The organism is Streptomyces flavochromogenes (assembly GCF_000717595.1).
GTDB classification, from domain to species: Bacteria; Actinomycetota; Actinomycetes; order Streptomycetales; family Streptomycetaceae; genus Streptomyces; species Streptomyces flavochromogenes.
This window is the reverse complement of the sequence record NZ_JNZO01000017.1, coordinates 57,672-168,191: the sequence shown is the minus strand read 5'-3', so window position 1 is coordinate 168,191 and position 110,520 is coordinate 57,672. Positions and strand designations below refer to the sequence as shown.

The window sequence follows — 110,520 nt, the reverse complement described above, 5'->3', positions numbered from 1 at the left end:
CCGTACCCACTGACCCCCCGCACCCCGAACACCCCCCCACAGTCAGGTCCCGGGCCTTGAGCCGGATCCGGGGCCCGAGGGAAGGGCGCCTCCGAACGGGGGCGCCCTCCTGCTCGACACCGCGCCCAGGCCCCGCGCTTCAGGTCCTCCGGGGCCCGGGCCCTACCGCTCCAGGCCTTCCGGCCCCGGCCCCCCGCCCCCGGCCTCAGACCCCGTCCCCGGCCTCACACCCCGTTCAGCTCCGCCACCTCCTCCCCCGTCAGCACCAGCGCCCCCGCCGCCGCCGAGTCCCGTACCGACTCCGGCCGGCTCGCCCCCGGGATCGGCAGGACCGTATCCGAGCGGGCGAGCAGCCACGCCAGTGCCACCCGCTGCGGGCTGACCCCCCGCGCCCGCGCCACCCGGTGGAACGCTCCGAACTCCGGGTCCTCCTCCTGGGCGGAGGTGCCGTCAAGGGAGCTGCGTGAGATGCCGCCCAGGGGGCTCCACGGCAGGAAGGCCAGGCCCAGCTCCGCGCAGAGCCGCAGCTCCGCCTCGCTCGTGCGGACCGCCGGTGAGTAGCGGTTCTGTACCGAGACCAGCCGGTCGCCCAGGATCTCGCGGGCGAGCAGGATCTGCTCGACGTCGACGTTGGAGATCCCGGCCAGCCGGACCGTCCCCGCGTCCAGCAACTCCCGTATCGCGCCAAGGGATTCGGCGTACGGGACGGCCGGGTCCGGCTTGTGCAGCTGATAGAGGCCGATCGGCGCGCCGCCGAGCCGGCGCGCCGACGCCTCCGCCGCCCGTCGCAGGTGCTCGGGCCGGCCGTCGACGGTCCAGCCGCCGTCCGCCGTGCGGCCCCGTCCGCCCTTCGTCGCCACGAGTACGCCGTCCGCGCCGCGCCCGTACGAGGCGAGGGCCCGCGCCACGAGCAGTTCGCCCTCGCCGGGCGTGCCGGCCGGCGGGTGGTAGGAGTCGGCGGTGTCGAGCAGGGTCACGCCCGCGTCGAGGGCGGCGTGCACGGTGGCGACGGCCCGCGTCTCGTCCGGCCGGCCCTCGACGGAGAGTGGCATGGTGCCGAGTCCGACGGCCCCGGCCCGCACGTCGCCCAGCATCCGGAAGCGCGTCACTTCGCCGCCTCCCCGATCGTCTCGGCCACGGCGTCCGCGAGCCAGGCGGAGGAATGGGCGAAGGAATAACCGAGGCCGACCGCGCGGGAGTTGTCCATTCCGTACGAGCGGGTGAACGAGAACGGCGAGATCTCGCCGACCTCCACCTCCCGGAAGACGGTCCGGCCGCCGACCCGCCTTTCGATCTCCGCGCAGATCTCGGCCGTGGTCAGCGGCCCGTGGGAATGGGCGTTCACCGGGCCGGTGAAGTCCGCCCCGACCGCCGCCCAGGCGAGAAAGGCGGCGATCTCCTCGACGTACACATAGGTCGCCGGTCGGTTCACGACCGGTACGGCGATCGGTTCGCCCGCCCGGATGCGGCGCGCGTAGTGGTCGAGCCGGCCGGTGAAGTCGTCGACGCCGCCCAGTACATGGGCCACCCGCACCGACGTCCACGCGAACGGCGGACCGGTACCGTCGGCGGCCGCGCCCGCGAAGACCGCCTCGGCCTGGCGCTTCCCCTCCCCGTAGTGCGCCTCGCGGAACTCCGGGTCCTCCCACGCCGCGCCGGTGTCGACGGCGACCGCGCCCAGGTCGAGGGCGTCCTCGGCGACGGGTGCGGCCGAGTCCTCGTACTCGTACACCTCCACCGTCGACGTCATCACATAACGCCGGGTGCGCGCCGCGAAGACGCGTCGTGCGATCTCCGCCTGGCGCGGGGTGTAGCAGACCTGGTCCACGACGACGTCGAAGGACCGGCCCGCGAGAACGGATTCCAGGGCGGCCTCGTCGTCGCGGTCGGCGACGAGATGCTCGATTCCTTCGGGCGCGTCCGAGGAACCCCGATTGAGGATCGCGACCCGATGCCCGGATTCCCCGAGCAGCGCGATCAGCCGCTTTCCGAAATACCGGTTCCCGCCGATCACCAGAACGTTCTTCATTTCCGTCCCACCGTCCCAACTCCCTTGTTCCACCGGACAAGTGTTACGTTGATCGTTCGCCGCCTGAAGGGGGAGACATGGGAGTCCAGGCAGTCGCACCGAAGGAACCACGGCATTCGCGGTCGGTCACCGAAGAAACCTCGGCGGCCGTTTTCGACGCCGTCGACCGGCAGATCCTGGACCTCCTCCAGAGCGACGGCCGCATCAAGCTCAGCGAGCTCGGCCGCCGCGTCCGGCTCAGCCCCGCGGCCGTCACCGAGCGGGTCCGCCGCCTGGAGGCGAGCGGCGCGGTCACCGGCTACGGCGCCCATGTCTCCCCGGCCCGCCTCGGCTACGGCATCCAGGCCTTCATCCGGGTGAACCCGCACGGCGGCTACACCCTGAAGCACCCGCGGACCCTCGAACTGATCGCGCGCCCCGAGATCCTGGAGGTCCACCACGTGGTCGGCGAGGACTGCTGGATCCTCAAGGTCGCCGTCACCGACACCATCCACCTCGAAGACGTCCTGGAGCAGACGTCGGCGCTCGGCCGGACCACGACGTCGATCGTGCTCTCGTCCCCGGTGGAACGGAAGCCGCTGCTGCCGCCCGCCCGCCCCTGACTCCTTGCCTTGACGTGGGCGTCAAGGCTTACGGTCGTGGACATGCGCATCGGAGAGCTCGCCGAGCGGGCCGGAACGACCACACGGACTCTGCGCTACTACGAGTCCCGTGGCCTGCTGGCCGCCCGGCGCACGGGGAACGGCTACCGCACGTACGACGAGGACGACCTGCGCCTCCTCCAGCAGATCAGGACCCTGCAGGACTTCGGGTTCGAGCTGGAGGAGACACGGCCGTTCGTCGACTGCCTGCGCGCCGGGCATCCGGCGGGGGACTCCTGTCCCGCGTCGATCGCCGTCTACCGGCGGAAGGTCGCCGAGCTGGACGGACTGATCGCACAGCTGCAGGCGGTACGCGCCGACATGGGCGCGCGGCTGCTGCGGGCCGAGGCGGAGCTGCCGCACGGCCCGGAACCCCGGTGCGAGCTCGGTGCGGAGCGGGACACGGAAGCTGCGGCGACGACGGAGGGACAACAGGGATGAGGACGGACGCGGAGGGCGTGGCCGAGGTCACCGACGCGGACTTCGGCACGGAGGTGCTGGCCGCCGGGCTGCCGGTCCTGGTGAAGTTCACCGCGGAGTGGTGCGGGCCGTGCCGGCAGCTGACGCCGGTACTCGCCGCCCTCGCCGCGGAGGAGGCGGAGCGGCTCCGGATCGTCGAGATCGACGTCGACCGGAACCCCGGGACCACGGTGAGGTACGGGGTCCTCGCGACCCCGACCGTCATGGTCTTCCGGGCGGGCGAGCCCGTGAAGTCGATCGTCGGCGCCCGCCCGAAGCGACGCCTTCTGCAGGATCTGGAGGACGTCCTCGCCTAGGCGGGGCCCGCGGCACATCGGCAGGGCATACAGAAATACCCCGACTACAATTGACAGTCGGGGTATTTCATCGCGTATATTAATGGATTCTGCGCCCGGAAACACCACAGGCGCAGAGAAGTTCAATAAACGCACTGTATCGCGCCGGGAGTCGAATTGTCAACCGAGGAATTTCGGAACGAGCAGCAATTCATCACCGATCTCTACACACGACTCGACGATCTGAGGGACGAGGCCGAGGCCGCCGTCGAGCGAGCCCTGCGTACCCCGGGGGTCGGCGGCAACCAGGGCCGGCTCGAACGCGACGTCATGGTCGCCGAGCAGTCCGGGCTGCTCGCCGCGCTCAACGCCGGTGAGAGCGGACTCTGTTTCGGCCGGCTCGTCTTCAAGGACGGGCGCGACCACCACATCGGCCGGCTCGGCATCCGCGAGGACGACCCGAACCGCACCCCGCTGGTCGTCGACTGGCGCGCCGAGGTCGCCCGCCCCTTCTACCTCGCCACCGGGTACGAGCCGATGGGGCTCTCCCGCCGCCGGCACATCAGCACCCTCGGCCGGACGGTCACGGCACTCCACGACGAGGTGCTCGACCTCGGCGACGCCACCCGCACCGGGCACGAGAGCCGCGACGCCGACGAGGTGCTGCTCGCCGCGCTCGACGCCGCCCGCACCGGCCGGATGCACGACATCGTGCAGACCATCCAGGCCGAGCAGGACGCCATCATCCGCTCCCCGCACCGCGGTGTCCTGGTCGTCGAGGGCGGCCCCGGCACCGGCAAGACGGCGGTCGCCCTGCACCGCGCCGCCTACCTCCTCTACGCGCACCGCGAGCAGCTCGCCAAGCGGGCCGTCCTCATCGTCGGCCCCAACCCGGCCTTCCTCGGCTACATCGGCAACGTCCTGCCCTCGCTCGGCGAGACCGGCGTCCTCCTCGCCACCCCCGCCGAGCTGTTCCCCGGCGTCCGCGCCACCGGCACCGACACCCCCCGTGCCGCCGCCGTCAAGGGCTCCGCCGCCATGGCCGGGGCGCTCGCCGCGGCCGTGAGGGACCGCCAGCAGGTCCCCGAGCGCGGCGAACCGCTGATCGTGCCGCACGAGGACGGCGACCTGGTCATCGACTGGGACATGGCCCTGGAGGCCCGCCACAAGGCCCGCGAGACGGCCCTCCCGCACAATCTGGCCCGCCCCTATTTCGTCTTCCGGATCCTCGACGCGCTCGCCGAGCAGCTGGCCGACCGGATCGGCGCCGACCCCTACGGCGGCCCCAACTTCCTCGGCCCCGACGACATCGCCCTGCTCGCCAAGGGCATCGCCGGGAACCCCGAGGTGTACGCGGCGATCGACACCCTCTGGCCCGCGCTCACCCCGCAGGACTTCCTCACCGACTACCTGGCCGAACCCACCCACCTCGCCGACGCGGAGGACATCGAGGCGATCCGGCGCGACGGACGCGACGGCGAGGCCTGGACCCCCGCCGACGTGCCGCTGCTCGACGAGGCCGCCGAACTCCTCGGCGAGGACGACTCCGCGGTCCGCGCCGCCGAGGAGGCCGAGCGGCAGAAGCAGATCCAGTACGCGCAGGGCGTCCTCGACGTCTCCTACGCCTCCCGCACCTACGAGTTCGAGGACAAGGAGGAGCACGACAAGGACGCCTCGGAGGTCCTCTCGGCCCACGACATCATCGACGCCGAGCGCTTCGCCGAGCGGCACGAGGAGGCCGACCACCGCACGGCCGCCGAGCGCGCCGCCGCCGACCGCACCTGGGCCTTCGGGCACATCATCGTCGACGAGGCGCAGGAACTCTCCGCGATGGCCTGGCGGCTCCTCATGCGCCGCAGCCCCAACCGCTCGATGACCCTGGTCGGCGACCCCGCCCAGACCGGCGACCCGGCCGGAGTCGGCGCCTGGGAGCGGATCCTCGCCCCGTACGTGGAGGACCGCTGGGAGTTGGTGCGCCTCGGCGTCAACTACCGCACGCCCGCCGAGATCATGGCCGTCGCCGCCGAGGTGCGACGGGCCGACGACCCCGGGTTCGAGCCGCCGAGCTCGGTACGGTCCACCAGGGTGGAGCCCTGGGACCGGACGGTGGACGACCCGGTGAAGGAGGCCGCCGACGCGGTCGCGACCGAGCTGCGCGAGGAGGGCGGGATCGCCGTGATCGCCCCTCCGGACCTGCACCCCGGGCTGATCGCCGCGCTGCCGGAGGTCGCGTACGGCCCGGCTCCCGACCTCACCCGGCCGGTGGTTCTGCTCGACCCCCGGCAGGCGAAGGGCCTGGAGTTCGACACCGTGCTGGTCGTCGACCCGGACGGCATCGTGGCCGGGGCCGTGCACGGGACGAACGACCTGTACGTGGCGCTGACCCGGGCGACCCAGCGGCTCGGGATCATCCGGTCCGCAGCTCGCAGGTGAACAACCGTGCGCCGTCCTGGTACCCGGTGACCTCGAACGTGCCCGGTACGTCGGCCGCCCCTGTCACCCCCGCTGTCCCTGCCGTGCTCGTGGGCTCCGCCCGGAGCAGGCAGGGGCCGCCGTGGAACTCGGCGTACCGGTCGAAGGCGATCCGCAGCGCGACCGGCAGGCAGGGGCGGGGCCACACGGCGGCGGAGACGGCCTGCCGGGCGGCCTCCAGGAAGAGCATTCCCGGTATGTGATCGTTGGGCCGTTGGAAGAGGGTGGGGTGACCGGTGTCGACGACCAGTTCCCACACCCCCTCCCGGCCGGTCGGGGCGAGGAGGACGTCCTCGGGCCTCGCCCGCCCGGTGAGCGGCGCCGGGGCCCGGCGGGTCCACGGGCCGGGGTGGACGACCCCGGCCTCGACGTGTCCGCCGCGCAGTCTGCGGTAGGCGGCGCCGCCGGCGAACCGGGCGTGGGCACCGCCCGTCGCCACCACGCGCGCGTCACGCCGGACGGTCCACTCCACCAGCATCTCGGTCAACTGATCTCCGCGCAGCACGAGTTCGGCGAACAGGATCTCGATGTCCGGTTCGTCGCCGGCGACCGCGAGGCCCACCGGATCGCAGGTCAGGGAGATCTCGCTCAGCAGGATGTGCCGGGTCAGCGGAAGTCCGTGGACCGAGTGCAGGAGCGCCATCGTGGCCTGCCGCAGCGTCTCGACGACCAGGAGCGGATCGTGGCACCCCTCCGTACCCCGGCGGACCGGGGTGAAGAACGGGTGGTCGGTGGGCCAGGCGGCCCGGACCGAGAAGCGGTCCTTCCCGTCGAGCGGTCGCCACTCGACGGGAAAGGTGTCCTCGCTGCGCACCCGGTGGCAGAGCTGCGGCGACAGACGCCGCTCGACGGTGTCCTGCATCATTCCCCGCCCATCTGGACCTGTCGGCCTGATCTGGAGAGCGAAGATATCCGAACAACGGGCGGGACGCCCGAACGGATGAACCATCAACTGAATGGCCGTCAATTATCGGACAGGTGGCGACCTTTCCCGCCGGCCGATCCCCGTGACGCTCAGGCCGGGCGCAGCCACACCGTCGCGAGCGGTGGCAGCGTCATCCGGATGCTGGCCGAACGCCCGTGGTGCGGAACCGACTCCGTCTTCACCGGATCCCGCCCCACCACGTCCCCGCCGCCGTACCGGCCGGCGTCCGTGTTCAGGACCTCCGACCAGGCCACCACCGCGTCCGGCACCCCGAGCCGGTAGTCGTGCCGCACGACCGGTGAGAAGTTCGAGACCGCGAGCAGCGGCGAGCCGAACGCGTCGAAGCGCAGGAACGCGAAGACGTTGTCCTCGGCCGCGTCCCCGACCACCCACTGGAAGCCGTCCGGCACGGTGTCCCGCTCCCACAGCGAAGGCGTCGCCTGGTACACCGTGTTCAGGTCCCGGACGAGATCCCGCACGCCCCGGTGGTCCGGCTCCGCCCCGTACGCCGGGTCGAGCAGCCACCAGTCGGGGCCGTGATCCGCCGACCACTCGGCTCCCTGCGCGAACTCCTGCCCCATGTAGAGCAGTTGCTTGCCCGGGTGCGCCCACATGAAGCCCAGATAGGCGCGGTGATTGGCGCGCTGCTGCCACCAGTCGCCCGGCATCTTCGACACCAGCGCCCGCTTGCCGTGCACCACCTCGTCGTGCGAGATCGGCAGGATGTAGTTCTCGCTGTACGCGTACACCATCGAGAACGTCATCTCGTGGTGGTGGTACTTGCGGTGCACCGGCTCCTTCTGCACGTACTCCAGCGAGTCGTGCATCCAGCCCATGTTCCACTTCATGCCGAAGCCCAGACCGCCGAAGCCGCCCGGCCCCACCTGGTCCGTCGCCCGCGTCACGCCGTCCCAGGCCGTGGACTCCTCCGCGAAGGTCACGATCCCCGGGCAGCGCCGGTACACCGTCGCGTTCATCTCCTGGAGGAAGGCCACCGCGTCCAGGTTCTCCCGGCCGCCGTGCTCGTTCGGCAGCCACTCGCCGTGCTCGCGCGAGTAGTCCAGGTAGAGCATCGACGCCACCGCGTCCACCCGCAGGCCGTCGATGTGGAACTCCTGGCACCAGTACACGGCGTTCGCCACCAGGAAGTTCCGCACCTCCTTGCGGCCGTAGTCGAACTCCAGGGTGCCCCAGTCGGGATGGTGCGACCGGCGCGGGTCCTCGTGCTCGTACAGCGGCCGCCCGTCGAACTCCGCCAGCGCCCAGTCGTCCTTCGGGAAGTGCGCCGGCACCCAGTCCATCAGGACCCCGATGCCCGCCCGGTGCAGCGCGTCCACCAGGAACCTGAAGTCGTCGGGGGTGCCCATACGGGCCGTCGGCGCGTAGAAGCCCGTGACCTGGTAGCCCCACGAACCGCCGAAGGGGTGCTCGGTGACCGGCATCAGCTCCACGTGCGTGAAGCCGAGATCACGGACGTACGAGGGCAGCTGATCGGCCAGCTGGCGGTAGGTCAGCCCGGGCCGCCAGGAGGGCAGGTGGACCTCGTAGACCGAGATCGGCGCCTCGTGGGGCGGGCGCGTCCCACGCCGTGCCATCCACTCGGCGTCGTCCCAGGTGTAGTGCGAGGCGGTGACGATCGACGCGGTGTTCGGCGGGCACTCGGTACGGCGGGCCATCGGGTCCGCGCGGACGGTGTGCGTACCGTCGGGCCGCGTGATGTCGTACTTGTAGACCGCGCCCTCGCCGATACCCGGCACGAACAGCTCCCACACGCCCGTCGAGCCCAGCGAGCGCATCGGCAGCCCCGTGCCGTCCCAGTGCGTGAAGTCACCGGTGACGCGGACACCGCGGGCGTTCGGCGCCCAGACCGCGAAACGGGTGCCGGCGACTCCGTCGTGGGTCATGGTGTGGGAGCCGAGAGCCGTCCACAGCTCCTCGTGCCGGCCCTCGCCGATCAGATGCAGATCGAGATCGCCGAGCGAGGGCAGGAAGCGGTACGGGTCGTGGACGGCGAGCTCGTCGGGGCCGTCGTACCGGACGCGGAGCTCGTACGCGGGGACCTTGCGGAGCAGGGGCAGGAACCCGGAGAAGATCCCGTCGCCGTCGCTCCGGAGCGGGATCCGCTTGCCCTTCGTCAGGACGGTGACCTCCTTCGCCCACGGGCGCAGCACCCGGACCACCACGCCGCCGCGCACCGGATGCGCGCCGAGCACGCCGTGCGGGTCGTGATGCTCCCCGGCGAGCAGGCGCGCCCGGTCGACCGGGTCGAGCGGCGGGGCCTGGCGGGGGGCGGCGGGCGCCTTGGCGGCGGTCTTGCCCTTCTTGACTGTGGTGCTGCTGCGGGCCGACTTGCCTGCGGGGCGGGCGGTCACCGGGATGCCTCCTGGGGGGTACGGGGGGTATGACTGCGCAACGGTGCGGTACGGGGACGGGACACTCGGCCGAACGGGCGGTGCGTGGGGGTGGGACGGGCGCGCCCCCACCGCGGGTACCGCGCCCCACCCCGGCGACGGACCTCCGCTCCACCGGAGGGTGGGCACAACGGAACGGCGCCCGTTGCCGGGCCCGGGCTTCCGCGCCCTGACCGGCACCCGGGTGCGCGCCGCACTGTGGGTGCGGGTCCAGGCCCAAGGGGCGGAGGCGCCGCCGAGGGCGCCGTCCCGTGTGCCCACCCGTCCGCCCCCCACACGCTGGTGGGTGGCGGACGTGGTGGGTGCCCCACACGGTGGCGGGCGCGGTGTGGGTGCCCGCGCGGCGGGGCGGCGTGGGTGCCCCGGGCGTGGGAGCAGGCGCAGCCCGCAGGGCGCCGGGAACCGGCTCGCAGGCCGGGCGACGCCCGTGCGGGGGCGGCGCCCCCACGGCCCGGGCCCCGCGGGGTGGCGCGGGTCCCACGGGGGTGGTGGGAGCGGGAGCCCCGTGTGGGGGCCGGAGCCCGCGGCCCCGGCCTGGGGGTGGCCCCGGCCGGGGGGCGGCGGGGCCCGGGGTGGTGTCGGGCGCCGGGTCACTGGGGGGCCGACAGGCGCTGGATGGCGGACATGGGGACCGGGAGCCAGTCCGGCCGGTGCCGGGCCTCGTACACGACCTCGTACACCGCCTTGTCCGTCTCGTAGGCGCGCAGCAGCGCCGGGTCCGTCCGAGGATCCGCGCCCGAGGCTTCCGCGTACCCCGTGCAGAAGGCCGCCCGGCTCCGCGCCGCCCAGTCCGCGTTCCACGGCCGGTGCGTGCGGGCCGCGTAGTCGAAGGAGCGGAGCATGCCGGCGACGTCGCGGACCGTGGGCTGCGGGCTGCGCCGTTCGTCGAGCGGCTTCGCCGGCTCGCCCTCGAAGTCGATGACGGCCCAGCCGCCGTCGGACCCCCGCAGCGTCTGCCCGAGGTGCAGGTCGCCGTGGATGCGCTGGACGAACCCGTCGCCGGACGTGCCGCTCGCCGCCTCGAAGACGGCGCGCAGGCCGGGGACGAACGGCAGCAGCGCCGGAACGGCCTGTGCCGCCGCGTGCAGCCGGCGGTCCATCGCGGCCGCCAGCTGCTCGGTCTCGGCGCGGCCGAGCCGACGGGTGGGCAGCGCCTCCGCGAGGGCGAGGTGGACCTCGGCCGTGGCCCGGCCGAGCGCCCGCGCCTCGGCGGTGAAGTCCCGCCCGTCGGCGAGCGCGTCGAGCGCGAGCCGCCACCCGTCGCGGGAGTCCCGGAGGTACGGCTGGAGGACGCCCAGGGTCGCAGCCCCGCCCTCGAACCAGGCGACCGGCGCCGGGACCCGGGTGCAGCCCGCTCCCGCGAGGGCGAGCGGCAGTTCCAGGTCCGGGTTGGCTCCCGGGCTGACCCGGCGGAAGATCTTGAGGATGAACGAATCTCCGTAGACCAGGGACGAGTTGGATTGCTCGGCGTCCAGCATGCGGGGGGCCAGGGCGGGCGGGAGTGCCGTCGTGGCGTGGAAGTGCAGGGGGCCGGTCCGGCCCGGGGTGCGCAGTCGCTCGTAGAGGAGGCCGGCGAGCCGCGGGTCGCGCAGCCCTTCGTACACGGCACGTCCTGCGAGCGGCCCCTGCCGGATCCGTCCGATCAGGGCGGGGGCGAGGCGGGGCGGGAGCTGGGTCCGTACGCCCAGGAGCAGTTGGTAGCAGTCGGCGGGCGTTCCGGCCGGGCGGCCCGGCTGTTCGACCCGTACGAGCAGATGGAGGAGGCCGGGGCCCGTGCCGTCCAGCGGCAGCAGCTCGGTGGCCGCGTCCAGCGTGAATCCGGTGACCCGGCGGCCCTTGCCCGCGAACCAGCGCTGCCGGGGCAGCCATTCGTGGAGCAGGGGGGCGAGGGACGGAAGGAGGGCGTCCGGGGCCCGGGTGGTGGATGCGGTCTCCGGCATGGCATCGCGTCCTTTCCCCGGGGCGCGCAGTTGGCTGTCGTGTGCGTTCAAATGCGCAGAGTGTCCCGGATGGCGGCTGGGGCTGTCCGGATGTGCGGGACGTGTCGGAAGGGGAAGATCCGTATGGGCCCGGCAAGAAGGCCCGTATGGACCTGAATCGTGCTGTGGAACGTGTGTGGGTCACAGTGCCCAGAGTGGGACGGGAGGAAACCGTCCCACCCAGGACGAATCCGAACTGACCGGCGGTCAGCCCTTCTTGAGACGGAACCAGTAGAAGCCGTGTCCCGCAAGGGTCAGGAGGTAGGGGAGCTGGCCGATGGCCGGGAATGTCACCCCGCCGATCAGCTCCACCGGCTGGGTGCCGTCGAAGCGTCGCAGGTCGAGTTCGGTCGGCTGCGCGAACCGCGAGAAGTTGTTCACGCAGAGGACCAGATCGGCGTCCATTCCCTCTTCGGGGGCGGTCTCCCGGAGGAAGGCGAGCACCGCCGGGTTGGATGCCGGGAGTTCGGTGTACGTCCCCGTCCCGAAGGCCCGGTTCTGCTTCCGGATCTCGATCATCCGCTTCGTCCAGTGCAGCAGCGAGGACGGCGAGGCCATGCCCGCCTCGACGTTGGTCACCTGATAGCCGTGGACCGGGTCCATGATGGCCGGCAGGTAGAGCCGTCCCGGGTCGCAGGAGGAGAAGCCGGCGTTCCGGTCGGGGGTCCACTGCATCGGGGTGCGGACGCCGTCCCGGTCGCCCAGCCAGATGTTGTCCCCCATGCCGATCTCGTCGCCGTAGTACAGCACCGGCGAGCCGGGCAGCGAGAAGAGCAGCGCGGTGAACAGCTCCATCTGCTTGCGGTCGTTGTCCAGGAGCGGGGCGAGACGCCGCCGGATGCCGATGTTGGCCCGCATCCGCGGGTCCTTGGCGTATTCGGCGTACATGTAGTCGCGCTCTTCGTCCGTGACCATCTCGAGCGTGAGCTCGTCGTGGTTGCGCAGGAAGATGCCCCACTGGCAGCCGGAGGGGATCTCCGGGGTCTTGGCCAGGATCTCCGAGACCGGGTAGCGCGACTCGCGCCGTACGGCCATGAAGATCCGCGGCATGACCGGGAAGTGGAAGGCCATGTGGCACTCGTCGCCGCCGGAGCGGAAGTCGCCGAAGTAGTCGACGACGTCCTCCGGCCACTGGTTGGCCTCGGCGAGCAGCACCGTGTCCGGGTAGTGGTCGTCGATCTCCTTGCGGACCCGCTTGAGGAAGGCGTGGGTCGCGGGGAGGTTCTCGCAGTTGGTGCCCTCCTGCTGGTACAGGTACGGCACCGCGTCGAGCCGGAAGCCGTCGATCCCCAGGTCCAGCCAGAACTTCAGCGCGGACAGGATCTCCTCCTGCACCGCCGGGTTCTCGTAGTTGAGGTCGGGCTGGTGCGAGAAGAACCGGTGCCAGTAGTACTGCTTGCGGACCGGGTCGAAGGTCCAGTTCGAGGACTCGGTGTCGACGAAGATGATCCGGGCGTCCGCGTACTGCTTGTCGTCGTCGGCCCAGACGTAGTAGTCGCCGTACGGTCCCTCCGGGTCGCGCCGCGACTCCTGGAACCACTCGTGCTGGTCGCTCGTGTGGTTCATGACGAAGTCGATGACCACGCGCATCCCGCGCTGATGGGCCGCGTCGACGAACTCCACGAAGTCGGCCAGGTCGCCGAACTCCGGCAGTACCGACGTGTAGTCGGCGACGTCGTAGCCGCCGTCCCTCAGGGGGGACTTGAAGAACGGTGGCAGCCAGAGGCAGTCCACGCCCAGCCACTGGAGGTAGTCCAGTTTGGACGTGATGCCCTTGAGGTCGCCGACGCCGTCCCCGTTGCTGTCCTGGAAGGACCGGACGAGGACCTCGTAGAAGACGGCCCGCTTGAACCAGTCGGGATCGCGGTCCTTGGCGGGGGTGTCCTCGAAGGTGTCGGGGACGGGCTCGTTGACAGTCATGATGTGGGTGACCCTCCGGTCTGCGGGGACGGTCGCAGGACGAGGACGTGCGCGGGTGTGACACCCGGCTCTAGGCGCACGTAGCTGGTCCTGCCCCAGTGATAGGTCTCGCCGGTGAGCTCGTCGCGCACCGGCACGGTCTCGTGCCAGTCGAGGCCGAGTTCCGGCATGTCCAACGAGAGCGTCGCCTCCTGGGTGTGGTGCGGGTCGAGGTTGACGACCACCAGAACGGTGTTCGAACCCGAACGCTTGCTGTACGCGATCACCTGCGGGTTGTCCGTGTCATGGAACGTGAGATTCCGAAGTCGGCGCAGAGCCGGGTGACGTCGCCTGATCCGGTTCAGGGTGGTGATCAGCGGGGTGATCGTCGCCCCGGCCCGCTCCGCCGACTCCCAGTCGCGCGGCCGTAGTTCGTACTTCTCAGAGTCGAGGTACTCCTCGCTCCCGTCCCGCAGCGGGGTGCCCTCGCACAGCTCGTATCCGGCGTACATGCCCCACGAGGGCGACAGCGTCGCCGCGAGCACCGCACGCGCCTCGAACGCCGGCCGGCCGCCCTCCTGGAGGTAGGCGTGCAGGATGTCCGGGGTGTTCACGAAGAGGTTCGGCCGCATCTGCGCCGCCGTCTCGCCGGACAGCTCCGTCAGGTACTCCGTGAGCTCCTCCTTGGTGTTCCGCCAGGTGAAGTACGTGTAGGACTGCTGGAAACCGATCGCGCCGAGCGTCCGCATCATGGCCGGCCGGGTGAAGGCCTCCGCCAGGAAGATCACGTCCGGGTCGGCGGCGTTGATCTGGCCGATCACCCGCTCCCAGAACACCACCGGCTTGGTGTGGGGGTTGTCGACCCGGAAGATCCGTACACCGTGATCCATCCAGTGACGGAGGATCCGCACGGTCTCCGCGACGATCCCGTCCATGTTGTCGGCGGCGCCGTCGAAGTCGATCGGGTAGATGTCCTGGTACTTCTTCGGCGGGTTCTCGGCGTACGCGATCGAACCGTCCGGACGGTGGTGGAACCACTCAGGGTGCTTCTCCACCCACGGGTGGTCGGGGGAGCACTGGAGCGCGAAGTCCAGGGCGATCTCCAGCCGCAGCTCCCGGGCCCGCGCCACGAAGGCGTCGAAGTCCTCGAAGGTGCCCAGGTCCGGGTGGAGCGCGTCGTGGCCGCCCTCCGGCGAACCGATCGCCCACGGCACGCCGACGTCGTTCGGCCCCGCGGAGAGGGAGTTGTTGGGGCCCTTGCGGTGGGTCTCGCCGATGGGGTGCACCGGCGGCAGGTAGACCACGTCGAAGCCCATCGCCGCCACCGCCGGGAGCCGCTCGGCGGCGGTACGGAAGTTCCCCGGAACCGTACGGCCCTTGACCTTCCGCACGCCCTCCGAGCGCGGGAAGAACTCGTACCAGGAGCCGAAGAGGGCGCGCTCCCGCTCCACCTGGAGCGGCAACGCGGGCGAGGAGGACAGGAGTTCGCGCAGCGGATGGCGGTCGAGGGACTCGACGACCCGGGGGTTCAGGGCCGCCGCGAGCCTGACCGCGGCCGGCCGTGACGCGTCGCGCAGCGCGTCCGCGGCGGCGAGCACGGCCTCCCGGGCGCCGCCCTTCTTCGGGACGCCCTTCGCGGCCCGCTCGTGCAGCTCGGCGCCCGCGGCGAGGACCAGTTCGGAGTCGATCCCGGCCGGGATCTTGATCTTCGCCGTGTGGCGCCAGGTGGCCAACGGGTCGCTCCACGCCTCGACGGTGTACGTCCACAGGCCCTCGGCGTCCGGGGTGACCTCGGCCCCCCAGCGGTCGGTGCCCGGGGCCAGTTCGCGCATCGGGGTCCAGGGGCCGGGGCGGCCCGAGGGGCCGTGCAGCACGACATTGGCGGCGACCGCGTCGTGGCCCTCGCGGAAGACGGTCGCCGTCACCTCGAAGGACTCTCCGGCCACCGCTTTGGCGGGGCGTCGGCCACAGTCGACCAGCGGGCGTACGTCCAGTACGGGAATGCGTCCCATGAGCGGATTCACAGCATCACCTGACGGGTTACGGGGGTGCGGGTGGTGGTTGTGCGCTCTTTCTAGCTCCGTCGACGGCCGACGGGTTGCGGGCATGGCCGCTCCTGTCCGCGTTCACTCGGATGGCGGGTCCACAGGGATGAACAGGGGTCACGGGGAGAGAGGTTCGAGGGGTACCGCAGGAGCCTTCCACGGTCTTCGGGTGGGCAATCCAGGCGCTTTGTTAACTACTAGGGCGTAGCCGAAGCGGCAAGGACAGGACCCGGACAAAGAAAGGGCCCCGCCCTTGTGGGGCGGGGCCTGTTCACGCGAGGCGTGACCGAGCCTTCAGGACAGCGGCGTGTCGGAGGCCCAGACCTGCCAGGGCTGGCGGGCCACCCATTCCTCCACCGGGGGCGGTTCGAGGGCCAGGACCTCCGTCGACACGCCGTCGTCGTCCGCCATCAGGAGCGGATCGGCGCCGCTCGCCATGAAGTGGTAGATCCCGGCCACCCCGGCCGCCGTCTCCGGGCCGAGCAGCTCGGCGAGACTCCGTTCGAAAGCGGCCGGATCCAGCTCCTCGTACCGCACCGCCCGGCCGAGCCCCCGGCCGAACGCCGCCGCGAGCTCGCCCCCCGTCAGGGAGCGTTCACCGCCGATGTCGAACGTCCGGCCCTCCAGGTCCTCCCGGGTGAGCGCCGCGAGCGCCGCCTCCGCCAGGCCCCGGTGCGACAGCCACGCCGTCCGCGCGGACGGCGGCAGCGGGTAGGCGAGCACGCCGTCGTCGACCAGGGCCGGGCCGTTCCACGGCGAGAACAGGTTGTCCAGGTACACCGGCGGCCGGATCACCACCAGCGGCACCCCGCTGTCCCGTAGCACCCGCTCCGCCAGCCGACGCGTCTCGAAGGCGGCCACGTCCGTCGGACCCAGCGGGATCCGGGTGTTGGCGTTGAAGACCAGCCGCTCCGTGCCCGCCTCAAGGGCCGCCTCCGCGACGTTCCGCGCGTACGCCTCCACCCGCTCGCTCTCGTACACCAGCGGCATCGTCATGAACGCGTGCGTCGTCCCCTCGAAGAGCTGCCGCACGTCGCCCGGCCGACCCAGATCGCCGGCGACGAAGGAGGCCCCGGGCAGCGGCGGCCGGTCCGCCGACGGCCGCCGCGTCAGGGTGCGGACCAGATGGCGCCGCTCGGTGAGAAGGCGGGCCACCGCGCCCCCCTGGAACCCCGTCGCGCCCACGACCGCCACCCGCATCGGATTCTCACTGGACATGTGTGTCTGAGGCCCTTCGATAGACTTTCACGGCTGTCGTGTCGGCGTCATTCCAGGCTCGCCGCCACGGCTTCGGCCGTTCAATTAACAAACCGGGGCGGAAGTTGAAGGATCGTCCATGGCAATCGTGGGAACCGACCGTCACGCACAGCAGCCCGAGCAGGAAGAGCAGGACGACCTGCTGAGCGAACTGCTCAAACCCCTCCGGCTCACCGGAGTCTTCGACAGCCGCTGGCACGTCCGCGCCCCCTGGGCCATCGAGGGCGACGCCGAACGCAGCTGCGCCGTCCTCCACTACGTCGTCGAGGGCGACTGCTGGATCACCACCGAGGCCGAGGCCCCGTTCGAACTGCACGCCGGCGACCTCGTCGTCTTCCCGACCGGCACCGCGCACCGCCTCTCCGACCGGCCCGAACGCCAGGGCCTCCCGCTCAAGGCCGTCCTGCCCGAGCGGCAACCCGGCACATCCGGCGAGATCGTCATCGAAGGCAGCGGCCCCGAGAGCCGGCTGCTCTGCGCCGGACTGCACTACGACGCCAGCGCCGCGACCGGCCTCTACACCTCGCTGCCCTGGGCACTCGTCCTCGACGGACCGCAGGTCGACCGCGAGCCGCTGCTCCGGGACACCCTGCGGCTGCTCGCCGCCCCCGACCGGCCCGTCGGCCCCGGCGACCGGCTCATCACCCTGCGCGCCTTCGAGATGGCCCTGGTCCTCGCGCTCCGGCCGCTGCTCCGCGAACTCGCGGGCAACCCGACCTCGCTGCCGCTGCTCCGGCACCCCGGTATCAGCAGGGCGGTCGTCATGATGGCGACCCGGTTCGCCGACCCCTGGACCATCGACGCCCTCGCCCGGGAGGTCGGCATGTCCCGCTCCGCCTTCACCGCCTCCTTCCGCGACCTGGTCGGCGAGTCACCGGCCCGCTACCTCGCCGCCCGCCGGATGCAGGAGGCCGGCCGGCTCCTCACCGAGACCTCCCTTCCGCAGTCGGCGGTGCCCGCCCGCGTCGGCTACCAGAGCGCCGTCGGCTTCCACCTCGCCTTCCGCAAATGGTTCGGGGTAACCCCGGGGGAGTACCGCGCGGGAGCGGACCGGGCCGCCTGAGGGCGGCGGACCGGCCCTCCGGAACGGCCGCCGGCCGGTGCCCGCCGGGCGTCCGTGCCGCCCCGGACGCACCGACCTGACATCTTCGGGACTCCCTGGCCGGTTCTTAAGGACCCCTGGACGGACGCTCATTGTCCGGACGGGTCGCCCCGGACAGGCTCGGGACCGGCACAGCCGTGACACCCGAGGAGAGGCGATACACCGGTGACGAGGTCCGGGCAGGAGTATCTGGAGGGGCTGCGCGACGGGCGCGAGATCTGGCTCGACGGGGAACGGGTCAAGGACGTCACCGCCCACCCCGGCTTCCGGTCCACCGCGGCCTCCTTCGCCGGGCTCTACGACCTCGCCGACGACCCCGTCCACCACCCCGTCCTCGTCCAGGGCGGGGTGCGCCGCGCGTACGCCGTGCCCCGCTCGTACGAGGACCTCGTCGCCCGCCGCCGCGCCTTCCGCACCACGGCCCGGGCCGGCTTCGGCTTCCTCGGCAGGACCCCCGACTACATGGCCGCCGGCGCGGCCGGGTTCGCCGCCGCGCCCGCCGTCTTCACCGGCGGCACCTTCGACGGCGCCGAGCACGCCCTCGCCTTCCACCGCCGGCTCACCGAGGGAGATCTGCACTGCGCGTTCACCCTCGGCAACCCGCCCCCGGGGCACGGCGGGGAGGACCTCACCCTGCGGGTCGTGGCCGAACGGGACGGCGGGATCGTCGTCCGCGGCGCCAAGACCGTCGGCACGGGCGCCGTCTTCGCCGACGAGATCCTCGTCGGCACCATCGAGCCGCTCCCCGCCGACGACCTCGCGCACGCCCTGACCTTCGCCGTACGGCTCGACACCCCCGGTCTCCGACTGATCTCCCGCACCTCGTACGAGGAACGCTCCCGGTCCGTCTTCGACCACCCGCTGTCCTCCCGGTACGACGAGAACGACGCGATGCTGGTCTGCGAGGACGTCTTCATACCCTGGGAGCGGGTCCTCACCTACCGGGACCCGGCCACCACCGGCGCCGTCTGGTGGCAGACCCCCGCCTACCTCAACTTCGTCCACCAGTCCGCGACCCGCTTCTGGACCAAGCTGGAGTTCCTCACCGGACTCGCGATCCTCATCACCCGCTCGAACGGCACCGAGAGCCTCCCGCCCGTGACCCAGGCCGTCGGCCGGCTCCTCGGCATGGTCGCCCAGGCCAAGGCCTTCGTCCTCGCCGCCGAGGCCTCGTACGAGGAGGTCGACGGCGGGCGCGGCGGCGTCCGCCCGGGGCAGGAGATCTCCTTCGCCCAGCGGATCATGGCCGGCGAGCTCTACCCGCGGGCCGTCCAGGACATCAGGCTCCTCGCCGGCGGCGCCCTCGTCCAGCTGCCCGCCAGCGGCCGTGACCTCCTCCACCCCGAACTCGGGCCGCTGGTCCGCCGCTACTTCGGCACCACCGGCCACCCCGCCGAGGACCGCGTGAAACTCCTCAAGCTCGCCTGGGACGCCCTCGGTTCCGAGTTCGCCGGACGCCACGAACAGTACGAGCGCCTCTACCACGGCGCCCCGCACGTCTACCTGACCATGCAGACCCGGGCCGGCGCCGCCGACGACTGCGAGCACCTCGCCCAGGCCTGTCTCGACGGCTACGGCCTCGGGACGACCCGGTGACGACGGCATCGGTACCACGGCGCGGGGCACTCGCCCTGCTCGCCGCCACCCAACTGCTGCTCATCATGGACACCGCGATCGTCAACGTCGCGCTGCCGTCCGTCGGCGAGGACCTCACCGCCGGCTCCGCGGGCCTCTCCTGGGTCGCCAACGCCTACCTCATCACCTTCGGCGGACTCCTCCTCCTCGGCGGCCGGATCGCCGACCTCCTCGGCCACCGGCGGGTCTTCCTCGGCGGCCTCGGCCTGCTCGCCGTCGCCTCCGCCGCCGGTGGTCTCGCCCCCGGCGCCGACGCCCTCGTCGCGGCCCGCGCCGCCCAGGGCGTCGGCGCCGCCCTCGCCGCGGCCGCCGCCTTCGCCCTGCTCCTGCTGCTCTTCCCCGACGGGCCCGCCCGGCACCGGGCACTCGGCGCGTTCGCCGCGATGGGCGGCCTCGGCGGGGTCCTCGGCACGGTCCTCGGGGGCGTCGTCACCGACCTCCTCGGCTGGCGCTCCACGTTCTGGCTGAACGTGCTGTTCGCGGCCGTCCTCGCCGTCCTCGCCCCCCTGGTCCTCGACCGTCGCACCGGCCCCGTCCGCCACGGCGGCTTCGACCTCGCCGGGACGCTCACCGCGACCGCCGGACTCGGACTCGTCGCCTACGCGCTCGTCGGCGCGGCCGACGCCGGGTGGCTGTCCGCCCGTACCCTCGGCGCCGGAGGAACGGGCCTCGCGCTGCTGCTCGCCTTCACCGCCGTCGAAGCCCGGGCCGCCGCGCCCCTCGTTCCGCCGTCCGTCCTGACCAGGCCCGCGCTCCGGCTGTCCAACACCCTGGCCGCGCTGGCCCAGACGACGCTGTTCCCGATGTTCTTCCTGGTCAGCCTCTACCTCCAGAACGTCCTCGGGTACGCGCCCCTCGGCGGCGGCCTCGGCCTGCTGCCGCTGTCGCTCGTCGTCGTCGCCGTCGCCCCGCAGACCGGCCGGCTCATCTTCCGGATCGGCCTGCACCGGACCATGACCCTGGGATTCGTCCTGCTGTGCGCGGGGACGCTGTGGCTGGCCCTGGCACTCACCCCCGACGGCGGCTTCGCGAGCACCGTCCTCGCCCCGAGCCTGCTCCTGGGCGCGGCCCTGCCGCTCGTCATGGTCACCACGAACGTGGCGGCGACGGCGGAGGCCGCGGCCGAGGAGACCGGACTCGCCTCCGGACTCGTCAGCACCAGCCAGCAGTTCGGCTCCGTCCTCGGCCTCGCCGTCCTGGTGGCCGTCGCCACGAGCCGTACGGAGGCCGTCGACGCGTCCCGCGCGGCCGCCGAGACCTCCGGATACCGCGCCGCCCTGCTCACCGGTGCCGCCTTCGCCGGCGCGGCCGCACTGCTCGCCGTACGCCTCCACCCGCCCGGACGGGTTCCGGAACCGACCCCCGTGCAACAGGTCCCGGACCGCCGCTGATCCGCCTCCCACCAGAAACACTGCCCACGACCACCGGCCGGTGAGCCGTGCCTCTTCGGCGAACCGAGCCCCGGAATACAGGAGCCCCCGTGCTGTTGGGCGATCCGCGTCACCGCACCGAGGACATACGAGCCGCCGACCCGCTCGGCGCCGACGGCCTGCTCGCCGCCGTGCCCGCGATGAACGCCGACGCCGACGTCGCCGCGCTCACCGTCGCGCTGCGCGCCCTCGTGCCGGACATCGACCGGGCCGCCCAGTGGAGCGTCGGCCACGCGCTCGCCGCCATGCGGGACCTCGGCATCCTGCTGGGCTCGCTGAAACGGCACGGCGTGCAGCCCCTCGCCGTCGTACCCGAAGCGCTGCCCGTCCTCGAACTCCTCGGCCGCCGTACCGACATGGTTCCGAGGGACACCGTCCACCACTACACGATCTGGAACCCGCCCGGCTCCCGCCGCCGCTCGTACACCGGCCACCCGGCCGAGGCCCGGCTCCAGGACGCGGTACGGATGGTCTTCCCCGGCCTCGTCGCCGCGCTCGACGACTGCGCCCGGGTCGCCCGCCTCGAACCGTACGACCCGGGCTTCGCCACCGCCCTCGACCGAGTGGCCCGCCATGTGCGGGCGATGGTCGACTCCATCGACGTCACGGTGGCGCACGTGCCCGCGGAGCACTTCGCGGTCACGCTGCGCCCCTACTTCGAGGAGATCGAGGTGGACGGCCGGAACTATCTCGGCCCGGCCGCCGCGCAGGTTCCGCTCTGGCTGGTCGATCTGACGCTGTGGCAGTGCGACCGCTCCGACCCCTCCTACGAGGCCTTCCTCGCCGAGTCCGTGCCGTACGCGCTGCCGGCCTGGCGCGCCTTCCACACCCGCCACCGGGGCGGCGTCTCGGCGGTGAGCAAGCTGTCGGCCGCCGTCAGCTGGGAGGGCGCGGACCGGCTGCCGCCCTCGCTGACCGCGTCGGCGGAGGCACTCGGCCGGGTGCTGCGCCTCCTGAAGACGTTCCGCGCCCGGCACCTCGGCATCGCCCGCAGGGCGTACAGCGAGGAGACCCGGCTGTACGAGGAGGGCAGCGGCGGGGCCCCGGTCGCGCTGCTGCGCTCGATCCTGGATCTGACCAGGGAGAACGAGACCATGGTGCGCCGCGCGACCGTGCGGCGCCGTCCCGCAGGGGCCCCCGTCGGGCCGTCGGCCGCGTAGCGGCGCCGAAGGAGCAGTCGTCATGTCCCCCCACACCCCCTCCGCGTTCCTCCCGGTCCACGGCCGCCGACCGGCGCCGGACTACGGGCTGAGCCCGCACATCGTGATCGCCGGCGGCGGCATCGCCGGCCTCACCGCCGCCCTCTCCCTGCACGCAGCCGGCTTCGAACGGGTGACGGTCGTGGAGACGGCGCCCGCGATCCGCCCGGTCGGCGCCGGGCTCAACCTGATGCCGAACGCCGTCCGCGAACTGGACGCGCTCGGCCTGCTCGACGCCCTGGAGGCGGGCGCCCTGCGCACCCGCGAACTGCGCTACTACCACCGCTCCGGCGGGCTGATATCCCGGGAGCCGCGCGGCCTCGGCGCGGGCCACCTCTGGCCGCAGCTCTCGGTCCACCGCGGGCACCTCCAGCAGGTCCTCGCCGGCGCCGTGCGAGCCAGGCTCGGCCCCGCCGCCCTGGTCACCGGGGTCCGGGTGAGCGGCGTGGAGCCGACACCGGACGGGCGGCCGCGACTGCGGCTCGAACACCGGGAGGGCGCCGTGCACGGCCGAGCCTCCCTCGAACCGGACGTACTCGTCGGCGCGGACGGCATCCGCTCGACGGTGCGGGCGGCGCTGCACCCGGGGGAGGGCGGGCCGTCGTGGAACGGGATGCTGGTGTGGCGGGGAGTGTCCCGGATGCCGGCCAGGGCGGTGGGCTCGTTCATGCTCATCGCCGGCGACGACCGGCAGAAGGCCGTCGTCTACCCGATGGGCCGGCCGACCGGGCCCGACCGGGAGGTCCTGGTGAACTGGGCGGTCGCCCGCCCGGCCGAGCGCACCTGCGGGTCCCGGACGGCGTCGGGGGAGGAACGGCTCCTCGGCGACTGGAACCGGTCCGTCCCCGTCGAGACGTTCCTCCCGTTCTACGAGGGCTGGGAGTTCGACGGCGTCAGCGTCCCCGGCATCCTGCGCGCCGCCGACTCCGCGTACGCCTACCCGATGGTCGACCGCGAGCCCCTGGACCGGTGGACCCACGGACGCACCACCCTCATCGGCGACGCCGCCCACGCCATGTACCCGACCGGCTCCAACGGGGCGACCCAGTCGATCATCGACGCGCGCGCCCTCGCCCACGCCCTCGCCCGGCACGCGGACCCGGAGGACGGCCTCGCCGCCTACGAGCGGGACCGCCGCCCCGTCACCACCGCGCTCCAGCGGGCCAACCGTGACAGGGGCCCCGAGGTCGTCATCGACCTCGCGCACGCGCGTGCCCCGCACGGCTTCACCGACATCCACGAGGTCATCCCCGCCGAGGAACTCGCCGCCATCGCCTGCCGGTACGCCACCACCGGCGCCTTCGACCCGGCGACCGTGAACCAGGGCTCCCCGTACGAGGTTCTCCTGCCGGCCATCGGCTGACACGCGCCCCACCGCTCCCCGTGCGCCGTCGCACGACGGGAGAGGTGTGCCCTAACGTCTGAGCGGAACGACGGACGCACAGCGTGGTGCGTCCACTCCGCTCCGTACTCGCCTGCGAAGGTGGAACGCGTGAAGGCAATCCGTCGATTCACCGTGCGTCCCGTCCTCCCCGACACCCTTCGACCCCTCGCCGACCTCGCGCACAACCTGCGCTGGTCCTGGCACGAACCCACCCGTGTCCTCTTCGAATCGCTCGAACCCCCCGGCCCGGCGACGCCTGCCGGCGGCACCGACCCGGTCCGGATCCTCGGCGCCCTCGAAGGCCCCCGGCTCGCCGCGCTCGCCGCCGACCAGGACTTCCTGGCCCGGCTCCGGGCCGCCGCAGAGGACCTCGACACCTATCTCCACGCCCCCCGCTGGTACCAGCGGCAGGCCGCCGACGCGCCCGCCGCCCTCGCCTACTTCTCACCCGAGTTCGGCGTCACCGCCGCCCTGCCCCAGTACTCCGGCGGCCTCGGCATCCTCGCCGGCGACCACCTCAAGTCCGCAAGCGACCTCGGCGTCCCGCTCATCGGCGTCGGACTGCTCTACCGGCACGGCTACTTCCGCCAGTCCCTCGGCCGGGACGGCTGGCAGCAGGAGCAGTACCCCGTCCTCGACCCCGGCGAGCTGCCGGTCACCCTGCTCCGCGAGGCCGACGGCGCTCCCGCCCGGATCACCCTCGCCCTGCCCGGCGGGCGCAGCCTGCACGCCCACCTCTGGATCGCGCAGGTCGGCCGCGTCCCCCTCCTCATGCTCGACTCCGACGTCGAGGAGAACGCCCCGGGCGAACGGAGCGTCACCGACCGGCTGTACGGCGGCGGCAGCGAGCACCGGCTCCTGCAGGAGATGCTGCTCGGCATCGGCGGCGTCCGCGCCGTCCGTACGTACACCCGGCTCACCGGCACCCCCGCGCCCGAGGTCTTCCACACCAACGAGGGCCACGCCGGCTTCCTCGGCCTCGAACGCATCCGCGAACTCCAGGGCGAGGGACTCGACTTCGACAGCGCCCTGGAGGCCGTCCGCGCCGGGACCGTGTTCACCACCCACACCCCCGTCCCGGCCGGCATCGACCGCTTCGACCGCACCCTGGTCGCCCGCCACCTCGGCGAGGACGGCGCGCTCCCCGGCGTCGACACCGGGAAGGTCCTCGCGCTCGGAGACGAGACCCCGCTGGGCGGCGAACCGGGCGTCTTCAACATGGCCGCCATGGGACTCCGCCTCGCCCAGCGCGCCAACGGCGTCTCCACTCTGCACGGGGCCGTCAGCCGGGCCATGTTCGCCGGGCTCTGGCCGGGCTTCGACGCCGACGACGTGCCGATCACCTCCATCACCAACGGCGTCCACGCCCCCACCTGGGTCGCCCCCGAGGTCGGCCGGCTCGGCCCCGACCCCGCCGACCGCGAGCTGTGGGAACTCCGCCGCACCCTGCGCGAACGGCTCGTGACCGACGTACGGGAGAGGCTGCGGGCGTCCTGGCGGCAGCGCGGAGCGGCAGCCGCCGAACTCGGCTGGACCGACTCCGTCCTCGACCCCGACGTCCTCACCATCGGCTTCGCCCGCCGGGTCCCCTCGTACAAGCGGCTCACCCTCATGCTGCGGGACAAGGACCGGCTGCGGGCGCTGCTCCTGCACCCCGAGCGGCCGGTGCAGCTCGTCGTCGCGGGCAAGGCCCACCCCGCCGACGACGGCGGGAAGCGGCTCGTGCAGGAACTCGTCCGGTTCGCCGACGACCCCCGGGTCCGGCACCGGATCGTCTTCCTGCCCGACTACGGCATGGCGATGGCCCGCGGTCTCTACCCCGGCTGCGACGTCTGGCTCAACAACCCCCTCCGTCCCCTGGAGGCCTGCGGCACCAGCGGCATGAAGGCCGCGCTCAACGGCTGCCTCAACCTCTCCGTCCTCGACGGCTGGTGGGACGAGTGGTTCGAGCCGGACTTCGGCTGGGCCATCCCCACCGCCGACGGGGCCGCCGCCGCGGACGAGGACCGCCGCGACGACCTGGAGGCCGCCGCCCTCTACGAGCTGATCGAACGCCGGGTCGCCCCCCGCTTCTACGACCGGGGCCCCGACGGCGTCCCGGCCGGCTGGACGGCGATGGTCCGCCGCACCCTCACCGACCTCGGCCCGAAGGTGCTCGCCGACCGCATGGTCCGCGAGTACGTCGAGCGGCTCTACGTCCCCGCCGCGGCCGCCCGCCGGGCGCTCACCCCGGACCGGGCGCGGGACCTCGCCGCCTGGAAGGCCCGGGTCCGGGAGGCCTGGCCCCAGGTGACCGTCGACCGCGTCGAGGTCGGCGACGACCTCGCGGACGACCTCGCCGACGCGGAGCTCGGCGCGACGCCCGTCGTCCGGGTCCGGGTCGCCCTCGGCGCCCTCGCCCCCGACGACGTCGAGGTCCAGGCCGTCACCGGCCGGGTCGACGCCGACGACACCCTCGCCGACACCCGGACCGTCCCGCTGAAGCCGGCGGGCGGCCCGGACCTGGAGGGCAGGCAGCCGTACGAGGGCACCCTGGCACTCGACCGCACCGGCTCCTTCGGCTGCACGGTCCGCGTCCGCCCCTCCCATCCGCTCCTCGCCCACCCGGCGGAACTGGGCCTGGTGGCCCTGCCGGAGGAGACGACGGGGGAGGGCGCGGGGGTGCTGCTCCGGTAGGTGTCCGTGTCCCGGCCCGATCGGCACCTCCTAGGGCACCTCGGCCTTGTCGGCGAGGTGCCCGCCGACGAAGCACAGCCGGTACACCGGTACGGCGGCCAGCATCGTCGAGCGGTAGTACCGGCACTCGTCCATCCCGGGCGGCTCCGGCGGAGCCACGTGCGGTGCGGCGTCCAGGGGGTGCTCGGGCCAGTCGTCGATGGTCTCGTCGAGCTGCGCGGGGGTCTGACCGGTCCTGATCCTCGCGTAGTCGTCCGGCTCCAGGTACGACTGGGCCTGCGTCCACGCGGCGACCCCCAGCATCAGCACGCCGAGCGCGGCGAGGAGCGCGAGCGGGATCCAGATCGCCCGTGCCAGGCCCTTGCGGACCTCGCGGCGCGCCAGGTCCAGCTCCCTGGCCGAGGTGGGGGCGGCGGGCAGCGGCGCGGGGGCCTTGCGGGGCAGCACGGCGGTCAGGGCGAAGCCGCCGTCCTCGGTGGCGCGGTGGGTGAGGGTTCCGCCGGCGAGGCGGACCCGTTCGCCGAGGCCGACGAGGCCGGTGCCGCCGGAGCCTGGGGAGGGCCCGCCCGTGCCGGGACCGCTGACCACCTCGACCCGTACCGTCGCCGCCTCGTCGTCCTGCGGTGTGACGGCGATCGAGACCGCCGCGCCGGGAGCGTGCTTGGCCGCGTTGGTGAGACCTTCCTGCACGACCCGGTGCAGGGCGAGCCCCGACATGCCCGGCAGTGTGGGCACCGGCGTCGTGGCGAGGGTGACCGTGAGCCCCGACGCGCGGGCGCGGGCCGCCAGTTCCTCGACCGTCTCGCCGGCCGGGCTCGTCGGCGCCGCGTCGTCCTCCTCGCGCAGGACGCCGATGATGTCGCGCAGCCGGGCCGTCGCGTCCGCCGCCGCGCGACGCAGCTCGCCCACCGCCCGCTGCTGGTCGGGGCCGAGGTGCGGGGAGACCTCCAGGGCGCCCGCGCGGATCGCGATCAGGGCCAGGTCGTGGCCGAGCGAGTCGTGCATGTCGCCCGCGATCCGGGACCGCTCCCGCAGCCGCTCCCGGTCGGCGATCGCCGCCTGCTCGCGTTCCATCCGGTCCGCCAGCTGCCAGCCGCTCTGCACGAGGCGGTCGTACTGGCGTACGTACCGGCCGATCAGCCAGGGCGCGACGACGGCGAGGGCGAGCGCGAGGAGCAGCGTGAACCACTGGCCGAGCGAGGTCCGGGTGACCCAGGTGAGGACGAGACCGGTGGCCGCGATCGCGCCGAACAGCCAGAGTGCCGCCCGGGTGTGCTCCTGGCGCCGCCCCGCGAGGTACCCGAAGGCGACCAGGGCGAGGCTGTACGAGGGGGTGAACAGCTCCAGGGTGGCCGGCAGGCTCGCCGCGACCGCGGCCGCGAGCGACACCAGCGGCCACCTCCGGCTGACCGCGACGCAGCCCGCGAGGACCACCACGCCCACGGCGACCCGGGTCCAGCTGCCGCCGTCGTTCGGGTCCGACTTCAGCAGGACCGGCACGCAGAGCAGCAGCCACAGGAGGAGGTCGAAGAGGCGCTCGCGGACCGGCTCGCGCGGCGCCTCACGCATCGGTCACCAGGCCCGCCTCGTATGCCAGGACCGCGAGCTGGACCCGGTTGCGCAGGCCCAGCCGGCCGAGGACCGCGCTCACATGGGCCTTGACGGTGCCCTCGACGACGTACATGCGGTCCGCGATCTCCTGGTTGGAGAGCCCGGCGCCGAGCAGGGCGACGACCTCCCGCTCCCGGCCGGTGAGCCGGTCGAGGCGGGCGCGCGCCGCGGCCGCGCGGGTGAGGCGCTCGCCGCCGAGGGTGTCGATGACCCGGCGGGCGACGATGGGGGAGAGGGCGGCGCCGCCGCCGGCCACGGCCCTGACCCCGGCGATCAGTTCGCGCGGGTCCCCGGACTTGAGCAGGAAGCCGCTGACGCCGCAGCCGAGGGCCCGCGCGATGTACGCGTCCTCGGAGAAGGTGGTGAGCATGACGACGGCCGCGCCCGGGACGGCGCCGCGCAGTTCCTCGGCCGCGCCGAGTCCGTCGAGCCGGGGCATCCGGATGTCCAGGAGGACGACGTCGGGGCGGTGCTCGCGGGCGAGCTCGACGGCCTCGCGGCCGTCGCCGGCCTCGGCGACCACCTCGATCCCGGGGTCGGTGGCGAGGATGGCCCGCACCCCGGCCCTGATCATCGTCTCGTCGTCGGCCAGCAGCACCTTGATCATGGCTCCCAGGGTACGGAGAGGCTGTAGACCGAGCCGTCCGGGGCGACGAGGTCGACGACGAGGTCACCGCGGTAGGTGTGGACGATGTTCACGTCCACCTTGAGGGTGGAGGGCGCGTTACCCGTGACACCCGTGACGTTGACCGTCGAGGTCACCGCGGCGCCGTTGTCCGGGATGGACACGTCGGCCGTGTTCTCGAAGACCTTGCCCGGCTGCGGCTCGCCGCCACCGGGGCGGGAACCGACGGCGATGGCGGCCCAGGCGTGCTCGACCGCGAGCACCTCGGGGCTGCCGGCGCCGTACAGCTCGGTGGCCACCGCGACGGTGCCCGTGCGGGCGCCGGCGTAGTTGGTGTTCGAGCTGAACTTGGTGGTGAGCGCCTTGAACCAGATCAGCGAGGCCTTGTCACGGCCGATGCCCGTGACGGGCAGGCCGTCGGAGGTCGGCGAGTCGTAGTTCACGCCGTTGACGGTCTTGGCGCCGCTACCCTCGGAGAGCAGGTAGTACCAGTGGTTCGCCGGGCCCGAGGAGTAGTGGACGTCGATGCCGCCGAGGCCCGAGTACCACGAGTCCTTGGACGAGCCGTCCTTGCTCGGCTTGTCCATGTAACGCAGCGGGGTGCCGTTGCCGCGGATGTCGATCTTCTCGCCGACGAGGTAGTCGCCCTTGTCCTGGGCGTTGTTGGCGTAGAACTCGACGGCCGCCGCGAAGATGTCCGAGGTGGCCTCGTTGAGGCCGCCGGACTCGCCGCTGTAGACCAGGCCGGCGGTGTTGGAGGTGACGCCGTGCGTCATCTCGTGCGCCGCCACGTCGATGGAGGTCAGCGGCTTGGTGTTGCCCGCGCCGTCGCCGTACGTCATGCAGAAGCAGGAGTCCGACCAGAAGGCGTTGACGTACGCGTTGCCGTAGTGGACCCGGGAGTACGCGCCGACGCCGTCACCGCGGATGCCGGAGCGGCCGTGCACGTTCTTGTAGTAGTCCCAGGTGAGCGCGGCACCGTAGTGCGCGTCGGCGCCCGCCGTCTCCTTGTTCTGCGGCGTGCCGTTGCCCCACACGTCGGTGGTGTTGCTGAACAGCGTGCCGGTGCCGGACGTACCGCCGTTGAGGTTGTACGTCTTGTGGTTGCCGCGGCCGGTGTCGGTCAGCGTGTACGAGGGCGCGGTGCCGAGCGTCACCTGGCCGCTGTACATCGTGTTGCCGGTGCCGGTCTCGATGGCCTGCCACTCGAAGAGCTTCGCGCCGGTCTTCGCGTCCGTCACGACGTGCAGCTCGTTCGGGGTGCCGTCGTGCTGGAGGCCGCCGACGACGGTCTCGTACGCGAGGACGGGGCTGCCGTTGGCGGCCCAGACGACCTTGCGCGGCGCGCGGTCGGCCTTGGCCTTGTCCGAGCCGTCCGCCTGGGCGAGGCCGACGGCCTGCTTCTCGGCGGCGGCCGGGGCCACGGTGGCGGAGGTGGAGATGTTCTTGAGCTCCGCGCGGGTGGACTTGGTGACACCGGTGGTCGCGCCGGCCTTGGTCTCGGCGACGATCAGGTCGCCGCCCAGGACGGGCAGTCCGGCGTAGGTGCGCTCGTAGCGCGTGTGGGTCGTGCCGTCGCGGTCCTGCACGACGTCACGGACGACCAGCTTCTCCTGGGCGCCGAGGCCGAGTTCCTTGGCCGTGGCGGCCTTGCCGGCGTCCGCCGCCTTGATGAGCGCGGTGCGCTCGGCGGGGGTGAGGTCGGCCGGGAGCTTGCCGGGGTTCGCCGAGGTGCCCTGCTGGGCCTTCGGGGCGATGCTCCAGGGGGCGTCCGCCGCGGTGGCGGCACCCGTCTGGACGCTCACGGCGAGCATGGCGGCGGCAGCGATCAGAGCGCCGGTCGCGGTGGCGCGACGGCTGGGCGTGGATCTCACGCAGACTCCTTCTTGCGAGGGGGGTACCGGCGGACTGGGTCGGGCCAGCCGGGCGGAGCAAGCAGAGCTGTGGAGCACGTTCGGGTGAAGCGGCGAACTCTGGTGCGAAGAGCCGGGGAGAGAGTGACAGGAATGACGGGGACCTGTCAGGAGTGCGTCGGTAAGTTGGCCGGAAATCGTTCGCTGCTCGTAAGGCCGTGTTCGTTAACCGGACGTTTCGTCGATCAAGGACGCGATGCCGTCCAATGTTCGCCCGAGCCCGAATTCGAAGAGCGTCCGCAGATCGAGACCGAACCAGTCGATGCTCGTCACCGAGGACAACTCGGGGTAAGCGCCACCCGATTGGATCGCGTCGAATCGTGGCTCGTTCTGTTCCATCCACTCGCCGTCAGAGATGCCCGAATCCTGTCGGGCCTGCGCCTCCAGATCGTCCGCCATCGACAGCCCCTGGACGTAGGCGAAGATCGCCAGATGGGTGTGGAGCTTCTGGACGGCGGTGAGCGGCGTACCCCTCAGCGCCCGCAACATCCACTCCGTGTACGCCATCGCGTTCGGCGTCGCCACGGGCCGCGTGTACGAGGCCATCGCGTGCGCCAGCCACGGGTGCCGGGCGTACACGTCACGCAGCCAGTGCGCGCCCTGCTCCAGACCCGTCCGCCAGTGCGCGGGGACCGGACCGAGAGGGACCTCGCCGCATGCCGCGTCCGTCATCAGCCGGATCAGCTCCGGCTTGCCCGGGACATGACGGTACAGGGCCATCGTCGAAACGCCGAGCCTCGTCGCCACCCTGCGCATCGTCAGGGCGTGCAGCCCTTCCGTGTCGGCGAGTTCGAGGCCCGCGGCGACGATCTCCTCGCGGACGAGGGGAGCCGCCGTCCCGCCCAGGCCCCCGGCGCCCTTCGCCACCGGCACGACCACCGTGCCCACCCCCGGCTCGGGCCGGGCCAGGCCCTCCTGACGCAGGACCGCGAGCGCCTTCGTGGCCGTCGCCATGGCCACGCCCCACTCGCGGGTGATCGCCCGCGTCGAGGGAAGCCTGTCCCCCGGGCCCAACTCGCCCACCTGCACACGGCGACGGAGCTCGGCGGCGATCGCGAGGTAGGGCGGCTGGGTCGTCATGAGGGGAGCGTACTAGTGCACCGAGACAGCCGTACGCGCCGCTGAACTGCCCTTCGCCGAGCGGGAGTCCAGGTGCACTAGGGCGGGAGTGGCGACGTACGCAGACCGCTGCTTCCCTCCTCCCCATGACACTCACCGCACAGCCGGAGCCCGTCGCCGGGCCAGGTCCCGCTCGCGCCGGCCGACGTGAATGGACGGCCCTCGGCGTCCTGATGCTGCCGCTGCTCCTCGTCTCCATGGACGTGTCCGTCCTCTACTTCGCCATCCCCTCCATCAGCGCCGACCTGCGGCCGGGAGCCACCGGACAGCTCTGGATACTCGACATCTACGGCTTCGTCCTCGCCGGGCTCCTCGTCACCATGGGCGCGCTCGGGGACCGGATCGGGCGCCGCAAGGTCCTGCTCGGCGGCGCGGCGCTGTTCGGCGTCGCCTCCGTGGCCGCGGCCTACGCGCAGAGTCCCGGCGCGCTGATCGGCGCCCGTGCCCTGCTCGGCATCGCCGGGGCCTGCCTCATGCCCGCCACGCTCGCCCTGATCCGGGTGCTGTTCGCCGACCCGGCGCAGCGCGCGAAGGCCGTCACCCTGTGGACCTCGGTGATGGCAAGTGGCATCGCCCTCGGGCCCGTTGTCAGCGGCGCGCTCGTCGAGCACTTCTGGTGGGGGTCCGTCTTCCTCGTCAACCTGCCGGCCATGGCCCTGCTCCTCGTCCTGGGACCGCTGCTGCTGCCCGAATCCACAGGGGCCGTCACCGGACGGTTCGACGTCCTCAGCGCCGCCCTCTCGCTCGGCGCGCTGCTGCCGCTCATCCACGGCGTCAAGGAGCTGGCCGAGGACGGCTGGGCCCCCCTTCCGGCGGGCGGTGCGGCCGTGGGGCTGCTCGTCGGTCTGCTGTTCGTCCGCCGGCAGGCGCGACTCGCCCACCCCATGGTCGACCTCGCTCTGCTGCGGAACCGGGCCTACGGCGGTTCCGTCCTCGCCAATCTGCTCGCGATGGCGGCGACGGTCGGCTTCGCCGTCTTCCTCACCCAGTACCTGCAGTCCGTCCTGGGCCAGAGCCCGTTGGAGGCGGCGCTCTGGAGCCTGGTGCCGACCGCGGGGGTACTGGCCGCCGCGCCCACGGCCGCGGCGCTGGCCCGGAAGACGGACCGGGCGTACGTGATGGCCGGCGGCTTCCTCGTGGCCGCTGCCGGCTTCGCCCGGCTGGCCGGCATCGACCGTGCCACGCCCCTGTGGGTCGTCATCGTGGGCAGCGCCGTCTACGCGGGCGGGCTCGTCTCCGCGATGACCCTGGCCAACGAACTGGCTCTCGGCGCCGCGCCGCCCGAGCGGGCCGGGTCCGCCGCCGCCGTTCTGGAATCGGGGGCCGAGCTGGGCGGAGCGCTCGGCATGGCGCTCCTGGGCACGTTGGGCGCGGCGGTCTACACCGGCGCGATGCCCGCGGACGCGCCGACCGCGGCGCGCGAGACCCTGGGCGGTGCGCTGACGGCCGGCCCTTCGGTGCTGGACGCCGCGCGGACCGCGTTCGTCGACGCGATGGGGGCGGTCTCCGTGGGGGCCGGGGTGCTGATGGTGGCCTCGGCCGCGCTGTCGCTCGCGCTGCTGCGCAGGGCAGGAGCCTGAAACGCGCCCCGCAACGGCTCCCACGGCACCCCCACGGGTTCGGGCTCAGCCCACCAGACTCTCCCGCCAGGCCTGGTGCAGCCCCGCGTAGTGTCCTTCGCCCGTCACCAGGTCCGCGGGTGCACCGTCCTCGACGATCCGACCCGACTCCATCACCAGCACCCGGTCCGCGACCTCGACCGTGGACAGACGATGGGCGATGACGACGGCCGTGCGACCCGCCAGGACCGTGTCCATGGCCCGCTGCACCGCCCGTTCGCCCGGGACGTCCAGCGAGCTGGTGGCCTCGTCGAGGATCAGCACCGCCGGGTCCGCGAGCAGCGCCCGCGCGAAGGCGACCAGCTGGCGCTGGCCCGCCGAGATGCGGCCGCCCCGTTTGCGTACGTCCGTGTCGTAGCCGTCCGGGAGTCCCTTGATGAAGTCGTGGGCCCCGATCGCGCGGGCCGCGTCCTCGATCTGCGCGCGGGTCGCGTCCGGGCGGCCGATCGCGATGTTCTCGGCGACCGTGCCCGAGAAGAGGAACGCCTCCTGGGTGACCATGACGATGCCCCGGCGGAGGTCCGGGGTGGTCAGGTCTCGGAGGTCCACACCGTCCAGGCGCACCGCGCCGTCCGTGGGGTCGTAGAAGCGGGCGAGGAGTTTCGCCAGCGTGGACTTCCCCGCACCCGTCGCCCCCACCACCGCGACCGTCTGGCCGGCGGGGATGGTGAGGCCGAAGGCGGGGAGGACTTCGCCGCCCGTGCGGTAGGCGAAGCGGACCTTGTCGAAGGTGACCTCGCGGCCCGGGGAGCCCGTGCGGGCGGGCAGGGCGGCGGGGGTCGTCGTCTCGGGGACTCCGGGCTCCTGTGCCAGGAGGCCCGCGATCTTGCTCAGGGACGCGGCCGCCGACTCGTACGAGTTGAGGAACATGCCGAGCCGGTCGATCGGGTCGTACAGGCGCCGCATGTACAGGACCGCCGCCGCCAGGACGCCCAGTTCGAGGGAGCCCGAGGCCACCCGGTGGGCGCCCCAGAGACACATGCCGGCGACCGCGGTGTTGGCGACGAGCCGTGACCCCACCACGTAGCGGGCCATCTCCAGGAGCGCGTCGCCGTTGCTGCGCTCGTGCCGGTGGTTGAGCGCCGCGAACTCGGTCTCGTTCACCCGCTCCCGGCGGAACGCCCGTACCGGACGGATGCCGTTCATCGTCTCCGCGAACTTCACGATGACTCCGGCGATGGCCGTGGACCGCTCGGCGTACACCGCTCCGGCACGGCGCCGGTAGACGCGTACCAGGAAGGAGAGGGGCAGGAAGGACGCCACCGCCACCGCGCCGATGCCCAGGTCGAGGTAGAGGAGGATCGCCGAGATCGAGACGAAGGACAGGACGACGCCGATCAGTTCCTGCAGCCCCTCCGAGAGGAGCTCCCGGAGGGATTCGACGTCGGTGGTGGAGCGGGAGATGAGCCGGCCCGAGGTGTACCGCTCGTGGAAGTCGACGCTCAGGATCTGCGAGTGGCGGAAGATGCGGCCGCGCAGGTCGAGGAGGACGTCCTGGTTGATGCGGGCCGCGCCCCGCACGAAGACGTACTGGAGGACGCCGGAGAGCGCCGCGCAGAGCAGGTAGCCGAGGGCCACCGCGAGGACGGGGCCGTGGTCGCCCGCCCGGAAGGCGGGGACGCCCGTGTCGATGGCGTACGCGACGAGGAGGGGACCGGCCTGGACCGCGCCCTCCTTGACGAGGAGCACGAGGGCGGCGACCGCGACCCGTACGCGGTGGGCCGAGAGGAGCGAGCGGAGCAGGGTGCCCGTCGCTCCGGGGGGCGCCGGGAGGTCGTCGCGGTCGAAGGGGTCGCCGGTCCGCTGTTCCGTCTGTTCCGTCTGCGCAGTCATCGGTTCCCGCCCTCGCCTTCGCCGGACATGAGCCAGGCGTACTCCTCGCTGCTGCGCAGCAGTTCGTGATGGGTGCCCACGGCCGCGATACGGCCCCGGGACAGCAGCGCCACGCGGTCGGCCAGCATCACCGTCGACGGGCGGTGCGCCACCACGAGGGCCGTGGTCTCCCGCAGGACCTCCCGCAGGGCCGCCTCCACGCGGGCCTCCGTGTGGACGTCGAGTGCGGACAGGGGGTCGTCCAGGACCAGGAAGCGGGGGCGGCCGACGACCGCCCTCGCGAGGGCCAGCCGCTGGCGCTGTCCGCCGGACAGGCTCAGGCCCTGCTCACCGACCTGGGTCGCTGCGGCCTCGGGCAGCCGCTCGACGAAGCCGTCGGCCTGCGCCACGCCGAGGGCGCGGCGCAGTTCCGGCTCGCCCGCCGTTCCGTCCGCGCCCATCAGGACGTTCTCCCCGACGCTCGCGGAGAAGAGGGTCGGCTCCTCGAACGCCATCGACACCAGGGACCGCAGCCGGTCCCGCTCCATCAGGGCGATGTCCTCGCCGTCGAGGAGGATGCGGCCGGCCGAGGCCTCGTGCAGCCTCGGTACGAGGGCGGTGAGCGTGGTCTTGCCGGAGCCCGTGCCGCCGACCAGGGCCAGCGTCTCGCCGGGGCGGATGTGCAGGTCGATGCCGTCCAGGACGGGCGGGGAGTCCGCCGGCGCGTCCGGGTAGCGGAACGACACGCCTTCGAAGCGCACCCCGCCCGGTCCGCCGGCCGTCGTGCCCGGGGCGGCCCGGTCCGGGGCGGCCGAGGTGCCCCCGCTGGCCGGGGCGGTGTCCGGCTCCTCCTCGGCGTCCATCACCTCGAAGTAGCGTTCCGTCGCGGTCGCCGCCTCCTGGCTCATCGCCAGCAGGAAGCCGATCGACTCCACCGGCCAGCGCAGTGCCAGGGCCGTCGACAGGAACGCGACGAGGGTGCCCGCCGACAGGTCCCCGTCCGCCACCTGGACCGTGCCGAGGACGAGGGCCGCACCGATGGCCAGCTCCGGTACGAAGGTGATGACCGCCCAGATCAGCGCGAGCAGCCGGGCCTTGACGAGTTCGGTGCCGCGCAGCCGGCCGGAGAGCTCCCGGAAGGCCGTCGCCTGGCTGCGATGGCGGCCGAAGCCCTTGACGATGCGGATGCCGAGGACGCTCTCCTCGACGACCGTCGTCAGATCGCCCACCTGGTCCTGGGCACGGCGCGCGACCACCCCGTACCGGCCCTCGAAGATCGAGCAGACGACGACGAGCGGGATGACCGGGGTGAGGAGGACGAGCCCGAGGGACCAGTCCTGGGCGAGCAGCAGGACGTAACCCGCGAGGATCGTCACGGCGTTGACCAGCAGGAACGTCAGCGGGAAGGCCAGGAACATCCGGACCAGCATGAGGTCGGTCGTGCCGCGGGAGAGAAGCTGGCCCGAGGCCCACCGGTCGTGGAAGGCGATCGGGAGCCGTTGCAGCCTGCCGTACAGATCGGCCCGCATCCGCGCCTCCACCCCCGAGAGGGGCCGGGCGACCAGCCACCGCCGGTATCCGAAGAGCACCGCCTCGGCGATGCCGAGCAGCAGGAGGTAGAGCGCCCCCAGCCACACGCCGCTCGGGTCCCGGTCCGCGACCGGCCCGTCGACCAGCCACTTGAGGACGAGCGGGATCACCAGCGACAGACAGGACGCGACGATCGCGACGAACGCGGCCGTGAACAAGCGCGCCCGCACGGGCCGCACGTACGGCCAGAGCCGGAGCAGCGTCCGCACGGCGGAGCGGTCGTGGGCGTCGTGGGGATCGGGGGCGGGGGGCTCTGGGGCGACAGGTTTCTCGGGCATCAGGCCCGACCCTACGGTTCACCACTGACACGTCTCATCCTGTTTTCCGGCCAGGCGGAGGCACGCCCCGGACGGCCGTGGGTCGTACCGTCATCAACCGATCGGTTGATGGCCAGGACGAGCGGAACGGCCGATACCCGTGCCGCGCCCCGGCCGACAGCCTTGGGGCATGACAGCGATCGAGGTGCAGGGACTGCACAAGACGTACGGCGGCCGGAAGGTCGTCGACGGGGTCTCCTTCGACGTCGGCGAGGGAGAGATCTTCGGGATCCTCGGCCCCAACGGCGCCGGCAAGACCACCACCGTGGAGTGCGTCGAGGGGCTGCGGACCCCCGACGAGGGGCGGGTGCGGGTCTGCGGGTACGACCCCACGACCCAGCGCTCCGAACTCACCGGGGTCCTCGGGGTCCAGCTGCAGGAGAGCGAGCTCCAGGCCAGACTGACCGTTCGCGAGGCGCTCGACCTGTACGCCTCCTTCTACGAGCGGCCCGCCGACCGGCACGCGCTCGCCGAGCGGCTCGGGCTGCTGCCCCACCTGAGGACCCGGTTCGGGAAGCTGTCGGGCGGACAGAAGCAGCGGGTCTTCATCGCTCTCGCACTCCTCGGCGACCCCCGGGTCGTGGTCCTCGACGAGCTCACCACCGGCCTCGACCCGCGGGCCCGCCGCGAGGCCTGGGAGCTCGTCGAATCGATCAGGGACAGCGGGGTGACCGTCCTGCTCGTCACCCACTTCATGGAGGAGGCGCAGCGCCTCTGCGACCGGATCGCCGTCCTCGACCGGGGCCGGATCGCCGCGCTCGACACCCCGGAGGGGCTCATCGGGCGGTCCGCCGCCGCCAAGGAGATCTCCTTCGCCGCCGGCACCCCGCTCGATCCCGCGGACCTGCGGGCGCTGCCCGGGGCCGCCTCCGTCGCGACGAAGGACCGCCGGACCATCGTCAGCGGCACGGAGGAGACCGTCGCCGCCTTCGTCTCCCTCCTCGCCCGCCGGGGCGTCACGGCCGGGCAGCTCCGGGTCGCCGACGCCACCCTCGACGACGCCTACCTCGACCTGACGGGATCCGAACTCCGATGAGCACCACCAGCCCCGCCGCGGCCGTCCTGCGGACCGAGATCCGCCTCTTCACCCGCGAACCCGGCGCCCTGTTCTGGGTGATGGCCTCACCGACCGTGCTGACCGTGATCCTCGGTCTGATCCCTTCCTTCCGGGAGGCCTCCGAGGACCTCGGCGGTCGCCGCGTCATCGACCTCTACGTCCCCGTCTCCGTTCTCTTCGCCCTCATCATGGCCGCGGTCCAGTCCATGCCCGCGGTCCTCTCCGGCTACCGCGAACGCGGCATCCTGCGCCGCATGTCCACCACCCCGGTCCGGCCCGCGACGCTGCTCGCCGCCCAGATCGCGCTGTACGCCGCGGCCACCCTGGTCTCCGCGGTGCTGGTGATCACGGTGGGGCGGCTCGCCTTCGGCGTCGCCCTGCCGGGGAACCTCGTGGCATACGTCCTCGCCCTGCTGCTGACCGTGGCGGCCGGTCTGGCCCTCGGCGCCACCGTGTGCGCGGTCTCCCGGACCCAGGGCATCGCCTACGCCGTCGGCTCGGCCGTCGCCTTCCCCGCCATGTTCACGGCAGGCGTCTGGGTGCCGGTCCAGGCCATGCCGGATACGCTGCAGCGGATCGTCGGGCTCAGTCCGTTCGGCGCCGCCTCGCAGGCCCTCGACGCGGCCGCCTCGGGCGGCTGGCCCGGCTGGACGGAGCTCGGGGTGCTGGCCCTGTGGACGGCCGTCCTGACCGGCGCCTCGGTGCGCTGGTTCCGCTGGGAGTGAGAGGGGGCGGCGGGGTGCCCACCACCGTCGAGGAGCGCTGGCGTCAGTTCTTCCGCTGGGGGCCGTACGGACTGCTCGGGGTCGCCACGGCGATCGCGGCGGCGTCGGCGGACGTGTTCATGGACCGTACGGAGCGGGTGACGGCCGGTGTCCTGATGGCGGCCGCGCTCCTCCTCCACGTGCTGTGGGACCACCGCTGCCGTCGGGTGGTCGCGGCCACCGGGTGGGGGTCCGAGCCGCCCGACGGCGGACCCGTTCTCGTGCCGGGAGTGCCGGGGCCCGCCCCCGTCGTCCACTTCGCCCTCCGTACCGCCCTCGCCTTCGCGCTGACCTGGCTCAACCCGTTCTTCGCGATCTACGCCTGCGTCGGCTACTTCGACGCCGTTCATCTGCTGCCCCGCCGTCTCGCCCACGCCGGACTCCTCGCCACCGCCGTCACCATGGCCGGCTCGCAGTCCGGCGGACTGCCGCCCGCCTCGCTCACGCAGTGGCTCGCCTTCGGCGGCCTGTTCGCCCTGAACGCCTGCCTGGCCATGGGCTTCTCGCACCTCGCGACCAAGGACGCGGAGAAGGCCGCCGAGCGCGCCGCCACCATCGCCGAACTCGGCCGTGCCAACAGCCGCCTCGAACAGGCCCTCGCCGAGAACGCCGCACTCCAGGCCCAGCTGCTCCTCCAGGCCCGCGAGGCCGGGATCGCCGACGAGCGGCGGCGGCTCGCCGCCGAGATCCACGACACCATCGCCCAGGGACTCACGGGGGTCATCACCCAGCTCCAGGCCGCGCACGCCACCCCCGACCGGGAGCGCGCCGAGGCGCACCTGCGGAGGGCCGCCGGCCTCGCCCGGCACAGCCTCGGCGAGGCCCGCCGTTCCGTGCGGAACCTGGGCCCGGCCGCCCTGGAGCACGACGCCCTGCCGGAGGCGCTGCGCAAGACGGTCGCCGAGTGGGCGGAACGCACCGGTGTCGACGCCCGGTTCACCGTGACCGGGACCGAGGAGCCGCTCCACGACGAGGTCGCCGCCACGCTGCTGCGGATCGCCCAGGAGGCCCTGTCCAACGCGGCCCGTCACTCCGGGGCCGCCCGCGCCGGCGTGACCCTCTCCTACATGGGGGACGAGATCACCCTGGACGTACGGGACGACGGCCGGGGCTTCGACCCGCTGGCACGGCCCGGACGCGGGTGCGACGGCGGCGGGTTCGGCCTCGACGGCATGCGGGCCCGCGCCGAGCGCCTCGCCGGCTCCGTCGCCGTGGAGACCGCTCCGGGCGAGGGCACGGCGGTCTCCGCTCGCGTACCGTTGGGCACGCCATGACGGACATCACGCTTCTGATCGTCGACGACCACCCCGTCGTGCGGGACGGCCTGCGCGGCATGTTCACCGCCGAGGGCTCCGGCTTCCGTGTCGTCGGCGAGGCCCCCGACGGCGTGCGAGGAGTCGGACTCGCCCTAGAGCTCGATCCCGACGTCGTGCTCATGGACCTGCGCATGCCCGGCGGCAACGGCGTCGACGCCATCGCCGAGCTCACCCGGCGCGGTGCCCGCTCCCGCGTCCTCGTCCTCACCACGTACGACACGGACACCGACACGCTCCCGGCGATCGAGGCGGGCGCCACCGGCTACCTCCTCAAGGACGCGCCCCGGGAGGAGCTGTTCGCCGCCGTGCGGGCCGCCGCCGAGGGCCGTACCGTCCTCTCCCCGGCCGTCGCCTCGCGTCTGGTCACGGCCGTCCGAACCCCCGCCGTCACCGACCGGGTGCTCTCCGCCCGTGAGGCCGAGATCCTCGCGCTCGTCGCGAAGGGGACGGCGAACCGCGCGATCGCGGCGGAGCTCTTCATCAGCGAGGCCACCGTGAAGACCCACCTCACCCACATCTACGCCAAGCTGCTGGTGAACGACCGCGCGTCCGCAGTCGCCGCGGGTTACGACCGGGGGATCCTCGGGCGCGGCTGAGCAGCGCACCGGCCACGGGGCCGGGGCTCCGGCCCCGGCACCTCACGCCCGCACCCGCAGCAGTACCACCGACCTGGCCGCCACCGTGATCGTCCCGCCGCCCGGGTGTTCCGTGCCCGGTGGCGCCGACTGGTCGTCGACGCCCGTGTCCACGACCAGTTCGTACGTCTCCGCCCACGGGGGGCCGGGGAGGCGGAAGTCCAGGGGGCGGGAGCCCGCGTGGAGGACGGCGAGGAAGCTGTCGTCGGTGATCTGCTCGCCGCGCTCGTCCCGGCCCGGTATGTCGCGGCCCGAGAGATAGAGGCCGAGCGTGGCCGTGGGCGCGTACCAGTCGGGTTCCGTCATCTCGGCGCCCTCCGCGGTGAACCAGGCCAGGTCCCGCAGCCCGTCCGCGCCCTGGGGGCGACCGGAGAAGAAGGCGCGGCGGCGCAGGACCGGATGGTCGTGGCGGAGGGCGAGGAGCCGGCGCGTCAGGGCGAGGAGCTGGGCCCGGCCGGGGGCGTCCGGGAGGGTCCAGTCGAGCCAGCCGATGGCGTTGTCCTGGCAGTAGGCGTTGTTGTTGCCGCCCTGGGTGCGGCCCATCTCGTCGCCGGCGACGAGCATCGGGACGCCGGTGGAGAGGAGCAGGGTGGTGAGGAGGTTGCGCTGCTGGCGGAGACGGAGGGCGTTGATGCCGGGGTCGTCGGTCTCGCCCTCCACCCCGCAGTTCCAGGAGCGGTTGTCGTGGGTGCCGTCGCGGTTGCCCTCGCCGTTGGCCTCGTTGTGCTTGCGTTCGTACGTGACGAGGTCCCGCAGGGTGAAGCCGTCGTGCGCGGTGACGAAGTTGACGGAGGCGTACGGCCGGCGCCCGCCCCAGGCGTACAGGTCGCTGGAGCCGGAGAGCCGGTAGCCGAGGTCCCGGACGTCGGGCAGCGCGCCGCGCCAGAAGTCGCGGACGGCGTCCCGGTAGCGGTCGTTCCACTCCGTCCAGAGCGGCGGGAAGGCACCGACCTGGTAGCCGCCGTTGCCCACGTCCCACGGTTCGGCGATCAGTTTGACCCGGCGGAGCACCGGGTCCTGGGCGATGACCGCGAGGAACGGGGAGAGCATGTCGACGTCGTGCATCGAGCGGGCCAGGGCGGCCGCCAGGTCGAAGCGGAAGCCGTCGACGCCCATCTCCGTGACCCAGTAGCGGAGGCTGTCGGTGATGAGCCGCAGCACCTGCGGCTGCACGACGTGCAGGGTGTTGCCGCAGCCCGTGTAGTCCGCGTAGCGGCGGGCGTCGGACTGGAGCCGGTAGTAGCCGCGGTTGTCGATGCCCTTCAGGGAGAGCGTGGGGCCGAGCTCGCCCGCCTCCGCCGTGTGGTTGTAGACCACGTCGAGGATGACCTCGATCCCGGCCGCGTGCAGCGCCCGCACCATCCGCTTGAACTCGCCGACCTGCTGGCCGGTCGTCCCCGAGGAGGAGTAGCCGGCGTGCGGGGCGAAGTAGCCGATGGAGTTGTAGCCCCAGTGGTTGCGCAGGCCCCGCCGGAGGAGGTGGTCCTCGTGCGCGAACTGGTGCACCGGCAGCAGCTCCACCGCCGTCACCCCGAGGCGTACGAGGTGCTCGACGGCCGCCGGGTGCGCCAGACCCGCGTACGTGCCCCGCAGATGCTCGGGGATGTCCGGGTGGAGCCGGGTGAAGCCCTTCACGTGCAGCTCGTAGATGACCGAGTCCTGCCAGGGCGTCTTGGGCCTGCGGTCGTCGGACCAGTCGTCGTCGTCCTGGACGACGACCCCCTTCGGGACGTACGGCGCCGAGTCCCGCTCGTCGCGGACGGTGTCGGCCACGTGCTGCTGCGGCCAGTCCCGGACGTGCCCGTACACCTCGGGTGGCAGTCCGGAATCGCCGAAGTCGCCGTCGACGGCCCGCGCGTACGGGTCGAGGAGGAGCTTCGCGGGGTTCCAGCGGGCCCCCGTCCACGGGTCCCAGCGGCCGTGCACCCGGTAGCCGTACCGCTGTCCGGCCCCGATCCCCGGCACGAACCCGTGCCAGATCTCGTGCGTCAGCTCCGTCAGCGGCAGCCGAAGCTCCGTGCCGTCCGGGTCGAAGAGACAGAGCTCGACGGCCTCCGCCCCGCCGGCCCACAGGGCGAAGTTGGTGCCGGCCACCCCGTCGGGGCCGACCCGGCAGCGGGCACCGAGCGGCGTCGGCGCGCCCGGCCACACGGGCGGCCCGGCCCGCTCCGGGGCATGGTCAGGTACCGCCTCCTGCTCGGCTGCGCTCGTCACCGTCCCGGCCTCCAGCGGCTCGTCGGGCCCGCACGCCGGGGAGCGGCGGCGTCCCGGCCGCCGCTCCCGCGCGTGGTTCTCCCCCTGTTCTTCCCGAACCACCCGGCTCCCAACATGACCCGCACGCACGTTTCCCCTGGAGGGTGGCTCTCGTTGGGCCGAGCGTGACACTTGTATGGAAGCGGGCGAGGTACGCCCTCGCGGTGGCGGGACTGTTGGCGGGCCTCGTGGGCTGCACGGCGCCGGACGGTGAAGGCGGGATCGACATCGGCCTGCCGGGCAAGGCGCGGGCCCCCGGTGACGTCATCCGGGTCAGCCCGGAGGACGGCAGCCGGGGGTTGCCGGCCGAGGGTCCGGTCGAGGTGAAGGTGGACAGCGGGCGACTCGAACGGGTGAGCGTCGTCCAGGTGGATGACGGCAGACGGACCCAGGTGGCCGGTGAGATCTCCGCCGACGGGCTGCGCTGGCGGCCCCGGCCGGAGACCCGGCTGGCGCTGGCCGCGAAGTACACCGTGGACGCCGTCGCGCTCGACGCGCACGGCCGGCGCTCCGCCCGGCACACCACCTTCACCACCGTGGTGCCCGAGAGCCGCTTCATCGGCTACTTCAAGCCGGAGAACCGTTCCACTGTCGGCACCGGCATGATCGTTTCCTTCGGCTTCAACATGCCGATCGAGAACCGGGCGGAGGTCGAGCGGGCCATCCGGATCACCTCTGTGCCTCCGGTGGAGGTCGTCGGCCACTGGTTCGGCAAGGAGCGGCTCGACTTCCGGCCCGCCGCGTACTGGCGGCCGGGCACCGAGGTCACCGTCGAACTCGGCCTGCGGGACGTCGAGGGAGCACCCGGCGTGTACGGCATCCAGAGCAAGACCGTCGGGTTCACCGTCGGCCGCTCCCAGGTGTCCGTGGTCGACGCCGCCGCCCACACCATGGAGGTCAGGCGGGACGGCGACGTCCTCGCCACCGTGCCGATCACCGCGGGAGCGCCGAAGACCACCACGTACAACGGGAAGATGGTCGTCACCGAGCTGTACGACGTGACCCGGATGAACGGGGCCACGGTCGGTTTCGGCGGCGAGTACGACATCAAGGACGTGCCGCACGCCATCCGTCTCACCGACTCGGGCACCTTCCTGCACGGCAACTACTGGGCCGACCCGAGCACCTTCGGCTCCGCCAACGTCAGCCACGGCTGCGTCGGGCTCCGGGACGACAAGGGCGGCAGCGCCGAGTCCCCGGCGGGCTGGTTCTTCGAGCGGACCCTCATCGGCGACGTGGTGGAAGTGGTGAACTCCCGTGACCGAAAGGTCGCTCCCGACAACGGCCTCGGAGGCTGGAACATGGAGTGGAGCCAGTGGAAGGCCGGCTCCGCGCTGAGCTGACGCCCTCGTCCCCCTCGTACCGCCCGGCACGTTCGGCCCCTTTCGTTGTCTTAGCAGGTCGATCGGGACGGAACGGTGACATTCACGAGGATCTTTCGTGTCCTGCGGTGTGATTATCTAGCGCCGTGTGCGCGAGTGGATGCGCACGGGGGTGGGGCCGGGCGGTGCCGGGCCGTGCGAGGGGAGAAGACCACAGTGAACGGGCAGCCGATATCGGGGGCATCGGTCGGAGCGACGGGGCGGCGCGGCCGACGCGGGGGCGTCAGGCTGCAGGCCCTGGCGGCGGGAGCGCTGCTTCTGGTGCTCACCGCCTGCGGCGGCGGTGAGACGGCGAACGGCGGCGGTGCGGGGGGCAAGGGGCCGGCGGCCCAGGGCGGCGGCCAGCAGGAGAACGCGGCCTCCCAGGCGGTCGTGACGATCCTTCCGAAGGACGGCGCCGACTCGGTCGCCACCAGCGGGGTCCTCAAGGTCACCGCGGCTCAGGGCAAGCTGACCACGGTCACGGTCGCCGACTCCAAGGGCACCGCGGTCGAGGGCAAGATCGCGGCGGACGGGGCCAGCTGGTCGCCGACCGCGCACCTGGCCGCGGCCACGCAGTACAAGGTCCACGCGATCGCGAAGGACGCGGACGGCCGGGAGTCGGCGAAGGACACCACCTTCACCACCCTCGTCCCGAAGAACACCTTCATCGGCCAGTACACGCCGGAGGACGGTTCGACCGTCGGCGTCGGCATGCCGGTGTCCATCAACTTCACCCGGGGCATCACGGACCCGGAGGCCGTCGAGAAGGCCATCAAGGTGACGGCCGAGCCGTCCGTGCCGATCGAGGGCCACTGGTTCGGCAACGACCGCCTGGACTTCCGCCCGGAGAACTACTGGGCCGCGGGCACCAAGGTGACCGTGCACCTCAACCTGGACGGCGTCGAGGGCCGCCCGGGCGTCTACGGCAAGCAGAAGAAGACGATCACCTTCACCATCGGCCGCCGCCAGGTCTCCACCGTCGACGCGAGCGCCAAGACGATGAAGATCGAGCGCGACGGCAAGATCATCAAGACGATCCCGATCACCGCGGGCGCGCCGTCCACGACCACGTACAACGGTCAGATGGTCATCAGCGAGAAGTACAAGGTGACCCGCATGAACGGGGCCACGGTCGGCTTCGGCGGCGAGTACGACATCAAGGACGTGCCGCACGCGATGCGTCTGTCCACCTCGGGCACCTTCGTGCACGGCAACTACTGGGCCTCGTCGGGCACGTTCGGCTCCGCCAACGTCAGCCACGGCTGTGTCGGCCTCCAGGACGCGCGGGGCGCGGGCGACAGCTCGATGCCGGCCGCCTGGTTCTACGACCGCTCGATCGTCGGTGACGTGGTCGTCGTGAAGAACTCGAAGGACAAGCAGATCCAGCCGGAGAACGGACTCAACGGCTGGAACATGGACTGGTCGGAGTGGATCAAGTAATCCACCGTTCGTACGTCCGAGGGGCCCGGTGCTGTGAGCAACAGCACCGGGCCCCTCGGCGTTAACGGACACTAACCTTCCTCTCATGACTGTGAACCTCGAAGTCGCCGAAGGCGTCGGCACGATCCGCCTCGACCGCCCCCCGATGAACGCGCTGGACATCGCCACCCAGGACCGGCTGCGCGAGCTCGCCCAGGAGGCGACCGACCGCGACGACGTGCGGGCCGTGATCATCTACGGCGGCGAGAAGGTGTTCGCGGCGGGCGCGGACATCAAGGAGATGCAGGTCATGGACCACGTGGCCATGGTCAAGCGCTCCCGCGCCCTGCAGGACTCCTTCACCGCCGTCGCCCGCATCCCCAAGCCGGTCGTCGCCGCCGTCACCGGCTACGCCCTCGGGGGCGGCTGCGAGCTCGCGCTCTGCGCCGACTACCGGATCGCCGCCGACAACGCCAAGCTCGGCCAGCCGGAGATCCTGCTCGGCCTGATCCCCGGCGCCGGCGGCACGCAGCGGCTGGCCCGGCTCGTCGGCCCGTCCAAGGCCAAGGACCTCATCTTCACCGGCCGGATGGTCAAGGCCGACGAGGCCCTGACGCTGGGTCTGGTCGACCGGGTCGTCCCCGCCGCCGAGGTGTACGAGCAGGCGCACGCCTGGGCCGCCAAGCTGGCGCAGGGCCCGGCCGTCGCGCTGCGGGCCGCGAAGGAGGCCATCGACCAGGGTCTGGAGGCCGACATCGACACCGGTCTCGCCATCGAGCGCAACTGGTTCGCGGGCCTGTTCGCGACCGAGGACCGCGCGAACGGGATGCGCAGCTTCGTCGAGGAGGGCCCGGGGAAGGCGAAGTTCGCCTGAGGTGACAGACGTCCCTTCGTGGGGGCCGATTCCACCGGAACGGCCCCCGCGATCGGCTCCGTGCGGCCATGATGGGGGGCATGGCGGGCCTGGAGGGTAGGGAACAACCGTGGCAGCGCACTGGCGCCGCCGCAGCGCGGTGGTCACCGGCCGCGGACGACGAACAGGCCGCCGACGCAGTGGAGTTGTACGGCAACCCGGCGGACGAGGATGTCCGGCTGCCGTCCCGTCCCGAATCCGCGTGGGTGGCTCGCAGGCTCACCCAGCACGTCGTGCTGCGGCAGTGGGCGCTCGGCCCGCAGGTCGCCGAGCACGCGGTGCTCCTGGTGTCGGAGCTCGTCGGGAACGCGGTCCGGCACACCGGTGCGCGGGTCTTCGCGCTGCGGTTGCAGCGGCGGCGTGGCTGGATCCGGATCGAGGTGCGGGACCCCTCGCGCGGTCTGCCCTGTCTGATGCCGGTGCACGAGCTCGACACGAGCGGCCGGGGGCTCTTCCTGGTCGACAAGCTCTCCGACCGGTGGGGTGTGGACCTGGCGCCCCGCGGCAAGACGACCTGGTTCGAGATGCGGGTCGCCGACCGCTCCTGAGGCTCGCGGTGCACCACCCCCGGACACACGGAAGCCCCCGTGTGCCGTAGTGGGGCGCGTGGGGGCTTTCGTGTGATGCGCCGTGGACGGGGGGGTGTATCCACGGCTGCTATGTCGACCTGGCCCGGGTCAATGGGGGTCGTGCCACCGACTATGGCAGACAGGTGGCCATACCGCCAAAAGTCCCTAGTGGGGCAAACCGTGCCAAAAACGGACACCTTAATAGTGAATCGTTGGTGACGTGTGGCACTCACCTTGCAAACAATGAATGACTATGCGGTTCCGTGATTGTTCCTCGGGGTCGTCCGTATGCTGGACGCCCTCGTCGACCCCGTAAACGTCCTGAATTGGCCTAATCGTAATAAACCGGGCGCTATCACCCTTAAATGGTCGCGTGAAGCCGATCGACCGCCGCGGAGCCCTCCGGGCCGGTGCGGCCGCCGCCCTCGCGGGCCTCGCCACCGCCTGCGGCACGACCCCCCGCCCGGCCGCGCCCGCGCCCCGGCGCCCCGCCGCCGCACCCGTCGCGGCCCCCGCCCCCCGGCGCCTCCCCGGGCAGCCCGCCGAGATCACCCACGGCCCCCGCGACCGGCCCCGGGTCGCGCTCACCTTCCACGGCCAGGGCGACCCCGCCCTCGCCCGGACGCTCCTCGGCCAGGCCGAGAAGGCCGGCGCCCGCGTCACCGTCCTCGCCGTCGGCAGCTGGCTCGACCGGCACCCCGACCTGGCCCGCCGCGTCCTCGACGGCGGACACGACCTCGGCAACCACACCCAGCGCCACATCGACGTCAACGCCATGACCGAGACCGAGGCCCTCGCCGAGATCGAGGCCTGCGCCACCCGGCTGCGCCGGCTCACCGGCTCCATCGGCACCTGGTTCCGGCCCTCCCGGACCCAGTACGCCGCCCCCGCCGTCCTGCGCGCCGCCCGGCGCGCCGGATACCCGCACGTCCTCTCCTACGACGTCGACTCCCTCGACTTCACCTCGCCCGGCGCCACCGCCGTCGTCCGCAACGTCACCGGATCCGTCCGCGCCGGATCCGTCGTCAGCCTGCACTTCGGCTACCCGGACACCGCCGCCGCGCTGCCCCTCCTCCTCGCCGACCTCGGCCGCCGCGGACTGCGCGCGGTCACCACCACGGAGCTGCTGACCTGATGGCACACCGCACGCAGAGACACCGCACCCAGGGACACCTCACGCGGCGCCCCCTCACGAGGCGGACCAGGACCCTCCTCGCCGCCGCCCTCCTCGCCGCGCTCGCCGGATGCGGCAGCGGGGACCCGGGCGGGGGCGCCGCCCCGGTGAAGAAGGCCGCCCCGGCCGTCCCCAAGCCCGCCGCCGCCCCCGCCGGGCTCCCCGGGATGCCACCGCTGCTCGACCCGAAGGACGTCTACGCCGCAGACCGGCCCGACAAGCTCTCGCCGGTCGTCAGGAACTTCCCCTCCCGGGTCTACGTCCCCAACACCAACTCCAACACCGTCTCCGTCATCGACCCGGCCACCTACCAGGTCGTCGAGACCATCCCCGTCGGCAACCAGCCCCAGCACGTCGTGCCCTCCTGGGACCTGAAGACCCTCTGGGTCAACAACAACCGGGGCCACACCCTCACCCCCATCGACCCGGCCACCGGCGTCGCCGGCAAGCCCGTCGAGGTCCACGACCCGTACAACCTCTACTTCACGCCCAACGGCAAGTACGCCGTCGTGATGGCCTCGCTCGACCGCGAACTCGTCTTCCGCGACCCGCACACCATGGAACGGAAGAAGACCGTCCCGGTCAGCTGTTACGGCGTCAACCACGCCGACTTCTCCGCCGACGGACGCTACTTCGTCGTCTCCTGCGAGTTCTCCGGCGAGCTGCTCAAGGTCGACACCGAGCGGATGGAGGTGATCGGCCAGCAGAGACTCCCCTTCGAGGGCGCCATGCCGCAGGACGTGAAGCTCTCCCCGGACGGCAAGACCTTCTACATCGCCGACATGATGGCCCACGGCATGTGGGTCCTCGACGGCGAGAAGTTCACCACCCCGACCCTGCTGCCCACCGGCAAGGGCGCCCACGGGCTCTACATCAGCCGGGACTCCCGCGAGATGTACGTCCCCAACCGCGGCGAGGGGTCCATCTCCGTCTTCGACTTCGAGAAGGACAAGCTGACGAAGAAATGGTGGCTGCCGGACGGCGGATCCCCCGACATGGGAGGCGTCTCCGCCGACGGCAAGGTCCTCTGGCTCTCCGGCCGCTACGACTCCGAGGTGTACGCGATCGACACCGCCACCGGGAAGCAGCTGGCCCGCATTCCCGTCGGCGGCGGACCCCACGGCCTCGCCGTCTACCCGCAGCCGGGACGCTACTCGCTCGGCCACACGGGCGTCTTCCGGTAGACCCGGCGGGCGGGCGGTCAGCCCGCGACCAGGAGGGCCTCCGAGGCCACCGGGCGATAGCCCGCCGCCTGGAAGGCGCGGACGCTGCGGGCGTTGCCCGGGGACTGCTGGGCCCAGACCACGGCGTCCGGCGTGAGATGCCGCGCCGCCGTGGCCAGGGCGCGGCCCAGACCCCGGTGGCGTACCTCCTCGTCGACCTCGACCGCCGCCTCCCAGCGACCCGCCACTCCCCGGCCCAGGACCACGAGACCGCCGTCCGCCGCCCACACCCGGACCTCGTCGCGGAACTTCAGCGCCCGAGCGACCCGGGGGTGGTCCGGGTCCACGATCTCCCGGAGCTCCAGCGGGGGAGTGCCCGGCAGGGCGTCGGCGACGGTGAGCAGGTCGATCGTGTTCATGTGCCGGCCGGTGTGGGCCATCAGCGCCATCAGGAAACCCGGGTTCATGCTCGCCGCCAGCGGGTCGCTCGACGTGGCCGCGAGCGCGGACCGCACCCACTCCGGGTCGGCGTCCGTGAAGACCACCGAATGGGCCGTGAAGGCGAGCACCCCGGCGTCCCGGGGGCCCGGCTGCGGCACGACCGTCGTCGTCCCGTCCGGGGGAGGGAACTCCCCGCGCGCCGCCGCCGCCAGGATCCGTGCCACCTCGTCGCTCATACCCCCATCATCCGGCAGGCCCGGGCCAGCTAATCTGAGCCCCGTCAGAGAAGCACCAAGAAGGGGCGGAAGCAGTGGCGGACATCGACTCGGCACGCACGGCATTCAACAAGTTCGACGCCGACGGGGACGGTTTCATCACCGCCGCGGAGTACAAGAGCCTCATGGCCCAGCACGGCGACTTCCACGTCACCGAGTCGGTCGCCGAGGTGCTCATCAAGCAGCGCGACGACAACGGCGACGGCGTGCTCTCCTGGGACGAGTTCTGGGCGCACTACAGCAAGGCCTGACCCGCCCGCCCCGACGGGCGGCGCAACGCTGAGTTGCCGCCCGTCCGGGGCTCGGTGACGATCGTCCGGTGACGCTTCCCGGACCCCTTGGTACCCCGAGCCGTCTGACGGCAGCGGTCCTCGCCGCAGTCGCCGTCCTCGTCGTCGCCCTGCAGGGCGCGGGCCTCGCCCAGACGGGTACGGCCGAGCTGCGGATACCCGCCGCGGGCACCACCACGCTCCTGCGGCTCCTCGTCTTCACCGGTCTGGCCGTGCACCTCGGCGAACTCGCCGGCCGCCGGCTCGCGGGCGAAGGGCCACGGCCCCGCGCCTGGTCCGCACCCGCCGCCCTCCTCGCCGCGGCCGCGTCGGCCGGACTCCTGCTGCTCTTCACCGCCGTCAGCGGACTGAGCCCGAGCGTCGTGTACGGGCTCCGTGAGGGCCGCCTCGTCCTCGTCACGGCCAACGCCTTCGTCCTCGCGGCCCTCTGCGCCGCCTCCCGGCGCCCCGGGCTCGCCGCCCTGCCGCTCGCCGTCGCCGTCGGAGCCGAGGCACTGCGCGCCCACCCGGAGACGTACCAGCCCCTCGTGGGCACCTCGCTCACGCTCGTCCACCTCACCGCCGCCTCCCTCTGGGCGGGCACGCTCCTGTACGTGCTCCGCACCATGCGGCTGCGCCGAGGGGGGCGGGAGGTCCTCGTCCGGTACGCCCGGACGGCCGCCGGGGCGTACGCCGCGCTCGCGGTCACCGGCACCGTCACGACCCTGCGCAAGCTGCCCCTCGACGTCGTCCTGAGCACCGCCTACGGCAGGGTCCTGCTGGTGAAGCCGGTGCTGTTCGGCGGGGCCAGTCTGCTCGCGCTCGCCGCCCGGGGGCGGATGCTGTCCGGGGGCGACGCCCAGGCACCCGCGCGCGTGGAGGTGTCCGTCCTCGCGGCGATCGTGGTCGTCTCGGCGCTGCTGACCGTGGTGCCGGATCCGCACGGAATCGCTCCCTGAGCGTTCCCGGCCGCCTTCCCTTCGCCCCGCCCGCCCCTTCGCCGCCGGCCGTCCGGCGGGTCGGGTTCCGTCCCCCGCCCGCTCCGTGCCGGTGGCAACTCGCTGCATCACATGCCGGTGGCCGGATCCCGGCCCGGCGCGCGAACGATCTCGGATGCGCCCCCCACCTGGCCCTCTGGCCGGAAGACGAGGGTCCGCCCGGGGCTCTCTCCCGTGCTTTCCAGCAGGCCGTGAGGCAGCTCGTTGCCAGGCAGCTTCCTGGCCTGTCCGGAAGCGGACAGCCGGGGCCCCGCGGTGATTACCTCTAGGTGTGCGGCTGGGACGGCTGAAAAGTCACCGGCCGCCAAGGACCTCCTGACACGCACGTACGCCGCACTCGTACCGCATCCGAACCCGGAATGGAGACCCACATGTCCTGTCGCTCCCGCCGCACAAGCAGTGTCCTCGTCGCCGTCGCCGCCGCCGTCCTCGGCGGCCTGGCGATCGCCTCCCCGGCCGAGGCCGCCCCCACCGCGCCGAACACCGTCGCCCAGCGCGGGGACGACTTCGTCTGGCCGACGCCGCCGCACCCGCAGATGCCGGACCTCCCGTGCGTCCGGACGCTCCCCGGACTGCCCTGCGTCATCGACTTCCCGGACGACTTCGTCTGGCCGATCGCCCCCAGGGACTGACCACCATGCACGTCACGACCGCCGCCACGGCCGCCGCCCCGCTCCGGCTCGGCTCCCGGACTCAGATCCACTCCCGCCGGGTCGCCTGCACCCCCGCCTCGAACCGGCTCGACGCGCCCAGCCGCTCCATCAGGTCGGCCACGATCCGCCGCTCCGTCCGCACCCCGATGCCCAGCGCCCGTGCCACGGCCTCGTCGGTGAGACCGCTCGCCAGAAGCTGGAGAAGTTTGCGCTCCTGCGGGGTGAGCCCGCCGGGCAGGGCGTCCCCCGGGCCGTTCAGCGGGGAGGCGTGCTCCCAGTAGGCCTCGAACAGGGCGCGCATGGCCAGGACCACCGGCTGGCTGCTGAAGAGCAGCGCGGACGGCTGGGCCTGACCGGGCAGCCCGGCGACCACCGCCGCCGCCGTGTCCACGATGAGCAGACGCATGGGAAGTGTCGGCGAGGTACGGATCTCGCTGCCGCGTTCCGCCATCCACTGGGCGTGCGCCCGGGTGACCCGGTCGCCCGCGACGCTGTCCAGATAGATGGTCCGGAAGCGGACGCCCCGCTCCATCGCCCGCTCGTTCAGGGGCCGGCCGGCCTCGACGGACTCCTCCGTGAGGGCCTTGCCGGGATGGAAGGCGAGCGACTCGCGCGTACAGGACTCGGCGAGGGCCTCCAGGCGGGTACGGATGTCGTCGACGTTGTCGAGGTGCTCCGCCCCGTCGAGACCGCCCGAGCGGCCCGATGCCGTGTACTCGGCCGCGAGAGCGGCGAGGGCGGCACGATTCTGCTCGATCCGCTGCTGTCGCGAGGCGAGTTCGCGCTCCTCCCGCTGGAGCAGCACCTTGAGACCGAGCGACGGGTTCACCGCGCGCATCCGGCCCGGACTGTCCCGGGACGGCGCGAGCAGGGAGAGCCGCGTCAGCAGGTCGAGCGCCTCCTCCACCCGTTCCGTCGTGCAGCTCAGCAGTTTCGCCAGGCGTTCGGGATCGTGCTCCTTGTGGAACAGGATCGCGCGGTACACGCCCAGCGTGTGTTGGTCGAGCGACGAGACCTCGTCCACGGTGTCCCCCAATGGTCGTACCGCCCCGGGGTCGTTCGGGGCGGTGATCCGAACCGGGCACCGCGCTCCATCGCCCGAGCGGCCCGATTCACCCCATTCACACGATCATCACGCTACCCGTTCGACGATCTCCTCGAAAGGGACGTCACGTGCTCCAGACCGGTTCCTCCCCGCCGCGACTCGACGGTCTTGTCGTGCTCGTCGTCGACGCCACCACGGGCATCGGCCGGGAGCTCGCGACACGCCTGAGCGCCGCGGGGGCGATCGTCGCCGTCGTCGGCGCCGGTCACCCGGACCGCGGCGACGACGCCGCCACCAACGCGGCCTTCCTCTGCAAGGCGCTCAACGACGCGGGCCTGCTCGCCCTGCCGTACCGCATCGACATCCGCGATCCGGCCGAGGCGGACCGGCTGCCCGGTCAGATCGCCGCCGACGCGGGCCCGGTGAACGCCGCCGTCGTCGTACTGCCGGCGCCGGACGCCCCCGGCGAACTGCTGCGCGCCTTCCGCGCCGTGTCGGCCGCCCTCGCGGCCGCTCTGCCCGCCGGCGCCCGGCACATCGAGCACACCCCGGGCGGATCGGCCGGACCGGACACGACGACGGCCGGCGACCGCAGCTGGCTCCGCTCCGTCGTCGACGGCCTGGCCGCCGACGCGGCGCGGGCGACCAGCCGCTGAGACCGGCGGCCCGCGGGAGCCGCCGCCCGGAGGCCGCACGGACGTCGGCGCACAGCGCTCACCACACAGCGCTCACCACACAGAAGGCACCACAGATGTCACCACGGGGAGAGAGATGTCCATTCGCGTCGTCGTGGCCGGTGACCACCAACTGGTCCTGGAGGCCTTCGCCGAGACCCTGAACGGCACCAACGGCCTGGACGTCGTGGGGCTCGCCACGACCTTCGAGGCGGTGCTCCCGGCCGTCCAGCGGCACCGGCCCACCGTGCTCCTGCTCGGCGAGAGCACCATGGGAGGCAAGGCGCTGCACGCCGCCACCGAGGTGCGCTCGCACCATCCGAGCTGCGGAGTGGCGCTGATGGTCGGTTCGGCCACCCCGTCCGTGGTGGACCGGGCGGTGGCCGCCGGAGCGCTCGGAGTCGTACCGAAGACGGCCCGGCTGCCGCAGCTGATCACCACTCTCGTGGGAGTCGCGGGGGGCTGCCTCACCGTCGACCCGGGACTGCTGCGGACGCCGACGGCGGGGGAGACGGTGCTCAGCGTCCGCGAGACGGACGTCCTGCGGCTGACCGCCGGCGGGGCGACCGTCAAGGAGATCGCGGGCGAGCTCTACCTCGCGGCGGGGACGGTACGGAACCTCACCTCGGCGGCGATCAAGAAGCTCGGCGGGCGCAACCGGTTCGACGCGGCGCGCATCGCGGCGGAATGCGGGCTGCTGTGAGGACGACGGGGGAGCCCGGACACGCGCCGGCCCCGGCACGAGGCGTGCCGGGGCGGGGCTTCACGACAGGGTGGAGCAGGGCGCTCCGTGCGCTCCTACTTCTCCAGGCAGAACTCGTTGATCGGGTAGCCGACATGACGGTCGGCCGTCGGCAGGTGACCCAGGATGCGGTCGCCCGGCTTCAGTTCGGTGCTGTTGAGCACCGAGGCGCCGGGGCCGAGGACCCGCACGTGCCAGTCGTCCTGGAGGATCAGGTTGACCGTCTGGCCGCTGGGCGCGACCGCGTCGATGGAGATGAGCGGACGCGTCTCGATCTTCACCCGGCCGACGCTGACGGGCCGCGTACGGCCGTCGACGTCGACCGCCAGAACGGAGCTGCCGGCGTGCAGCTCGCTCAGGTAGTGGGTGCGGCCGTTCTGCCCCACGGTGTAGGAGTGCAGGGCACCCGCGTTGACGCGGAACGGACGGGTCGGCATGTACGGCAGCGGGTGGGTCTCGCTGACGCACAGGACCATGCCCTTGGAGTGGGAACCCACCAGGATGCCCTCGTCCTTGCGGAAATGGGTCGTGGTGTCGACGCAGGCACGCTCGCCCATGCCGATGTGCGTGGTCGCCGTGACCTCCAGCTCGACCAGCGAGATCTCCCCGCCGTGCGCGGTCGCCGCGGTCCGCAGGGCCGTCGCGTCGCCGACCGTACGGCCCCGCATCAGGACCCCGTCCGAGCCGTGCTCCAGGACGCCGTACAGGATCTCGGCCTCCTCGGTGTCGGCGGCCGTCGTCACGATGGAACCGGGCGCGCCCGAGGCGGCCGCGATGACGATCTCCAGCGGGATCTTCGTCGGGTCGCGGAAGTCGAGGACGCTCCAGGCCTCGAGACGCGCCGCCAGGCAGGCGTCCTCCAGGGTGTCGGCGTCGACGATCTCCACGTACCGCCCGAACTGCACGTCTGGGTGGGCCGCTTCGAGCTCGGCGCGGCCGTCCTTCGGGCCGGGGACGATCACGACGTCGGCCTCGCCCAGGTCGGCGGGCACGGTGGCGGCGCCGTCCTCGAAGAGCAGGACCTTGCGGACGGTGGGCGGCAGACCGGCGAAGACGGCCGGGTCGGCGGCGACGATGCCGTCGATCTTCTGGTGCACGGCCTCCTCGAGGACGGCGGCGGTGGCGGCGCCGGCCTCGCGGATGTCAAGCCAGCACAGTTTGGCGTCCGTCATGATGCGGACCTCCTGTCAGATGGTCGAGAGACGAGCCGTCGAGCGACGGGCCGTCGAGATGGGTGTCGTCGTGGTGCGGGTCGTCGAGCGGTGTGCCGTCGAGGTGGTCGGGAGTGAGGCGTTCGCTGTGAAGCCGCTCCTCGCCGCCCGACTCGCTGAACGGCCCGGTGGTGAAGTGCTGTTCGGGGAAGTGGTGGACGATCCTCGCGACCTTGGCCGCCAGCGCGCGCGGGTCCTTGGCCTGGAAGATGTTGCGGCCCATGGCCACCCCGCCCGCCCCTCCGGCGATGGCGTCCCTGACGTACGCCAGGACGTCCTCCTCCTTCTCCAGGGCGGGTCCGCCGGCGACGAGCACCGGCACCGGGCAGGCCGCGGTCAGGTCGAGCATCTCCGCGGTGGATCCGAGGAAGACGGTCTTGACCAGGTCCGCGCCCAGGTCCGCGGCGATCGTCACGGCGTGCGCGACGACCGCCGGGTCCCGGGGGTCGCTGATCCGCGGCCCGCGCGGGTACACCATCGCGAGCAGCGGCAGGTTCCAGCGGTCGCAGGCGTCGGCGATCCGGCCGAGGTCGCCGATCTGCTGCCGCTCGTCGTCGGAGCCGAGGTTGACGTGGACGCTGACCGCGTCCGCGCCGAGGCGCAGGGCCTCCTCGACGCCGGCGACGACGTACTTGGCGTTGGGGTCGAGCGCCTGGCTGGTGCTCGCGTTGAGGTGGATGATCAGCGACATCGCGGCGAACCGCTCCGGGCTGATGTGCCGGACGCTGCCCTTGTGCACGACGACGGCGTCGGCGCCGCCGGCCGCGATCCGGGCGGCGAGCTGGTCGAGCGTGGTGCCCTTCGGCACCACGGGACCGTCGTGGATCGAATGGTCGAGAGGGGTGATCATCAGGCCGGCCGTGCTGTGGCGGTAGAGCCGCCGTAGCCGCAGCGACCGGGCGAAGTGGCCGAAACCGGTCATGGAACGCCCTTTCTGGTTCGCGAGGAGGCGTGATCGGGCTGGTGACCCGGGCCGCTCACGCGGACGGGGTCGTCCCGCGCGGTGGCTCCGCGCGGGGAGCTGAGGGCCGGCCCGCCGACGCGCGGGGCGGGGTCCGGTGGCGAGACGGAGCGCAGATAGGCGCGGTCCGGTTTGCCCGAGGGCGTGAGCGGCAGGCGCGGCCAGACCGAGACGCGTACCGGAGTGTGCTCCGGAGTCAGCGCCGAGGCCACGTATCCGCGCAGGTCGCAGGAGGTCTGCCCGGCCCCCGAGTACAGCTCGACGGCCGCGTGCACCTGCTCCACCCAGTCGCCGTCCCGCACTCCGAACACCGTGGCCTGACGCACCTGCGGATGGCGCATCAACGCCTCCTCGATGGCCGCCGGGTCCAGCTTGAGCCCGCCGTGCTTGATCACGTCGCCCACCCGGCCGTCGAGCCGGAGATAGCCGTACCGGTCCCAGTGCCCCAGGTCGCCGGTGCACAGCCAGCCGTCGCGGAAGACTGTGCCGGTGCGTTCCTCGTCGCCCAGGTAGCCGGCCGTGACCGTCGGCGAGCTGATCCAGATCTCGCCCGACACCCCCCGCTCCACCTGGGGGCCGCCGCCGGGGCCGCGGATCTCCACGCGCACCCAGGGGAACGGCCGGCCCGCCGAGCCGAGCAGCTCCGGCTCGCGGTGGTCCAGCGGGTTGAGGCTGCTGATGCCGCCCGCCTCCGTCGTCCCGTAGACCTGGATGAGCACGTCGCCGAAGAGCTCGACGGCCCGCGCCACCCGCGCCGGTGCCGCCGGGGTGCCGCTGTAGGTGATGCGGCGCAGCGACGACAGGTCGGTGAGCGGGGCGGCGGGATGGTCCAGGAGCCGGTAGAGGTGGGGGACGGCGAGATAGACGTCGGTGACCCCGTGCCGCTCGAAGGCGTCCAGGGCGTCGCCCGCGTCGAACTCGTCGTGCAGCACGACCCGTCCGCCGCTCGCGAGCACCGCGTCGGCCATCGGCGCGGTCGTGTGGCTGATCGGCGTGACGGACAGCAGCGTCGCGGGTCCCCGGGGATCGAGGCCATGGGCGAGACGGCTGACGAGCTCCTCACGTGTGTCGTACCGCTGGGCGACCATCTTCGGCCGTCCGGTGCTCCCGCTGGTGAACTCGACGGTCGCGAGGTCGTCCGGGCGCGGCTCGGGGAGTCGTGCCGGCAGCGGTTCGGCGGATCCGGCGGCCGTCACCCAGGGGATGGTCAGGGCGGTCACGGCCGGGACGCGGCGGGTGAGCCAGTCGCCGCGTTCGGCGCTCTCGTCGTCGACGAGCAGCACCGACACCCGGAGGTCCTCCAGGAGTCGGGCCTGGGTGGCGACCGAGAAGGTCTCCGTGTCGGTACGCGGATTCATCGACCGTACGTACACGGAGGTGGCGCCCAGGAGATGGACGGCGTACCGGGCGCCGAGCATCGACGGCCGGTTGGGGCCGGTCAGCACGGCGACGGTGTCACCGGGGCGGACGCCGCGGGAGTGCAGCAGGGCCGTGGTGGCCCGCACCGAGCCGGCGAGCCGGCCGGCGGTGACGGCCTCGTCGGCGCGGTGGATCACCACGCGCCCCGGGTCCTTTCCGAGAGCGTCGAGAATGCGGCGTACGTACATGGTTCCTCCTTTCCGGAACGAGGAGTTCAGTGGTGTGGGGAATGCAAGGGTGCGGAGAATGCAGTGGTGCGGACCATGCGTGGTGCGGACCATGCGGTGGTGCGGAAGGATTCAGGAGATGCGCATCTGCGCCATCATTCCCATGGCGCTGTGGTCGATCATGTGGCAGTGATAGGGAAAGACCCCGCGGTGGGTGTCGAAGGTCAGCTGCAGTTTCGCGGTCTGGCCCGGGAAGAGGAGGACGGTGTCCTTGAGGCCGGCCTCCGCCGGATAGACCGGCATTCCGTCCCTTTCGAGGATCCGGAACTGCACCAGGTGGGTGTGGAAGTTGTGCGGAACGGTCGTGCTGGTGTTCTTCACCGTCCACACCTCGGTGGAGCCCCAGGCGATCTCGGTGTCGATCCGGTCGTGGTCGAAGGTCTTCTCGTTGATGTACGCGAGGTGGCCCGTGCCCGGCTCGTCCATCCGCAGCTCGAAGCTCCGCTCCACGGTCGGCGTGGGCAGCGGCGGCAGAGTGGTGAGGACGTCCGGCACCCGGCTGGTGTCGGTCACCTTCTCCTCGACGTCGAAGCGCATGATCTGCCCGACGAGCTCGGTCGGCCCGGGACCCAGCATGTTCGCCAGGGTGACCTGGGTGCCCGGCGCGTACCGCGAGAAGTCGACGACGAAGTCGGCCCGTTCGCCGGGGGAGAGGACGATCACCGGCGAGGGCGCCGGCGCCGGCAGCAGCCCGCCGTCCGAGCCGACGTGGATGATCGGGCTGCCGTCGGAGAGCGCCATCACGAAGATGCGCAGGTTGCAGGAGTTGACCATCCGGAAGCGGTACTTGCGGGCCTTGACCTTCATGTACGGCCACGGGGCACCGTTGACCAGGATGGTCGTGCGGTTGAGGGCGTCGTCCATCGTGTAGACCATCTGCCCCGCCGCGTCGAAGTGCGCGTCCCGGAGGATCAGCGGCACCTCGTACGGCCCCGAGGGCAGTCCGAGCGCGTCCTCGGCCTCGTCGCCGAGGAGGTAGAGCCCGGAAAGGCCCCGATAGACGTGCTCGGACTCCATGTGGTGGGCGTGGTCGTGCGTCCACAGCGTGGCGCCCACCTGGCGGTTGGCGTACACGTAGGTCTTCGACCGGCCCGGCTGGATCAGGTCCATCATCCCGCCGTCCTGGTCCTGCGGGTTGTTCCCGCCGTGCAGATGGACCGAGGTCGGTGCGGAGAGCGCGTTGATCTGCTTCACGACGGCCGCGCGCCCGCTGCGGGCCCTGATGGTGGGGCCGGGGAAGGTGCCGTTGTACGTCAGGACCTCGGTCCGCAGCCCGGGCAGGATCTCGACCCGTGCCCTGCGCATGGTGACCGCGTAGTAGTCGGCCGAGCGGGTCCGCCGGTACGGGGCGAGAACCCGCGGCCGGGGCAGCGGCACGGTGAACGGGGTGACCGCGGGCGGGCCGGCGGGCGGCTCGGCGGCCACCGCCTGCGTACCGGAGGTGAGGCTCTGGAACACCCCGCCGGCCGCGCCGACAGCGCCGACGGCACCGGCGGTGAGTCCGAGTCGTATCGCGTTGCGGCGAGAGAACACAGCGGATTCCTAACGTGACGGTTTTCCGGGAACGGTGGTTCGGACGGTGGTCGGGCGACGGTCCGGGCGGCGCTTCGGCCGGCCTTTCGGGCCGTACCTCGGGCGGCGCTTCGGAACAGTGATGAATTCGCTCTCCGAGCATGGGCGCGAACGGCCGGAACTCCGAGCGGGTTCGCGCCGGCTCTTGCATGTGTCACGCGATCGATGACCTCGGTCATTTCCGCCGGTGGGTACGGGAATCAGGCACTCCGGCATGACGGGAGTCACGGTGCGGAATGCCGTCCGTCACGCAGTGCCCGGGAAATGTCACCGATCACGGCGGGCGTCGATCGGGGGCCGAATCCCCGCGCGAGAGTGGTGCCCGGCGTCTGCCCTGCGTACGGCGCCTTCCCGTCCGCCGGCCTCCGGGGCCGCACGGCCCCGGCGCCGGACCGTCATCCTCGCGCCCACGGAGGCACCGTGCAGACCACGCAGACACCGTCGGACACCGGCCCGCGCCCCCTCGAACCCGCCCTCGCCGTCCCGGCGTTCACCGGAGGCGTGCGGGTCCTCTTCGCCTCCGGGGACGGCGACGTCGCCACCCTCGCCGGGCCCGCCACCACGCTCGCCCTCCGCCCCGTCCGGGACGGCGTCCGGACCGCCCTGCAGCGGCTCGCCGAAGGGCCGCTGCCCGCCGAGGAGTTGTACGAGGGTCTTCGCCCCGCCGAGCGCGTCCAGTTCGAGCGGGTCCTCGACCGCGCCCGGCACCTGGTGGCCCACGCCGTCCTGGCCCGCGGCGGGAGCCGCGAGCTGCTCCGCCTGGAGCCGGTGGCGCGCGACGCCGCCCATGTGCCGGTCCTCGTCCCCGCCGACGCGACCGTACGTCTCTCCCGCTTCGCCTTCTGCCGCAGCCGCGAAGGCGCCCTCGTCCTGGAGTCGCCGCTGGTCAAGTTCCGGGCGGTGCTCACCGACCCCGCCGCCCGGACCCTGGCCGCCGCGCTCGGCGAGCCCGGCACCCCCGCCCGCCTCGGCACGGACGCCGGTCTCGACGAGGCCGGCACCGCCGACGTCCTCGGTCATCTCGTCGGCGCCGGATTCGCCGAACTCGCCGACGAGCAAGGGGTCTTCGCCTCCGACAGCGAACCCGTCCTGCGCCAGTGGGACTTCCACGACCTCCTCTTCCACTCGCGCATCCGCTCCGGCAGGTACGACGACGTGTTCGGCGCCGTCTACCCCCACCGGGGCGCCGTCGAGCCCCGGCCGGCCGTACGCCCCGTCCCCGAGGGCCCCTCCGTGCCGCTCCACCGGCCCACCCGGGAGGAGATCGCCGCACACGACCCCTCCCTCACCACGGCGATCGAGACCCGGCGGTCCATCCGGGGCTACGGCGACCAGGAGATGACCGCCCGCCAGCTCGGCGAGTTCCTCTACCGCGTCGCCCGCGTCCGCGCCCACTACACACCGGAGCCCGGCAGCGACCGCGACGAGGTCGTCTCCCGCCCCTACCCGAGCGGCGGCCAGGGGTACGAGCTGGAGCTGTACGTCACCGTGCGGCGCTGCGAGGGGCTGGCACCCGGCATCTACTACTACGACCCCGTCGGCCACCGGCTCGTCCTGCGGAACGAGGAGGAGGCCGACCGCGAGTCCCTCTTCCACGTGGCCTCGCGGGCCACCGGCATGGAGGCGCGCCCCGACGTCCTCGTCACCGTCACGGCCCGCTTCCAGCGCATGTCGTGGAAGTACCGGGCCATCGCCTACGCGACCACGCTCCGGCACACGGGCGTGCTCTACCAGACGATGTACCTGGTCGCGACGGCCCTCGGTCTCGCCCCGTGCGCGCTGGGCAACGGCGATGCCGACATGTCCGCGCGGGTGCTCGGCCTGGACTACCTCCAGGAGTCCTCGGTGGGCGACTTCCTGCTCGGCAGCCGGCGCCCGGACGACTCCGTCGCAGGTGAGCCGGGGGAAGGGTGGCGCATGCTCAACAGCCCCGAGTGGTCCCTTCCCGAGAACCCCTGAGCCCTTCCGGCATGACGCCGGTTATTCCGGGCGTGATAAACGTCAGGCGGAGCTCGGAAAGGCTGGTGCGGGGGATGGTCGGTCAGCATTATTGGTGTTGCAGCCGAACGGTTGCCGAGAAGAATTCGGAAAGGAATTCAGAATGAGCATCGACGACATCAAGCAGGGCCAGGACGCGGACAAGGCGTTCGAGAACTTCGACGTCGACGAGCTGGAGACCCTCGAGGTCGCCCAGGGCGTGGCCCTCCCGGAGATGGGTGCCTCCAGCGGCTCGATCGGCACCTCGTCCTCCAGCTCCTCCACCTGCTCCGCCTGCTGAACATCCCCCAACCGAAACGCTGAAAGGAAACACACCATGAGCATCGACGACATCAAGAACGGCGACGACGCGGCCTTCGACAACTTCGACGTCGCGGAGCTGGAGACCCTCGAGGTCGCCCAGGGCGTGGCCCTCCCGGAGATGGGTGCCTCCAGCGGCTCGATCGGCACCTCGTCGTCGTCCTCCTCCACCTGCTCGGCCTGCTGACCGAGTAACCGAGGCTGAACGCACGACGCACGAAGGATGCGACCGCCCGGCTCCGGCCGGGTGGCGCATCCTCGCGTGCGTCGCGGTGTCGCCGAGCCGTTCCCGGGCGGCGTCCGGGCGGCTCCGAGGAGCTGCCGGGGAGTGCGGGCCGTCAGCCGCGCAGGGCCACGTGGAAGGACGAGGCCCACAGCACGATCGCCGCGCCCAGGCCCACCACCGTGCGGATCGTTTCCGCAGTGGTGCCGGCCGCCAGGACGACGAGCCCGACCAGGGCGACCGCCGTCAGGAAGATCGCGGTCCACTTGTACTGCCCCTGGTCGAAGAGGCGGGCGAGCGGGAAGAAGTGCAGGCCCACGACCAGGCAGATCCCGACCGGGATGAACTCGGGGTGGCCCGAGGCGTTCGACGCGGCGATCACCGCGAAGATCGCCACCAGCTCGGCCGTGTTGACCAGGCCGACCCCCCGGTTCCACTTCTCCGGCAGACGGACCAGACGGGTCACCGGACCCGCGGTGCCCCGGAAGGCGAGCACCACCGCGCCGGCGGTCACGACGGCGGCGACGACGCCGACCGCGACGGACACGGGCACCGCCGCTATTCCCGAACCGCCCGCGAAGGCCCATACGAGGGCGAAGACGGCGAGGACGATCGCGCCGCGACGGCGCAGATTACGCGTGAGTGCCAGGCACTCGGCGTCGGTGGTTTCCGTAGTCATGGCGCGGACCTTACAACGACGCTCCTCGATGATCCGACCGCGTTGTCTATTTTCAGCCAGTCAGACTCGGACCCGTCTCGAACGAAGCCATGGCCCGAGCGTCACGGAAAGGGTGACACATGTCAGCGCGGGTCCCTTTCCCCTATCGCCCCGCAATTCTCCGTCACATGATTGCGGCCGGAAGCAGAAGAAAGCCCAGGACGTTTTTCTCCAATTCTCGGAAGGTGCGAAAGCATGGGGGTTGATGCGCTGGAGCGCACTGCCGTGAAGCCGGATTCCGACGGCCTGACGGGAGTGCGGCTGCACACACGGATGCCGGTCACACCGGCCTGGCTCGCCCGGTACGTCGTACCGGTCGCCCGCGCGCTGAACGAGGCGGGCGCTCCCGCCGTCCAGCTGCGCCGCGGGTGGCTCCACGGACCGCACGTCGACATCCTCGCCCGAGACGCCACCGGCGTCCCGGGCGGCGGCCCCGACTGGGAGGGCGTCGCCCGGGCCCTGGACGCCGGCCCGCTCGACCCGCCCCGGGCGCTCACCGAGGAGACCTACCTCGACCAGGCCCGGGAGTTCGGCCGCCTGGAAGCCGTCCAGCCGCCCTATCTGCCGCTGCGCGAGCACGGCGCCGTCGAGCGGATCGAGCCCGGCGGCCGGGACGGCGGACCCGCCGCGGCCGCCGCCCGCGACCCACGCCTCGACCGCTTCCGTACCGTCGTGCACGGGGCCCTGACCCCCGCGCTCCTGCGGACGATCGACGACCTCGCCGGCGAGCCCGGCTCCGGCACGCTCCGGCTCGCCGAGGCCTTCGTCGCGCTCGCCGACACCCACACCCTCGGCCTCGGATACGGGGTCTTCTCACCCCGCTCCCACGTCGAGGCATTCCTCGCCTGGGCCGCGCCCACCAAGGACGTACGCCCCGTCTTCCAGCAGCGCCTCGCCAAGGACGCGCCCGTGCTCCGCCGGGTCGTCGAGCAGCGGCTGAGCGGCGAGGTCTCCGCCACCGCCGCCGCCTGGCGCACCGGACTCGCCTACGGCGCCGGGGCACTGGAGAGCGCGGTCGCCGCCGGCACCCTCACCCTCGACCTGCTCGACGGTGCCACCGCGGGGCTCGACCGCTCCGAGATGGGGCCGCCCGGCGCCACCACCGTCGTCCCGCAGGGCGAACAGCCCGACAGCGACTTCCACCGGACGGTCGGCGAGGCCGGCGTGACCTCGGCCCCGTCCCCGTGGTTCGCCTCCTTCCGCCTCCTCACGAACCTCTTCTACGAGCAGCTGCCGCTGCTCACCGTCTCCCCGATGCAGCGCTACTACACCTGCTTCGCCGTCGCCGAGACGGTCGACGAGGTCCTCGGCGTCACCTGGCGCGAGCGCATCGCCGTGAACACCCCTGCCGGGAGAACGAGTTCCGCCGCCCCTGCCCCGAGCGCCGCTCCGGGCACCGCCCCCGAGGGAGCCCTCCGATGACCGCCCCCGTGATCGGCATCCCCACGGACCCGCGCGGGGACACGCCGCCCGAGCAGGTGACCGCACCGACGCCCGGCCCGACGACCGCACCGACGGCGGCGTCCGCACCCCTGGAGGCACCGAACCCTCACGTGACGCCGGCCCCCGAGCCCCTCTGGTTCCTGCGGGTCAACCCGCTGCGCAGGGCCCGGCTCGCCGACCCCGAGCTGCGCCGGCAGCTCGTCCTCGTCACCGCCGCCGAGCAGACCCTCGCCGAAGCCGCCGCCGCCGCCTCGGACGAGCTGTACGAGCGGATCGGCGCCGCGACCGACGACGCCGAGCGGCGCGAACTGATCGCCCTGCGCCGCGCCGTGAACAGCGGCAAGGCCCCGAAGAAGGCGCCGGAGCCCGCGACCCCCGTGATCGACACCTGGCTCGAAGCCCGCCGGGAACGCGAGCGGATCCGCGAGGAGCTCGTCGCCGGCTACCCCGACGCGGCCGAGCGCGAGCGCGGAGTCCTCGCCGAACTCCTCGGCGACGCCGATCTGTTGCGTTCGCTCGCCCTCGTCGCACCCGAGGTCCACCAGGAGGCCGAGCGCTACCGCGCCGCCGTCCGGGCCCCCGGCAGGGTTCCTTCCAAGTCCCGCAAGTCCGAGCGCGGCCTCATCCAGTACGTCACCCGCGCCATGGTCCGTACGAGCCCGCTCGCCCGGTTCACGGCCGTCGGCATCGCCGAGCCCGACCCGGCCGCACCCGGACCCGACGAGGCGGGCTTCGGCGGCGCGACCGCCTTCCCCGGCCTCGACCGCGTGATGCTCAACTACGTGCTCGGCGGACTGCCCGACCCCGCCGACCGGGCGATCGAGGACATGTGGATCGGCCTTCCGCCGACCTCCGCGCCCGACCCGGCGGCCGGGAAGCTCTTCTTCCTGAAGCCCGCCCCCGAGGGGATGCGCCGGGCCGCCGTCTCCCTCGACGGCCCCGCCGGAGACCTCCTCGACGCCGTCTCCATGGGCCCCCGCCCCTTCCCGTCCGTCGTCGCCCATGTCGCCGCACGCTCCGGCATCGCCGCCGAGGACGCCGACCAGAAGGTCCGCGGCGCCGTCGCACAGGGCCTCCTCTGCACCTTCCACGAGGCCGAGGACGGCTCCACCGACTACGACGTCCTGCTCACCCCCGACGACCCCCGCCCGGTGACGAAGCGGCTCACCGATCGCGTCAGGGCCGGACTGCCCGCCTTCACCGCCGCGCCCGCCGCCGCACGCGGCGACGCGCTCGCCGAGCTGCGCGGCGCTCTCGGCGAACTCAGCCACGCCGCCGGACGACCCGCGCACGTCACGGTCGAGGAGGACTACGTGATGCCGCCGCTCAAGGTGGCCACGGAACCCTGGAAGGAATCACTGAAGGACCTCGGCCCGGCCGTCGAACTCCTCACCGTCTTCGACTGGCTGCACGACGTGCGCGTCCTCATGACCGCCGCGTTCGTCGAGCGCTTCGGCCCCGGGGCGAACGTCCCCCTCGCCGCCAACGCCCCCTTCGTCGTCGGCGAGGTCTCCCGCCGCGCCGCCGCCATGGCCGCCGTGTACGGACCCGACGGCCCCGGCGACCCCACCGCGCTCAAGGGCATCGGCCCCGCCGACGGCTCCCTGGAGCGCATCTACGAGCTGCGCCGCGAGGTCACCGAGGCGCTCCACGCCCTCATCGGCCAGGCCGTCGAGCGCGGCGACGACACCCTCCGCATCAGCCCGGAGCAGGTCGCCGGCCTCACCGGAGACCTGCCGGAACGCTTCCGCCGCGACCCGCTGATCTACGGCATCCTGCTCCAGCGCGGCGACGGCCACCTCGTCCTCAACGACGGCCTGCCGGGCCACGGCATGCTCTACGCCCGCTTCCTGGAGGCCGACCGGCGCCTCGGCGGCCGCGCGCTGCCCCGCCTCGCCGACCACGTGCGCCGGGTGTACGGCTACGACGGCGCCCGCGTCACCGAGGACCTGGGCCTGCACCGCCTCAACGTCAACGCCCACACTCCGATCCTGCCCGGAGGCCTCACCCCCGACGACTGGTTCGGACTGCGGCTCGCCCACGACCCCGAGACCGACTCCCTGCGCGTCGAGGACGCCGAAGGCGCCCCGCTGCGGGTCCTGCCGCTCGGCACCGGCCACCCCGGCCTCTTCCCGCCGCCGCTCTCCGTCGCCTCCGGCCTCGCCATCAGCGGCCGCCTCTTCAACGCCCTCCCCAACAGCTGGCACGCCGCCACCCCCTGGGACCGGGCGACCACCCGGGTCGCCCCCCGGATGGCCGTCGGCGACGTCCTCATCGGCCGCCGCCGCTGGTACGGGGGAGAGGAGCTGGGCGCCGCCCTGGCCGCCGGCCCCGAGGAGCACGAGCGGCTCCTCGCCCTCAACGCCTGGCGCGCCACGTACGGCGTCCCCGAGGAGGTCGTCATCAAGACCGTCCCCGAGGACGAGGGCCCGCTCTCCGTCGGCGCCCCCGACATCCAGTCCAAGCGCCTTCAGCAGAAGCCCCAGTACGTGGACCTGAGCAGCGCGCTCGGCGCCCGCGTCCTGCCCCGGATGCTGGAGCGCCGCGGCGCCGACACCGGCGGCAGCTACCTGGAGGAGGCACTGCCCGGCGTCGTCGACGGCACCCACGCCACCGAGTGGGTCGTCGAGGTCGGCCGGACCGCCGGCGGCCGCTTCACCTACCACCCGACCACCGAGGGCGAGGAGCGATGACGATGCCCGCAGCGGCGCTCAGGGCGCGACCCGACCTGCACTACGCACCCGTCCCCGGCGGCGTCTACTTCAGCGGCGCCCGCGCCCGGTTCGTCCTGCGCGGCTCCGAGGTCCTGCACGCCGTCGCCCAGGGCTGCGTCCCGCTCCTGGAGGACGGCACCGACGAGGACGCGCTCGTCGCCGAGATCGGCACCGAGCGCGCCCGCCCCGCCGTCCGTCTCCTCGTCGACAAGCTCCGCGAGAACGGACTGCTCCTCGACCCGGCCGCCCACACCGCGCCCGAACCGCCCGCCGACGTACGGCGGCGGCACGCCGAGTCCCTCGCCCGCCTCGAAGGCCTCCTCGACGACCCGTACGCGGCCTTCGCGCGGCTCCGCGCCGCGACGGTCCTGGTCACCGGCCCGGCGACCGCGACCGGCCCGGCCGTGCGCGGTCTGCGCCGGGCGGGGGTCGGCACGGTCCTCACCGGTACGGAGGAGGCGGCCGCCGCCCCGGACGCGGTCCTCGACATCCGCGAGGACGACGGGAGTCCGGCGCCGTCCGCCGAGGCGCCCCTCGTCGTCCCCGTCCTCCTCGGCGGCACCGGCGTCACCCTCGTCGGACCCGCCCTCACCGCCCCCGGACACCCGGCCGTCCGGGCCGCGTTCCACGACCGGGCCCGCGCCTGGGCCGCCGCCGAGTCCACCGCCCCCGCGCCCCGTCCCATGGCGGACGCGCTCGCCGGCGCCCTCGGGGCGCAGCTCCTCATCGACACCCTCACCGGTACGGCGGACACGGGCGAGGCCCATGTCGTGCACGGGACGGACCTGGTCTCCGACCGGGTCACCGTCGAGGGAGCCCACCAGGCGGCCGCGACCGGCCGACCGGGCTCCCTCCCCGAGGGCCCGTTCACCCTCGGCACCGCCCCCGCCAACCCCCGGCCCGAGCCGGACGAGGCACGCGAGACGGCGACCCCGCTCGCCGCCCGCTGGACCGGACCGCTCGCCCTCACCGAGGGCGCCGACCTGCCCCAGATGCCGCTCGCCCTGCGCGCCGCCGAGCTCCGCGCCGACGGCCGCCCCACGACCACGGTCCTCGCCTGGGCCGCCCATCAGGAGACCGCCACCGTGGCGGCCACCCTGCAGGCCCTGCGGGCCCTCATCCCCGGGGCGCCCACCCCGGCGGCCGGTCCGCACGCCCGCATCCCCGGGGCTCCCACCCCGGCGGCAGGGCTCACGAGGGAACACTGGCTCCTCGACGGCGCGCTGCGCCTGCTCGCCGAGGAGACGGCACCCCTTCCGGCGAAGACCGCCACCCCGCACGTGCCGCCCGCGGCCCTCCCGGCGGGCGCTCCCGCCGCGGCCGCGGGCGGCGTGGCGTGCGAGGCCCTCGACGCGGAGGGCCTGCGGATCCTCGCCGGACTCCGCGCCCTCCTGCCGCACGAACCCGCGCTACGGCTCCACGGCGTGCCCGGCCTCGACTGGCGGCTCGCCGAGGTGACCGCCGACGGCGCGACCCTCGGCCGCGCCTGGGGCGCCGACGCGGCGGAGGCCGCCCGGAACGCCCTGTGCACCGCGCTCGCCCACACCCAGACCGCGGACGGTCCCGGCACCGTCGACCCGCTCTCCACCGACGCCCTGCTCCTCGCCGACCGCGCCGTCCTGGACGGCCTCCGCGCCCAACTGGCCGCCCGCTCCGGCACCACGTACCGGGGCGAGGCCCTCCGCCGCGACCCCGTGCTCGGCGAGCTTCCCCTCTGGTACGGCCCCGTGGAGGCCCACGATGCCCACTGACACGCTCACCCCCGTCCCCGCCCCGGCCCTCGCCCGGGGCCCCGGGTTCGACGCCCACCCCGCCGACGAGGCCTGGCGTTCCGCGCTCGACGTCCTCGCGGACGTCCTCCCCGAGGGAACCGTCGCGGTCGACCGCGGCTGGCACCTCGACTGGGAGCGGGCACGGTTCGACGAGGCCGTCGCCGCCGGCCGGCCCCACCTCTCCGTACGCCTCCTGGGCGACGAGGTCCTCGTCGGGCCGCTCTGGCGGCCCGGCACCGACGCGGGCTGCGCCGGCTGCGCCGAGGTCCGCGACCGCACCGTCCCCGACCACCCCCTCGTCGGCGACCTGCGGTACGCGACCACCGCCCCCGGGCCGGGCGCGCCGCTCCTCCCCGAACTGCTCCGGGCGACCCTGGAACACCTGGTGAGGCGGCCGCTCGGGCCCGGCGAACTCTTCTCCGTCTCGCCGCGCGGCCTGCGCCGGCACCGGATCGCCCGCAGCTTCCACTGCCCGCTCTGCGGACCGGCGTACGAGCGGCTCGACGGTAGGCGGACCCCGGCGCCGCTCACCCTGGCCGACCGGCCCGCCTTCCCGGGCGACTGCACCCGCACCGCCGCGAGCCGGCTCGTCGAGCGCGGGGTGCTCCAGGACCGCCTGGTGGACGACCGCTTCGGTCCCGTCCGCGCGCTCCTGCGCGAGTCCCGCGCCCCGTTCGCGATGAGCATGGCCGTGGTGCCGGACGCCCCGGCGATGGGCCACGGCCGCGCCCGGACCTTCGCCGAGACCGGACCCGTGGCGATCCTGGAGGCGTACGAGCGCCTCGCGGGCTTCCCGTACGACATCCCCGTCCTCACCCACCGCTCGTACGCCGAGGTCGCGGAGCACGCCGTCGACCCGGCCGGCCTCGGGCAGTACACGGCCGAGCAGCTCGCCCACCCGACCGGCAGGGCCACCCCGTTCGACGCGGACACCCCGATGGACTGGGTGTGGGGCCACGACCTCGACGACGGGCGCGCCCTGCTCGTCCCCGCCGACCACGCCTTCTACCAGTACGAGTACAACCACCGCCGCGACCGCAGGGCCGCCCGCGCCGCCGGGACGCCCGGCCGCAAGCACTACTTCTACGAGTCGTCCAGCGGCTGCGCCGTCGGCGCCAACCTCGAAGAGGCCGCCCTGCACTCGCTGTTCGAGCTGGCGGAGCGGGACGCCTTCCTGCTCTCCTGGCACCGGGCCGCCCCGCTGCCGACCATCCCGAACTCCACCCTGACCGACCCCACAAGCCGCGCCATGATCGAGCTGATGGAGTCGCGCGGCTTCGACGTGCACCTCCTCGTCGCCACCCAGGACATCGGCCTTCCGGTCGTCTGGGTGCTCGCGGTGAACCGGCTCAACCCCTTCCCGGCCACCTTCTCCTCGGCCGGATCCGGCGCCGACCCGCAGGCCGCGATCCGCGGCGCCCTGCGCGAGGTCGCCCAGCTCGTCACCAACCCGGTCGACTGGACCCGCGAGACCGTCGAGCCGATGGTCGAGGACCCGTGGCTGGTCCAGGAGCTGGAGGACCACGTCCGCTTCTCCTCGCTGCCCGAGACCGCCCGCCGCGCCACCGCGGCGCTCGGCGGACCCCGGGTCACGCTCGACGAGGCCTTCCCCGACTGGCCGGGCCGGATGGAGCGCGGTTCCGGCGGGGACGTGCGCGGCGCCCTGGACTTCGTCCGCGGACTGTTCGCCGAGGCCGGGCTCGACCGGATCGTGCTCGTCGACCAGACCAGCCGCGAACACGCGGACGCGGGCATCCACGTGGCCCGCGCGGTCGTCCCCGGCATCGTCCCGATGTGCTTCGGCCACGCCCAGCAGCGGCTGGCCGGACTGCCCCGGCTCACCGCCGCCCTGCGCGGTACCGGGCAGGAGCACCGGGCGATCCCCCTCGACCCCCACCCGTTCCCGTGACGGCCCCGACGGCTCCGCGCGCGGCGGACGCCGGCGCCGGGGTCCCGCCCCGGCGCGGCCCGGTCGACCTGCCCGGCCCCGAGGGCGACAACAGCATCGCCCGCGAGCCCCTCTGGTACGCGTACGGGGCCGGGGACGACGCGCCGGAGGCGCCCCCGTGGACCTGGGTGCCGCAACCGCCGCCCGACACGCACGTACCGCCCCCGCCACCGCGCGGGGGCGGCCCGCGCCGGGCCCTGCCGCTCGGTACCCACGACCGGCTCGCGGCGCTGCCCTACCCCGCGCCGTCACCCGGCGGCCGGCGCGGGCGGGGCGCGGCCGAACCGGTCGAGGACCGGCTCGGCCGCGCCCTCGTCACCGCCTTCGGACCGCAGCGCAGAGAGCCCGAGAACCCCTACAACGACCACCGGCCGTACGCCTCGCCGCGCTGCCTCTTCCCCGTCCACGCCTTCGTGGACGGGGGCGCCGGCATGCCGTGGCGCCTGCTCGAACCGGACCGGCACGCCCTCACCGGCGCCCCGGCGGCCCCCGCCCGGAACGTCGTGCTCACCGGCCGGTACACGACCGTGCCACCCGCCTACCAGTGGTTCCGCGGCTCGCTCATCGCCATCGAACTCGGTTTTGTCCTGCGGGCGTTGAGCCTCGGTCTCGAACTCTTCGACGTGCCCGCGCGGCTCCGTCTTCCGGGCCCGGACGCGCACGCGCTGCTGTCCGCCCTGGAGCTGGACGACGCCTGGGCCTGGTCCCTTCCGTTCGTCGTGGAGCTGGAGGGCGGGGGAGTACCGGCCCGGGAGACGGGCTTCGTTCCCGCGCCACCGGCCCACCTCACCCGCACCGACCCCGCCCTCGCGGAGCTGATCCGCGTCAACCGGGAGCAGACCTACGACGGCGCCCCCGCCCCGCTCACCACCGCCGTCCCGGCGGGCCTCGGCCCCTCGGCGACCGTGCCGGACTGGGCGGAACTGCTCTGGCGGCGCCACTCCGGACGCATGCCGCGCGCCCTGCACGGCATGAGCGGCCGGCGCCGGAACCTGCCCGCCGAGGCGCTCGACAGCGCCGCCCGCTGGCTCTCCGTACCGCCACCAGGACCCGAACTCGGCACCGCCTTCGCGGCGTTGACCGTCACCGCCGTCGTCCAGGGCGTCGAAGGGCGGACCGACGGCGTCCACCGGCTCCGGGACGGCGCCGCGAGTCTCCTGCGCGCCGACGCGACCGCGCCCGAGCGAATCGAGGAGCAGTACGGCTACGGCGTCTCGCCCGTCAACGGCTGCGGCATCCGTGACGCGCCGCTCACCGTGTTCCTGTCCGTCCGGACCCGGGAGCTCTTCGAGCGCCTCGGGACCGCCGGCTGGGGCGCCGTCCAGCACGCCGCGGGCTGGGCCGCGCACGGGCTCTGCCTGTCCGCCGCCGCCTCCGGCCTCTTCGCCCGCCCCGTGCGGGCCTTCAAGGAGATTCCCACCCAGCGCGTCCTCGGCCTGGACCCCGACGAGATGATCGTCCTGTCCGTGGTCGTGGGAGTACCGCAGGACACCGGCGGCGCGCTGCTCGACCTCAGACTCTGAAGGAGCGTCCCCGTGACCCCGACCCCGACCCCGACGGCGACCCCGACCCCGACCACGCCCCCGCCGGTCACGACGCGGGCGACCGAATGGACCGCCTGGCACCTCCACCTCGGTACGACGGCCCGGTCGGCACACGACCGGGTCGTCACCGATGTCATCGGCCCCACGATCCGCGAACTCGCCCCCGGCACGCCGTGGTTCTTCATCCGTTACTGGCAGTCCGGCCCGCACCTGCGGCTCCGCGTCGGCGATCTCGACACCGCCGCACGCGCGCGCGTGGAGGCCGCCCTCACCGATCGCCTGGCCGTCGCCGGCGCGCCCGCCCCGGGCGAGGAGCCGCTCGACCCCGGCGCCTACCGCAGCGGGGCCGAGCGGCTCGCCGCCGCGGGCGAGACCGGCGAGAACACCTCGGTGAAGGCCCTGCTGCCCCCCGGCGTCCACCCGGCCGTCTACGAGCCGGAGTTCGACCGCTACGGCGGCCCGGCCCTCATGCCCGCCGCCGAGTCCCTCTTCACCCTGTCCAGCACCCTCGTCCTCGCCGCCCTGCCCAAGGTGAGCAGCGAGCGGCAGCGGGCCGTGCTGGCCCTGCGCGGCACCGTCGCGGTCGCCGCCGCCCTCGGGGACCCGGCGGAACGCGCGTACTACTACGCCCACGGTCTCGGAGCCTGGCGCGCCTGGGCCGCCGAGGCGGGCCACCCGGCCGCACTCCTCGACACGATCACCCGGGTCGAGGGGGCGGTGACCCTCGACCCGGGATCCCACGGCCCCTTCGCCGGCTGGCACGCCCGGATCGCCGCCCACGCGGACGAGATCCGTGAGCAGTCGCCGGCCCACCCGGGCATGGTCCTCTTCTCGCACGCGCACATGCTCCACAACCGGCTCGGCCTGAGCCTCCTGGAGGAGCTGCGCACGTACGCGGTCCTCGCCCACGCCTTCCCCGTGCCGGAGAACACCCCGGTACCGGAGAGCCCCCCCGTCCCGCGGAACGTCTGACCACAGACCCCCCCCACGGGGAACACGAAAGGCCCGGCCGGTCTCCCGGTCGGGCCTTTTCGTGATGCGCACCCGTTCCTACTCGGGGCGGGGGTCCCAGCGGAAGCTGCGGACGGCGATCAGGGCGCCGATGACACCCCACGCGGCGAGCACCGCCAGGTCACGCCACTGGAAGCCGGCGTCCTGGGTGAAGAGCGCCAGCATCGCGTCGTTGAACGGCTTGACGGGCAGCAGGCCCGCGATGGTGTTGAGGAGCTCCGCGTGGATCGGGAAGTAGCTGCCCGAGATGAAGACCAGCGGGAACTGGATGAACTGTACGACGGCCGGGGCCGCCTCCGAGTTCTTGATGAGCGAGGCCACGCCGACACCGAGCGCGCAGAAGCTCGCCGCGCCGAGGACGAGCGTCAGCAGGACCGCCCCCCAGTGGGTGGGCAGGTCGACGCCGTAGAGCGCCCCGATGCCGAAGACGAGCGCGACGTCGACGATGCTGACGACGACGCAGTGCACGAGCAGACCGGCGAAGTAGACCCAGGCGGGCAGCGGCGTGGCGTGCAGCCGCTTGAGGACCCCGGTCTGCCGGCGCATCGCGAGCACGATCGCCAACTGGCCGTAGCAGGCGCCGAGTACGGACACGGCGGCGATCACCGGCGTGTAGTACTGCATGCCGGTCAGACCGAAGAAGAAGTCCTGGCCCTCACTGCCGCTGAACACGGCACCGAAGATGCCGATGATGACGATCGGCAGCACGAAGGTGAAGACCATCGACTGCGGGTTGCGCCAGAACGACAGCTGCTCGTAACGGATCTGATGGCCGAGCAGGGCCAGCTGGTTCCGCTCGCGCGGGGCGTCCGCGCGGGTCGCCGAGGCCGCCGGGGCGGTCGTCTCGGCGGTCGGGGGGATCAGGGTGGTCATGAGCGGCTCCGTCCGGGTCGGCGGCCTCGTCCGGCGGGCGCCTTGCGCTCCCGCGCGGCCGACGGCGAGGAGGCTTCCTGCTGTACGTACTCGCTGGTCAGGCTCAGGTAGACGTCCTCGAGCGTGGGCTGTTCGACGGTCAGCCGGTCGAGCGGCGTGCCCCGGTCGAGCGCCCAGCCGGTCAGCCGGTGCAGCGCGGCCGTCGGCTCGGTCGTCTCGGCCGTCACCAGGCCGTCCTCCACATCGCTCACCGGCAGGGGTACGTCGGCGAGCGCGGCGCCCGTCGGCAGCGCGAAACGGATCCGGGTCTGGGCGCTGTCGCGGCCGCCGAGGGTGTCCGGGGTGCCCGAGGCGACGATGCGGCCCTCGGCGATGACCACGACCGAGTCGGCCAGCGCCTGCGCCTCGTCCATGTAGTGGGTGGTGAGGACGATGGTGGTGCCGTCGTCGCGCAGATTGCGCACGACGTCCCAGGCGCCGCGGCGCGCGTTCGGGTCGAAGCCGGTGGTCGGCTCGTCCAGGAACAGCAGCCTGGGCCGGCCGACGACGCCGAGCGCCAGGTCGAGGCGGCGCTTCTGGCCGCCGGACAGGTCCTTGACCTTGGCGCCCTTCTTCTCGTTCAGGCCGACGAGGTCGAGCAGTTCGTCGACGTTCCGCGGGTCCGGGTAGTAGCCGGCGTTGCGGGCCACGGTCTCCCGTACCGACAGATAGGGCTCCACGGCGATGTCCTGGAGGACGAGGCCGACCTGGCCGCGCAGCCAGTGGCCGTCGGCCTTCACGCCGGGGTCGCGGCCGAGGACCTCGACCCGCCCGCCGTCGCGCTCCCGGAAGCCCTCCAGGATCTCCAGGGTGGTGGTCTTGCCCGCGCCGTTCGGCCCGAGCAGGGCGAAGATCTCGCCCTCCGCGACGCTGAAGTCGACGCCGCGCACGGCCTCGTGGTCGCCGTACCGCTTCTGCAGGCCTTCCACGGCCACCGCGGCGGTCACCGCGGTCCCTCGGCTCGTGTCACTGTGTGCCTCCCGGCGTGTGGTGGTGGGACGTCGTGGGGTCGTCGCCCGCAGACGGACTCCGGGGCGCAGCCTCGACGTTAGGGGCGGGCCGGCGGGCCCGGCCGGGCCCGCGGGGGCGGCGGTGACGGACGTCATGGAAGCCGCGACAGTTGTCAGAGGGGGGCGTGACCCGCGTTGCCGGGGGCCGGTGGGCGACCCATGCTCGGGGTGCGGCGGACGGCCGGACTGCGGGAGACCGCGGCCGGCGACGCCGACGGTGCCGACACAGCAGCGACGCGGAAGGCGGTCTCAAAGGTGCGGTTCGGGGATCTGGACGAGTGGGGAGCGGAGGAGCGGCCGCACGTCTCGGTGGTCGGTGCCGGCATCGGCGGACTGACGCTGGCCGGTGCGCTCTCCTCCATGGGCATTCCGTACACGGTGTACGAACAGACGCGGCGGCTCGCGGAGGTGGGGGCGGGAGTGCAGCTCTCGCCCAACGCGGTCAGGCCGCTGCTGCGGCTCGGCCTCGGCCCGGCCCTGCGCGAGCGGGCGGTGGCGATCGAGGCCATGGAGGTACGGGGGTGGAGCGGACGGCCGATCGCCCGGACGCCCCTCGGCGCGGAGTGCGAGCGGATGTTCGGAGCCCCGTACTACACGGTGCACCGGGCGCATCTCCACGACGCGCTCCTCACCCTCGTCGACGAGGGCAGCCTCAAGCTGGGCGAACGCCTCAGCGAGGCGCGGGAGACGGACGCGTCGGGTGACGGCGTCCGGCTGGCCTTCGAGGACGGAACCGTCCGCGGGGCGGAGCTGGTGGTGGGCGCCGACGGCATCCACTCCACGGTCCGCGAGGCGTTCCGGCGCGACGAGCCCGAGTTCTCGGGGCTCGGCATCTACCGGGGGCTGGTGCCCATGGACCGGCTCCCGGACGCGGCCCGCGCGCCTCTGGTGCGCCTCTGGCTCGGCCCGGGCGGGCACTTCGTGTGCTACCCGGTCGCGGCGGGGGAGTACCTGAGCTTCGCGGCGACGGTGCCGATGGCGCAGTCCCCGGGCGAGTCCTGGTCGGTCCCCGGCGATCCGGAGGCGCTGCGCCGGGTGTTCGGCGGCTGGACCGGGCTGGTCGCGGACGTCGTGGGCGCCGTGGAGACGACCCTCCAGTGGGCGCTGCACGACCGGCCGCCGCTGGACGTGTGGTCCTCGCGCCGGCTGACCCTGCTCGGCGACGCGGCCCACCCGATGCTGCCGTTCATGGCGCAGGGCGCGAACCAGGCGGTCGAGGACGCGATGGACCTGGCGGCCTGTCTGGCCGACCCGGCGCCGTCGACGACCGCGGTCCGGCTCGACCGCTACCAGTCGCTCCGGATCCCCCGCACGGCGGAGATCCAGCGCGGCTCGCGCGGCAACGCCGGCATCCTGCACCTGCCCGACGGGCCGGCCCAGCGCCGCCGCGACGCCCGCATGGCCGTCCACGCGGCCCTCCGCGACCGGGCGATGCTGTACGCCCACGAGACGGGCAGGAGCGTGGTGCCGACCCCGGCGTGACGGACACGCCGAAGCGACCTGACGCATTGGCCTAGACCTATTGTGTGCCTCTGTCCGCGACGGTACGTTCGTCCCCGGCTGCGCAGCCCGCACGTACCGCACCACATCGCATCGTCACGCACTCCGCCGGGGCATCCCGGCGTTTTCAGGAGGACATGCCATGTACCGTCGCATCGCAGCCGCACTCGCCACCGCGGCCACGGCCGGTGCCCTCGCGCTGGGCACCGCCGGCGCCGCCGAGGCCGCGGGCCCCGGCTTCTACGCCCGCAGCCACCACGCCTCGTACGCCGAATGCCAGGCCGCCGGTCGGGCCGGCTACCAGATCTGGGGCCCGATCTTCCTCTGCGAGCCCTTCACCTCCACCCGCCCGGACGTGATCGTCCTCTGGGTGCGGTACTGACCCGGCCCCGGCCCGGGCGGCGGCGGCCGCCCGGCCCGGGGACCGTCACGTGAACAACCGATTCAGCACTCGATGATGTTCACCGCGAGACCGCCCCGCGCGGTCTCCTTGTACTTCACGCTCATGTCCGCGCCGGTCTCCTTCATGGTCTTGATGACCTTGTCGAGGGAGACCAGGTGGCTGCCGTCGCCGCGCATCGACATCTTCGCCGCCGTGACGGCCTTGACCGCCGCCATGCCGTTGCGCTCGATGCACGGGATCTGGACCAGGCCGCCGACCGGGTCGCAGGTCAGGCCCAGGTTGTGCTCCATGCCGATCTCGGCCGCGTTCTCCACCTGCTCCGGGGTGCCGCCGAGGACCTCGGCGAGGGCGCCCGCCGCCATCGAGCAGGCCGAGCCGACCTCGCCCTGGCAGCCGACCTCGGCGCCGGAGATCGAGGCGTTCTCCTTGAAGAGCATGCCGACCGCGCCGGCCGCCAGCATGAAGCGGACGATGCCGTCGTCGTCGGCGCCGGGCACGAAGTTCATGTAGTAGTGCAGGACGGCGGGGATGATGCCGGCCGCGCCGTTCGTCGGGGCGGTGACCACCCGGCCGCCCGCCGCGTTCTCCTCGTTCACGGCCATGGCGTAGAGGGTGATCCACTCCATGGCGTGCATCTTCGGGTCGCCCTCGGAGCGCAGCTTGCGGGCCAGGTTCGCGGCGCGCCGGCGGACCTTCAGGCCGCCGGGCAGGATGCCCTCGCGGGACATGCCGCGCGAGACGCAGGACTGCATGACCCGCCAGATCTCCAGGAGGCCCGCGCGGATCTCGTCCTCGGTGCGCCAGGCCTTCTCGTTCTCCAGCATCAGCGCGGAGATCGACAGGCCGGTCTCCTTCGCGAGGCGGAGCAGCTCGTCGCCGGTGCGGAAGGGGTACTTCAGGACGGTGTCGTCGGGGACGATCGGGTTCTCGCCCTGGACGGCGTCCTCGTCGACGACGAAGCCGCCGCCGACCGAGTAGTACGTCTTCTCCAGGACCAGGGCGCCCTCCGCGTCGTACGCGAAGATCGTCATCCCGTTGGCGTGGTACGGCAGCGCCTTGCGCCGGTGCAGGATCAGGTCGGCGTCGAAGTCGAAGGGGATCTCGTGCGCGCCGAGCAGGTTGATCCGGCCGCTGGACTTGATCCGCTCCACCTCGTCGTCCGCGGTCTCCACGTTCACCGTGCGCGGCGAGCTGCCCTCCAGACCGAGGAGGACGGCCTTCGGGGTGCCGTGGCCGTGGCCGGTCGCGCCGAGGGAGCCGTACAGCTCCGCCCGTACCTTCGCGGTGTGGGCGAGCAGGCCCTCGTTCTTCAGGCGGCGGGCGAACATCCGGGCCGCGCGCATCGGTCCCACCGTGTGGGAGCTCGACGGGCCGATGCCGATCGAGAACAGGTCGAAGACCGAGATGGCCACGGAGGACTCCTTGTGGGGGCTAGACGCCGTTGTCTGCCGGGGTGGAGCAGAAAAGCGCGGAGAGGAAGGACGTGCGGTACGGCGCGAGGACATGGGGTGGGGCACCGCGCTCACTGTCCAGTGTGCGCGGTGCCCCGAAGGTTCCCAACCAACGACCGCAGACCGGCCGCAGAACAAAAGGGTACGAAACTACTTCAGGCCGGGGTACAGCGGGTGCTTGTCGGCGAGCGCCGTGACCCGGGCCTTCAGCGACGCGGCCTTGTCGGCGTCGAAGCCGGGCTTCAGGGTCTCCGCGATGATGTCGCCGACCTCGGTGAAGTCCTCGGCCTGGAAACCGCGGGTCGCGAGCGCCGGCGTACCGATGCGCAGACCCGAGGTGACCATCGGCGGGCGCGGGTCGTTCGGAACGGCGTTCCGGTTGACCGTGATGCCGACCTCGTGGAGACGGTCCTCGGCCTGCTGGCCGTCCAGCTCGCTGTCGCGCAGGTCGACGAGGAGCAGGTGGACGTCCGTACCGCCGGACAGGACGGAGACACCGTGGGCGGTGACGTCGTCCTGGACCAGGCGCTCGGCGATGATGCGGGCACCGTCCAGGGTGCGCTGCTGGCGCTCCTTGAACTCCTCCGAGGCGGCGACCTTGAAGGAGACGGCCTTGGCCGCGATCACGTGCTCCAGCGGGCCGCCCTGGAAGCCGGGGAAGACCGAGGAGTTCAGCTTCTTCGCGAACTCCTTCTTCGCCAGGATGATGCCGCCGCGGGGGCCGCCGAGCGTCTTGTGCGTGGTGGAGGTCACCACGTCCGCGTGCTCGACCGGGTTCGGGTGCAGACCGGCCGCGACCAGACCCGCGAAGTGGGCCATGTCGACCCACAGGTAGGCCTCGACCTCGTCCGCGATCCGGCGGAACTCGGCGAAGTCCAGCTGCCGCGGGTAGGCGGACCAGCCCGCGATGATCACCTTGGGGCGGTGTTCCTTGGCGAGGCGCTCGACCTCGGCCATGTCGACCAGACCGGCCTCGTCCACGTGGTACGCGACCACGTTGAACTGCTTGCCCGAGAAGTTCAGGCGCATGCCGTGGGTCAGGTGACCGCCGTGCGCCAGGTCCAGACCCAGGATCGTGTCGCCGGGCTGGGCGATCGCGAAGAGGGCGGCCTGGTTCGCGGAGGCACCGGAGTGCGGCTGGACGTTGGCGTACTCGGCGCCGAACAGGTCCTTGATCCGGTCGATCGCGATCTGCTCGGCGACGTCGACGTGCTCGCAGCCACCGTAGTAGCGGCGGCCCGGGTAGCCCTCGGCGTACTTGTTGGTGAGGACGGAGCCCTGCGCCTCCATGACGGCGACCGGAGCGAAGTTCTCCGAGGCGATCATCTCGAGCGTGGACTGCTGACGGCGGAGCTCGGCGTCGACGGCGGCGGCGACGTCGGGGTCCAGCTCGTGGAGGGGAGTGTTCAGAAGCGACATGAATCGATCCCTAAGGGTCTCGGGCCCGGTCTCAGTTCCCGGAGAACGCGGTGTACTCGTCGGCGGAGAGCAGCTCGTCCGGCTCACCCGTGACGCGCACCTTGAACAGCCAGCCACCCTCGAACGGAGCCGTGTTCACCAGCGACGGGTCGTCCACCACGTCCTGGTTGGCGGCGACGACCTCACCCGTCACGGGGGAGTACAGGTCGCTCACGGACTTCGTCGACTCCAGCTCGCCGCAGGTCTCGCCCGCGGTGACCGTGGAGCCGACCTCGGGGAGCTGGGCGTAGACGACGTCACCGAGCGCGTTGGCGGCGAACTCCGTGATGCCGACGGTCGAGACGCCGCCCTCGGCGTCCGACAGCCACTCGTGCTCCTTGGTGTAGCGCAGCTGCTGGGGGTTGCTCATGGCCTGATTCTCCTGGATCGGGGGAGTACTGATGAACGTGGGTCTTACGGGGTGAGACGCGAAGTGAGACGGATACGTCACTTCTGGCGCTTGTAGAACGGCAGTGCCACGACCTCGTACGCCTCGTGGGTGCCGCGGATGTCCACACCTACACCCTGGGTGCCGGGCTCGGCGTGCGCCGCGTCCACGTACGCCATGGCGATCGGCTTTCCGAGCGTCGGGGACGGGGCGCCGGAGGTGACCTCGCCGATCACCACGCCGTCCTTGACCACGGAGAAGCCGGCACGCGGGACCCGGCGGCCCTCGGCGACCAGACCGACGAGCTTGCGCGGCGGGGCGGTCTCGGCGCGCTCGGCGGCCTTCTCCAGCGCCTCACGGCCGACGAAACGGCCGTCGTTGGTCGTCTTCTCGAACTTCACGACCCGGCCGAGGCCCGCGTCGAAGGGGGTCAGCGCCGTGGTCAGCTCGTGGCCGTACAGCGGCATGCCCGCCTCCAGGCGGAGCGTGTCGCGGCAGGACAGGCCGCAGGGGATCAGACCGACCGGCGCGCCGGCCTCGGTCAGCGCCTTCCAGACGCCCTCGGCGTGCTCGGGCTTCAGGAACAGCTCGAAGCCGTCCTCGCCGGTGTAGCCGGTACGGGCGATCAGCGCGGGCACGCCGGCGACCGTGCCGGGCAGGCCGGCGTAGTACTTCAGGCCGTCCAGGTCGGCGTCGGTGATCGACTTCAGGATGCCGGGGGACTCCGGGCCCTGGACCGCGATCAGGGCGTACGCGTCACGGTCGTCCCGCACCTCGGCGTCGAAGCCGGCCGCGCGCTCGGTCAGCGCGTCCAGGACGATCTGCGCGTTGGAGGCGTTGGCGACGACCATGTACTCCGTCTCGCCGAGGCGGTAGACGATCAGGTCGTCGAGGATGCCGCCGTCCTCCTGGCAGATCATCGTGTAGCGGGCACGGCCGACGCCCACCGTGGAGATGTTGCCGACGAGGGCGTGGTCGAGGAGCTCGACCGCCTGCGGGCCGGTGACGGTGATCTCCCCCATGTGGGAGAGGTCGAAGAGACCCGCCTTGGTGCGGACGGCGATGTGCTCGTCCCGCTCGCTGCCGTACCGCAGCGGCATGTCCCAGCCGGCGAAGTCGGTCATGGTCGCGCCCAGCGAACGATGCAGGGCATCGAGGGCGGTCAGACGGGGGGCAGTGCTCATGGGGTGGCTCCCGGGTCCCAAGGGCGTGATCGGTGACGAAACACATGACGGGCGAGGACGTCCTCCCCATCTGTCATGGAACCTGAGAGGTTCACCGAGAGCATCTCGTCGCCGAGAGATCGGTTTGCACCTTGGGTGGGGACACGGCAGGTGTCCCGCTTTTCAGATCTGCCTCATCCACGCGGTACGGGGCCTGAGAGATTCAAGGGAGGGTCTTGCTCCTTCGGCGTCCGGACACGGCTGGCGTCCGGAACTCTCCCGCGCGGATTCGAGCGGCCGGTATGCGATTGTGTGGCGACTGTGCGCGCCTGGCGCGCACATCATTGCACGCGAGCCACGCGGGGCATATCGCTTGTGTCCCATTACCGTTTCTTTACACTTTGTGGGCAAGGGTCTTCCCAGGCCCGGCAGGGGGAGAGACGATGAGGTTCCAGCACACCGGCGCGTACGCGCCGAGTACCGGCATACCGTCCCAGCGTGCCCGCGCCCGGACCCGCGGCCGCGGGCGGCTCCTGCGCGACCTGCGCGAGCGCGGCGGCCGAGGCCCCCGCGCCCTCACCTTCGCCGCCGGCGACCTCGTGGTCGTCTCCGGGCTGCCCGGCAGCGGCAAGTCCACCCTCATGCGGCGCGCCGCCGAAGGCGCCGGCATCGACTCGCAGGACACCCGGGAGCGCTGGGAGGCCCGGATGCCCCGCCTCCTGCCGTACGCCGTCTACCGCCCGCTGGTCCGGATCGCGCACTACGCGGGGCTGCGCCGCGCCCTGCGGTCCGGTGCCGGGGTGATCGTCCACGACTGCGGCACCCAGTCCTGGGTGCGGGGCTGGCTCGCCCGGGAGGCCCGCCGCCGCGGCCGGGCCCTCCACCTGGTCCTCCTCGACGTCGACCCGGACACCGCCCGCGAGGGCCAGCGGACCCGCGGCCGGGGTGTCTCGTCGTACGCCTTCGCCCGGCACCGGCGGGCCGTCGCCCGGCTCGTCGCGGCGGCGGAGTCCGGCCGGCTGCCGCACGGCTGCGCCTCGGCGACCCTGCTCGACCGGGACGCGGCGGACACGCTGCGGAAGATCGGCTTCCGCGACGCGGCCTGAGGCGGCCGCCTCGCGGTGGACGCGGGGCGGCCCGAGGCGGGCCGCTGCCGTTGTGCGCGGGGCTGTCCGACGCGGGCCGCTGTGACGTACGCCCCTGTCCCGAAGTGTCCGTACCCCTTCTTTTGGCCACGGCGGCGCCGGGGCGGCGTTAGGGTGCTGCCGGGGCGGCCGGTACGGCAGGCCGTGCGAGAAGGGGAAACGGGACCGTGGACGTGACGTGGCCGGGCAATGAGCTGGAAGAGGTCCTTGCCGCATCCCTCGGCAACCCCTCGGCGGGCGCCCGCCTGGTCGAGGTCCTCGGCCGCAGCCCGGTCTGGGTGCCCCTGCCCAACGGCGGCGGACCCGACAGCCCGAACCTGGACCTCGCCACCATGGAGATCGACGGCGCGGCGTACGTCCCCGTCTTCAGCTCCGAGGAGCAGTTCCTCGCCTGCGTCGGCAGCCACATGTCGTTCACCGTCGCCCCGGCCCGTGACTTCGCCCGCGGCCTGCCCCCGCAGCTCGGCATCGCCGTGAACCCGGGCGGCGTCGTCGGCGTCCCGCTGCCCCCGCCCGCCGTCGCCGAGCTCTGCCGCGTCGGCCGCACCCCGCTCGACGGGCCCGCCACCGGCGGCCGCGTCCGGCTCTTCGAGCCCGACTGGCAGGACGACCCCGTCGACTTCCTCGCCGCCGCGTCCGCCGAGTTCGAGGCCACCGGCGTCGTCACCACCGCCCGCCGTGCGCTCGCCAGCGTCGAGGGCACCGAGCCCGCCCTCTTCGTCGGCGTCCAGCTCGTCGCCTGGGACGGCGTCGACCGCAACGCGCCGCTGGACGCCCTCGGCCGCGCCCTCGGCCGCGTCGAATGCGCCTGGCCGGTCAACCTCATCCTGCTCGACATGGCACAGGACCCGGTCGGCGACTGGATGCTGGAGCGGGTGCGCCCCTTCTACCAGCGCGCCGCCGTGTGACGGACGGCCTGTTTAAGCTGAACTTCTCGACAGCAGGACGGACGTCGTGAGGACGGACGTCGGCACAGACGTGGTGACGAAAGAGGGGCGGGACCCAGGGTGAGCGCGTCAGGCACCGCTGCGACCGGACAGGTCGAGCACATGCTGCGCCAGGTGGCACCCGGACGCTACGACGCGTACGAGCAGTTGCTGCACGCCCTCGCCGACGGCGAGCTCTGGATGCTGCTCTGGCACGGATCGCCCGGATCGTCCGACGCCCAGTACGGGAACATGGAGGTCGACGGCTTCGGCTACGCGCCCTGCGTCACCTCCGCCCAGGAGCTCGCCGCCTCCGGCTGGCACCGTGCCCACGAGCTCGTCACCGGCCGGGAGATCGCCCGCGCCCTCTACCCCGACCGCTGGGGCGTCTGGCTGAATCCGCACGCCCCCGGCGGCGGCGTCGGCATCCCCTGGGCCGACCTGCGCCGGATCGCCACCGGCCTCGACCGGATGCCCGCCGGGCCGCTCCGGGTCACCGAGCCCACCCTGGAGATCCCGCAGTTCTACGCCCTGCTCACGCAGAACGCGCACCGCACCCCGGCCGTCCGGGCGCTGCGCCGCGGCTGGGTGCAGCCCGCGCTCGGATCCCCGTACCTCGCCATCGGCCTCGATCTGTACGACACCTCGCCGGCGGCCGTCGACACGGTCCGGGCGATGATGCGCCAGTCCATCGGAGCCGTACCCGAGGGGCTGCCCGTCTCGACGGTCGCCCTCTCCGACGCGTACGACCCGGTGGCCCTCTGGCTGCGGGCGAACGGCCGCCCGTTCTACGACCGCGAGGCGCACGCCGGACGCGGCTCCGCGCCCGTTCCGGGCTATGGATACCCGCCCCCGGCGCCGTCCGCATACTGAGACGCACCCCTTCTCGCGTCCCACCCCACCAGCCTCCGGAGTTCGCTCCGGAGGCTTTCGTTCGCCCCAATTGAGGAGCTCGAACGCCTAGTTGAGGGGACATGTCCGATTGGGGGGAAGAGGACCCGAGATGGTCCGCTCACGTGATCGCGACGTCCGGATAACGGAAGTCGCAGCACCGCATCACGTTTGAGCAAACATTCCTCGTCAGGGCTGGCGGGTGATCACAAGCGCGTTGAAGACTCCCCGGAACACCGGGCGTTCGGCTCCTTTCGAGCAGGTGCCCAGCAGGTTGTTCCACCGAGCCGCTACCCGCGGCGGGCAAGGGCCGGCTACCGGCGGCCGAGAGGGGTCCTCACCACGATGACGGCACCACTGCACGAGAAGAGTGCGGGCGAGGCGACCGCCACCGTCGATGGCGCGCCCGACGCCCCCGGCACTCCCGGCGGCGCCCCCGTCAAGGCGATCGAGGGCCGCTCGCCCTGGCAGATCGCCTGGACCCGCCTCAAGCGCGACAAACTGGCCCTCGCGGGCGCGTTCATCGTCGTCTTCCTCGTCCTCGTCGCGATCTTCGCGCCGGTCATCGTGGGCCTCCTCGGTCACCCGCCGGACGAGTTCCACGAGGACCAGATCGACCCGCTGTTCGGCACCCCGATCGGCTCCTGGGGCGGCGTCAGCTCCGACTTCCTCTTCGGAGTCGAGCCCGTCAACGGCCGCGACGTCTTCAGCCGCATCGTCTACGGCGCACGGATCTCGCTGCTCGTCGCCTTCCTCGCGGCGGTCTTCGCCGTCGTCCTCGGCACGATCCTCGGCATCATCGCCGGCTACTTCGGTGGCTGGATCGACGCGGCGCTCAGCCGGGTCATGGACGTCATGCTCGCCTTCCCGCAGCTGCTCTTCACGATCGCCCTGGTCTCCGTCCTGCCGAACCAGCTCCTCGGCCTCGACGGCTCCGGCGTCCGCATCGCCGCCCTGGTGCTCGTCATCGGCTTCTTCGGCTGGCCGTACGTCGGCCGCATCGTCCGCGGCCAGACGCTCTCGCTGCGCAACCGCGAGTACGTCGAGGCCGCCCAGAGCCTCGGCGCAGGCCGCCTCTACATCCTGCGCCGCGAGCTGCTGCCGAACCTGATCGCCCCGATCACGGTCTACGCGACCCTCATGATCCCCACCAACATCCTCACCGAAGCGGCGCTCAGCTTCCTCGGCGCCGGTGTGAAGCCGCCCACGGCCTCCTGGGGACAGATGCTGTCGACGGCCATCACCACCTACGAGTCGGACCCGCTGTTCATGGTGATCCCCGGCTTCGCGATCTTCATCACCGTTCTGGCGTTCAACCTCTTCGGCGACGGCGTGCGTGACGCGCTCGACCCGAAGGGCTCCCGCTGACCGTTCGCCGACGACCCGCACCACCCGCCCCTGCCGCTGGCGACAGGAGGCCAAACCCCAATCGGCGGACCGCCGTACGGCCGCCACTATCCCGGAGGTTGCTGGAACCATGCTGAAGAGCTCTCAGCGCAGAATCGCCGCGGGCGCGCTGCTCGCGGCGGCCACGATGGTCGTCACCACCGCCTGCGGTGGCGGCACCGGCGACAGCGGCGACAAGGGCAAGGGCGGTGCGCCCGGCTTCAACGCCGGTGTGAACAAGGTCGCCAACGCCTCCGACAAGAAGGGCGGCGAGCTGAAGTTCATCGGCTCGCAGGAGGCCGACTCGTGGGACCCGCAGCGCGGCTACTACGGCTTCGTGTGGGACTTCGCGCGCTACTACACGCGTCAGCTGGTCACCTTCAAGGCCGAGCCGGGCGCCGCCTCCACCGAGCTCGTCCCGGACCTCGCCACCGACGCCGGCAAGGTCTCGGCCGACGGCCTCACCTACACCTTCACGCTGAAGGACGGGGTGACCTGGGAGGACGGCAAGCCGATCACCTCCAAGGACATCAAGTACGGCATCGAGCGCATCTGGGCCCAGGACGTCATCTCCGGCGGCCCGATCTACCTCCAGCAGGTCCTCGACCCCAAGGGCGAGTACAAGGGTCCCTACAAGGACACCTCCGCGGACAAGCTCGGCCTGAAGGCGATCGAGACCCCGGACGACAAGACCATCATCTTCAAGCTGCCGGTCGCCAACGGTGACTTCCTGCAGATGCTGGCCATGCCCGCCGCCTCCCCGGTCCGCCAGGACAAGGACACCAAGGCCAAGTACGGCCTGAAGCCCTTCTCCTCCGGCCCGTACAAGTGGCAGTCGTACACCCCGAACAAGTCCATCAAGCTCGTCCGCAACGACAAGTGGGACGCCAAGACGGACACCGTCCGCAAGGCCCTCCCGGACAGCGTCAGCGTCACGTTCACCACGAACGCCGACGACATGGACAACCGCCTCGTCGAGGGCGAGTACGACCTCGACATCAACGCCACCGGCGTCGGCGCCTCCGCCCGCCAGAAGGTGCTCCAGCAGCACAAGGGCAACGTCGACAACCCGCAGACGGGCTTCATCCGCTACGCGGTCTTCCCGCAGACGGTGATCTCCAACATCGAGTGCCGCAAGGCCATCATCTACGCGGCCGACTCCAAGTCCCTCCAGACCGCCCGTGGCGGCCCGCAGGCCGGTGGCGACATCGCCTCCAACATGCTGCCGCCGGCGATCAAGGGTGCCGACCCGAAGGCCGACCCGTACGGCAAGCTCGGTGGCGCCCCGGACCTGGCCAAGGCCAAGGAGGCGCTGAAGAAGTGCGGTAAGCCGGACGGCTTCAAGACCACGATCGCGGTCCGCAACAACAAGAAGATCGAGATCGCGACCGCCGAGTCCCTCCAGCAGTCGCTGCTGAAGGTCGGCATCGACGCCCAGATCGACCAGTTCGACGGCGCCCAGACGTCCGGCATCATCGGTTCGCCGAAGGTCGTCAAGGACAAGGGCTACGGCATCATCATCATGGGCTGGGGCGCCGACTTCCCGTCGGGCCAGGGCTTCCTCCAGCCGCTGGTCGACGGCCGCTTCATCCTCCAGAGCGGCAACAACAACTTCTCCGAGCTGAACGACAAGGCCGTCAACGGCCTGTTCGACCAGGCCCTGAAGGAGACCGACCCGGTCAAGGCCGGCGAGCTCTACAAGCAGATCAACACGAAGGTGTCGGAGGCCGCGGTCTACCTGCCCTTCACCCACGAGAAGAACATCATCTGGCGCAGCTCCCGGCTGACCAACGTCTACACGGCGGACGCCTACAACGGCCGCTACGACTACGCGTCGCTCGGCGTCGTCAAGTAATCCGACCCGCTTCACCGGCGCACCACCCGCCGCCAGGTCCGAAGGGCAGGTGATGGCCGAGGGCGGCGGCCGGGGGACCCGATCGGGTCCCCCGGCCGCCGACCGGCCGACCGCATGCTTGCATACATAGTCCGGCGACTCTTCGCGGTCGTCGTGATGCTGCTCGTCGTCACGCTCGTGACGCTCAGCATCTTCTTCCTCATTCCCAAGCTGACCGGCAGCGACCCTGCCGCGATGTTCGTCGGCAAGCAGGCGGATCCGGCATCCATCGAGGCCGTCCGGCAGAAGCTGGGCCTGGACGAGCCGCTCCTGGTGCAGTTCTGGCACTTCGTCTCCGGCATCTTCGTCGGCCGTGACTACACGGGCGGCGGCGACACCATCCACTGCGCGGCGCCCTGCTTCGGCTACTCGTTCCGCACCGAGCAGGACGTCTCGTCGATGCTGGTCGACGCCTTCCCCGTCACCCTCTCCATGGTCATCGGCGCCGCCGTGCTGTGGCTGATCCTGGGTGTCTCCACGGGCGTCGTCTCCGCGCTCAAGCGGGGCACGATCATCGACCGCGCGGCCATGATCACCGCGCTCGCCGGCGTCTCGCTGCCCATCTTCTTCACCGCCATGCTGGCCATGCTGATCTTCCGTACCCAGCTGGGCTGGCTCAACGCCTCGTACGTGCCCATCACCGAGTCCGTCGGCGGCTGGTTCGGCGGCCTGCTGCTGCCCTGGGTGACCCTCGCCTTCCTGTACGCGGCGATGTACGCGCGGCTCACCCGCGCCACCATGCTGGAGGTCCTCGGCGAGGACTACATCCGCACCGCGCGGGCCAAGGGCCTCCCGGAGCCGGTCGTGCTCGGCAAGCACGCCATGCGCTCCACCATGACCCCCATCCTGACCATCTTCGGCATGGACCTCGGCGCCCTCGTCGGCGGCGCGATCCTGACCGAGACCGCGTTCAGCCTCCACGGCCTCGGCGGACTGGCCATCAAGGGCGTCAGCGAGCGCGACCTGCCGCTGATCCTGGCCGTCACGCTGATCACCGCGGCCTGCGTCGTCCTCGCCAACCTCGTCGTGGACCTGCTGTACGCCGTGATCGACCCCCGAGTGAGGCTCGCATGACGGACAAGCTGACGAAGACCGGCGCGGCGGTGGGCGAACCCGTCGCCACCGGGTCCGCCCCCTCCGACGCCTTCCTCGACGTGCGCGACCTGAAGATCCACTTCCCGACCGACGACGGTCTGGTCAAGTCGGTCGACGGTCTCAGCTTCCAGCTGGAGAAGGGCAAGACCCTCGGCATCGTGGGCGAGTCCGGCTCCGGCAAGTCGGTCACCTCGCTCGGCATCATGGGTCTGCACACCGTCGGCCAGTACGGCCGGCAGAAGGCGAAGATCTCGGGCGAGATCTGGCTCAACGGCCGCGAGCTGCTCTCGGCCGACCCGGACGAGGTCCGCAGGATGCGCGGCCGCGACATGGCGATGATCTTCCAGGACCCGCTGTCCGCGATGCACCCGTACTACACGGTCGGCAACCAGATCGTGGAGGCGTACCGCGTCCACCACGACGTCGACAAGAAGACGGCGCGCAAGCGGGCCGTCGAACTCCTCGACCGGGTCGGCATCCCCGAGCCGGCCAAGCGGTTCGACAACTACCCGCACGAGTTCTCCGGCGGCATGCGCCAGCGCGCGATGATCGCCATGGCGCTCGTCAACAACCCCGCGCTCCTCATCGCCGACGAGCCGACCACCGCGCTCGACGTGACCGTGCAGGCCCAGATCCTGGACCTGATGCGGGACCTCCAGAAGGAGTTCGGCTCCGCGGTCGTCATCATCACCCACGACCTCGGCGTCGTCGCCGAGCTCGCCGACGACATCCTCGTGATGTACGGCGGGCGCTGCGTCGAGCGCGGACCGGCCGAGTCCGTCTTCTACGAGCCGCAGCACCCCTACACCTGGGGCCTGCTCGGCTCGATGCCGAGGATCGACCGCGAGCAGACCGAGCGGCTCATCCCGGTCAAGGGCAACCCGCCCAGCCTCATCAACATCCCGAGCGGCTGCGCCTTCAACCCCCGCTGCCCGTACGCGGACGTCCCCAAGGGCGGCATCACGCGCACCCGGCGACCGGAGCTCGCGCCGGCCGGGGACCGTCACTTCTCGGCCTGCCACATGCCGCAGGAGGAGCGGACCCGTATCTGGACCGAAGAGATTGCGCCGAAACTGTGAGCGAGACCATGGAACCCCTCCTCAAGGTCACCGGCCTGAAGAAGCACTTCCCCATCAAGAAGGGGCTTCTCCAGCGGCAGACCGGCGCGGTCAAGGCGGTCGACGGGATCGACTTCGAGGTCCTGCCCGGTGAGACGCTCGGCGTGGTCGGCGAGTCCGGCTGCGGCAAGTCCACGATGGGCCGCCTGATCACCCGGCTCCTCGAACCGACCGGCGGCACGGTCGAGTTCCAGGGCAAGGACATCTCGCACCTCGGGGTCTCGGGCATGCGCCCGTTCCGCCGGGACATCCAGATGATCTTCCAGGACCCGTACGGTTCGCTGAACCCGCGCCACACGGTCGGCACGATCGTCTCGGCCCCCTTCAAGCTCCAGGGCGTCGAGCCCGAGGGCGGCGTGAAGAAGGAGGTCCAGCGCCTGCTCGGGCTGGTCGGCCTCAACCCGGAGCACTACAACCGCTACCCGCACGAGTTCTCCGGCGGTCAGCGCCAGCGCATCGGCATCGCCCGCGCGCTGGCCCTGAAGCCGAAGCTCGTGGTGGCGGACGAGCCGGTCTCGGCCCTGGACGTCTCCATCCAGGCCCAGGTGGTCAACCTCCTGGACGACCTCCAGCAGGAGCTCGGCCTCACGTACGTGATCATCGCGCACGACCTGTCGGTCATCCGGCACGTCTCCGACCGCATCGCGGTGATGTACCTGGGCAAGATCGTGGAACTCGCGGACCGCAAGTCCCTCTACGAGAACCCGATGCACCCGTACACCCGCGCCCTCATGTCGGCGGTCCCGATCCCGGACCCCCGCCGCCGTGGCGCGAAGAGCGACCGCATCCTCCTGACGGGCGACGTCCCGTCCCCGATAGCCCCGCCGCCGGGCTGCCGGTTCAACACCCGCTGCTGGAAGGCCACGGACGTCTGCCGCACGGAGGAGCCCCCGCTCGTCGAACTCCGCCCGGGCCAGCGAGTGGCCTGTCACCACCCGGAGAACGCGGAGTCCCTGACGATCCCCGGAGCCAGGGAGTCGCTGGAGATCACGACCCCGCAGCCGGCGAGCCCGAAGGCGGAGGCGCCGGCCGAGGCGAAGGCGGAGGCGCCGTCCGGGCCGGACCCGGCTGCCGCCGAGGACGACGCACCGAAGGCGTGACCCAGGGGAGGCCCCCGGTACCGAAAGGCACCGGGGGCCTCCGCGCGTACGGGGCCGACCGGCACCCGGGGCCCCGGGGTGGAGCCCCCGGGCAGGGAGCCCCCGCAGCCCCCACGGGAACTACCGGCACAATTGGGCGGTGCTCCACGACCTGTTCACCCCCTCCGTCCAACACGCCCTCGACCTCGTCGGCATCTTCGTCTTCGCCATCTCCGGCGCCCTCCTCGCCGTCCGCAAGAACTTCGACGTCTTCGGCATCGCGGTCCTCGCCGAGGTCACCGCCCTCGGCGGCGGTCTCTTCCGCGACCTGATCATCGGTGCCGTACCGCCCGCCGCCTTCACCGATCTCGGCTACTTCCTGATGCCCCTGATCGCCGCGGGTTTCGTCTTCTTCCTCCACCCGGAGGTCGAGCGCACCCAGACCGCCGTCAACGTCTTCGACGCCGCCGGCCTGGGCCTCTTCTGCGTGACCGGTACGACGAAGGCGTACGACTACGGCCTCGGTCTCACCTCCTCCGCCGTGCTGGGTCTCGCGACGGCCGTCGGCGGCGGTGTGCTGCGCGACGTGCTCGCCAACGAGGTGCCGTCGCTGCTGCGCTGGGACCGGGACCTGTACGCCGTCCCCGCGATCGTCGGGGCGGGGATGGTCGTGCTCTGCATCCGTTTCGACATGCTCAACGCCTGGACCAGCGGCGCCGCGGTCCTCACGGCCTTCCTGCTCCGCCTGCTCGCGATGCGCTACCACTGGCGCGCGCCCCGTGCCTGGAACCGGCGGTCCTCCGCACGCGAGGAACCGGAGAAAGCTACCGCTCAGTAGCTTCCTGGGGTACCGTCGGAAACATGAGCACGAGCATCGAGACCCCCGTCGCGACGAGCGAGCGCGGACGCGAGGGCGAGCGCGACGACGAGCGCGCGTACGAGTTCGACCGCGACACCGCCGTCACCCTCCGGGAGCCCGGCGTCTACGACGCCGACCTCTCCGCGGGCTGGACGATCATCCACGCGGTCAACGGCGGCTACCTCCTCGCTCTGCTCGGCCGAGCCCTCGGCGACCACCTCCCGCACCCCGACCCGTTCACGATCTCGGCGCACTACCTCACGCCGTCCGTGCCCGGCCCCGCGGTGATCAGGACGGAGACCGTCCGCACCGGCCGTACGCTCTCCACCGGCCAGGCCTCCCTCTTCCAGTACGCGGAGGACGGCACCGAGGTCGAGCGCATCCGGGTCCTCGCCTCGTACGGCGACCTCGACACGCTCCCCGACGACGTCCGCACCACCGCGACGGCCCCGGCGATGGCCGCCATCGAGAACTGCTTCGCCGCCTCCGACGGCCCGACCCCGGCGATCCCCGGCTCCTCGGCGATCGCCGACCGGCTCGACCTGCGCCTCGACCCGGCCTGCGTCGGCTGGGCGATCGGCGCACCGTCCGGCAAGGGCGAGATGCGCGCGTGGTTCGGTCTCGCGGACGGCCGTGAGCCGGACGCCCTGTCGCTGCTCCTGACGGTCGACGCGCTGCCCCCGACCTCCTTCGAGCTGGGCCTGAAGGGCTGGACCCCGACCGTCGAACTCACCACCCACATCCGCTGCCGCCCGGCCCCGGGCCCGCTGCGGGTCTCCATCACCACCCGCAACCTGGCCGGCGGCTTCCTGGAGGAGGACGCCGAGGTCTGGGACAGCGCCGACCGTCTGGTGGCGCAGTCCCGCCAGCTGGCCCGCGCGCCGCGCGCCTGACGCGGTTCCGGCTCCGACCCCGGGCCGGAACGCGACGACAGGCGACGACAGGGTCCGTACGCCCCGGGGACCGCACACCCCGGAGCGCGTACGGCCCGGAGCGCGTACGGCCCGGTCCCGATCCCGGTCCCGAAGAGGACCGATCGGTTCCGGGGCGGTCCCGGACGCGACCCATGGGGCGCGTCCGGGACCCGAGACCACCCCGCACCCCGACGGTTCCGGGCCACCGCACCCCGACGGTTCCGGGACACCGTGCCGAGGCGGCCCCGGGGCGCCGCGCGTCCGGCCGGGCGAAGGGGTTCGGAGGGGCTCCGGGAGCGCGACGCCGGCCCCGGTCCCGACCCGCCGCCCGGCCCCGTGCGGGCACGGCCCCGGACCCCGGCACCCGCCGCGCCCGGCGGCGTAAACCGGCCACCCGCCGGGGCCGGGGGCGCGGGCTCGTAGAATCGACCCACCATGGCTTACCTCGACCACGCCGCGACCACGCCCATGCTGCCCGAGGCGATCGAGGCGATGACCGCCCAGCTCGCCGTCACGGGCAACGCCTCCTCCCTGCACGCCGCCGGACGGCGGGCCCGGCGCACCGTCGAGGAAGGGCGCGAGACCCTCGCCGCCGCGCTCGGCGCGCGGCCGAGCGAGGTCGTCTTCACCTCCGGCGGCACCGAGGCCGACAACCTCGCCGTGAAGGGCCTCTACTGGGCCCGCCGCGACGCCGACCCCCGCCGCACCCGCGTCCTCGCCAGCCCCGTGGAGCACCACGCCGTGCTCGACGCCGTCGACTGGCTCGCCACCCACGAGAGCGCCGACGTCGAGTACCTGCCGGTCGACCGGTACGGCCGCGTGCACCCCGAGGCCCTGCGCGAGGCGATCGCCCGCGACCCCGACTCCGTCGCCCTCGCCACCGTCATGTGGGCCAACAACGAGATCGGCACCGTCATGCCGGTCCGCGAACTGGCCGACGTCGCCGCCGAGTTCGGCGTACCGCTGCACGCCGACGCCGTCCAGGCCGTCGGTCAGATCGAGGTCGACTTCGCCGCCTCGGGACTCGCCGCGATGACCGTCTCCGGCCACAAGATCGGCGGCCCCTACGGCATCGGGGCCCTGCTCCTGGGCCGCGAGCACACTCCCGTACCCGTGCTGCACGGCGGCGGCCAGGAGCGCCACGTCCGCTCCGGCACCCTCGACGTACCGGCCGTCGCCGCCTTCGCGGTGGCCGCCCGCCTCGCCACCGAGCGGCGCGAGGAGTTCGCCCGCGAGATCGGCGCGCTGCGCGACGAGCTCGTGGCCGAGATCCGGACGCTCGTCCCCGACGTGATCCTCGGCGGCGACCCCGTCGAGCGGCTCCCCGCCAACGCCCACTTCACCTTCCCCGGCTGCGAGGGCGACTCCCTGCTCCTGCTGCTGGACGCGGCCGGGATCGCCTGTTCCACCGGCTCCGCCTGCACCGCCGGCATCGCCCAGCCGAGCCACGTCCTCCTCGCCACCGGCACCGATCCGGACCTGGCCCGGGGCACCCTGCGGTTCTCGCTCGGCCACACCTCCACCAAGGAGGACGTCGCGGCGGTCGCGGACGCGATCGGCCCCGCCGTGGAGCGGGCCCGGACCGCAGGCCTCAGCTGACCCGCCCGAGGCCCGCACGGGAGCCCAAGCGCCGCGCGCGAGCCCGGGCGCCGCACGCGACCGGCGTCGGCGGCCCCACGCGACCCGCGTCGAAGGCGCTCAGACGCGTGCCTTCGACGCCTCCCGCACCAGCTTCAGATAGCGGTCCCAGTCCCAGTGCGGACCGGGGTCGGTGTGGTCGGTGCCCTCGACCTCGACGTGCCCGATGATGTGCTCCCGGTCCACGGGTATTCCGTACCGGACACATATGTCGGCCGTCAGCCGCGCCGACCCCGCGTACATCGCCGCTGTGAAGTCCTGCGGCCGGTCGACGAAGCCCTCGTGCTCGATGCCGATGCTCCGCTCGTTCATGTCGCGGCTCCCGGCGTGGAACGCGACGTCGAGCTCCCGGATCATCTGCGCCACATGCCCGTCCTTGCGGACGACGTAGTGCGCGGCGGCCCCGTGCCCGGGGTCCTTGAAGACCTTCAGGGCGGTCGCGTAGCTGCCCTGGACGACATGGATCACGACCCGGTCGATCCGGTAGTCGTCCGGCCGGTCGGCCCGCCGCCAGTTCGCCCGCGACGCCGAGGTCCACTCGGCGGCCCGGTGGTCGAGCTCGCCCTCGACCCGCTTCTTCTCCATCCCCGGCAGCCGCCACCAGGCACGCGCCAGCTCGTCCCTGGCCAGCGCCGCCGTCCCCAGGACGGCGGCCCCGCCGCCGAGCAGCACCGCGCGCCGCCCCACCCGTCTGCCGGAAGCGCCGGCCTTTCCCGAACCGCCGGCCCCGCCCGTACCACTCGCCTTGCTCCCCATGCCACCGAGAACGCTTACTACCGCGACTGTGGTTCCCGGCGCCCCGTACCCTGGTAGGGCTATGACTCAGACTCCGCCCCCGCACCCCCAGACCCGTCCCCTCCGGGTCCTTGCCGCCATGTCCGGCGGAGTGGACTCCGCCGTCGCCGCCGCCCGTGCCGCCGAGGCCGGCCACGACGTCACCGGCGTGCACCTCGCCCTCTCCGCGAACCCGCAGTCCTTCCGTACGGGAGCGCGCGGCTGCTGCACGATCGAGGACTCCCGCGACGCCCGCCGGGCGGCCGACGTCATCGGCATCCCGTTCTACGTGTGGGACCTCGCCGAGCGCTTCCGCGAGGACGTCGTGGACGACTTCGTCGCGGAGTACGAGGCCGGCCGCACGCCCAACCCGTGCCTGCGCTGCAACGAGAAGATCAAGTTCGCCGCGCTGCTCGACAAGGCCCTCGCCCTCGGCTTCGACGCGGTCTGCACCGGCCACTACGCGACGGTCGTCCTGAACGAGGACGGCACCCGCGAACTGCACCGCGCCTCCGACATGGCGAAGGACCAGTCGTACGTGCTCGGCGTGCTCGACGAGAAGCAGCTCGCGCACGCGATGTTCCCGCTGGGCGACACGCTCACCACCAAGGACGAGATCCGGGCCGAGGCCGAACGGCGCGGGCTCGCGGTCGCGAAGAAGCCCGACAGCCACGACATCTGCTTCATCGCGGACGGCGACACCCAGGGCTTCCTCGCCTCCCGCCTGGGCAAGGCGGAGGGTGACATCGTCGACGAGGCCGGTACGAAGGTCGGCAGTCACGAGGGCGCGTACGGCTTCACCATCGGCCAGCGCAAGGGCCTGCGGATCGGCCACCCGGCCGCCGACGGCAAGCCGCGCTACGTCCTGGACATCTCGCCGGTCGACAACAGGGTCACGGTGGGCCCCGTCGAGGCCCTGGACGTCACGGCCCTGACCGCGATCAAGCCCCGCTGGTGCGGCACGGCGCCGGAGGGCGAGGGCCGCTACACGGCCCAGCTCCGCGCCCACGGCGGCGAGACCGAGGTGACGGCGTCCCTGACGGACGGCGAGCTCGCGGTCGCCTTCGACGAGCCGGTCCGCGGCGTGGCCCCGGGCCAGGCGATCGTGCTCTACGACGGCACGCGCGTGGTCGGCTCCGCCACGATCGCGACGACGACCCGCCGCACGACGGCGGCGGCACCGGCGACGGCGTAGGCACCGGCTACCGCAGGGGCGAAGGCCGGGGGACCGGCCGGGGGGTCCGGCCTGGTCGGTCAGCCCCGGGCCGCCTCCGCGGGTTCCCGCTCGTCGGTGAGGAACTCCTCCAGGACCGGGGCCAGCACGTGCGGGGCCACGTCGTGAGTCTGGCCCGTCAACGTGCGGTGCCGGCCCCGGGGGAGAGCCTCCGTCAGGGCGCGGGCCGCCTGCCGGGTGCTCACCGGGCTCGCACCCCCGTCGACCACCAGCACGCGCGCGCGGACCCGGGCCAGGAGCCGCTCCGGCACCGTCCCGTCGCCGAGGACGGCGATGTCGTACGCGAGGGTGTGCGCCAGCTCCGCCACCCCGGGCCGCAGCTCCGCGGGCACCGTCGACTCCGCCAGGAACAGGTCGAGCGCCTCGGCCCGCCGCCCCCCGTCGAGCAGCACGGCCACCTGCCGCCGCAGCTCGGCGGACGCCGCCGAGTACGGCGGCTCGAACACCGACACCGCCCCGGCCGGCAGCCCGGCGGCCACCGCTGCGAGGACCAGCGCGCCGCCCGTGCCCGTCCCGTGCAGCGCCGCACCCGGCCCCGCCTCCCCGACCACCGCGGCCAGGTCCTCGATCTCCCGCTCCACCGCGTAGGGCCCGGTGTCGCCGCTCCCCCCGCGGCCCCGCCGGTCGTACGCCACGACCGAGAAGCTCCGGGCCAGGAACCCGCCCAGCGAACCCTCGCCCGCGGCCGTCCCCAGCGCCCCGCTCACCAGGACGAGGGGCGGGCCCTCCCCGTACCGCTCGTACGCGATCGGCGTCCCGTCCCGCGACGCGACCCGTCCCCGAACCCTGCTCAGCGTGGTGCTCACCTCGTCCATGGCAGGTGAGACCCGAGCCGTCACCGGAACTCATCGCCCTCCGGCGGGATTTCTCGGAAAAAGATGGAAGCCGCTGGTCAGGGCCTACGGTGGGGCCATGAACATCTGTGTCTTCCTCTCCGCGGCCGACCTCGACGAGCGCTACACGGCCCCCGCCCGCGACTTCGCCCGGCTCCTCGGCAAGGCTGGACACACCCTGGTCTGGGGCGGCTCCGACACCGGTCTGATGAAGGTCGTCGCCGACGGCGTCCAGGAGGCGGGCGGCCGACTCGTCGGCGTCTCCGTCGACTTCCTCGCCCACAAGGCCCGCCCGAACGCCGACGAGATGGTCGTGACCAAGGACCTGGCCGAGCGCAAGGCGCTCCTCCTCGCCAAGTCCGACGCCGTCGTGGTCATGGTCGGCGGCACCGGCACCCTCGACGAGGCCACCGAGATCCTGGAGCTGAAGAAGCACGGCAAGCACACCAAGCCGGTCGTCCTGCTCAACACGGCGGGCTTCTACGACGGACTGAAGGCCCAGTTCCGCCGGATGGAGGAGGAGGGCTTCCTGCCGATCCCCCTCGCCGACCTCGTCCTCTTCGCCGACGACGCCCCGACGGCCCTCACCCACCTGGAGGAGAACATCGCCGCCCGCTGATGCGAGCATGGTGCCCATGGCTACACATGTGATCACCGGAGCCGGTTCCGGCATCGGCGCGGCCGTCGCGCGCCGCCTCCACGCGCGCGGGGACGACCTCGTGCTCCACGCGCGCGACGCGGGGCGGGCCAAGGAGCTCGCCGCGCAGTTCCCCGGAGCCCGGACGCTCGTCGGGGACCTCGCCGACCCGGACCGGCTCTCCTGGGCGTTCTCGCACCAGACCATGCCGGAGCGGGTGGACAGCCTGCTGCACATCGCCGGCGTCGTCGACCTCGGGCCGATCGGGGACCTCACCCCCAAGACCTGGCACCACCAGCTCAATGTCAACCTCGTCGCTCCGGCCGAGCTGACCCGGCACCTCCTGCCGCAGCTGCGGGTCTCCCAGGGCCACGTCGTCTTCGTGAACTCGGGCGCCGGGCTCGCCGCGCACGCCGAGTGGGGCGCGTACGCCGCCTCCAAGCACGGCCTCAAGGCCCTCGCCGACTCCCTGCGCCACGAGGAGCACGGCAACGGCGTGCGGGTGACCTCGGTCTACCCGGGCCGTACCGCGAGCCCCATGCAGGCCAAGGTCCACTCCCAGGAGGGCAAGGAGTACGACCCGTCGAGGTGGATCGACCCCGAGTCGGTCGCGACGGCGATCCTCACCGCCGTCGACCTGCCGCGCGACGCCGAGATCAACGACCTCACCGTTCGTCCGGGACGCTAGACATGAGCGAGACGCAGGCTGAGGACGACCGCGTGCTCTGGGGGCCCGCCACCGGCGTCGGCTCCATGCCGGGCGGCGACGCCCGGGAGACCGCGAAGACCGTCACCGGGTCCTTCGAGGACTTCCCGTTCCTCGCGGAGCTGCCCGCCCGCGGTCCCGGCGCCGACATGATCGGCCGGACCATCGGGATGCTCGTCGACCTCTACGCGCACGTCGAGCCGAGCGGCTGGCGGATCAGCGACCGGCCCGGCCGCGACACCAGGCGCGCCCGGTCCTGGATGGGCGAGGACCTGGACGCCCTGGAGGAGTTCACCCAGGGGTACGAGGGGCCGCTCAAGGTGCAGGCCGTGGGCCCCTGGACGCTCGCCGCGGCCCTGGAGCTGCGCGGCGGCGAGGCCGCCCTCGGCGACGCCGGCGCCTGCCGCGACCTCGTCGGCTCGCTCGCCGAGGGCCTCCACGAGCACCTCGCGGACCTGCGCAAGCGGATCCCGGGCGCCCAGGTCGTCCTCCAGCTCGACGAGCCCTCGCTCACCGCCGTCCTGCGCGGACACGTCCGCACCGCCAGCGGCTACCGCACCTACCGGGCCGTCGACCGGCAGGTCGTGGAGAGCGCGCTGCGCGAGGTGATCGCCGTCCACGACGGGCCGGTGGTCGTCCACTCCTGCGCCCCCGACGTCCCGTTCGCGCTCCTCCGGCGGGCCGGTGTCTCGGGCGTCTCGTTCGACTTCTCCCTGCTCACCGAGCGTGACGAGGACACGATCGGCGAGGCCGTGGAGGCCGGTACCAAGCTCTTCGCCGGTGTGGTGGCGTCCGCCGACGGCCCATTGTCCGACCCGGGCGGTAGCGTCATGGGTGTCAGGACGCTGTGGCGCAGGCTGGGGCTGAATCCGGGGACTCTCGCGGAGTCCGTGGTCATCACTCCCACGTGCGGGCTCGCGGGCGCTTCGCCCGCCTACGCCCGCGCGGCGCTCGCCCACTGCGCCCGGGCGGCGAGATCGCTCGCGGACAACCCAGAGTGACCGGGTTTCGAGGCACGGGAGGACGGACGAAGGTGGCAGTCGAACAGGGGGCCCTGCCCGCCGAGGCACGGGAGAAGCACGCCGATCTGGCCGAGCGGGTCGAGGAGCACCGCTTCCGGTACTACGTGAAGGACCAGCCGGTCATCAGCGACGGCGACTTCGACAAGCTCCTGCGCGCCCTGGAGGCGCTGGAGGAGGAGTACCCGGAGCTGCGGACGCCGGACTCGCCGACGCAGAAGGTCGCGGGGCAGTACGAGACCGAGTTCACCTCCGTCGAGCACCGCGAGCGGATGCTCTCCCTCGACAACGCCTTCGACGACGAGGAGCTGGCCACCTGGGCCGAGCGGGTCGCCCGGGACGTCGGCACCCCCGACTTCCACTACCTGTGCGAGCTCAAGGTCGACGGCCTCGCGGTCAACCTGACGTACGAGCACGGGCGGCTGACCCGGGCCGCCACCCGCGGCGACGGACGCACCGGCGAGGACATCACGCCCAACGTCCGGACGATCGCCGACATCCCGGAGCGGCTGCACGGGGACCGGATCCCGGACTTCGTGGAGATCCGCGGCGAGGTCTACTTCCCGATGGAGGCCTTCCAGGGGCTCAACGCCCGCCTGGTGGAGGCCGGCGACAAGCCCTTCGCCAACCCGAGGAACGCGGCGGCGGGTTCGCTCCGCCAGAAGGACCCCAAGGTCACCGCCTCCCGGCCGCTCCACATGGTCGTCCACGGCATCGGCGCCCGCGAGGGCTTCGACATCGACTGCCTCTCCCACGCGTACGAGCTGCTGCGCGAGTGGGGCCTGCCCACCGCCCGGCACAACAAGGTGGTCGGCTCGCTCGGCGAGGTGCGGGAGTTCATCGCGTACTTCGGGGAGAACCGTCACTCCGTGGAGCACGAGATCGACGGCGTGGTCGTCAAGCTCGACGAGATCCCGCTCCAGGGCCGGCTCGGCTCCACCGCGCGCGCCCCGCGCTGGGCCATCGCCTGGAAGTACGCGCCGGAGGAGGTCAACACCAAGCTGATCGACATCAAGGTCGGCGTCGGCAGGACCGGCCGCGTGACTCCGTACGCGCAGGTGGAGCCGGTGACCGTGGCCGGCTCCGAGGTCGAGTTCGCCACCCTCCACAACCAGGAGGTGGTCAAGGCCAAGGGCGTGCTGATCGGCGACACCGTCGTGCTGCGCAAGGCCGGCGACGTCATCCCGGAGATCCTCGGGCCGGTCGCCGACCTGCGGGACGGCAGCGAGCGGGAGTTCGTGATGCCCGCCGAGTGCCCCGAGTGCGGGACGCCGCTGAAGCCGATGAAGGAGGGCGACATCGACCTCCGCTGCCCGAACGCCCGGACCTGCCCGGCGCAGCTGCGCGAGCGCCTCTTCTTCCTCGCCGGGCGCCAGTGCCTGGACATCGAGAACTTCGGCGCGGTGGCCGCGGCGGCGCTCACCCGCCCCCTGGAGCCGGCCGAGCCCCCGCTGGTGGACGAGGGCGACCTCTTCGACCTCACCATCGAGCAGCTGCTGCCGATCAAGGCGTACGTCCTCGACCCGGACAGCGGTCTGCCCCGGCGGGACCCGAAGACCGGCGAGGAGAAGATCGTCACGGTCTTCGCCAACCAGAAGGGCGAGCCGAAGAAGAACGCCCTGGCGATGCTGGAGAACATCGCGGCCGCGAGGACGCGCCCGCTGGCCCGCTTCATCAACGGCCTCTCCATCCGGCACGTGGGGCCGGTGGCGGCCGAGGCGCTGGCCCGTGAGTTCCGCTCGCTGGAGCGGATCGAGCAGGCGAGCGAGGAGGAGCTGGCGGCCGTCGACGGGGTCGGCGGGATCATCGCGACCGCGGTGAAGCAGTGGTTCTCCGAGGAGTGGCACCGCGAGATCGTGCGCAAGTGGCGTGCGGCCGGGGTCACTCTGGAGGACGAGGGCGCCGGGGAGGATGTCGGCCCGCGTCCGCTGGAGGGCCTCACGGTCGTGGTGACCGGCACCCTGGAGAAGTTCACCAGGGATGGCGCAAAAGAGTCCCTCCAGAGCCTCGGTGCGAAGGTGACCGGTTCCGTTTCGAAGAAGACCGCCTTCGTCGTGGTCGGTGAAAACCCTGGTTCGAAGTACGACAAGGCGATGCAGCTGAAGGTTCCGGTTCTGGACGAGGACGGCTTCCAGATCCTGCTCGAACAAGGGCCCGACGCCGCTCGGGAGGCCGCGGTGCCCGTCGCGGAGTAGTCACCCGCGGCCCGCCCGTACCCATCCGACGACCGTGCGACGGTCACCCGTTCGGCGCATACCAGATCGTTACGGGTGGCCTGGTCGCATTCGGGCAAGAGAGGGAGAGCGCTGCCCGTCGACGCCCTCGGCGGCCTAGTCTGGTGACCGTGCGCCCAGTCCTGCACAACCGCGCGAGGGCTCTGCCGGTCGTGGCGTCAGGACAACGGCCCCGTGGCACGACGTGCGACCGCCCGACGGCGGTCGCACGACGGACGGCCGGACGACGGACGGCCGCCTGACCGCGGCCCATCGCACACCGACGGCACCGCCGCCTGTGAGAGGGACGGGAATGGAACCGACCGAGAGCGCCGCCCCGGTCCCACGGCCGTACGGCCGTGTGGTGTCCCTGGGTTTCACCTCCCGGCTGCCCGCAGCCGTGGTGGGCATCGCCGCCGTCGTACTCGTCGTCGGGCTCCAACAGGGCCTGAGCGCCGGCAGCGGCCTCTTCCCCGGCGGGGTCACCGGCTGGTCCCTCGCGGTCCTCACCGGCCTCATCGTCGGCCATCTGGTCGCGCTCGGCCGCGATCGCTGGTGGGGCGGCACCGGTTCGGGCGCCGCCCTCACCCTCGCCGTCCTCCTGCTCTACGGCTGGGTGCCGGCCGGACTCGTCTCGATGACCGTCGTCACCCTGGTCGGCGCCGCCCGCCGACACCGCTGGCGCCAGGGCCTGCTGCACGGCGCCGCCGACGTCCTCGGGGTCGGCGCCGCCGCCCTCGTCCTCGCCCTCTTCGGCGACGTCCCCACCGTCGAACGGCCCTGGCAGCCCCTCGACTGGACGATCGGGGACCTCCCGGAAGTCGTCCTCGCCGCCGCCACCTACCTCGTGGCGACCCGGCTTCTCCTGTGGTACACGCTCGCCCCGCAGAGCCGCGGACTGCCCACCGTCGCCCGCACCGCGCTCCTGAGACAGGGCCTGGTCGCCGTGGCCCTGCTCGGCATCACCCCGCTGATCTGCGTCGTCGCCGCCACCCGGCCCGTCCTGCTGCCGCTCTTCGCCGTCCCCCTCATCGCCCTCGACTCCACCCTGTGGATCGCCCGCGCCCGAGCCGAGGAACAGCTGCGGGACCCGCTGACCGGGCTCCCCAACCGCCAGTGGCTCCTCGAACGGGCGTGGACCGCCCTGGAGGAGGCCGAGGGCGAAGGGGCCCGCGCCGCCCTCGTCCTGATCGACCTCGACCGCTTCCGATCGGTCAACGACACCCTCGGACACCTCGCGGGCGACCGGCTGCTCCTCCAGATCGCCGACCGGCTCCGCCTCGCCCTGCCCCGCGGCGCCGAGGCCGCCCGGCTCGGCGGCGACGAGTTCGCCGTCCTGCTGCCCACCGCCGACTCCACCACCAGCGCCCAGCGGGTCGCCCGGCACCTCGTCGCCGAACTCTCCTCCCCGCTCGACCTCGACGGCCTCACCCTCGTCCTGGAGGCCAGCGCGGGCGTCGCCGTCTTCCCCGACCACGCCCTCGACGCCGAGGGCCTGCTGCGCCGCGCCGACGTCGCCATGTACCAGGCCAAGCGCGACCGCACCGGCGTCGAGGTCTACGAGTCCAAGCGCGACTCCAACACCCCCGACCGGCTCGGCCTCCTCGGCGACCTGCGCCGCGCACTCGACGCCGGCGAGGTCGAACTCCACTACCAGCCCAAGGTCCGCTTCGACGGCCAGGTCGCCGGACTCGAAGCCCTCGTCCGCTGGGTCCACCCCGAGCGCGGCAAGGTCCCGCCGGACGAGTTCATCGCCATCGCCGAGTCCTCCGGTCTGATGCCCCACCTCACCGAGTACGTCCTGGAGACCGCCCTCGCCCAGGTCGCCCGCTGGCGCGCCCAGGGACTCGACGTCCCGGTGGCCGTCAACGTCTCGCCGCGCGACGTGCACACCCCCGGCTTCGCCGGCGCCGTCGCCGCCCGGCTCGCCCGCCACGGCGTCCCGGCCGGCGCGCTCCAGCTGGAGATAACGGAGCACGTCCTCCTGGAGGACCCCCAGCGCGCCGCCGACACCCTCAACGGCCTCACCGGCCACGGCGTCAAGATGTCCCTCGACGACTTCGGCACCGGCTACTCCTCCCTCGTCCATCTGCGCCGGCTCCCCGTCAGCGAACTGAAGATCGACCGCTCGTTCGTGGCCCGGCTCGCCGTCGACACCGAGGACGCCGAGATCGTCCGCTGCACCGTCGACCTCGCCCACTCCCTCGGCCTCCTCGTCGTCGCCGAGGGCGTCGAGGACGACGAGACCTGGGAGCGCCTGCGCGACCTGGGCTGCGACGCCGTCCAGGGCTGGCTCGTGGCCGCCGCGATGCCGCCCGGCGAGGCCACCGCATGGCTGCTCGCCCGCGGCGAGCACGGCTGGCGCCGACCCGCCGACATCGCCGCCGAACTCGACGTGGACCACCCTTCCGGCCAGGTCGTTCAGTAGGCCGCGTCCACCCGGGGAGACGACCCCGGGCAAACCGTTTCACGGGCAGCGGCACCGGCCCCATAGGATGGGCCCACACCATCAAGCTCACCCCGTGAGGATCCGCATGCCTGGCATCACGCGCGAGGAGGTCGCCCACCTCGCACGGCTGGCGCGTCTGGAGCTGAAGGGCGAAGAACTCGATCACTTCGCCGGCCAGCTCGACGACATCATCGGCGCGGTCGCCCGCGTCTCCGAGGTCGCCGACCAAGACGTACCGCCGACCTCCCACCCGCTGCCGCTGACCAATGTCATGCGCGCGGACGAGGTCCGTCCGTCGCTCACCCCCGAGCAGGCGCTCTCCGGCGCCCCGGCCCAGGAGCAGCAGCGTTTCAAGGTGCCGCAGATCCTGGGGGAGGACTAACAGTCATGACGGACAACATCATCAAGCTCACCGCGGCCAAGATCGCCGGGAAGATCGCCGCCGGCGAGCTGACCGCCGTCGAGGTCACCGAGGCGCACCTCGCCCGCATCGAGGCCGTCGACGAGAAGGTCCACGCCTTCCTGCACGTCGACCGTGAGGGCGCGCTCGCCCAGGCCCGTGCCGTCGACGAGAAGCGCGCCCGCGGCGAGAAGCTCGGCCCGCTCGCCGGTGTGCCGCTCGCCCTCAAGGACATCTTCACCACCGCCGGCATGCCGACGACCGTGGGCTCGAAGATGCTCGAGGGCTGGATCCCGCCGTACGACGCGACCCTGGTCAAGAACCTGAAGGCCGCCGACGTCGTCATCCTCGGCAAGACCAACATGGACGAGTTCGCCATGGGGTCCTCCACCGAGAACAGCGCGTACGGTCCGACCGGCAACCCCTGGGACCTGACCCGGATCCCCGGCGGCTCCGGCGGTGGCTCGTCCGCCGCCCTCGCCGCGTACGAGGCGCCCCTCGCCATCGGCACGGACACCGGCGGCTCGATCCGCCAGCCCGCCGCCGTCACCGGCACCGTCGGCGTCAAGCCGACCTACGGCGGCGTCTCCCGCTACGGCATGGTGGCGTTCTCGTCCTCCCTCGACCAGGGCGGCCCCTGCGCCCGTACGGTCCTGGACGCGGCCCTCCTGCACGAGGCGATCGCCGGGCACGACCCGCTCGACTCGACCTCCATCGACGCCCCGGTCCCGCCGGTCGTCGAGGCCGCCCGCAACGGCTCGGTCGCCGGCATGCGCGTCGGTGTCGTCAAGCAGTTCCGCGGCGAGGGCTACCAGGCCGGTGTCGTGCAGCGCTTCGACGAGTCCGTCGAGCTGCTGAAGTCGCTGGGCGCCGAGATCGTCGAGCTGGACTGCCCGACCTTCGACCTCGCCCTTTCGGCCTACTACCTGATCGCGCCTTCGGAGTGCTCCTCCAACCTGGCCCGCTTCGACGCCATGCGCTACGGCCTGCGGGTCGGCGACGACGGCACGCGGTCCGCCGAGGACGTCACCGCCCTCACCCGTGAGGCCGGCTTCGGCGACGAGGTCAAGCGCCGCATCATCCTCGGTACGTACGCGCTGAGCTCCGGCTACTACGACGCGTACTACGGCTCGGCCCAGAAGGTCCGGACCCTGATCACCCGCGAGTTCGAGAAGGCCTTCGAGGAGGTGGACGTGATCGTCTCCCCGACGACCCCCACCACCGCCTTCCCGATCGGCGAGCGCGCCGACGACCCGATGGCGATGTACCTCGCGGACCTGTGCACCATCCCGACCAACCTGGCCGGCAACGCCGCCATGTCGCTGCCCTGCGGCCTGGCGCCCGAGGACGGTCTGCCGGTCGGCCTGCAGATCATCGCTCCCGCCATGAAGGACGACCGGCTCTACAAGGTCGGCGCCGCCGTCGAGGCCGCCTTCGTGGAAAAGTGGGGGCACCCGCTGCTTGAGGAGGCTCCGTCGCTGTGAGTGCCATGGCAAAGAAGGCCAAGAACTTCAAGAAGTCGAAGACCGGCGTCTACGTCTCGCTGGCGACCACCGCGTTCGGTGCCATCAGCGTCGCGAAGCAGGCCAAGCTGGCCCGCAACGACAACGACATGCTGCGGCTGATCGACTCCGCCGTGTCCGCCGCCGCCATCGTTACCGGCCTGGCGATCCTCTACCGGGAGCTCAAGCGCCTGGGCGACGACGACGTCCTGCTGGGCTGAGAGGGAAAGTCTCACCGTGACTGTCACTGAACTGCTGTCGTACGAAGCGGCGCTCGCCGAGTACGACCCCGTCATGGGCCTGGAGGTCCATGTCGAGCTCGGCACCAAGACGAAGATGTTCTGCGGCTGCTCGACCGAGCTGGGCGCCGAGCCGAACTCGCAGACCTGCCCGACCTGCCTCGGTCTGCCGGGCTCGCTGCCCGTCGTCAACGCGATCGGCGTCGAGTCCGCCATCAAGATCGGTCTCGCGCTGCACTGCGAGATCGCCGAGTGGTGCCGCTTCGCCCGGAAGAACTACTTCTATCCGGACATGCCGAAGAACTTCCAGACCTCCCAGTACGACGAGCCGATCGCCTTCAACGGCTACCTGGACGTCCAGCTGGAGGACGGCGAGGTCTTCCGCGTGGAGATCGAGCGCGCCCACATGGAGGAGGACACCGGCAAGTCGCTGCACGTCGGCGGCGCCACCGGCCGTATCCACGGCGCGTCCCACTCGCTGCTCGACTACAACCGGGCCGGCATCCCGCTCATCGAGATCGTCACCAAGCCGATCGAGGGCGCGGGCGAGCGGGCCCCCGAGGTCGCCAAGGCGTACGTCGCCGAGCTGCGCGAGCTGATCCGCGCGCTCGACGTGTCCGAGGCGCGCATGGACAAGGGCCAGATGCGCTGCGACGTGAACCTGTCGCTGCGCCCCCACGGCACCAAGACCTTCGGCACCCGCTCGGAGACGAAGAACGTCAACTCGCTCCGTTCGGTGGAGCGTGCTGCCCGCTTCGAGATCCAGCGCCACGCCGCGGTGCTGTCCTCCGGCGGCACGATCGTGCAGGAGACCCGTCACTTCCACGAGGAAGACGGCTCCACCACGTCCGGCCGCATCAAGGACAACGCCGAGGACTACCGGTACTTCCCGGAGCCCGACCTCGTCCCCGTCGCCCCGGCCCGTGCCTGGGTGGAGGAGCTGCGGGGCACGCTGCCCGAGCTGCCCCGGGTGCGCCGCAACCGGCTGCGCGAGGAGTGGGGTGTGTCGGAGCACGACATGCAGTCCATCCTCAACGCCGGCGCGGTCGACGCGATCGTCGCGACGATCGAGGCGGGCGCGGACGCGGCCTCGGCCCGCAAGTGGTGGATGGGCGAGCTCGCCCGAAGCGCCAACGAGCAGGGCGTGTCGCTAGAGGAGCTGGCGATCACCCCGGCGGACGTGGCCCGGGTCTCGGCCCTGGTCGCCGCCGGCGATCTGAACGACAAGCTGGCCCGTCAGGTCATCGAGGGCGTCCTCGCCGGCGAGGGCACCCCGGACCAGGTCGTCGAGAAGCGCGGTCTGAAGGTCGTCTCCGACGAGGGCGCGCTCGGCACGGCGGTCGAGGAGGCCATCGCGGCCAACGCGGCCATCGCCGACAAGATCCGCGGCGGCAAGGTCGCGGCGGTCGGCGCCCTGGTCGGCGCGGTCATGAAGGCCACCCGCGGCCAGGCGGACGCGGCGCGCGTGAAGGACCTGATCCTGGAGAAGCTGGGCGTCAGCGAGGGCTGATCCCCTTCTCGTACGGACATGTGAACGGCCCCGCACCGGAGTTCCGGTGCGGGGCCGTTCACATGGGCGGGGTATGCGGTCAGCGGCGCAGAATCGGGGCCGCGATCACTCCGCTGCCCTCGTCGGTGCAGGTCTCCTCGACCTTGAGACGCAGCCGCAGCGCCCCTTCGATCTTCAGCGTCTTCTTGATCGGCTTGCCCAGGTCGACGGTCTCGTTGAAGAGGGCCGGCTGGTCGTCCACGGAGACGATGACGCGGGCGGTCTCGATGTTCGATCCGTCGTCGATGCCGGCGGTGAAGTCGAACCACGACCACTCGCGGTTGAGGTCGTACTCGACGTACGCGCCGTTGTAGCAGTCGCCGATGAGGGCGGCTCCGTACTCCTTGGTGTCGATCTTCGCGGTGCCGACGGAGAACCTGTCGGGTTCGCTGACGGAGGCGAGGGTGGTCAGATCGGCGGTGGGCGCGTCCGGCACGGTCCCGGGGTCGTCGGTCGGACTCGCCGACTCCGCCGGGTCTGTCGTCGCCGTGTCGGTCGGCTCGTCGGTCGCCGGCTCCGCGGTGGGCTCCTCGGTCGGGGCCTCGGTGGCGGGGTCGGCCGTCGGCTCCGTGGTGACGGTGGCGGAGGGCGTGCCGCCCTTGCCCTCGGTGCCCTTGTCCTCCTTGTCGCCGAGCAGTTGGACGCCGATCACCGCGAGGACGGCGACCACCAGGATCCCGGCCACGGCCCCGATGAGCGGGGCCTTGCGGCGGCGGCGCGGTTCGGGTGCGCGGGGAGGTGCCGTCTCCGCCGCCAGGGACGCCGGGGGAGCCGTCGGCGGCCCGAGGCCGGGCGTGGCGACGGTGGGCGGCTCCGTGGAGGGCTGCGGTGCGGCGGGCTGCGCGGCCGACACGGGCTGCGGGGCGACCGGCTGCGGTGCCGCCACCGGCGCGGCCGCCACCGGCGTGGCCGCGGGCGGCGGGGGTGTCACCGGCAGGGGCGGCGTCGACGGCTTCTGGGGCGGCGCGGCCGGGACCGCGTCCGCGACGGTCGCCGGGCGGGAGGTCGTCGTCGACACCACCCCGTGCCGCACGTCCTTCACCCAGGCCGACAGGGACAGCGGCCGCCGGCCCGGGGCGGCCGCGGCGATGCTCAGCACCCGGTCCCGCTGCTCGGCGGGAAGGCCCGCGACCTGCGGCAGCGTGCCGAGCGCGGCCGCCAGCTGCTCGGGGGCGGTCGGCGGGGACTGGCCGCTGAGGAGGAAGTACGCGATGGCGCCGAAGGCGTAGCGGTCCGTGCCCGGAGTGCGCTTGCCCTCGAAGATCTCGGGGGCCGCGTAGCCGGGGGTGAACCACACCTCGGCCGTCTGGTGGTCGGCGGTCAGTTTGCTCAGGCCGAAGTCGACGAGGGTCGCCTGCCCGTGCTCGTCGACCATGACGTTGCCCGGGGACAGGTCGCCGTGGACGACGGTCCGCCCGGACGGGGTGGCCTTGCCGGAGTGCAGCCAGTCGAGGACGTCGGCGAGCTGCTCGAGCGTCCGCATCACCTCGCGCCGCTCGGCGGCCGTGGCCAGGGTCCGTTCGGCCCGCCAGTCGCGCAGGTCGAGGCCGTCGACATGGTTCATGACGAGGGCCAGGGCCCGGCCGGTGATCGTCCCGGACTCGCCGGACCGGTGGATCGGCGGCCCCTGGAAGTGCTCCCGTACGCCGACGACACCGGGCCGGTGGACGAAGCGCAGCAGTTCCGCCTGCTCGTTCCACTTCTGGCTGACCCGCTCGAAGACCTCGGGCGTGATGGTGGTCTTCGCGTCGAGGACCTTCACGACGACGGGCTCGGTACCACCGGCCAGCTCGATCTCGGCGAGATAGAGCACGGCCTCGCCGCCCCGCCCGATGGACCGCAGCAGCCGGTACCGGTCAGGTGCGGAGTCGGGCCCGATGTGGTGTGCCATGCTGCTCAAATTTCCCCCAGGGCACAGTGATTGACAGAGAGTCAGCTTGCCGTTCCGATGGGTCCGCGGTCAACGCGGAGGGGGCAGGAGCGGTGGGGGAGGTCACTTGGACTCCTGTCACGTTCTCTTGGACGTTCACCACCGCGTCCCCGTCGGGTCTTCTTTCCGTCATCCCGTCTCACTACCGTCCCCGGCGTACCACCCAATGGCTCGATGGCGAACCATTGGTCGTCGACTGGAGGTCGGTCTTGTCATCCGAGATGTCCCGCAGAAGGCTCCTCGCACTGGGCGGAGGCGCCCTCGGTGTTGCCGCAGCCGGTTCGTTGCTGCCGCCGTCGTTGCAGGCCGCGATGGCCGCGGAGCCGCCGGCCGGCGGGATGTCGGCGGTTCGGCACGTGGTGATCCTGATGCAGGAGAACCGTTCCTTCGATCACTACTTCGGCACCCTCCGCGGCGTCCGCGGCTTCTCCGACCGCAACGCCGTCGAGCTGCCCTCCGGCAAGCCCGTGTTCGAGCAGCCCGCCGCGCTCGGCCGGACCGTGCTGCCCTTCCCGATCCGCGGCGCCGCCGAGACACAGCAGAAGAACCTCCAGTACATCGGGGACCTCGACCAC

The 110,520-nt window shown here is 72.6% G+C and carries 89 protein-coding genes, 1 pseudogene and 1 riboswitch (1 of these 91 cut by a window edge); of the genes and pseudogenes, 59 read left to right on the top strand and 31 right to left on the bottom strand.

From position 1 onward, the window contains the following. Positions 1 to 224: 224 nt before the first annotated feature. Both IF00_RS0121730 and IF00_RS0121725 read right to left on the bottom strand, forming a co-directional pair. Positions 225 to 1,094 carry an aldo/keto reductase gene (locus IF00_RS0121730; RefSeq protein ID WP_030320500.1) on the bottom strand — a complete coding sequence of 290 codons (870 nt, stop codon included), beginning with the start codon at positions 1,092 to 1,094 and terminating at the stop codon, positions 225 to 227. A gap of 11 nt (positions 1,095 to 1,105) precedes the next feature. Continuing rightward, a complete protein-coding gene (locus IF00_RS0121725; RefSeq protein ID WP_030320498.1) occupies positions 1,106 to 2,029 on the bottom strand; it encodes an NAD-dependent epimerase/dehydratase family protein in 924 nt (307 codons plus the stop codon). Between the two features lie 77 nt (positions 2,030 to 2,106). Between IF00_RS0121725 and IF00_RS0121720 the strand changes: the two genes are divergently transcribed. From IF00_RS0121720 to IF00_RS0121705, 4 genes are all read left to right on the top strand, one after another. Further along, positions 2,107 to 2,631, top strand: coding sequence for an Lrp/AsnC family transcriptional regulator (locus tag IF00_RS0121720; protein WP_030320497.1), 525 nt, complete (start codon positions 2,107 to 2,109; stop codon positions 2,629 to 2,631). A gap of 42 nt (positions 2,632 to 2,673) precedes the next feature. Continuing rightward, complete coding sequence (locus IF00_RS0121715) at positions 2,674 to 3,111, top strand: MerR family transcriptional regulator (RefSeq protein ID WP_030320493.1); 438 nt, start codon at positions 2,674 to 2,676, stop codon at positions 3,109 to 3,111. Then, a complete protein-coding gene (locus IF00_RS0121710) occupies positions 3,108 to 3,446 on the top strand; it encodes a thioredoxin family protein (RefSeq protein WP_030320492.1) in 339 nt (112 codons plus the stop codon). Before IF00_RS0121715 ends, IF00_RS0121710 begins: the two co-directional genes overlap by 4 nt. A gap of 156 nt (positions 3,447 to 3,602) precedes the next feature. After that, positions 3,603 to 5,858 carry a HelD family protein gene (locus tag IF00_RS0121705; RefSeq protein ID WP_030320490.1) on the top strand — a complete coding sequence of 752 codons (2,256 nt, stop codon included), beginning with the start codon at positions 3,603 to 3,605 and terminating at the stop codon, positions 5,856 to 5,858. Here the strand turns inward: IF00_RS0121705 and IF00_RS0121700 are convergent. The 6 genes from IF00_RS0121700 to IF00_RS0121675 all read right to left on the bottom strand — a co-directional run bounded on the left by IF00_RS0121700 (position 5,833) and on the right by IF00_RS0121675 (position 16,374). Next, positions 5,833 to 6,762: a ScbA/BarX family gamma-butyrolactone biosynthesis protein gene (locus IF00_RS0121700; protein ID WP_030320488.1), complete on the bottom strand. Its 930-nt coding sequence runs from the start codon at positions 6,760 to 6,762 to the stop codon at positions 5,833 to 5,835. The two genes, IF00_RS0121705 and IF00_RS0121700, sit on opposite strands and share 26 nt — an antisense overlap. Before the next feature lie 149 nt (positions 6,763 to 6,911). After that, complete coding sequence (gene glgB, locus IF00_RS0121695; protein ID WP_030320487.1) at positions 6,912 to 9,194, bottom strand: 1,4-alpha-glucan branching enzyme; 2,283 nt, start codon at positions 9,192 to 9,194, stop codon at positions 6,912 to 6,914. A gap of 629 nt (positions 9,195 to 9,823) precedes the next feature. Further along, positions 9,824 to 11,173 carry a maltokinase N-terminal cap-like domain-containing protein gene (locus IF00_RS0121690; protein ID WP_030320483.1) on the bottom strand — a complete coding sequence of 450 codons (1,350 nt, stop codon included), beginning with the start codon at positions 11,171 to 11,173 and terminating at the stop codon, positions 9,824 to 9,826. A gap of 246 nt (positions 11,174 to 11,419) precedes the next feature. Continuing rightward, positions 11,420 to 13,132 (bottom strand): maltose alpha-D-glucosyltransferase, encoded by a 1,713-nt coding sequence (gene treS / locus IF00_RS0121685; RefSeq protein WP_030320481.1) that lies wholly within the window; start codon positions 13,130 to 13,132, stop codon positions 11,420 to 11,422. Beyond that, a complete protein-coding gene (locus tag IF00_RS0121680; protein WP_030320478.1) occupies positions 13,129 to 15,123 on the bottom strand; it encodes an alpha-1,4-glucan--maltose-1-phosphate maltosyltransferase in 1,995 nt (664 codons plus the stop codon). Before IF00_RS0121680 ends, treS begins: the two co-directional genes overlap by 4 nt. A 327-nt stretch (positions 15,124 to 15,450) precedes the next feature. Beyond that, the gene (locus IF00_RS0121675; protein ID WP_030320472.1) at positions 15,451 to 16,374 is read right to left on the bottom strand and encodes an SDR family oxidoreductase; all 924 of its coding nucleotides are present in this window, start codon (positions 16,372 to 16,374) and stop codon (positions 15,451 to 15,453) included. Between the two features lie 118 nt (positions 16,375 to 16,492). Between IF00_RS0121675 and IF00_RS0121670 the strand changes: the two genes are divergently transcribed. The 6 genes from IF00_RS0121670 to glgP all read left to right on the top strand — a co-directional run bounded on the left by IF00_RS0121670 (position 16,493) and on the right by glgP (position 25,839). Next, positions 16,493 to 17,476, top strand: coding sequence for an AraC family transcriptional regulator (locus IF00_RS0121670; RefSeq protein ID WP_030320471.1), 984 nt, complete (start codon positions 16,493 to 16,495; stop codon positions 17,474 to 17,476). A 204-nt stretch (positions 17,477 to 17,680) separates the two neighbouring features. Beyond that, on the top strand, positions 17,681 to 19,111 hold the full coding sequence (locus IF00_RS0121665; RefSeq protein WP_030320470.1) for a 4-hydroxyphenylacetate 3-hydroxylase family protein: 1,431 nt from the start codon (positions 17,681 to 17,683) through the stop codon (positions 19,109 to 19,111). Further along, positions 19,108 to 20,541 carry an MFS transporter gene (locus IF00_RS0121660; protein ID WP_030320469.1) on the top strand — a complete coding sequence of 478 codons (1,434 nt, stop codon included), beginning with the start codon at positions 19,108 to 19,110 and terminating at the stop codon, positions 20,539 to 20,541. Before IF00_RS0121665 ends, IF00_RS0121660 begins: the two co-directional genes overlap by 4 nt. Positions 20,542 to 20,633: 92 nt before the next feature. Then, positions 20,634 to 21,740 carry a monodechloroaminopyrrolnitrin synthase PrnB family protein gene (locus IF00_RS0121655; RefSeq protein WP_037638798.1) on the top strand — a complete coding sequence of 369 codons (1,107 nt, stop codon included), beginning with the start codon at positions 20,634 to 20,636 and terminating at the stop codon, positions 21,738 to 21,740. Positions 21,741 to 21,762: 22 nt separating this feature from the next. Next, on the top strand, positions 21,763 to 23,142 hold the full coding sequence (locus IF00_RS0121650) for an FAD-dependent monooxygenase (RefSeq protein ID WP_078944798.1): 1,380 nt from the start codon (positions 21,763 to 21,765) through the stop codon (positions 23,140 to 23,142). A 129-nt stretch (positions 23,143 to 23,271) separates the two neighbouring features. Beyond that, positions 23,272 to 25,839, top strand: coding sequence for an alpha-glucan family phosphorylase (gene glgP, locus IF00_RS0121645; protein ID WP_030320465.1), 2,568 nt, complete (start codon positions 23,272 to 23,274; stop codon positions 25,837 to 25,839). Between the two features lie 30 nt (positions 25,840 to 25,869). Here the strand turns inward: glgP and IF00_RS0121640 are convergent, their stop codons facing one another. The 4 genes and pseudogenes from IF00_RS0121640 to IF00_RS0121625 form a co-directional block, all read right to left on the bottom strand. Next, positions 25,870 to 27,408 carry a sensor histidine kinase gene (locus tag IF00_RS0121640; RefSeq protein ID WP_030320463.1) on the bottom strand — a complete coding sequence of 513 codons (1,539 nt, stop codon included), beginning with the start codon at positions 27,406 to 27,408 and terminating at the stop codon, positions 25,870 to 25,872. Beyond that, on the bottom strand, positions 27,401 to 28,057 hold the full coding sequence (locus tag IF00_RS0121635; RefSeq protein ID WP_030320461.1) for a response regulator transcription factor: 657 nt from the start codon (positions 28,055 to 28,057) through the stop codon (positions 27,401 to 27,403). The genes IF00_RS0121640 and IF00_RS0121635 overlap by 8 nt, the downstream gene beginning before the upstream one ends. A gap of 17 nt (positions 28,058 to 28,074) precedes the next feature. Next, a pseudogene (locus tag IF00_RS0121630) lies at positions 28,075 to 29,949 on the bottom strand (M4 family metallopeptidase); the annotation flags it as partial. Between the two features lie 204 nt (positions 29,950 to 30,153). Next, positions 30,154 to 31,068, bottom strand: a complete 915-nt coding sequence (locus IF00_RS0121625; RefSeq protein ID WP_030320458.1) for a TetR/AcrR family transcriptional regulator C-terminal domain-containing protein — start codon at positions 31,066 to 31,068, stop codon at positions 30,154 to 30,156. Between the two features lie 125 nt (positions 31,069 to 31,193). On the opposite strand from IF00_RS0121625, the gene IF00_RS0121620 reads away from it, so the two are divergent. Next, positions 31,194 to 32,687, top strand: a complete 1,494-nt coding sequence (locus IF00_RS0121620) for an MFS transporter (RefSeq protein WP_037638774.1) — start codon at positions 31,194 to 31,196, stop codon at positions 32,685 to 32,687. A 45-nt stretch (positions 32,688 to 32,732) separates the two neighbouring features. On the opposite strand, the gene IF00_RS0121615 is transcribed toward IF00_RS0121620, so the two are convergent. Next, a complete protein-coding gene (locus IF00_RS0121615) occupies positions 32,733 to 34,559 on the bottom strand; it encodes an ABC transporter ATP-binding protein (protein ID WP_037638772.1) in 1,827 nt (608 codons plus the stop codon). Beyond that, complete coding sequence (locus tag IF00_RS0121610) at positions 34,556 to 36,406, bottom strand: ABC transporter ATP-binding protein (RefSeq protein ID WP_030320452.1); 1,851 nt, start codon at positions 36,404 to 36,406, stop codon at positions 34,556 to 34,558. The genes IF00_RS0121615 and IF00_RS0121610 overlap by 4 nt, the downstream gene beginning before the upstream one ends. A 169-nt stretch (positions 36,407 to 36,575) precedes the next feature. On the opposite strand from IF00_RS0121610, the gene IF00_RS0121605 reads away from it, so the two are divergent. Genes IF00_RS0121605 through IF00_RS0121590 form a run of 4 tightly spaced genes read left to right on the top strand, consistent with a single transcriptional unit; the run spans position 36,576 to position 40,178 of the window. After that, a complete protein-coding gene (locus tag IF00_RS0121605; protein ID WP_030320451.1) occupies positions 36,576 to 37,481 on the top strand; it encodes an ABC transporter ATP-binding protein in 906 nt (301 codons plus the stop codon). Beyond that, positions 37,478 to 38,227, top strand: a complete 750-nt coding sequence (locus IF00_RS0121600; RefSeq protein WP_030320449.1) for an ABC transporter permease — start codon at positions 37,478 to 37,480, stop codon at positions 38,225 to 38,227. Before IF00_RS0121605 ends, IF00_RS0121600 begins: the two co-directional genes overlap by 4 nt. A 14-nt stretch (positions 38,228 to 38,241) precedes the next feature. Continuing rightward, positions 38,242 to 39,540: a sensor histidine kinase gene (locus tag IF00_RS0121595; protein ID WP_106975853.1), complete on the top strand. Its 1,299-nt coding sequence runs from the start codon at positions 38,242 to 38,244 to the stop codon at positions 39,538 to 39,540. Beyond that, positions 39,537 to 40,178: a response regulator gene (locus IF00_RS0121590; protein WP_030320446.1), complete on the top strand. Its 642-nt coding sequence runs from the start codon at positions 39,537 to 39,539 to the stop codon at positions 40,176 to 40,178. The genes IF00_RS0121595 and IF00_RS0121590 overlap by 4 nt, the downstream gene beginning before the upstream one ends. A gap of 42 nt (positions 40,179 to 40,220) precedes the next feature. Here IF00_RS0121590 and glgX read toward each other — a convergent pair whose 3' ends face one another. Beyond that, a complete protein-coding gene (gene glgX, locus IF00_RS0121585) occupies positions 40,221 to 42,431 on the bottom strand; it encodes a glycogen debranching protein GlgX (protein ID WP_030320443.1) in 2,211 nt (736 codons plus the stop codon). A gap of 203 nt (positions 42,432 to 42,634) precedes the next feature. Between glgX and IF00_RS0121580 the strand changes: the two genes are divergently transcribed. The 6 genes from IF00_RS0121580 (at position 42,635) to IF00_RS0121555 (ending at position 49,093) form a co-directional block, all read left to right on the top strand. After that, positions 42,635 to 43,813, top strand: a complete 1,179-nt coding sequence (locus IF00_RS0121580; protein ID WP_388306290.1) for a L,D-transpeptidase — start codon at positions 42,635 to 42,637, stop codon at positions 43,811 to 43,813. A 195-nt stretch (positions 43,814 to 44,008) separates the two neighbouring features. Continuing rightward, the gene (locus IF00_RS0121575) at positions 44,009 to 45,274 is read left to right on the top strand and encodes a L,D-transpeptidase (RefSeq protein ID WP_078944796.1); all 1,266 of its coding nucleotides are present in this window, start codon (positions 44,009 to 44,011) and stop codon (positions 45,272 to 45,274) included. Between the two features lie 85 nt (positions 45,275 to 45,359). After that, complete coding sequence (locus tag IF00_RS0121570) at positions 45,360 to 46,127, top strand: enoyl-CoA hydratase/isomerase family protein (protein WP_030320435.1); 768 nt, start codon at positions 45,360 to 45,362, stop codon at positions 46,125 to 46,127. Positions 46,128 to 46,207: 80 nt separating this feature from the next. Then, entirely contained in the window at positions 46,208 to 46,714 is a 507-nt protein-coding gene (locus tag IF00_RS0121565) for an ATP-binding protein (RefSeq protein WP_030320434.1), read from the top strand. 394 nt (positions 46,715 to 47,108) lie between these two features. Beyond that, positions 47,109 to 47,870, top strand: coding sequence for a polysaccharide deacetylase family protein (locus tag IF00_RS0121560; RefSeq protein WP_030320432.1), 762 nt, complete (start codon positions 47,109 to 47,111; stop codon positions 47,868 to 47,870). After that, positions 47,870 to 49,093 (top strand): YncE family protein, encoded by a 1,224-nt coding sequence (locus IF00_RS0121555; protein ID WP_030320430.1) that lies wholly within the window; start codon positions 47,870 to 47,872, stop codon positions 49,091 to 49,093. Before IF00_RS0121560 ends, IF00_RS0121555 begins: the two co-directional genes overlap by 1 nt. A 17-nt stretch (positions 49,094 to 49,110) precedes the next feature. Here IF00_RS0121555 and IF00_RS0121550 read toward each other — a convergent pair whose 3' ends face one another. Continuing rightward, the gene (locus IF00_RS0121550) at positions 49,111 to 49,749 is read right to left on the bottom strand and encodes a GNAT family N-acetyltransferase (RefSeq protein ID WP_030320428.1); all 639 of its coding nucleotides are present in this window, start codon (positions 49,747 to 49,749) and stop codon (positions 49,111 to 49,113) included. A gap of 74 nt (positions 49,750 to 49,823) precedes the next feature. Between IF00_RS0121550 and IF00_RS0121545 the strand changes: the two genes are divergently transcribed. The 3 genes from IF00_RS0121545 (at position 49,824) to IF00_RS0121535 (ending at position 51,687) form a co-directional block, all read left to right on the top strand. Further along, entirely contained in the window at positions 49,824 to 50,039 is a 216-nt protein-coding gene (locus IF00_RS0121545; RefSeq protein WP_030320427.1) for an EF-hand domain-containing protein, read from the top strand. A 68-nt stretch (positions 50,040 to 50,107) separates the two neighbouring features. Further along, complete coding sequence (locus IF00_RS0121540; RefSeq protein ID WP_030320426.1) at positions 50,108 to 51,016, top strand: CopD family protein; 909 nt, start codon at positions 50,108 to 50,110, stop codon at positions 51,014 to 51,016. Positions 51,017 to 51,426: 410 nt separating this feature from the next. Beyond that, complete coding sequence (locus tag IF00_RS0121535; protein WP_030320425.1) at positions 51,427 to 51,687, top strand: hypothetical protein; 261 nt, start codon at positions 51,427 to 51,429, stop codon at positions 51,685 to 51,687. Between the two features lie 61 nt (positions 51,688 to 51,748). On the opposite strand, the gene IF00_RS0121530 is transcribed toward IF00_RS0121535, so the two are convergent. Continuing rightward, positions 51,749 to 52,732 carry a helix-turn-helix transcriptional regulator gene (locus IF00_RS0121530; RefSeq protein ID WP_030320423.1) on the bottom strand — a complete coding sequence of 328 codons (984 nt, stop codon included), beginning with the start codon at positions 52,730 to 52,732 and terminating at the stop codon, positions 51,749 to 51,751. Between the two features lie 149 nt (positions 52,733 to 52,881). Between IF00_RS0121530 and IF00_RS0121525 the strand changes: the two genes are divergently transcribed. Both IF00_RS0121525 and IF00_RS0121520 read left to right on the top strand, forming a co-directional pair. Continuing rightward, complete coding sequence (locus IF00_RS0121525; RefSeq protein WP_030320421.1) at positions 52,882 to 53,409, top strand: SDR family NAD(P)-dependent oxidoreductase; 528 nt, start codon at positions 52,882 to 52,884, stop codon at positions 53,407 to 53,409. A 115-nt stretch (positions 53,410 to 53,524) separates the two neighbouring features. Then, positions 53,525 to 54,130 carry a response regulator transcription factor gene (locus tag IF00_RS0121520; RefSeq protein WP_030320420.1) on the top strand — a complete coding sequence of 202 codons (606 nt, stop codon included), beginning with the start codon at positions 53,525 to 53,527 and terminating at the stop codon, positions 54,128 to 54,130. Between the two features lie 95 nt (positions 54,131 to 54,225). Here the strand turns inward: IF00_RS0121520 and IF00_RS0121515 are convergent, their stop codons facing one another. The 4 genes from IF00_RS0121515 to IF00_RS0121500 form a co-directional block, all read right to left on the bottom strand. Beyond that, the gene (locus IF00_RS0121515; protein ID WP_030320419.1) at positions 54,226 to 55,341 is read right to left on the bottom strand and encodes a 3-dehydroquinate synthase II family protein; all 1,116 of its coding nucleotides are present in this window, start codon (positions 55,339 to 55,341) and stop codon (positions 54,226 to 54,228) included. After that, positions 55,313 to 56,302, bottom strand: coding sequence for a 2-amino-3,7-dideoxy-D-threo-hept-6-ulosonate synthase (locus IF00_RS0121510; protein ID WP_030320417.1), 990 nt, complete (start codon positions 56,300 to 56,302; stop codon positions 55,313 to 55,315). The genes IF00_RS0121515 and IF00_RS0121510 overlap by 29 nt, the downstream gene beginning before the upstream one ends. After that, a complete protein-coding gene (locus tag IF00_RS0121505; RefSeq protein WP_063740677.1) occupies positions 56,299 to 57,948 on the bottom strand; it encodes a class I adenylate-forming enzyme family protein in 1,650 nt (549 codons plus the stop codon). Before IF00_RS0121505 ends, IF00_RS0121510 begins: the two co-directional genes overlap by 4 nt. A 111-nt stretch (positions 57,949 to 58,059) precedes the next feature. Beyond that, positions 58,060 to 59,520 carry a multicopper oxidase family protein gene (locus tag IF00_RS0121500; protein WP_030320414.1) on the bottom strand — a complete coding sequence of 487 codons (1,461 nt, stop codon included), beginning with the start codon at positions 59,518 to 59,520 and terminating at the stop codon, positions 58,060 to 58,062. A 459-nt stretch (positions 59,521 to 59,979) separates the two neighbouring features. Here IF00_RS0121500 and IF00_RS0121495 point away from each other — a divergent pair, with 459 nt between their 5' ends. The 3 genes from IF00_RS0121495 to IF00_RS43935 all read left to right on the top strand — a co-directional run bounded on the left by IF00_RS0121495 (position 59,980) and on the right by IF00_RS43935 (position 62,044). After that, the gene (locus tag IF00_RS0121495) at positions 59,980 to 61,518 is read left to right on the top strand and encodes a SagB/ThcOx family dehydrogenase (protein WP_245234602.1); all 1,539 of its coding nucleotides are present in this window, start codon (positions 59,980 to 59,982) and stop codon (positions 61,516 to 61,518) included. Positions 61,519 to 61,660: 142 nt separating this feature from the next. Further along, complete coding sequence (locus IF00_RS43940; RefSeq protein ID WP_073912617.1) at positions 61,661 to 61,837, top strand: thiazolylpeptide-type bacteriocin; 177 nt, start codon at positions 61,661 to 61,663, stop codon at positions 61,835 to 61,837. A gap of 36 nt (positions 61,838 to 61,873) precedes the next feature. Beyond that, a complete protein-coding gene (locus IF00_RS43935) occupies positions 61,874 to 62,044 on the top strand; it encodes a thiazolylpeptide-type bacteriocin (RefSeq protein WP_015036315.1) in 171 nt (56 codons plus the stop codon). A 151-nt stretch (positions 62,045 to 62,195) separates the two neighbouring features. Here the strand turns inward: IF00_RS43935 and IF00_RS0121480 are convergent, their stop codons facing one another. Continuing rightward, entirely contained in the window at positions 62,196 to 62,759 is a 564-nt protein-coding gene (locus IF00_RS0121480) for a hypothetical protein (protein ID WP_030320410.1), read from the bottom strand. A 234-nt stretch (positions 62,760 to 62,993) separates the two neighbouring features. Here IF00_RS0121480 and IF00_RS0121475 point away from each other — a divergent pair, with 234 nt between their 5' ends. The 6 genes from IF00_RS0121475 to IF00_RS0121450 are packed head-to-tail and all read left to right on the top strand — an operon-like array spanning position 62,994 to position 73,191. Beyond that, positions 62,994 to 64,220 carry a hypothetical protein gene (locus tag IF00_RS0121475; protein WP_245234601.1) on the top strand — a complete coding sequence of 409 codons (1,227 nt, stop codon included), beginning with the start codon at positions 62,994 to 62,996 and terminating at the stop codon, positions 64,218 to 64,220. Next, a complete protein-coding gene (locus tag IF00_RS0121470; protein ID WP_030320403.1) occupies positions 64,217 to 66,934 on the top strand; it encodes a lantibiotic dehydratase in 2,718 nt (905 codons plus the stop codon). Before IF00_RS0121475 ends, IF00_RS0121470 begins: the two co-directional genes overlap by 4 nt. Continuing rightward, positions 66,931 to 68,706 carry a hypothetical protein gene (locus tag IF00_RS0121465; RefSeq protein WP_158710509.1) on the top strand — a complete coding sequence of 592 codons (1,776 nt, stop codon included), beginning with the start codon at positions 66,931 to 66,933 and terminating at the stop codon, positions 68,704 to 68,706. The genes IF00_RS0121470 and IF00_RS0121465 overlap by 4 nt, the downstream gene beginning before the upstream one ends. Further along, positions 68,696 to 70,636: a TOMM precursor leader peptide-binding protein gene (locus IF00_RS0121460; RefSeq protein ID WP_030320400.1), complete on the top strand. Its 1,941-nt coding sequence runs from the start codon at positions 68,696 to 68,698 to the stop codon at positions 70,634 to 70,636. Before IF00_RS0121465 ends, IF00_RS0121460 begins: the two co-directional genes overlap by 11 nt. Further along, positions 70,633 to 72,198, top strand: coding sequence for a nitroreductase family protein (locus tag IF00_RS0121455; protein ID WP_030320398.1), 1,566 nt, complete (start codon positions 70,633 to 70,635; stop codon positions 72,196 to 72,198). The genes IF00_RS0121460 and IF00_RS0121455 overlap by 4 nt, the downstream gene beginning before the upstream one ends. 12 nt (positions 72,199 to 72,210) lie before the next feature. Continuing rightward, positions 72,211 to 73,191 (top strand): thiopeptide-type bacteriocin biosynthesis protein, encoded by a 981-nt coding sequence (locus IF00_RS0121450; RefSeq protein ID WP_037638765.1) that lies wholly within the window; start codon positions 72,211 to 72,213, stop codon positions 73,189 to 73,191. Positions 73,192 to 73,269: 78 nt separating this feature from the next. On the opposite strand, the gene IF00_RS0121445 is transcribed toward IF00_RS0121450, so the two are convergent. Together IF00_RS0121445 and IF00_RS0121440 are read right to left on the bottom strand one after the other, a co-directional pair. Beyond that, positions 73,270 to 74,103: an ABC transporter permease gene (locus IF00_RS0121445; protein ID WP_030320393.1), complete on the bottom strand. Its 834-nt coding sequence runs from the start codon at positions 74,101 to 74,103 to the stop codon at positions 73,270 to 73,272. Continuing rightward, a complete protein-coding gene (locus IF00_RS0121440) occupies positions 74,100 to 75,089 on the bottom strand; it encodes an ABC transporter ATP-binding protein (RefSeq protein ID WP_030320392.1) in 990 nt (329 codons plus the stop codon). Before IF00_RS0121440 ends, IF00_RS0121445 begins: the two co-directional genes overlap by 4 nt. A 222-nt stretch (positions 75,090 to 75,311) precedes the next feature. Here IF00_RS0121440 and IF00_RS0121435 point away from each other — a divergent pair, with 222 nt between their 5' ends. Then, positions 75,312 to 76,634, top strand: a complete 1,323-nt coding sequence (locus IF00_RS0121435) for an FAD-dependent monooxygenase (protein ID WP_030320390.1) — start codon at positions 75,312 to 75,314, stop codon at positions 76,632 to 76,634. A gap of 160 nt (positions 76,635 to 76,794) precedes the next feature. Next, positions 76,795 to 77,034, top strand: coding sequence for a hypothetical protein (locus IF00_RS0121430; RefSeq protein WP_030320389.1), 240 nt, complete (start codon positions 76,795 to 76,797; stop codon positions 77,032 to 77,034). Positions 77,035 to 77,096: 62 nt separating this feature from the next. On the opposite strand, the gene IF00_RS0121425 is transcribed toward IF00_RS0121430, so the two are convergent. From IF00_RS0121425 to gcvT, 4 genes are all read right to left on the bottom strand, one after another. Next, entirely contained in the window at positions 77,097 to 78,467 is a 1,371-nt protein-coding gene (locus IF00_RS0121425) for an L-serine ammonia-lyase (RefSeq protein ID WP_030320388.1), read from the bottom strand. A 189-nt stretch (positions 78,468 to 78,656) separates the two neighbouring features. Continuing rightward, on the bottom strand, positions 78,657 to 79,925 hold the full coding sequence (locus IF00_RS0121420; RefSeq protein ID WP_030320387.1) for a serine hydroxymethyltransferase: 1,269 nt from the start codon (positions 79,923 to 79,925) through the stop codon (positions 78,657 to 78,659). A gap of 31 nt (positions 79,926 to 79,956) precedes the next feature. After that, a complete protein-coding gene (gcvH, locus tag IF00_RS0121415) occupies positions 79,957 to 80,334 on the bottom strand; it encodes a glycine cleavage system protein GcvH (protein ID WP_030320386.1) in 378 nt (125 codons plus the stop codon). Between the two features lie 77 nt (positions 80,335 to 80,411). After that, positions 80,412 to 81,536: a glycine cleavage system aminomethyltransferase GcvT gene (gene gcvT, locus IF00_RS0121410; protein ID WP_030320384.1), complete on the bottom strand. Its 1,125-nt coding sequence runs from the start codon at positions 81,534 to 81,536 to the stop codon at positions 80,412 to 80,414. A 172-nt stretch (positions 81,537 to 81,708) separates the two neighbouring features. Next, positions 81,709 to 81,807: riboswitch (glycine riboswitch) on the bottom strand. A 151-nt stretch (positions 81,808 to 81,958) separates the two neighbouring features. Here gcvT and IF00_RS0121405 point away from each other — a divergent pair. From IF00_RS0121405 to IF00_RS0121355, 11 genes are all read left to right on the top strand, one after another. Next, positions 81,959 to 82,621 carry an AAA family ATPase gene (locus IF00_RS0121405; RefSeq protein WP_030320383.1) on the top strand — a complete coding sequence of 221 codons (663 nt, stop codon included), beginning with the start codon at positions 81,959 to 81,961 and terminating at the stop codon, positions 82,619 to 82,621. Between the two features lie 206 nt (positions 82,622 to 82,827). Continuing rightward, positions 82,828 to 83,568, top strand: a complete 741-nt coding sequence (locus IF00_RS0121400; RefSeq protein WP_030320381.1) for an enhanced serine sensitivity protein SseB — start codon at positions 82,828 to 82,830, stop codon at positions 83,566 to 83,568. Positions 83,569 to 83,667: 99 nt separating this feature from the next. Next, positions 83,668 to 84,459 (top strand): enhanced serine sensitivity protein SseB C-terminal domain-containing protein, encoded by a 792-nt coding sequence (locus IF00_RS0121395; RefSeq protein WP_030320379.1) that lies wholly within the window; start codon positions 83,668 to 83,670, stop codon positions 84,457 to 84,459. 363 nt (positions 84,460 to 84,822) lie between these two features. Further along, positions 84,823 to 85,845 (top strand): ABC transporter permease, encoded by a 1,023-nt coding sequence (locus IF00_RS0121390; protein ID WP_030320377.1) that lies wholly within the window; start codon positions 84,823 to 84,825, stop codon positions 85,843 to 85,845. Between the two features lie 109 nt (positions 85,846 to 85,954). Then, entirely contained in the window at positions 85,955 to 87,718 is a 1,764-nt protein-coding gene (locus tag IF00_RS0121385; protein ID WP_030320376.1) for an ABC transporter substrate-binding protein, read from the top strand. A 114-nt stretch (positions 87,719 to 87,832) separates the two neighbouring features. Further along, positions 87,833 to 88,831, top strand: coding sequence for an ABC transporter permease (locus IF00_RS0121380; protein ID WP_030320374.1), 999 nt, complete (start codon positions 87,833 to 87,835; stop codon positions 88,829 to 88,831). Beyond that, positions 88,828 to 89,931, top strand: a complete 1,104-nt coding sequence (locus IF00_RS0121375) for an ABC transporter ATP-binding protein (protein ID WP_030320372.1) — start codon at positions 88,828 to 88,830, stop codon at positions 89,929 to 89,931. Before IF00_RS0121380 ends, IF00_RS0121375 begins: the two co-directional genes overlap by 4 nt. A gap of 8 nt (positions 89,932 to 89,939) precedes the next feature. Further along, complete coding sequence (locus IF00_RS0121370) at positions 89,940 to 91,070, top strand: ABC transporter ATP-binding protein (RefSeq protein ID WP_051820542.1); 1,131 nt, start codon at positions 89,940 to 89,942, stop codon at positions 91,068 to 91,070. Positions 91,071 to 91,209: 139 nt separating this feature from the next. After that, entirely contained in the window at positions 91,210 to 91,887 is a 678-nt protein-coding gene (locus IF00_RS0121365; RefSeq protein ID WP_030320363.1) for a trimeric intracellular cation channel family protein, read from the top strand. Between the two features lie 23 nt (positions 91,888 to 91,910). Then, positions 91,911 to 92,801, top strand: a complete 891-nt coding sequence (locus IF00_RS0121360) for a thioesterase family protein (protein WP_030320361.1) — start codon at positions 91,911 to 91,913, stop codon at positions 92,799 to 92,801. 456 nt (positions 92,802 to 93,257) lie between these two features. Then, complete coding sequence (locus tag IF00_RS0121355; protein WP_030320358.1) at positions 93,258 to 94,421, top strand: cysteine desulfurase family protein; 1,164 nt, start codon at positions 93,258 to 93,260, stop codon at positions 94,419 to 94,421. Positions 94,422 to 94,520: 99 nt separating this feature from the next. On the opposite strand, the gene IF00_RS0121350 is transcribed toward IF00_RS0121355, so the two are convergent. Beyond that, positions 94,521 to 95,216, bottom strand: coding sequence for an N-acetylmuramoyl-L-alanine amidase (locus IF00_RS0121350; protein WP_030320355.1), 696 nt, complete (start codon positions 95,214 to 95,216; stop codon positions 94,521 to 94,523). Positions 95,217 to 95,277: 61 nt separating this feature from the next. Between IF00_RS0121350 and mnmA the strand changes: the two genes are divergently transcribed. Then, a complete protein-coding gene (mnmA, locus tag IF00_RS0121345) occupies positions 95,278 to 96,429 on the top strand; it encodes a tRNA 2-thiouridine(34) synthase MnmA (RefSeq protein WP_030320354.1) in 1,152 nt (383 codons plus the stop codon). A gap of 59 nt (positions 96,430 to 96,488) precedes the next feature. Here mnmA and IF00_RS0121340 read toward each other — a convergent pair whose 3' ends face one another. Further along, positions 96,489 to 97,283, bottom strand: coding sequence for an alpha/beta fold hydrolase (locus IF00_RS0121340; protein ID WP_030320352.1), 795 nt, complete (start codon positions 97,281 to 97,283; stop codon positions 96,489 to 96,491). 97 nt (positions 97,284 to 97,380) lie between these two features. Here IF00_RS0121340 and IF00_RS0121335 point away from each other — a divergent pair, with 97 nt between their 5' ends. The 9 genes from IF00_RS0121335 (at position 97,381) to gatB (ending at position 107,976) form a co-directional block, all read left to right on the top strand. Further along, positions 97,381 to 97,920: an LOG family protein gene (locus IF00_RS0121335; RefSeq protein ID WP_030320350.1), complete on the top strand. Its 540-nt coding sequence runs from the start codon at positions 97,381 to 97,383 to the stop codon at positions 97,918 to 97,920. A 7-nt stretch (positions 97,921 to 97,927) separates the two neighbouring features. After that, on the top strand, positions 97,928 to 98,626 hold the full coding sequence (locus tag IF00_RS0121330) for an SDR family oxidoreductase (RefSeq protein WP_037638762.1): 699 nt from the start codon (positions 97,928 to 97,930) through the stop codon (positions 98,624 to 98,626). Between the two features lie 2 nt (positions 98,627 to 98,628). Continuing rightward, positions 98,629 to 99,645, top strand: a complete 1,017-nt coding sequence (locus tag IF00_RS0121325) for a methionine synthase (RefSeq protein WP_030320345.1) — start codon at positions 98,629 to 98,631, stop codon at positions 99,643 to 99,645. Positions 99,646 to 99,677: 32 nt separating this feature from the next. Further along, the gene (ligA, locus tag IF00_RS0121320; RefSeq protein WP_030320344.1) at positions 99,678 to 101,858 is read left to right on the top strand and encodes an NAD-dependent DNA ligase LigA; all 2,181 of its coding nucleotides are present in this window, start codon (positions 99,678 to 99,680) and stop codon (positions 101,856 to 101,858) included. Positions 101,859 to 102,189: 331 nt separating this feature from the next. Then, positions 102,190 to 104,304 (top strand): putative bifunctional diguanylate cyclase/phosphodiesterase, encoded by a 2,115-nt coding sequence (locus IF00_RS0121315; RefSeq protein WP_030320342.1) that lies wholly within the window; start codon positions 102,190 to 102,192, stop codon positions 104,302 to 104,304. Between the two features lie 106 nt (positions 104,305 to 104,410). After that, positions 104,411 to 104,707: an Asp-tRNA(Asn)/Glu-tRNA(Gln) amidotransferase subunit GatC gene (gene gatC, locus IF00_RS0121310; protein WP_015036350.1), complete on the top strand. Its 297-nt coding sequence runs from the start codon at positions 104,411 to 104,413 to the stop codon at positions 104,705 to 104,707. A gap of 5 nt (positions 104,708 to 104,712) precedes the next feature. After that, positions 104,713 to 106,209, top strand: a complete 1,497-nt coding sequence (gatA, locus tag IF00_RS0121305) for an Asp-tRNA(Asn)/Glu-tRNA(Gln) amidotransferase subunit GatA (protein ID WP_030320340.1) — start codon at positions 104,713 to 104,715, stop codon at positions 106,207 to 106,209. A gap of 5 nt (positions 106,210 to 106,214) precedes the next feature. Then, a complete protein-coding gene (locus IF00_RS0121300; protein WP_030320338.1) occupies positions 106,215 to 106,448 on the top strand; it encodes a hypothetical protein in 234 nt (77 codons plus the stop codon). A gap of 16 nt (positions 106,449 to 106,464) precedes the next feature. Then, complete coding sequence (gatB, locus tag IF00_RS0121295) at positions 106,465 to 107,976, top strand: Asp-tRNA(Asn)/Glu-tRNA(Gln) amidotransferase subunit GatB (protein WP_030320336.1); 1,512 nt, start codon at positions 106,465 to 106,467, stop codon at positions 107,974 to 107,976. A gap of 79 nt (positions 107,977 to 108,055) precedes the next feature. On the opposite strand, the gene IF00_RS0121290 is transcribed toward gatB, so the two are convergent. Continuing rightward, positions 108,056 to 109,906: a protein kinase domain-containing protein gene (locus IF00_RS0121290; RefSeq protein ID WP_051820538.1), complete on the bottom strand. Its 1,851-nt coding sequence runs from the start codon at positions 109,904 to 109,906 to the stop codon at positions 108,056 to 108,058. A 248-nt stretch (positions 109,907 to 110,154) separates the two neighbouring features. Between IF00_RS0121290 and IF00_RS0121285 the strand changes: the two genes are divergently transcribed. Continuing rightward, positions 110,155 to 110,520 carry the 5' end (the start) of a phosphocholine-specific phospholipase C gene (locus IF00_RS0121285; protein WP_030320334.1) on the top strand. It continues 1,734 nt past the right edge of the window, so only the first 366 of its 2,100 coding nucleotides appear in the window; the start codon lies at positions 110,155 to 110,157; the stop codon falls past the right edge of the window.

What these genes read in the sequence shown, in the direction of transcription:
- IF00_RS0121730 (WP_030320500.1), bottom strand. Translation starts at nt 1,094, where the DNA reads ATGCTGGGCGACGTGCGGGCCGGGGCCGTCGGACTCGGCACCATGCCA.
- IF00_RS0121725 (WP_030320498.1), bottom strand. Translation starts at nt 2,029, where the DNA reads ATGAAGAACGTTCTGGTGATCGGCGGGAACCGGTATTTCGGAAAGCGG.
- IF00_RS0121720 (WP_030320497.1), top strand. Translation starts at nt 2,107, where the DNA reads ATGGGAGTCCAGGCAGTCGCACCGAAGGAACCACGGCATTCGCGGTCG.
- IF00_RS0121715 (WP_030320493.1), top strand. Translation starts at nt 2,674, where the DNA reads ATGCGCATCGGAGAGCTCGCCGAGCGGGCCGGAACGACCACACGGACT.
- IF00_RS0121710 (WP_030320492.1), top strand. Translation starts at nt 3,108, where the DNA reads ATGAGGACGGACGCGGAGGGCGTGGCCGAGGTCACCGACGCGGACTTC.
- IF00_RS0121700 (WP_030320488.1), bottom strand. Translation starts at nt 6,762, where the DNA reads ATGATGCAGGACACCGTCGAGCGGCGTCTGTCGCCGCAGCTCTGCCAC.
- IF00_RS0121690 (WP_030320483.1), bottom strand. Translation starts at nt 11,173, where the DNA reads ATGCCGGAGACCGCATCCACCACCCGGGCCCCGGACGCCCTCCTTCCG.
- treS (WP_030320481.1), bottom strand. Translation starts at nt 13,132, where the DNA reads ATGACTGTCAACGAGCCCGTCCCCGACACCTTCGAGGACACCCCCGCC.
- IF00_RS0121680 (WP_030320478.1), bottom strand. Translation starts at nt 15,123, where the DNA reads ATGGGACGCATTCCCGTACTGGACGTACGCCCGCTGGTCGACTGTGGC.
- IF00_RS0121675 (WP_030320472.1), bottom strand. Translation starts at nt 16,374, where the DNA reads ATGTCCAGTGAGAATCCGATGCGGGTGGCGGTCGTGGGCGCGACGGGG.
- IF00_RS0121670 (WP_030320471.1), top strand. Translation starts at nt 16,493, where the DNA reads ATGGCAATCGTGGGAACCGACCGTCACGCACAGCAGCCCGAGCAGGAA.
- IF00_RS0121650 (WP_078944798.1), top strand. Translation starts at nt 21,763, where the DNA reads ATGTCCCCCCACACCCCCTCCGCGTTCCTCCCGGTCCACGGCCGCCGA.
- IF00_RS0121640 (WP_030320463.1), bottom strand. Translation starts at nt 27,408, where the DNA reads ATGCGTGAGGCGCCGCGCGAGCCGGTCCGCGAGCGCCTCTTCGACCTC.
- IF00_RS0121635 (WP_030320461.1), bottom strand. Translation starts at nt 28,057, where the DNA reads ATGATCAAGGTGCTGCTGGCCGACGACGAGACGATGATCAGGGCCGGG.
- IF00_RS0121625 (WP_030320458.1), bottom strand. Translation starts at nt 31,068, where the DNA reads ATGACGACCCAGCCGCCCTACCTCGCGATCGCCGCCGAGCTCCGTCGC.
- IF00_RS0121620 (WP_037638774.1), top strand. Translation starts at nt 31,194, where the DNA reads ATGACACTCACCGCACAGCCGGAGCCCGTCGCCGGGCCAGGTCCCGCT.
- IF00_RS0121615 (WP_037638772.1), bottom strand. Translation starts at nt 34,559, where the DNA reads ATGACTGCGCAGACGGAACAGACGGAACAGCGGACCGGCGACCCCTTC.
- IF00_RS0121610 (WP_030320452.1), bottom strand. Translation starts at nt 36,406, where the DNA reads ATGCCCGAGAAACCTGTCGCCCCAGAGCCCCCCGCCCCCGATCCCCAC.
- IF00_RS0121605 (WP_030320451.1), top strand. Translation starts at nt 36,576, where the DNA reads ATGACAGCGATCGAGGTGCAGGGACTGCACAAGACGTACGGCGGCCGG.
- IF00_RS0121600 (WP_030320449.1), top strand. Translation starts at nt 37,478, where the DNA reads ATGAGCACCACCAGCCCCGCCGCGGCCGTCCTGCGGACCGAGATCCGC.
- IF00_RS0121590 (WP_030320446.1), top strand. Translation starts at nt 39,537, where the DNA reads ATGACGGACATCACGCTTCTGATCGTCGACGACCACCCCGTCGTGCGG.
- IF00_RS0121570 (WP_030320435.1), top strand. Translation starts at nt 45,360, where the DNA reads ATGACTGTGAACCTCGAAGTCGCCGAAGGCGTCGGCACGATCCGCCTC.
- IF00_RS0121565 (WP_030320434.1), top strand. Translation starts at nt 46,208, where the DNA reads ATGGCGGGCCTGGAGGGTAGGGAACAACCGTGGCAGCGCACTGGCGCC.
- IF00_RS0121555 (WP_030320430.1), top strand. Translation starts at nt 47,870, where the DNA reads ATGGCACACCGCACGCAGAGACACCGCACCCAGGGACACCTCACGCGG.
- IF00_RS0121550 (WP_030320428.1), bottom strand. Translation starts at nt 49,749, where the DNA reads ATGAGCGACGAGGTGGCACGGATCCTGGCGGCGGCGGCGCGCGGGGAG.
- IF00_RS0121535 (WP_030320425.1), top strand. Translation starts at nt 51,427, where the DNA reads ATGTCCTGTCGCTCCCGCCGCACAAGCAGTGTCCTCGTCGCCGTCGCC.
- IF00_RS0121520 (WP_030320420.1), top strand. Translation starts at nt 53,525, where the DNA reads ATGTCCATTCGCGTCGTCGTGGCCGGTGACCACCAACTGGTCCTGGAG.
- IF00_RS0121515 (WP_030320419.1), bottom strand. Translation starts at nt 55,341, where the DNA reads ATGACGGACGCCAAACTGTGCTGGCTTGACATCCGCGAGGCCGGCGCC.
- IF00_RS0121510 (WP_030320417.1), bottom strand. Translation starts at nt 56,302, where the DNA reads ATGACCGGTTTCGGCCACTTCGCCCGGTCGCTGCGGCTACGGCGGCTC.
- IF00_RS0121505 (WP_063740677.1), bottom strand. Translation starts at nt 57,948, where the DNA reads ATGTACGTACGCCGCATTCTCGACGCTCTCGGAAAGGACCCGGGGCGC.
- IF00_RS43940 (WP_073912617.1), top strand. Translation starts at nt 61,661, where the DNA reads ATGAGCATCGACGACATCAAGCAGGGCCAGGACGCGGACAAGGCGTTC.
- IF00_RS43935 (WP_015036315.1), top strand. Translation starts at nt 61,874, where the DNA reads ATGAGCATCGACGACATCAAGAACGGCGACGACGCGGCCTTCGACAAC.
- IF00_RS0121480 (WP_030320410.1), bottom strand. Translation starts at nt 62,759, where the DNA reads ATGACTACGGAAACCACCGACGCCGAGTGCCTGGCACTCACGCGTAAT.
- IF00_RS0121475 (WP_245234601.1), top strand. Translation starts at nt 62,994, where the DNA reads ATGGGGGTTGATGCGCTGGAGCGCACTGCCGTGAAGCCGGATTCCGAC.
- IF00_RS0121470 (WP_030320403.1), top strand. Translation starts at nt 64,217, where the DNA reads ATGACCGCCCCCGTGATCGGCATCCCCACGGACCCGCGCGGGGACACG.
- IF00_RS0121465 (WP_158710509.1), top strand. Translation starts at nt 66,931, where the DNA reads ATGACGATGCCCGCAGCGGCGCTCAGGGCGCGACCCGACCTGCACTAC.
- IF00_RS0121460 (WP_030320400.1), top strand. Translation starts at nt 68,696, where the DNA reads ATGCCCACTGACACGCTCACCCCCGTCCCCGCCCCGGCCCTCGCCCGG.
- IF00_RS0121445 (WP_030320393.1), bottom strand. Translation starts at nt 74,103, where the DNA reads ATGACCACCCTGATCCCCCCGACCGCCGAGACGACCGCCCCGGCGGCC.
- IF00_RS0121435 (WP_030320390.1), top strand. Translation starts at nt 75,312, where the DNA reads ATGCTCGGGGTGCGGCGGACGGCCGGACTGCGGGAGACCGCGGCCGGC.
- IF00_RS0121430 (WP_030320389.1), top strand. Translation starts at nt 76,795, where the DNA reads ATGTACCGTCGCATCGCAGCCGCACTCGCCACCGCGGCCACGGCCGGT.
- IF00_RS0121420 (WP_030320387.1), bottom strand. Translation starts at nt 79,925, where the DNA reads ATGTCGCTTCTGAACACTCCCCTCCACGAGCTGGACCCCGACGTCGCC.
- gcvH (WP_030320386.1), bottom strand. Translation starts at nt 80,334, where the DNA reads ATGAGCAACCCCCAGCAGCTGCGCTACACCAAGGAGCACGAGTGGCTG.
- gcvT (WP_030320384.1), bottom strand. Translation starts at nt 81,536, where the DNA reads ATGAGCACTGCCCCCCGTCTGACCGCCCTCGATGCCCTGCATCGTTCG.
- IF00_RS0121405 (WP_030320383.1), top strand. Translation starts at nt 81,959, where the DNA reads ATGAGGTTCCAGCACACCGGCGCGTACGCGCCGAGTACCGGCATACCG.
- IF00_RS0121390 (WP_030320377.1), top strand. Translation starts at nt 84,823, where the DNA reads ATGACGGCACCACTGCACGAGAAGAGTGCGGGCGAGGCGACCGCCACC.
- IF00_RS0121385 (WP_030320376.1), top strand. Translation starts at nt 85,955, where the DNA reads ATGCTGAAGAGCTCTCAGCGCAGAATCGCCGCGGGCGCGCTGCTCGCG.
- IF00_RS0121380 (WP_030320374.1), top strand. Translation starts at nt 87,833, where the DNA reads ATGCTTGCATACATAGTCCGGCGACTCTTCGCGGTCGTCGTGATGCTG.
- IF00_RS0121375 (WP_030320372.1), top strand. Translation starts at nt 88,828, where the DNA reads ATGACGGACAAGCTGACGAAGACCGGCGCGGCGGTGGGCGAACCCGTC.
- IF00_RS0121370 (WP_051820542.1), top strand. Translation starts at nt 89,940, where the DNA reads ATGGAACCCCTCCTCAAGGTCACCGGCCTGAAGAAGCACTTCCCCATC.
- IF00_RS0121360 (WP_030320361.1), top strand. Translation starts at nt 91,911, where the DNA reads ATGAGCACGAGCATCGAGACCCCCGTCGCGACGAGCGAGCGCGGACGC.
- IF00_RS0121355 (WP_030320358.1), top strand. Translation starts at nt 93,258, where the DNA reads ATGGCTTACCTCGACCACGCCGCGACCACGCCCATGCTGCCCGAGGCG.
- IF00_RS0121350 (WP_030320355.1), bottom strand. Translation starts at nt 95,216, where the DNA reads ATGGGGAGCAAGGCGAGTGGTACGGGCGGGGCCGGCGGTTCGGGAAAG.
- mnmA (WP_030320354.1), top strand. Translation starts at nt 95,278, where the DNA reads ATGACTCAGACTCCGCCCCCGCACCCCCAGACCCGTCCCCTCCGGGTC.
- IF00_RS0121340 (WP_030320352.1), bottom strand. Translation starts at nt 97,283, where the DNA reads ATGGACGAGGTGAGCACCACGCTGAGCAGGGTTCGGGGACGGGTCGCG.
- IF00_RS0121335 (WP_030320350.1), top strand. Translation starts at nt 97,381, where the DNA reads ATGAACATCTGTGTCTTCCTCTCCGCGGCCGACCTCGACGAGCGCTAC.
- IF00_RS0121330 (WP_037638762.1), top strand. Translation starts at nt 97,928, where the DNA reads ATGGTGCCCATGGCTACACATGTGATCACCGGAGCCGGTTCCGGCATC.
- IF00_RS0121325 (WP_030320345.1), top strand. Translation starts at nt 98,629, where the DNA reads ATGAGCGAGACGCAGGCTGAGGACGACCGCGTGCTCTGGGGGCCCGCC.
- IF00_RS0121315 (WP_030320342.1), top strand. Translation starts at nt 102,190, where the DNA reads ATGGAACCGACCGAGAGCGCCGCCCCGGTCCCACGGCCGTACGGCCGT.
- gatC (WP_015036350.1), top strand. Translation starts at nt 104,411, where the DNA reads ATGCCTGGCATCACGCGCGAGGAGGTCGCCCACCTCGCACGGCTGGCG.
- gatA (WP_030320340.1), top strand. Translation starts at nt 104,713, where the DNA reads ATGACGGACAACATCATCAAGCTCACCGCGGCCAAGATCGCCGGGAAG.
- IF00_RS0121300 (WP_030320338.1), top strand. Translation starts at nt 106,215, where the DNA reads ATGGCAAAGAAGGCCAAGAACTTCAAGAAGTCGAAGACCGGCGTCTAC.
- IF00_RS0121290 (WP_051820538.1), bottom strand. Translation starts at nt 109,906, where the DNA reads ATGGCACACCACATCGGGCCCGACTCCGCACCTGACCGGTACCGGCTG.